Source organism: Rhizobium sp. NLR22b (genome assembly GCF_019685295.1).
GTDB lineage: Bacteria > Pseudomonadota > Alphaproteobacteria > Rhizobiales > Rhizobiaceae > Rhizobium.
Map to the genome: position 1 here is coordinate 169,085 of NZ_JABDWM010000008.1, position 108,161 is coordinate 277,245.

General features: G+C 61.8%; 112 protein-coding genes and 9 pseudogenes (2 of these 121 running past the window's edge). 67 read left to right on the plus strand and 54 right to left on the minus strand.

Annotated features, from left to right (window positions below; genetic code table 11):
* The 3 genes in view from HJC00_RS15190 to HJC00_RS15200 are tightly spaced (at most 5 nt apart) and all read right to left on the minus strand, a layout consistent with a single transcriptional unit that may run on beyond the window.
* Positions 1-371, minus strand: partial view of a bifunctional 2-polyprenyl-6-hydroxyphenol methylase/3-demethylubiquinol 3-O-methyltransferase UbiG gene (locus HJC00_RS15190; protein WP_221122614.1) — the 5' portion only. 406 nt of this gene lie to the left of the window's left edge; only the first 371 of its 777 coding nucleotides appear in the window; it begins with the start codon at positions 369-371; its stop codon lies beyond the left edge, outside the window.
* Position 372: 1 nt separating this feature from the next.
* Entirely contained in the window at positions 373-1,701 is a 1,329-nt protein-coding gene (locus HJC00_RS15195) for a glycosyltransferase family 2 protein (RefSeq protein ID WP_221164301.1), read from the minus strand.
* Positions 1,702-1,706: 5 nt separating this feature from the next.
* Positions 1,707-2,693, minus strand: coding sequence for a lysylphosphatidylglycerol synthase transmembrane domain-containing protein (locus HJC00_RS15200; RefSeq protein ID WP_221122616.1), 987 nt, complete (start codon positions 2,691-2,693; stop codon positions 1,707-1,709).
* Between the two features lie 266 nt (positions 2,694-2,959).
* Between HJC00_RS15200 and HJC00_RS15205 the strand changes: the two genes are divergently transcribed.
* The 4 genes and pseudogenes from HJC00_RS15205 to HJC00_RS15220 all read left to right on the plus strand — a co-directional run bounded on the left by HJC00_RS15205 (position 2,960) and on the right by HJC00_RS15220 (position 4,975).
* On the plus strand, positions 2,960-3,214 hold the full coding sequence (locus HJC00_RS15205; protein ID WP_221122617.1) for a hypothetical protein: 255 nt from the start codon (positions 2,960-2,962) through the stop codon (positions 3,212-3,214).
* A pseudogene (locus HJC00_RS15210) lies at positions 3,189-3,350 on the plus strand (glycoside hydrolase family protein); the annotation flags it as partial. The gene HJC00_RS15205 and the pseudogene HJC00_RS15210, both read left to right, overlap by 26 nt.
* On the plus strand, positions 3,336-4,619 hold the full coding sequence (locus tag HJC00_RS15215; protein ID WP_311043572.1) for an acyltransferase: 1,284 nt from the start codon (positions 3,336-3,338) through the stop codon (positions 4,617-4,619). The pseudogene HJC00_RS15210 and the gene HJC00_RS15215, both read left to right, overlap by 15 nt.
* Positions 4,620-4,774: 155 nt before the next feature.
* Positions 4,775-4,975: a hypothetical protein gene (locus HJC00_RS15220; protein WP_221146885.1), complete on the plus strand. Its 201-nt coding sequence runs from the start codon at positions 4,775-4,777 to the stop codon at positions 4,973-4,975.
* Positions 4,976-5,036: 61 nt separating this feature from the next.
* Here HJC00_RS15220 and HJC00_RS15225 read toward each other — a convergent pair whose 3' ends face one another.
* On the minus strand, positions 5,037-5,720 hold the full coding sequence (locus tag HJC00_RS15225) for an isoprenylcysteine carboxylmethyltransferase family protein (RefSeq protein WP_210628730.1): 684 nt from the start codon (positions 5,718-5,720) through the stop codon (positions 5,037-5,039).
* Between the two features lie 127 nt (positions 5,721-5,847).
* A complete protein-coding gene (locus HJC00_RS15230) occupies positions 5,848-6,384 on the minus strand; it encodes a hypothetical protein (RefSeq protein WP_210628729.1) in 537 nt (178 codons plus the stop codon).
* A 202-nt stretch (positions 6,385-6,586) separates the two neighbouring features.
* Here HJC00_RS15230 and HJC00_RS32585 point away from each other — a divergent pair.
* From HJC00_RS32585 to HJC00_RS15260, 7 genes and pseudogenes are all read left to right on the plus strand, one after another.
* Positions 6,587-6,789 (plus strand): annotated as a pseudogene (locus HJC00_RS32585) (hypothetical protein).
* Positions 6,764-7,228 carry a lysozyme gene (locus HJC00_RS15235; protein WP_210628728.1) on the plus strand — a complete coding sequence of 155 codons (465 nt, stop codon included), beginning with the start codon at positions 6,764-6,766 and terminating at the stop codon, positions 7,226-7,228. The pseudogene HJC00_RS32585 and the gene HJC00_RS15235 overlap by 26 nt, the downstream one beginning before the upstream one ends.
* The gene (locus HJC00_RS15240; protein ID WP_210628727.1) at positions 7,228-7,590 is read left to right on the plus strand and encodes a hypothetical protein; all 363 of its coding nucleotides are present in this window, start codon (positions 7,228-7,230) and stop codon (positions 7,588-7,590) included. Before HJC00_RS15235 ends, HJC00_RS15240 begins: the two co-directional genes overlap by 1 nt.
* A gap of 4 nt (positions 7,591-7,594) precedes the next feature.
* Positions 7,595-7,822: a hypothetical protein gene (locus HJC00_RS15245; RefSeq protein ID WP_210631674.1), complete on the plus strand. Its 228-nt coding sequence runs from the start codon at positions 7,595-7,597 to the stop codon at positions 7,820-7,822.
* A complete protein-coding gene (locus HJC00_RS15250) occupies positions 7,819-9,675 on the plus strand; it encodes a hypothetical protein (protein WP_221146809.1) in 1,857 nt (618 codons plus the stop codon). The genes HJC00_RS15245 and HJC00_RS15250 overlap by 4 nt, the downstream gene beginning before the upstream one ends.
* 12 nt (positions 9,676-9,687) lie before the next feature.
* Complete coding sequence (locus HJC00_RS15255; protein ID WP_210628725.1) at positions 9,688-10,116, plus strand: DUF1515 domain-containing protein; 429 nt, start codon at positions 9,688-9,690, stop codon at positions 10,114-10,116.
* Between the two features lie 182 nt (positions 10,117-10,298).
* Entirely contained in the window at positions 10,299-10,484 is a 186-nt protein-coding gene (locus HJC00_RS15260) for a hypothetical protein (protein ID WP_082240273.1), read from the plus strand.
* Between the two features lie 164 nt (positions 10,485-10,648).
* Here HJC00_RS15260 and HJC00_RS15265 read toward each other — a convergent pair whose 3' ends face one another.
* A complete protein-coding gene (locus tag HJC00_RS15265) occupies positions 10,649-10,849 on the minus strand; it encodes a hypothetical protein (protein WP_221164302.1) in 201 nt (66 codons plus the stop codon).
* 405 nt (positions 10,850-11,254) lie between these two features.
* Positions 11,255-12,754, minus strand: a complete 1,500-nt coding sequence (locus HJC00_RS15270; protein WP_221155456.1) for a DegQ family serine endoprotease — start codon at positions 12,752-12,754, stop codon at positions 11,255-11,257.
* A gap of 562 nt (positions 12,755-13,316) precedes the next feature.
* Here HJC00_RS15270 and HJC00_RS15275 point away from each other — a divergent pair.
* Entirely contained in the window at positions 13,317-14,354 is a 1,038-nt protein-coding gene (locus HJC00_RS15275; protein WP_221164303.1) for a LacI family DNA-binding transcriptional regulator, read from the plus strand.
* A gap of 103 nt (positions 14,355-14,457) precedes the next feature.
* Complete coding sequence (locus HJC00_RS15280) at positions 14,458-15,378, plus strand: LysR family transcriptional regulator (protein WP_221164304.1); 921 nt, start codon at positions 14,458-14,460, stop codon at positions 15,376-15,378.
* A 60-nt stretch (positions 15,379-15,438) separates the two neighbouring features.
* Here the strand turns inward: HJC00_RS15280 and HJC00_RS15285 are convergent, their stop codons facing one another.
* Both HJC00_RS15285 and HJC00_RS15290 read right to left on the minus strand, forming a co-directional pair.
* Positions 15,439-16,392 carry an NmrA/HSCARG family protein gene (locus HJC00_RS15285; protein WP_210628720.1) on the minus strand — a complete coding sequence of 318 codons (954 nt, stop codon included), beginning with the start codon at positions 16,390-16,392 and terminating at the stop codon, positions 15,439-15,441.
* A 208-nt stretch (positions 16,393-16,600) separates the two neighbouring features.
* Positions 16,601-17,572, minus strand: coding sequence for a quinone oxidoreductase (locus HJC00_RS15290; protein WP_221164305.1), 972 nt, complete (start codon positions 17,570-17,572; stop codon positions 16,601-16,603).
* A gap of 71 nt (positions 17,573-17,643) precedes the next feature.
* Between HJC00_RS15290 and HJC00_RS15295 the strand changes: the two genes are divergently transcribed.
* Positions 17,644-18,510, plus strand: a complete 867-nt coding sequence (locus HJC00_RS15295; RefSeq protein ID WP_221164306.1) for a LysR family transcriptional regulator — start codon at positions 17,644-17,646, stop codon at positions 18,508-18,510.
* Positions 18,511-18,540: 30 nt separating this feature from the next.
* On the opposite strand, the gene HJC00_RS15300 is transcribed toward HJC00_RS15295, so the two are convergent.
* From HJC00_RS15300 to HJC00_RS15315, 4 genes and pseudogenes are all read right to left on the minus strand, one after another.
* Positions 18,541-20,838 (minus strand): PBP1A family penicillin-binding protein, encoded by a 2,298-nt coding sequence (locus HJC00_RS15300; RefSeq protein ID WP_221164307.1) that lies wholly within the window; start codon positions 20,836-20,838, stop codon positions 18,541-18,543.
* 325 nt (positions 20,839-21,163) lie between these two features.
* Positions 21,164-21,604 (minus strand): hypothetical protein, encoded by a 441-nt coding sequence (locus HJC00_RS15305; protein WP_210631673.1) that lies wholly within the window; start codon positions 21,602-21,604, stop codon positions 21,164-21,166.
* Positions 21,605-21,895: 291 nt separating this feature from the next.
* Positions 21,896-22,276: a hypothetical protein gene (locus HJC00_RS15310; protein WP_247241760.1), complete on the minus strand. Its 381-nt coding sequence runs from the start codon at positions 22,274-22,276 to the stop codon at positions 21,896-21,898.
* Between the two features lie 15 nt (positions 22,277-22,291).
* Positions 22,292-22,685: pseudogene (locus tag HJC00_RS15315) on the minus strand (sulfate adenylyltransferase subunit CysN); the annotation flags it as partial.
* Positions 22,686-22,799: 114 nt separating this feature from the next.
* On the opposite strand from HJC00_RS15315, the gene HJC00_RS15320 reads away from it, so the two are divergent.
* On the plus strand, positions 22,800-23,777 hold the full coding sequence (locus HJC00_RS15320) for a sensor histidine kinase (protein WP_221164308.1): 978 nt from the start codon (positions 22,800-22,802) through the stop codon (positions 23,775-23,777).
* A 6-nt stretch (positions 23,778-23,783) separates the two neighbouring features.
* Entirely contained in the window at positions 23,784-24,164 is a 381-nt protein-coding gene (locus HJC00_RS15325) for a response regulator (RefSeq protein WP_221164309.1), read from the plus strand.
* A gap of 113 nt (positions 24,165-24,277) precedes the next feature.
* Here the strand turns inward: HJC00_RS15325 and cysN are convergent, their stop codons facing one another.
* The 3 genes from cysN to HJC00_RS15340 form a co-directional block, all read right to left on the minus strand.
* Positions 24,278-25,774 (minus strand): sulfate adenylyltransferase subunit CysN, encoded by a 1,497-nt coding sequence (cysN, locus tag HJC00_RS15330; RefSeq protein ID WP_221164310.1) that lies wholly within the window; start codon positions 25,772-25,774, stop codon positions 24,278-24,280.
* Between the two features lies 1 nt (position 25,775).
* Positions 25,776-26,729: a sulfate adenylyltransferase subunit CysD gene (gene cysD / locus HJC00_RS15335; protein WP_210628713.1), complete on the minus strand. Its 954-nt coding sequence runs from the start codon at positions 26,727-26,729 to the stop codon at positions 25,776-25,778.
* Between the two features lie 131 nt (positions 26,730-26,860).
* Entirely contained in the window at positions 26,861-27,601 is a 741-nt protein-coding gene (locus HJC00_RS15340) for a phosphoadenylyl-sulfate reductase (RefSeq protein ID WP_221164311.1), read from the minus strand.
* Between the two features lie 214 nt (positions 27,602-27,815).
* On the opposite strand from HJC00_RS15340, the gene HJC00_RS15345 reads away from it, so the two are divergent.
* Both HJC00_RS15345 and HJC00_RS15350 read left to right on the plus strand, forming a co-directional pair.
* Positions 27,816-27,959, plus strand: coding sequence for a hypothetical protein (locus HJC00_RS15345; protein ID WP_221102613.1), 144 nt, complete (start codon positions 27,816-27,818; stop codon positions 27,957-27,959).
* Positions 27,960-28,020: 61 nt separating this feature from the next.
* A complete protein-coding gene (locus tag HJC00_RS15350; protein WP_210628710.1) occupies positions 28,021-28,467 on the plus strand; it encodes an Rrf2 family transcriptional regulator in 447 nt (148 codons plus the stop codon).
* On the opposite strand, the gene HJC00_RS15355 is transcribed toward HJC00_RS15350, so the two are convergent.
* The 4 genes from HJC00_RS15355 to betI form a co-directional block, all read right to left on the minus strand.
* Positions 28,468-29,811: a chloride channel protein gene (locus HJC00_RS15355; protein ID WP_210631671.1), complete on the minus strand. Its 1,344-nt coding sequence runs from the start codon at positions 29,809-29,811 to the stop codon at positions 28,468-28,470.
* A gap of 110 nt (positions 29,812-29,921) precedes the next feature.
* A complete protein-coding gene (betA, locus tag HJC00_RS15360) occupies positions 29,922-31,574 on the minus strand; it encodes a choline dehydrogenase (protein ID WP_210628709.1) in 1,653 nt (550 codons plus the stop codon).
* 213 nt (positions 31,575-31,787) lie between these two features.
* A complete protein-coding gene (gene betB / locus HJC00_RS15365; protein ID WP_210628708.1) occupies positions 31,788-33,251 on the minus strand; it encodes a betaine-aldehyde dehydrogenase in 1,464 nt (487 codons plus the stop codon).
* A 1-nt stretch (position 33,252) separates the two neighbouring features.
* Positions 33,253-33,885: a transcriptional regulator BetI gene (gene betI, locus HJC00_RS15370; protein ID WP_210628707.1), complete on the minus strand. Its 633-nt coding sequence runs from the start codon at positions 33,883-33,885 to the stop codon at positions 33,253-33,255.
* A 139-nt stretch (positions 33,886-34,024) separates the two neighbouring features.
* Here betI and HJC00_RS15375 point away from each other — a divergent pair, with 139 nt between their 5' ends.
* From HJC00_RS15375 to HJC00_RS15395, 5 genes and pseudogenes are all read left to right on the plus strand, one after another.
* The gene (locus HJC00_RS15375) at positions 34,025-34,573 is read left to right on the plus strand and encodes an HdeD family acid-resistance protein (protein ID WP_210628706.1); all 549 of its coding nucleotides are present in this window, start codon (positions 34,025-34,027) and stop codon (positions 34,571-34,573) included.
* Positions 34,574-34,767: 194 nt separating this feature from the next.
* Positions 34,768-35,010, plus strand: a complete 243-nt coding sequence (locus HJC00_RS15380) for a type II toxin-antitoxin system ParD family antitoxin (RefSeq protein WP_210628705.1) — start codon at positions 34,768-34,770, stop codon at positions 35,008-35,010.
* A 119-nt stretch (positions 35,011-35,129) separates the two neighbouring features.
* Positions 35,130-36,987: pseudogene (locus HJC00_RS15385) on the plus strand (GGDEF domain-containing protein).
* Positions 36,988-37,064: 77 nt separating this feature from the next.
* Positions 37,065-38,060: an NAD(P)H-quinone oxidoreductase gene (locus HJC00_RS15390; RefSeq protein WP_221146820.1), complete on the plus strand. Its 996-nt coding sequence runs from the start codon at positions 37,065-37,067 to the stop codon at positions 38,058-38,060.
* Between the two features lie 161 nt (positions 38,061-38,221).
* Positions 38,222-39,001, plus strand: coding sequence for a class I SAM-dependent methyltransferase (locus tag HJC00_RS15395; RefSeq protein ID WP_210628702.1), 780 nt, complete (start codon positions 38,222-38,224; stop codon positions 38,999-39,001).
* A gap of 57 nt (positions 39,002-39,058) precedes the next feature.
* Here the strand turns inward: HJC00_RS15395 and HJC00_RS15400 are convergent.
* Positions 39,059-39,499 (minus strand): annotated as a pseudogene (locus HJC00_RS15400) (MFS transporter); the annotation flags it as partial.
* A 1-nt stretch (position 39,500) separates the two neighbouring features.
* Here HJC00_RS15400 and HJC00_RS15405 point away from each other — a divergent pair.
* Positions 39,501-39,875: pseudogene (locus HJC00_RS15405) on the plus strand (helix-turn-helix transcriptional regulator); the annotation flags it as partial.
* A gap of 48 nt (positions 39,876-39,923) precedes the next feature.
* Here the strand turns inward: HJC00_RS15405 and HJC00_RS15410 are convergent.
* On the minus strand, positions 39,924-41,135 hold the full coding sequence (locus HJC00_RS15410) for an MFS transporter (RefSeq protein WP_210628701.1): 1,212 nt from the start codon (positions 41,133-41,135) through the stop codon (positions 39,924-39,926).
* A gap of 354 nt (positions 41,136-41,489) precedes the next feature.
* Between HJC00_RS15410 and HJC00_RS15415 the strand changes: the two genes are divergently transcribed.
* The gene (locus tag HJC00_RS15415) at positions 41,490-42,497 is read left to right on the plus strand and encodes an asparaginase (RefSeq protein ID WP_210628700.1); all 1,008 of its coding nucleotides are present in this window, start codon (positions 41,490-41,492) and stop codon (positions 42,495-42,497) included.
* A 58-nt stretch (positions 42,498-42,555) separates the two neighbouring features.
* Here HJC00_RS15415 and HJC00_RS15420 read toward each other — a convergent pair whose 3' ends face one another.
* The gene (locus HJC00_RS15420; protein ID WP_210628699.1) at positions 42,556-43,311 is read right to left on the minus strand and encodes a DeoR/GlpR family DNA-binding transcription regulator; all 756 of its coding nucleotides are present in this window, start codon (positions 43,309-43,311) and stop codon (positions 42,556-42,558) included.
* Between the two features lie 140 nt (positions 43,312-43,451).
* Between HJC00_RS15420 and HJC00_RS15425 the strand changes: the two genes are divergently transcribed.
* Both HJC00_RS15425 and HJC00_RS15430 read left to right on the plus strand, forming a co-directional pair.
* Positions 43,452-43,808, plus strand: coding sequence for a hypothetical protein (locus HJC00_RS15425; protein WP_064692660.1), 357 nt, complete (start codon positions 43,452-43,454; stop codon positions 43,806-43,808).
* Positions 43,809-44,065: 257 nt separating this feature from the next.
* Positions 44,066-44,686 carry a glutathione S-transferase family protein gene (locus HJC00_RS15430; protein WP_210628698.1) on the plus strand — a complete coding sequence of 207 codons (621 nt, stop codon included), beginning with the start codon at positions 44,066-44,068 and terminating at the stop codon, positions 44,684-44,686.
* 82 nt (positions 44,687-44,768) lie between these two features.
* On the opposite strand, the pseudogene HJC00_RS32590 reads toward HJC00_RS15430, so the two are convergent.
* The 4 genes and pseudogenes from HJC00_RS32590 to HJC00_RS15445 all read right to left on the minus strand — a co-directional run.
* A pseudogene (locus tag HJC00_RS32590) lies at positions 44,769-45,007 on the minus strand (type II toxin-antitoxin system Phd/YefM family antitoxin); the annotation flags it as partial.
* A gap of 64 nt (positions 45,008-45,071) precedes the next feature.
* The gene (locus HJC00_RS15435) at positions 45,072-45,875 is read right to left on the minus strand and encodes an ABC transporter permease (RefSeq protein ID WP_221164312.1); all 804 of its coding nucleotides are present in this window, start codon (positions 45,873-45,875) and stop codon (positions 45,072-45,074) included.
* A gap of 2 nt (positions 45,876-45,877) precedes the next feature.
* Entirely contained in the window at positions 45,878-46,678 is an 801-nt protein-coding gene (locus HJC00_RS15440) for an ABC-2 family transporter protein (protein WP_221164313.1), read from the minus strand.
* Complete coding sequence (locus HJC00_RS15445) at positions 46,675-47,676, minus strand: ATP-binding cassette domain-containing protein (RefSeq protein WP_221146825.1); 1,002 nt, start codon at positions 47,674-47,676, stop codon at positions 46,675-46,677. Before HJC00_RS15445 ends, HJC00_RS15440 begins: the two co-directional genes overlap by 4 nt.
* A gap of 186 nt (positions 47,677-47,862) precedes the next feature.
* Here HJC00_RS15445 and HJC00_RS15450 point away from each other — a divergent pair, with 186 nt between their 5' ends.
* On the plus strand, positions 47,863-48,006 hold the full coding sequence (locus tag HJC00_RS15450) for a hypothetical protein (protein WP_210628694.1): 144 nt from the start codon (positions 47,863-47,865) through the stop codon (positions 48,004-48,006).
* Between the two features lie 47 nt (positions 48,007-48,053).
* On the opposite strand, the gene HJC00_RS15455 is transcribed toward HJC00_RS15450, so the two are convergent.
* Complete coding sequence (locus HJC00_RS15455) at positions 48,054-48,611, minus strand: DUF2087 domain-containing protein (protein ID WP_221164314.1); 558 nt, start codon at positions 48,609-48,611, stop codon at positions 48,054-48,056.
* A gap of 365 nt (positions 48,612-48,976) precedes the next feature.
* Here HJC00_RS15455 and HJC00_RS15460 point away from each other — a divergent pair, with 365 nt between their 5' ends.
* The 3 genes from HJC00_RS15460 to HJC00_RS15470 all read left to right on the plus strand — a co-directional run bounded on the left by HJC00_RS15460 (position 48,977) and on the right by HJC00_RS15470 (position 50,348).
* The gene (locus HJC00_RS15460) at positions 48,977-49,192 is read left to right on the plus strand and encodes a DUF2945 domain-containing protein (RefSeq protein ID WP_221164342.1); all 216 of its coding nucleotides are present in this window, start codon (positions 48,977-48,979) and stop codon (positions 49,190-49,192) included.
* Position 49,193: 1 nt separating this feature from the next.
* The gene (locus tag HJC00_RS15465) at positions 49,194-49,655 is read left to right on the plus strand and encodes a DUF2231 domain-containing protein (RefSeq protein WP_221146826.1); all 462 of its coding nucleotides are present in this window, start codon (positions 49,194-49,196) and stop codon (positions 49,653-49,655) included.
* A 201-nt stretch (positions 49,656-49,856) separates the two neighbouring features.
* Positions 49,857-50,348 carry a GNAT family N-acetyltransferase gene (locus HJC00_RS15470; RefSeq protein WP_221164315.1) on the plus strand — a complete coding sequence of 164 codons (492 nt, stop codon included), beginning with the start codon at positions 49,857-49,859 and terminating at the stop codon, positions 50,346-50,348.
* A 45-nt stretch (positions 50,349-50,393) separates the two neighbouring features.
* Here the strand turns inward: HJC00_RS15470 and HJC00_RS15475 are convergent, their stop codons facing one another.
* Positions 50,394-50,585 (minus strand): hypothetical protein, encoded by a 192-nt coding sequence (locus HJC00_RS15475; protein ID WP_221164316.1) that lies wholly within the window; start codon positions 50,583-50,585, stop codon positions 50,394-50,396.
* Positions 50,586-50,764: 179 nt separating this feature from the next.
* Here HJC00_RS15475 and HJC00_RS15480 point away from each other — a divergent pair, with 179 nt between their 5' ends.
* Positions 50,765-51,661: a LysR substrate-binding domain-containing protein gene (locus HJC00_RS15480; RefSeq protein ID WP_221146828.1), complete on the plus strand. Its 897-nt coding sequence runs from the start codon at positions 50,765-50,767 to the stop codon at positions 51,659-51,661.
* Positions 51,662-51,663: 2 nt separating this feature from the next.
* Here the strand turns inward: HJC00_RS15480 and HJC00_RS15485 are convergent, their stop codons facing one another.
* On the minus strand, positions 51,664-52,329 hold the full coding sequence (locus HJC00_RS15485; RefSeq protein ID WP_221164317.1) for a glutathione S-transferase family protein: 666 nt from the start codon (positions 52,327-52,329) through the stop codon (positions 51,664-51,666).
* Between the two features lie 235 nt (positions 52,330-52,564).
* On the opposite strand from HJC00_RS15485, the gene HJC00_RS15490 reads away from it, so the two are divergent.
* Positions 52,565-52,804, plus strand: a complete 240-nt coding sequence (locus HJC00_RS15490; RefSeq protein WP_210628688.1) for a hypothetical protein — start codon at positions 52,565-52,567, stop codon at positions 52,802-52,804.
* Positions 52,805-52,853: 49 nt separating this feature from the next.
* A complete protein-coding gene (locus HJC00_RS15495; RefSeq protein WP_210628687.1) occupies positions 52,854-53,318 on the plus strand; it encodes a YbhB/YbcL family Raf kinase inhibitor-like protein in 465 nt (154 codons plus the stop codon).
* Positions 53,319-53,337: 19 nt separating this feature from the next.
* Here HJC00_RS15495 and HJC00_RS15500 read toward each other — a convergent pair whose 3' ends face one another.
* Positions 53,338-54,705 (minus strand): TIGR03808 family TAT-translocated repetitive protein, encoded by a 1,368-nt coding sequence (locus HJC00_RS15500; protein WP_221164318.1) that lies wholly within the window; start codon positions 54,703-54,705, stop codon positions 53,338-53,340.
* A gap of 250 nt (positions 54,706-54,955) precedes the next feature.
* Between HJC00_RS15500 and HJC00_RS15505 the strand changes: the two genes are divergently transcribed.
* Complete coding sequence (locus HJC00_RS15505) at positions 54,956-57,250, plus strand: EAL domain-containing protein (RefSeq protein WP_221164319.1); 2,295 nt, start codon at positions 54,956-54,958, stop codon at positions 57,248-57,250.
* A gap of 39 nt (positions 57,251-57,289) precedes the next feature.
* Here the strand turns inward: HJC00_RS15505 and HJC00_RS15510 are convergent, their stop codons facing one another.
* Positions 57,290-58,012 carry a LuxR family transcriptional regulator gene (locus HJC00_RS15510; RefSeq protein ID WP_210628685.1) on the minus strand — a complete coding sequence of 241 codons (723 nt, stop codon included), beginning with the start codon at positions 58,010-58,012 and terminating at the stop codon, positions 57,290-57,292.
* 460 nt (positions 58,013-58,472) lie between these two features.
* On the opposite strand from HJC00_RS15510, the gene HJC00_RS15515 reads away from it, so the two are divergent.
* Positions 58,473-60,263: a PAS domain-containing methyl-accepting chemotaxis protein gene (locus tag HJC00_RS15515; protein ID WP_210628684.1), complete on the plus strand. Its 1,791-nt coding sequence runs from the start codon at positions 58,473-58,475 to the stop codon at positions 60,261-60,263.
* A gap of 19 nt (positions 60,264-60,282) precedes the next feature.
* Here HJC00_RS15515 and HJC00_RS15520 read toward each other — a convergent pair whose 3' ends face one another.
* Positions 60,283-61,254, minus strand: coding sequence for a glycerophosphodiester phosphodiesterase family protein (locus HJC00_RS15520; RefSeq protein ID WP_210628683.1), 972 nt, complete (start codon positions 61,252-61,254; stop codon positions 60,283-60,285).
* A gap of 122 nt (positions 61,255-61,376) precedes the next feature.
* Between HJC00_RS15520 and HJC00_RS15525 the strand changes: the two genes are divergently transcribed.
* The 10 genes from HJC00_RS15525 to HJC00_RS15570 all read left to right on the plus strand — a co-directional run bounded on the left by HJC00_RS15525 (position 61,377) and on the right by HJC00_RS15570 (position 69,571).
* On the plus strand, positions 61,377-62,180 hold the full coding sequence (locus HJC00_RS15525; protein ID WP_221146832.1) for an alpha/beta fold hydrolase: 804 nt from the start codon (positions 61,377-61,379) through the stop codon (positions 62,178-62,180).
* A gap of 51 nt (positions 62,181-62,231) precedes the next feature.
* Entirely contained in the window at positions 62,232-63,242 is a 1,011-nt protein-coding gene (locus tag HJC00_RS15530; protein ID WP_210628681.1) for a ligase-associated DNA damage response exonuclease, read from the plus strand.
* Between the two features lie 267 nt (positions 63,243-63,509).
* Positions 63,510-65,135, plus strand: coding sequence for a cisplatin damage response ATP-dependent DNA ligase (locus HJC00_RS15535; protein ID WP_221164320.1), 1,626 nt, complete (start codon positions 63,510-63,512; stop codon positions 65,133-65,135).
* A gap of 119 nt (positions 65,136-65,254) precedes the next feature.
* The gene (locus HJC00_RS15540; protein ID WP_210628679.1) at positions 65,255-66,178 is read left to right on the plus strand and encodes a S9 family peptidase; all 924 of its coding nucleotides are present in this window, start codon (positions 65,255-65,257) and stop codon (positions 66,176-66,178) included.
* A gap of 122 nt (positions 66,179-66,300) precedes the next feature.
* The gene (locus HJC00_RS15545; protein WP_221164321.1) at positions 66,301-67,107 is read left to right on the plus strand and encodes a L,D-transpeptidase; all 807 of its coding nucleotides are present in this window, start codon (positions 66,301-66,303) and stop codon (positions 67,105-67,107) included.
* A gap of 141 nt (positions 67,108-67,248) precedes the next feature.
* Complete coding sequence (locus HJC00_RS15550; protein ID WP_210628677.1) at positions 67,249-67,983, plus strand: L,D-transpeptidase; 735 nt, start codon at positions 67,249-67,251, stop codon at positions 67,981-67,983.
* A gap of 256 nt (positions 67,984-68,239) precedes the next feature.
* Complete coding sequence (locus HJC00_RS15555; protein WP_011424508.1) at positions 68,240-68,449, plus strand: cold-shock protein; 210 nt, start codon at positions 68,240-68,242, stop codon at positions 68,447-68,449.
* A gap of 167 nt (positions 68,450-68,616) precedes the next feature.
* The gene (locus HJC00_RS15560; RefSeq protein WP_221155484.1) at positions 68,617-68,901 is read left to right on the plus strand and encodes a cold-shock protein; all 285 of its coding nucleotides are present in this window, start codon (positions 68,617-68,619) and stop codon (positions 68,899-68,901) included.
* A 56-nt stretch (positions 68,902-68,957) separates the two neighbouring features.
* A complete protein-coding gene (gene rpsU / locus HJC00_RS15565; protein WP_011424510.1) occupies positions 68,958-69,194 on the plus strand; it encodes a 30S ribosomal protein S21 in 237 nt (78 codons plus the stop codon).
* Between the two features lie 140 nt (positions 69,195-69,334).
* Positions 69,335-69,571: a hypothetical protein gene (locus tag HJC00_RS15570; RefSeq protein WP_210628675.1), complete on the plus strand. Its 237-nt coding sequence runs from the start codon at positions 69,335-69,337 to the stop codon at positions 69,569-69,571.
* A 39-nt stretch (positions 69,572-69,610) separates the two neighbouring features.
* Here the strand turns inward: HJC00_RS15570 and HJC00_RS15575 are convergent, their stop codons facing one another.
* Positions 69,611-70,093, minus strand: coding sequence for a MarR family winged helix-turn-helix transcriptional regulator (locus tag HJC00_RS15575; protein ID WP_221164322.1), 483 nt, complete (start codon positions 70,091-70,093; stop codon positions 69,611-69,613).
* Positions 70,094-70,218: 125 nt separating this feature from the next.
* Here HJC00_RS15575 and HJC00_RS15580 point away from each other — a divergent pair, with 125 nt between their 5' ends.
* A complete protein-coding gene (locus tag HJC00_RS15580; RefSeq protein ID WP_003580247.1) occupies positions 70,219-70,641 on the plus strand; it encodes an organic hydroperoxide resistance protein in 423 nt (140 codons plus the stop codon).
* A gap of 167 nt (positions 70,642-70,808) precedes the next feature.
* On the opposite strand, the gene HJC00_RS15585 is transcribed toward HJC00_RS15580, so the two are convergent.
* The gene (locus tag HJC00_RS15585) at positions 70,809-71,330 is read right to left on the minus strand and encodes a MarR family winged helix-turn-helix transcriptional regulator (protein ID WP_210628673.1); all 522 of its coding nucleotides are present in this window, start codon (positions 71,328-71,330) and stop codon (positions 70,809-70,811) included.
* Between the two features lie 88 nt (positions 71,331-71,418).
* Between HJC00_RS15585 and HJC00_RS15590 the strand changes: the two genes are divergently transcribed.
* From HJC00_RS15590 to HJC00_RS15600, 3 genes are read left to right on the plus strand one after another with little or no spacing between them, the layout of a single operon-like run.
* A complete protein-coding gene (locus HJC00_RS15590; protein WP_210628672.1) occupies positions 71,419-72,147 on the plus strand; it encodes a thioredoxin family protein in 729 nt (242 codons plus the stop codon).
* A gap of 42 nt (positions 72,148-72,189) precedes the next feature.
* Positions 72,190-72,657: a DUF1579 domain-containing protein gene (locus HJC00_RS15595; RefSeq protein WP_210628671.1), complete on the plus strand. Its 468-nt coding sequence runs from the start codon at positions 72,190-72,192 to the stop codon at positions 72,655-72,657.
* A 50-nt stretch (positions 72,658-72,707) separates the two neighbouring features.
* Positions 72,708-73,487, plus strand: coding sequence for a VOC family protein (locus HJC00_RS15600; RefSeq protein WP_210628670.1), 780 nt, complete (start codon positions 72,708-72,710; stop codon positions 73,485-73,487).
* Positions 73,488-73,694: 207 nt separating this feature from the next.
* Here the strand turns inward: HJC00_RS15600 and HJC00_RS15605 are convergent, their stop codons facing one another.
* Both HJC00_RS15605 and HJC00_RS15610 read right to left on the minus strand, forming a co-directional pair.
* A complete protein-coding gene (locus tag HJC00_RS15605) occupies positions 73,695-75,215 on the minus strand; it encodes an ABC-F family ATP-binding cassette domain-containing protein (protein ID WP_221164323.1) in 1,521 nt (506 codons plus the stop codon).
* A 388-nt stretch (positions 75,216-75,603) separates the two neighbouring features.
* Complete coding sequence (locus tag HJC00_RS15610; protein ID WP_221164324.1) at positions 75,604-77,196, minus strand: ABC-F family ATP-binding cassette domain-containing protein; 1,593 nt, start codon at positions 77,194-77,196, stop codon at positions 75,604-75,606.
* Between HJC00_RS15610 and HJC00_RS15615 the strand changes: the two genes are divergently transcribed.
* Complete coding sequence (locus HJC00_RS15615) at positions 77,195-77,389, plus strand: hypothetical protein (RefSeq protein WP_221155498.1); 195 nt, start codon at positions 77,195-77,197, stop codon at positions 77,387-77,389. The genes HJC00_RS15610 and HJC00_RS15615 overlap by 2 nt on opposite strands.
* 168 nt (positions 77,390-77,557) lie before the next feature.
* Here HJC00_RS15615 and HJC00_RS15620 read toward each other — a convergent pair whose 3' ends face one another.
* Entirely contained in the window at positions 77,558-79,114 is a 1,557-nt protein-coding gene (locus HJC00_RS15620) for a helicase HerA-like C-terminal domain-containing protein (protein WP_210628666.1), read from the minus strand.
* A gap of 203 nt (positions 79,115-79,317) precedes the next feature.
* Between HJC00_RS15620 and HJC00_RS15625 the strand changes: the two genes are divergently transcribed.
* The 3 genes from HJC00_RS15625 to HJC00_RS15635 all read left to right on the plus strand — a co-directional run bounded on the left by HJC00_RS15625 (position 79,318) and on the right by HJC00_RS15635 (position 80,680).
* On the plus strand, positions 79,318-79,710 hold the full coding sequence (locus HJC00_RS15625) for a hypothetical protein (protein WP_221155500.1): 393 nt from the start codon (positions 79,318-79,320) through the stop codon (positions 79,708-79,710).
* Between the two features lie 76 nt (positions 79,711-79,786).
* Entirely contained in the window at positions 79,787-80,242 is a 456-nt protein-coding gene (locus HJC00_RS15630; protein ID WP_221146838.1) for an NUDIX hydrolase, read from the plus strand.
* A gap of 120 nt (positions 80,243-80,362) precedes the next feature.
* Positions 80,363-80,680: a hypothetical protein gene (locus HJC00_RS15635; protein WP_210628663.1), complete on the plus strand. Its 318-nt coding sequence runs from the start codon at positions 80,363-80,365 to the stop codon at positions 80,678-80,680.
* Positions 80,681-80,692: 12 nt separating this feature from the next.
* On the opposite strand, the gene zwf is transcribed toward HJC00_RS15635, so the two are convergent.
* Both zwf and HJC00_RS15645 read right to left on the minus strand, forming a co-directional pair.
* A complete protein-coding gene (gene zwf / locus HJC00_RS15640) occupies positions 80,693-82,210 on the minus strand; it encodes a glucose-6-phosphate dehydrogenase (RefSeq protein ID WP_221155508.1) in 1,518 nt (505 codons plus the stop codon).
* A 171-nt stretch (positions 82,211-82,381) separates the two neighbouring features.
* Entirely contained in the window at positions 82,382-83,260 is an 879-nt protein-coding gene (locus HJC00_RS15645; RefSeq protein ID WP_210628661.1) for a LysR substrate-binding domain-containing protein, read from the minus strand.
* 172 nt (positions 83,261-83,432) lie between these two features.
* On the opposite strand from HJC00_RS15645, the gene speB reads away from it, so the two are divergent.
* From speB to HJC00_RS15685, 7 genes and pseudogenes are all read left to right on the plus strand, one after another.
* On the plus strand, positions 83,433-84,491 hold the full coding sequence (gene speB / locus HJC00_RS15650) for an agmatinase (RefSeq protein WP_221164325.1): 1,059 nt from the start codon (positions 83,433-83,435) through the stop codon (positions 84,489-84,491).
* 108 nt (positions 84,492-84,599) lie between these two features.
* Positions 84,600-85,682, plus strand: coding sequence for a PotD/PotF family extracellular solute-binding protein (locus HJC00_RS15655; protein ID WP_210628659.1), 1,083 nt, complete (start codon positions 84,600-84,602; stop codon positions 85,680-85,682).
* A gap of 60 nt (positions 85,683-85,742) precedes the next feature.
* Positions 85,743-86,777 carry an ABC transporter ATP-binding protein gene (locus HJC00_RS15660; protein WP_210628658.1) on the plus strand — a complete coding sequence of 345 codons (1,035 nt, stop codon included), beginning with the start codon at positions 85,743-85,745 and terminating at the stop codon, positions 86,775-86,777.
* Entirely contained in the window at positions 86,774-87,631 is an 858-nt protein-coding gene (locus tag HJC00_RS15665) for an ABC transporter permease (RefSeq protein WP_210628657.1), read from the plus strand. Before HJC00_RS15660 ends, HJC00_RS15665 begins: the two co-directional genes overlap by 4 nt.
* Positions 87,628-88,425 (plus strand): ABC transporter permease, encoded by a 798-nt coding sequence (locus tag HJC00_RS15670; RefSeq protein WP_221164326.1) that lies wholly within the window; start codon positions 87,628-87,630, stop codon positions 88,423-88,425. The genes HJC00_RS15665 and HJC00_RS15670 overlap by 4 nt, the downstream gene beginning before the upstream one ends.
* Positions 88,426-88,566: 141 nt before the next feature.
* Positions 88,567-89,696: pseudogene (locus tag HJC00_RS32595) on the plus strand (alpha-hydroxy acid oxidase).
* A gap of 14 nt (positions 89,697-89,710) precedes the next feature.
* Positions 89,711-90,730, plus strand: a complete 1,020-nt coding sequence (locus HJC00_RS15685) for an Ldh family oxidoreductase (RefSeq protein ID WP_259669915.1) — start codon at positions 89,711-89,713, stop codon at positions 90,728-90,730.
* 125 nt (positions 90,731-90,855) lie between these two features.
* Here the strand turns inward: HJC00_RS15685 and tam are convergent, their stop codons facing one another.
* The 3 genes from tam to HJC00_RS15700 all read right to left on the minus strand — a co-directional run bounded on the left by tam (position 90,856) and on the right by HJC00_RS15700 (position 93,851).
* Positions 90,856-91,626 (minus strand): trans-aconitate 2-methyltransferase, encoded by a 771-nt coding sequence (tam, locus tag HJC00_RS15690; RefSeq protein ID WP_221164328.1) that lies wholly within the window; start codon positions 91,624-91,626, stop codon positions 90,856-90,858.
* A gap of 74 nt (positions 91,627-91,700) precedes the next feature.
* Entirely contained in the window at positions 91,701-92,981 is a 1,281-nt protein-coding gene (locus tag HJC00_RS15695) for a hemolysin family protein (RefSeq protein ID WP_210628652.1), read from the minus strand.
* A 408-nt stretch (positions 92,982-93,389) separates the two neighbouring features.
* Positions 93,390-93,851: a cupin domain-containing protein gene (locus HJC00_RS15700; protein WP_210628651.1), complete on the minus strand. Its 462-nt coding sequence runs from the start codon at positions 93,849-93,851 to the stop codon at positions 93,390-93,392.
* 662 nt (positions 93,852-94,513) lie between these two features.
* Here HJC00_RS15700 and HJC00_RS33145 point away from each other — a divergent pair.
* Both HJC00_RS33145 and HJC00_RS15710 read left to right on the plus strand, forming a co-directional pair.
* On the plus strand, positions 94,514-94,693 hold the full coding sequence (locus HJC00_RS33145) for a DUF1127 domain-containing protein (RefSeq protein ID WP_405048793.1): 180 nt from the start codon (positions 94,514-94,516) through the stop codon (positions 94,691-94,693).
* A gap of 214 nt (positions 94,694-94,907) precedes the next feature.
* On the plus strand, positions 94,908-95,255 hold the full coding sequence (locus HJC00_RS15710; RefSeq protein ID WP_221146847.1) for a YciI family protein: 348 nt from the start codon (positions 94,908-94,910) through the stop codon (positions 95,253-95,255).
* Between the two features lie 181 nt (positions 95,256-95,436).
* On the opposite strand, the gene HJC00_RS15715 is transcribed toward HJC00_RS15710, so the two are convergent.
* The 9 genes and pseudogenes from HJC00_RS15715 to HJC00_RS15750 form a co-directional block, all read right to left on the minus strand.
* Complete coding sequence (locus HJC00_RS15715) at positions 95,437-96,165, minus strand: SDR family oxidoreductase (protein ID WP_210628648.1); 729 nt, start codon at positions 96,163-96,165, stop codon at positions 95,437-95,439.
* Positions 96,166-96,187: 22 nt separating this feature from the next.
* Positions 96,188-96,916 (minus strand): SDR family oxidoreductase, encoded by a 729-nt coding sequence (locus HJC00_RS15720; RefSeq protein WP_221164329.1) that lies wholly within the window; start codon positions 96,914-96,916, stop codon positions 96,188-96,190.
* A 25-nt stretch (positions 96,917-96,941) separates the two neighbouring features.
* The gene (locus tag HJC00_RS15725; protein WP_221164330.1) at positions 96,942-98,006 is read right to left on the minus strand and encodes an ABC transporter ATP-binding protein; all 1,065 of its coding nucleotides are present in this window, start codon (positions 98,004-98,006) and stop codon (positions 96,942-96,944) included.
* A 130-nt stretch (positions 98,007-98,136) separates the two neighbouring features.
* Positions 98,137-98,250: pseudogene (locus tag HJC00_RS32600) on the minus strand (3-oxoacyl-ACP reductase); the annotation flags it as partial.
* A gap of 1 nt (position 98,251) precedes the next feature.
* A complete protein-coding gene (locus HJC00_RS15730) occupies positions 98,252-99,292 on the minus strand; it encodes an NAD(P)-dependent alcohol dehydrogenase (protein WP_207241064.1) in 1,041 nt (346 codons plus the stop codon).
* Between the two features lie 4 nt (positions 99,293-99,296).
* On the minus strand, positions 99,297-99,500 hold the full coding sequence (locus HJC00_RS15735) for a DUF2160 family membrane protein (protein ID WP_207241065.1): 204 nt from the start codon (positions 99,498-99,500) through the stop codon (positions 99,297-99,299).
* A gap of 4 nt (positions 99,501-99,504) precedes the next feature.
* The gene (locus tag HJC00_RS15740) at positions 99,505-100,338 is read right to left on the minus strand and encodes a carbohydrate ABC transporter permease (RefSeq protein WP_210628645.1); all 834 of its coding nucleotides are present in this window, start codon (positions 100,336-100,338) and stop codon (positions 99,505-99,507) included.
* A complete protein-coding gene (locus HJC00_RS15745; RefSeq protein ID WP_097591494.1) occupies positions 100,335-101,213 on the minus strand; it encodes a carbohydrate ABC transporter permease in 879 nt (292 codons plus the stop codon). Before HJC00_RS15745 ends, HJC00_RS15740 begins: the two co-directional genes overlap by 4 nt.
* Positions 101,214-101,350: 137 nt before the next feature.
* Positions 101,351-102,781: an extracellular solute-binding protein gene (locus HJC00_RS15750; RefSeq protein ID WP_210628644.1), complete on the minus strand. Its 1,431-nt coding sequence runs from the start codon at positions 102,779-102,781 to the stop codon at positions 101,351-101,353.
* 243 nt (positions 102,782-103,024) lie between these two features.
* Here HJC00_RS15750 and HJC00_RS15755 point away from each other — a divergent pair, with 243 nt between their 5' ends.
* A complete protein-coding gene (locus HJC00_RS15755) occupies positions 103,025-103,957 on the plus strand; it encodes an AraC family transcriptional regulator (protein ID WP_221155570.1) in 933 nt (310 codons plus the stop codon).
* A gap of 80 nt (positions 103,958-104,037) precedes the next feature.
* Here the strand turns inward: HJC00_RS15755 and HJC00_RS15760 are convergent, their stop codons facing one another.
* Positions 104,038-105,081, minus strand: coding sequence for a zinc-dependent alcohol dehydrogenase family protein (locus HJC00_RS15760; RefSeq protein ID WP_221146851.1), 1,044 nt, complete (start codon positions 105,079-105,081; stop codon positions 104,038-104,040).
* 250 nt (positions 105,082-105,331) lie between these two features.
* Between HJC00_RS15760 and HJC00_RS15765 the strand changes: the two genes are divergently transcribed.
* The gene (locus tag HJC00_RS15765) at positions 105,332-106,219 is read left to right on the plus strand and encodes a branched-chain amino acid aminotransferase (protein ID WP_210628642.1); all 888 of its coding nucleotides are present in this window, start codon (positions 105,332-105,334) and stop codon (positions 106,217-106,219) included.
* A 232-nt stretch (positions 106,220-106,451) separates the two neighbouring features.
* Positions 106,452-107,285 carry an ammonia-dependent NAD(+) synthetase gene (gene nadE / locus HJC00_RS15770; protein ID WP_221164331.1) on the plus strand — a complete coding sequence of 278 codons (834 nt, stop codon included), beginning with the start codon at positions 106,452-106,454 and terminating at the stop codon, positions 107,283-107,285.
* 8 nt (positions 107,286-107,293) lie between these two features.
* Here nadE and HJC00_RS15775 read toward each other — a convergent pair whose 3' ends face one another.
* Complete coding sequence (locus HJC00_RS15775) at positions 107,294-107,965, minus strand: glutathione S-transferase N-terminal domain-containing protein (protein ID WP_221122627.1); 672 nt, start codon at positions 107,963-107,965, stop codon at positions 107,294-107,296.
* A gap of 115 nt (positions 107,966-108,080) precedes the next feature.
* On the opposite strand from HJC00_RS15775, the gene HJC00_RS15780 reads away from it, so the two are divergent.
* Positions 108,081-108,161, plus strand: partial view of a TetR/AcrR family transcriptional regulator gene (locus HJC00_RS15780; protein ID WP_221164332.1) — the start only. Its footprint extends 537 nt past the window's final position; the window shows 81 of its 618 coding nt (coding positions 1-81); it begins with the start codon at positions 108,081-108,083; its stop codon lies off the right edge, out of view.

Sequence of the window (108,161 nt, forward strand, 5' to 3'; positions counted from 1 at the left end):
CGGCTTGCGCCGCTTAGAAAGAAAATAGGATCACGCAGGTGATGTAGTACATTTGTCATGGTGATCACATCAATACTGCGGTCCGGGATATCCTGTAAGTCTGCGATGTTATGACAATCAAAAACGATGTCTAAATATTCGAGATTGAGGACGTCTGTAGTTGTTACATGCGGCTGGAATATTTTCAGTGGTGATGTGCCGCTACCTATCTCTAGTACCTTTTTCTGAGAAAAGTTTGGGATATCGTCGAACAACTGTGAGTACAGTTCGCGATACCAAAGCATTAGATTGCGATTGCTTTGAAGTCGGTTACGATTCTCCAAAGTCGTTGCTAGGTCATGATCGTAAAGTTCTGTATTCTCGATCTTCATCTCAGATGAACTTTATTCGCCGAGCAGAAAAGGCGAGCATCGCCAATAGGACAACGCCGTGGCGCCAACGAGAAATATTTGTTTCTCCATAAAGCCTTTGGCGATAGCAGATTGGAACCTCAACTATCTTGAGGCCCATTCTTGCCGCGCCGAAAATTAGATCGAAATCTCCAAATGGATCGAAATCGCCGAAGTAGGAACGATTTCTGGCGAGCTTCAGATAATTGGACCTACTGATAACCTTTGTTCCGCAGAGGGTGTCTTTGAACCGTTGGCCGAGAACAAACGAGAAGGCCATAGCAAAAAACTTGTTCCCTAGTAGGTTGAAGAAGCGCATCGCTTTCTTCTCCATTGGATACACAAGCCGGGTTCCGTTGATGAATTCGCCCTTGTTGTCCTTAATCGCAGCGTAGAATTTTGGAAGATCCTCGGGTGGAACGGTCATATCTGCATCAAGAATCATAAGGATTTCATTCGAAGCAAGGCGGAATCCCTTTCGAACAGCGTCCCCTTTTCCCTTTCCTTCTTGCTGGTCAATTAGAATTCTACGCTCTGATCCATAGCGGGCTTGTGCGGCCTGGATCGCACTCCAGGTCTCATCCGTTGAATTGCCCTCGACGAAGATAATTTCGTCTTTGGGCCCCATGGGTGGAATGCGCCTGACAATTGCGTCGATATTGCCGGCCTCATTTCGAGCGGGCACGATGATTGAGACGGATGGCGCGTCGACTTCTTTCATCGCTATAGGTCTTGCGACGGCGATGTTCAAAAGACAAAGATTTCTGAATACTGGCAGAGGGGCGATGTAACGGTTGATAAAGTTGCTGACGAGCGGAATATACAGCGGGACTAGGACTTTTTGATCTAAGCTGATCAACTCGAAATTTTCGAGTTCCAGCAGGTTACGAACGTCCTCATGCGCTAACCAGTTTGCCTCAGGTAAGTTGCCTCGCCAGCCCAGGGCCGACGCGAGATTAACCAAAGGTCGCCATAGGGCGCTATAATAGGTAAGAACGAGGCGGGTTTCCGGATGGCACGCCTTATGCAGATCGGCGAATAGCTTTTGAATGTCGCGTTCATAGTGGATAAGTCCACCGATCACTAAGTATTCGGCGCAGGTTTGCTTAAGCTGTTGATAAGGAAGCACTGCATTTTCTCGAAAGCTCTCAGCGGAGGGGCTTTCGCTAGACTCTGGACGGAACGCGACTCGACCTTGGGGCATCGCACCTATTAGAAGTGACGAAGCAGGATCGATTTCTACGACGGAATTTTGAGGAAGTATAAAAAGCTCCAGGTACTTCCGGAGAAGGGAATAGAAATATTCTCTCATTAGTTCTAACTTTGCAAGACGCGCGCCAAGCGCCACCGGCCGTAAAGGATCGCTGCCGGCAGGACATAAGCTGTGAAAAATAGGAGATGGATAGCTGTCGCTACAAGAAAGCCTTCAGCGGATGAGCGCCCCAGGAGAATGAATGCAGAAACTACTGAAGCATGAAAAGTTCCGATACCAGAGGGTGCAGCAGGAAGCATCAGGCCTAGAGCCCCTGCGAACAACACGACGAGCGCCTCTTCGTAGCTGAGTGCCACTCCCACAAATTGTGCGGCAAACACATACGAGAGAGCGTACGCTGACAACCACATTAACAATGTAAGAATGCTGGGAGAGAACAGGTTGTTGAGCGTCATTTGCTCACCCACGCTGCGTATTAGCACTGCGACATGTCTATTAAAGAAGGATTCATGCCCGAAATAAGTGAATACCGCGCGGGCCCATCTCAGGAGAAGCGCGTTAAAGTATTTCACTAGCACAATTGCACCGAATGCAAGTCCGAGAGCCGAAGATATTGAAACAAATAGTATGTCAGTGTGGGCGGAATCCATCGATAGTGTTAGGATTACAGCAGCTAATACGCCGACGGCAGCGATCGTAATCAGATCGATTACCTTTTCAACCATTAGACTGCCAAATACCTCGGCTTGAGCTATTCGGCCTACGACATGGCTGTAGTGGACTCGCAACAGATCTCCACCTCTTGCAGGGAGAAACATATTGCCGCCGAGGCAGAGAATGGAGGCTATAAGAGAGGTGCTCTTGTTAAGTTTTCCACCTATCAGCAGCTGCCAACGGCAACCGTATATCACGGCAATCAAAAGAGCCGTAATCGAAAATGGCCACAGAGATGCTGGGTGAACGCCTTCCTTAAGTATACGAATAGTATCTTGCCAGCTGATCGAGCTAACCAGGAACGCAAGCAGTGCGAGGCTCACAAGATAAGCGAAAAAAGTGCGAGCACTTATTTTTGAACGAGCTTGTGCGGCCATCTAATTCGATCTTCGAAACCTGAGAGTCTTGAAGGCTAGACAGGCCGTGACTCCTGCCACTGGCCCCGGCAAATCTGGGAACACGACATACAGAGCGGCACCGCTTTAGCCGTATTCCGGCCCTCGACTACCCTTAAGAGAAAACTTTAGCAATAGACAACGATTATTGTACTGAGCGGTACCTTTATTGGGTCGCCGCGGAGCCACAGTTCAACACTCGTCTCCGTTCGGGAGGCGGGTTTATCCACAGCCCTCCGGAGTTCCCGATGCTCGTCCACAACTGGCGCGCCGTGGTCAGGCACGCCTGGTCCGTCCGTCTGATGGCGCTGGCGCTGCTCTTCATAGTCCTTGAGCCCGTGATCAATTTCGTCGCCGCAACTTGGGTGTCGCGCAACCTCTACATCCAGATTGGCATGTCTACGGCATCGGGGCTCTTCGCTGCGGCGGCGATCGTCGCCCGCGTCTTCGTCCAGCAGAAAATCTCAGGAGAACTGAATGGCAAACCGCCTGCAGAAAGGTAGCGCCGCAGCCGCGATGGCAGTTGCATTGGTCGGAAGCTTCGAAGGGCTCCGGCAGCACGCCTATCCGGACCCGGCCACTCAAGGCCAGCCGTGGACGATCTGCTACGGCAGCACCAACGGTGTGAAGCCGGGCGAGCAAGCGCGCCAACTGGGCCATCGTGACACCCCGCAAACAATAAACTCTGACGCGAGTAACCTTTGGGGGCGCTTCCAATCCCGGCATGATTGCGCTATTCCCGCCGAGAGACGGAGGGATTGGACGTTGGATGCTCTTGCACATCGGGAGTCGGAGATACAAGCGCGCGGTCGCATACGTGGATTGGATGGGCTTAGAGCAATATCATTGCTTTTGGTGCTGATGGCTCATTGGTCACCAATCCCTTATCTCAACAAAGTCGCCGAATGGGGGCGGGGCGGCCTATTAATATTCTTCGTGATCAGCGGGTTTTTGATCACGAGAATACTCATAGGCCTGGCTCGCCGAAGACCTCGGATTGAGGGGGTACAGCTTCTCAAAGGCTTCTATGGTCGGCGATTCTTCCGAATCCAGCCTATCTATTATCTGGCGCTCGCATTTGTCATTTGCATGGGATTGAATGGTGCTGTGCGGGAGGATGCGATTTATCACGTCTTCTTCGTGCAAAATCTTTCAAATGTGGTGCTCCGGAATGATATCGGAACTTACGGACCAGCCGCTCCGTGGTGGTCGCTTGCAGTTGAAGAGCAGTTTTACGTTTTCTGGGCCCCGATCGTTATCTTCTTCCGGCCGAATGCTTGGAAGCTTTCGCTATTCGGGGCATTTGCGGTCGCGATCGGCTGGCGTACTTTCGCCTGGTACGCCGATCTTGGCCAGGCGAACGTTCTGGTCACGCTCGGAAATCTGGATTCACTTGCTGCCGGCGCAGCGGTCGCCATCATCACCTCGACAGTTCGGATTACCCCAGCGGTGTCGCGCAGCTTCTCGGCGATGATGGTGGTTGGCATCGCGGCACTCTGCCTGCTGTCATATACAGAGATGAGCCAAGGAATATTCGCGTTTCGGAGTAGCCTTGTTGGAAAAGCGCTTGCCGATGTGCCGGTTTATATGATCGCCTCATCGCTTATATTTTTCTTCGCTGTTGGCGGCGCGAAAACCGCAGCGACGGTGATGGAAAATCCCGTCCTAGTGTTCATAGGCAAGCGTAGCTACGGTGCCTATGTCTATCATCAGGTCGTGAACTACACGTTCTTTTTCGTCATTACACCGCTTTGGCTGGAGCCAAATTTTGGCATCCAACGTCAGTTGCATGGTTTCACTGAGTTTTGGGCTTTCACGTCGATCACGCTGCTGTTGGCGGCCTTGTCCTACAAATACATCGAGCAGCCGATATTCAGGGTTCGTGATCGGATCTATCCGACTACTTGATAGCGTTCATTGAACGTGTCGACCTTACTGAATGGCGAAAAACAGGTCGCCCGTCTCCTTTCGAGACGGGTGCTTTGCCGTATTCAAAATCTGGAGCCTCCCATGCTCTCGCCGACTGGCGGGCGGTGATCAAGCACGCCTGGTCCGTCCGTCTGATGGCGCTGGCGCTGCTCTTCATCGTCCTCGAGCCCGTCATCAATTTCGTCGCCGCAACCTGGGTGTCGCGCAACCTCTACATCCAGATCGCCCTTTCCACGGCATCGGGGCTCTTCGCTGCGGCGGCGATCGTCGCCCGCGTTTTCGTCCAGCAGAAAATCTCCGGAGAACTGAATGACAAACAGTCTACGGAAAGGTAACGCCGCGACCGCGTCGACCGTCACCGAGGACTGAGGGTCCGACGCGGCGGCGCGGTTCCCCTTATCCAATGGTCGTGGCGCGTTTGCCGCGCATGGGCAAAAACGGAATCACCCTGGGGACGCGCGAGGCATACGACCGGTAGTCTGGGAATGCCGCCCGGAGCACCGTCTCTTCGTTACTCATTCGGCGAAGTTGCAGACACCAATGCACGATTCCGAGAAATACCGTCCACGGAGAAAAGCTGAACAGGATCATTCCGATAATGAATATCTCCTCGGTCAGATAGAGCGGGTGCCGGACGATGGAATATGGCCCCGTTGTGACCAGAGCTCTTGCGCCAGGTGCTATGCTGAAACTGCGGCCGAGGATCGCAAGCATATATGCCGATGAAAGGAAGCCGACGATCATCAGAACCATTGCGGCAAGGCGCACAGCATCTGGCAACGCCATTGGCGGAGGCAGGAAGGCGATCAGCAGGAAGAGGAAGGTGCCTCCCATCGCCGTCAGGTATGGTTCAACGCCGCGCGCAGACCGCACCTGGGGCATTCTCGTCAGGGTCACGACACACATCATGCCGATAAATAAGATCGCAGCGATCTCAGCTATCAGGAATACGACGCCTTGGGACGGATAGTCGCCGGTCGTCATCGTCCGAGCGATCTTGGTCCACACAACAAGTATTGAATAGGAGCAGATGCCAATCCTGCCGATGACATCTGCAATAATCAAGTGTCGATTGTTCATTGGTGCCCCCGCGTTGTTTGGACGCATCTTCGCACGGTTGCGGAAAATGGCAATCGCAACCGTTTAAATTGGTGAATACCAACTATTGGGGATATGACTTACACGGACGCGCCGCCGGCGGTGTCCGTCAATGCAATGACACGCGATGCGCCAGCAGCCGGTCGATGCCGGCCCGGATGCGAATGCGGCGGATGATCTCGACGTGCGTGAAAACGCAGGCGAGCGCGGCCACGACGATCAACGCGGTTCCGATCAGCGCTGTCGGCAACGGCAGTGACCAGTCGATATAGCCATCGGGGAGTGACGCCCCACTGCGACCTGCTTCGGCTGTGCTTGCGGCGGCATTGGCAAGCACCAGCCCGAGCAGCGCAACATGCGCATGAACGAAGCGCGCCCTAAGAAACCGTTTCGGATGAAAAGCAAGATAGATGCCGAAAATCGTCATCGATGCAAACGCAGCGAGAAGTTCCCACGGTCCCATCCCTGCCGCGCTGAGTAACATGAGAGGCAGGCGCAGCACCGGCAGCAGCGTCAGGTAAAGCTCCCAAGCAAACGGGCGTGATGGATACATGGCCAGCAGTAGCATGCTGGCGGCAAATACCGCACCGATGGCATAGACCAAAGCAGGTCCGAGACGAACAAAAGTCAAAACCAAGATTCGCATTCGCTTTCCTCCTTCGGCAAGCTCTGGTTCCAGGCAGAATATTCGCAAATGCTTGAGCAAGGCTTATCGCTCGATCGGCGCGGCATGAATGACTCCGGCTGCGGCGATTTGCAACCTTCCACAAAACTTATCCACCTTAACGAGGCGATTTCATGAACATCGGTGGCGCGAGGTGCTGAAACACGCCTGGTTGGTGCGGCTGATGGCCCTTTCGCTGCCGCTCTGCATCGTCTTCAGGCCACACTACACCTCGTCGCCGCAACCTGGGTGTTGCGCAACCTCCACATCGAGCTCGCCATATCGGCCACGTCGGGTCTTTTCACCGCGGCGGCGATCGTCGCCCGCATCGTCTTCCAGCAGAAAATTTCAGGAGAACTGAATGGCAAACCGCCTGCAGAAAGGTAGCGCCGCGGCCGCGATGGCCGTTGCTTTGGTCGGAAGCTTCGAAGGGCTCCGGCAGCATGCCTATCCGGACCCTGCCACCCAGGGCCAGCCGTGGACGATCTGCTACGGCAGCACCAATGGCGTGAAGCCGGGCGACCATAAGACGGTGGGAGAGTGCAGGGCGCTGCTTTCGCTCGAGCTGCAGCGGTACGCCAATGGCATAGAGCAGTGCGTCACCGTCCCGCTTCCGGATGCCCGCTTCGTGGCGCTGACCTCGTTCGCCTACAATGTCGGCATCAGGGCGGCCTGCGGCTCGAGCGCAGTCAAGCTCATCAACCAGGGCAGGCCGGCCGAGGGCTGCGAGGCGCTCCTCAAATGGAACCGCGCCGCCGGTATCACCTTTCCCGGCCTGACGCGCCGCCGGCAGAAGGAGCGCGCCTTCTGCCTGGAGGGCATCTGATGTTCGGCCTTCTCGACGCGCTGAAGATGGGCGCCGGCATCGCCGCCGGCCTTGCCATCTATCACCTCTATGCGGTCTCGATCGGCTACCCCTCTGCGGCGCGCCAGGCGCGCGCCGGTTACGTCCTCATGTCCGAAAAGACCGCGGCAGATGCACGGGCGGCCGAGATGGAACGCCAGCGCAACGCCGCGTCGCTCGCCAGCGAAGAGCACCGCAAGCGCCTTATGGCCGCGGAGGCCGCCGAGCAGGCCGCCAGTGACACACTCGAAACCGAGATCCAATCCTATGAACGTCAGCTTTCGCAAAAGAACCGTGCTTGCGCTGTCACTGCTGCTGATCGTGACTGGCTGCTCCGCCACTGAGCGCCTGAACAAGGCGGCGGTCGCGAGCGGGCAGGCCGCGGCCGGCATCGTGCTGCCGCCGCTGCCAGACGATCTCAGAAAGCAGGAAGCGCATGCGCCCGTGCGTGAAGGCGAGCCGCTGATTGCGATCCTCGCCCGCGAGCGCCAGGCGCTCGACCGCGCGAACGCCCGCCAGGAGCGCAGCGTCAAATTCTATGATGACCTCACCAGCCGATACGGAACACGCCGATGATGAATGCCATTTCGCTCGCCCTTGCCAATCCGATGCTGAACGGCGCGGGCGGGAGCGCCGGAGACCCCGACCGCTACATGTTCTTCGCCACCCGCAACCGCATGCCGTCGGGCGCGATCGTCACCGCCGCCTCCGGCACGAACTATGTCTGCACCAAGATCGTCGTCAACACGCCGCAATATAAGACGCGGACCTTCCGCTTTCATCTCTCCGGCTTCGCCTCGACGGAAGGCGGAAATTCGCCGCAGGAAACCGTCGTCACCGGCACGATCGGCACGCCGGGCAATTCCGTGGTCGCCGACGCCATGTTCGTCCGCGTCGCCGGCATCTTCTACCCGTGCACCTTTGCCGGGGCGAACACGGTGACCGTTGCCGACCAGACGAACGGCGCCTGGACGGACGAGCTCACCATTCCCGACGTCGCGCCGGAAAGCGAAATCGAAATCTGGCTGTTTTATCACACCGCCGTCGGCGAGAAGATCTGGCCGGTCTATCGCATCCAGAAGCATCGCGGCGAACGCGTCTGGGGCGCCGGCGATCTCGCCACCCTTCTTGCCTTCAAGGACAGCCCGCTCGCCGACAGCACCGCCGCGCTCGATACCGGCTACGGCACCCAAGCGCAGCCGCAATATTGGGGAGCCGATTTCATGGTCGCCAAGGGCGATTGGGATGGTAGGCCCGTCGCGCTGGCTTTCGTCGACAGCATCGGCGAGGCGCGCCAGGAATATTCGTCCGCAGCCGATGCGCGCGGCAATCTCGGCTGGTTGCGCCGGTGGCTCGACAGGGACGGCGGCCCGGGCCGCATTCCCCATTGCCTGATCGGCATGCCGGGCGCCGGCTCCGTCCGCGAATATACCGGCAGCGGCTCCTCGATCGCCACCAGGCGCCGAGACATCATTCGCGAAATCATCGCCTTCAACGGCAATAAATGGCCGTTCACGGTCATAGCAAACCAGATGGGGCAGAACGACACGGCCTCGACCTATACGCAGTTCTTCACGACCAACTACCGCTCGCTGGTCACCCGCCTGCGCGGCGAATATGCCGGCGTCAGAATCGTCGCCTTCCCGCCGCTCGGGCGGACGACGATCACACGCACCGTCACGCTGACCTCGGTCGGCACGGTTGCCACGGCGACCGTCGCAAGCGGCCTCAACGGACTTGCGACAGGCCAGACCGTCAGTATTTCGGGCGCGACGCCCACGGCCTATAATGGCAGCTATGTGATATCGGTCCTCGACGCCAACACCTTCACCTACAATTTCGCCGGCGGCACCTCGCCGGCGACCGGGACCATCACCTGCAACGATCTCGGTCTCAGGGCCGAGTATCAGGTCTATGGAACCAACAACAGCTGGCCGTCGGACGGAACGGACGCTTCGGGCAAATGGCGGCTTCGCGATGATATCCTTGCGCAGACATCGGCTTGCTGCGACGCGGCAATCGATACCTACGCAGCCTGGGTCTCCCCCTCCAGAGGCGGTGTCTGGCCCGGCATGCTCGAGCTTGCGAGCACGACATTGACCACCCAGGCCGGAACTGACGGCGTTACCACCTATAACCAGATCGTCGTCGCGGATGCGAGCATCTTCAGGCCCGAGCAGACGATGCACATCTATTCCGGTCCGGACGGCCTGGCTCGCCTGAGCACGCAGGTCGTCGCCAGCATCGCCGGCAACGTCATCACCTATCAAGGCGTGAGCGCGGTGGTCATGCCTGTAGGGTCGGTGGTGCGTCCGGCGCCGTCTGTCGGGGAGCTTTCGCCGATATCCTTCATCCACCCGCAGCCGATCATGATCGACCGGATTTCGAGCGGCATTGCACAGTCCGAAAAGCTGAAATTCAATTTCTGAGGTGGCCTCGCCATGACATCCAATGACGATATCCTGCGCGCTCTGGGGCGCGTCGAGGGCAGGCTGACCGGCATCGAGGAAAACGTCGCGCTGCTCCGCCAGGAGATGAGCGACGAAAAGGCCAATGCCCATGAGGGCCGCGCCGTGATCCACAAGCGGCTCGACGAACAGGCAAGGCAGATCGCCCATCTCGATACCAGGGTGGCGATGACAGGCGGAGCCAACGCGCAGATCCGCGCCGAGATCAGGGCGCTCAAGGAAACCGTCGAGAAGAACCAGGAGATGGTCGGCCCGGCGCTCGACGAGTGGAAACGGATGAAATCGATCGGCTATGGCATCTCAGGGCTGATCGCCTTCGCCGGGCTGACGACGGGCGGGGTCATCGCCTATGCCAGCGATGGCGCGGTGGCGGCACTCAGGCATTGGCTGAAGATCAGTTGAGCGGGCGCCAACTTTGCGCTGTTGGCGCCTGGCGACTGACGGCGAATGCCGGCAAGTCAAACGCAGCAAAACGGCGTCAGCTCGGCTGATATAGTGCCGTATTTCTCCCCTTGCTAAAATTAGACTTTGCTAACGAACCAAAATGCCTTTTGTTTGTTATCCTCTTCAAGGAGGAAACGGACATGAAGAGCATGAGCAACCGCCAAGTTCGCGTTCCCGGGCCCCGGGAGCATGACGTTGCCGAGCATTGCCGCAAGTTTGGGATTGGCCCGGCGGAGGAGAAGAAGCTGAAAAAGCTGCTCGGGTCTCACGCGCCGCTGCATGAGATCCGGGCCAATGCGCCGCCGCCCCAGCCGAAATGGCGATAGCGCCGGAGCCGGAACTTCCGGCAACTATCCGGCGTTTGGATCGCCGGGCCGCGCGGCTGGTCTCGTCTCCTGTACCCCTGCTACCCCGGCAGGCGCTGCGCGGTCCACTGATTCCCTTGTTCCCGGCGTGTCGGCGTGCGGATCTGTCCGCGCACGCCGAGCCGTCAATGCCGCAGCTCGCGCGATAGCATCAGGATATAGTCGTCGGCGATATCGGCGACCACCATGGCCGCTTCGGCCGGCCGATAGCCCCTGCCGACAGCCTCGGCGACAATCTTCATCACCTGCGGTTCAAGCGCCTCCCGACAGTCGGCCAGGCTTTTGTCGTCCGGGCATCTGGCACGAAATTCCAAGATGTTATTCATGGCATACCCCTCCGTTTGATGTTGCGCGCTGCTTGATGCATGAAGCCGGTCCCTTTCGGGAAAAGCGGGTCACCATTCCGGTGCGCCGTGCCGGAACAAATTAGCGATCATGAAAATACGATGTCACAGGGCGGGATGTATTCAAGTCGATGCTGATATTAAGGTAAGCCAGTAGGGTTAATTGGTAAAGCGGCAGTTGACTGGCCGTCGGCGGACCTGTCAGGTAATGGCGCAACACCTTGGTTCCGTGTCGCTTTTCGGAACGAAAAACCGGCGGTCTGTTGCTTTTTCGAGGGGAAATGCCGCCATTTACCAAATGCTGCGAGGGCCGGCGGCCGCAGCTCTGTGCCGCAGCCGGCAGCCGCAAATCGCGACGTCATTGCAGGCCTTGTGCCACGGCTGTCCTCAGGCGGCAAGTGGCACAGCAATGAAGGTCTTACTGCCGTCGCGTTCGACGAGCAGCAGCACGGATTTGCGGCCGGCCTTGCCGGCTTCGGCGATAGCGGCCTTGACGTCGCGGGCATTGTGCACCGGCCGGTCGTTGACCGCGACGATGACGTCGCCCGATTGAATGCCGGCGGCAGCGGCCGATTTGTCCGGATTGACGCTGGCGACCAGCGCGCCGCTGACCGAGCGCGGCAGGTTGAGCTGCTGGCGCACATCGGGCGTCAGCTCGGCAAGGCCGATGCCGAGGCTCGGCTGGCCGGAGGCCTGGCCCTGCGCTTCCGGGCTTGCCGCTGAGGCCTGCTTCTGGCCGTCGGCATTGGCGCCGACGGTGACGTTGAGATCGATGGTCTTGCCGTCGCGCCAGACGCCGAGCGATTTCCGCGTGCCCGGCGAAAGATCGGCGACGAGGCGCGACAGGTCCTTCGGCGTCTTGACGGTCTCGCCGCCGACCGAGGTGACGATGTCGCCGGGCTTCAGGCCGGCATGGGCGGCCGGCGTATCGGCGGAGACGGCGGCCACCAGCGCGCCGCCGGTCTTGTCGAGGCCGACGGCATCGGCAACGTCTTTCGTCACCGGCTGGATCTGCACGCCGAGATAGCCGTGATTGATCGAACCGTCCTTCTCGAGCTTGGCGACGATCTCCTTGGCCTCGTCCGAGGGAATGGCGAAGCCGACGCCGACGCTGCCGCCGTTCGGCGAATAGATGGCGGTGTTGATGCCGACGACCTTGCCCTCACGATCGACGAGCGGACCGCCCGAATTGCCGTGGTTGATCGGCGCATCGATCTGGATGAAATCGTCATAGGGCCCGCTATGCAGGTCGCGGCCGCGGGCCGAGACGATGCCCGCCGTCACCGTGGTGCCGATGCCGAAGGGGTTGCCGATCGCCAGGATCTGGTCGCCGAGCTTCAGCCTGTCGGAATCACCCCAGGCGACGGTCTGCAGCGGCTTGCCCGCCTCGACCTTCAACACGGCCACATCGGATTTCGGATCGGTGCCGATCAGCTTGGCCGGAAGTTCCGTGCCGTCGTCGAGCGTCACCTTGATGTCGAGCGCATTGTCGATGACATGGTTGTTGGTGACGATCACGCCGTCGGCGCTGATGATGAAGCCGGAGCCGAGCGCCATCGCATGTTCCGAACCTCGATGCTGCGGCGCCGGGCGAGGCAGCGGAATGCCCTGATCCTCGAAGAACTGGCGGAACTGCTCGTCCATCGGCGATTGCTGATCGGCGCTGACATCCGTCGTCTTCATCGTCGTGGTGATGGTGACGACGGCAGGCTTGTCGGCGTCGACGACGGAGGCGAAGGAGCCGCTCGCGGCGAGAACGCCGCCGGTATCGGAAGGCGCGGCAAAGGCGTTGGACGAATTGAGGGTGAAGGGGAGGCTGGCGGCGCCGGCGATGACGGCGGCCCCGACAAGCGCTGCGGCGTAATGTTTGCGGTGGATGCGTGACATGGGGAGGGTCCCTTGCGAGAGCGTTGGATTGCGATGGCGTCGTGGTTCCGTGTCTTGGACCTGGCGTCGGGTGAGGTCGCGCCAATTCCTCCGTTCGCCGGCGCGGATCGCCGGGGAGGCGACGATCGGGGAGGGGAAGAAGAATTCGCGCTCGGCATAAATATGAGCGCGGCAGATGGCTTTACAAATTAAATATTGATCATGTTTATGTTGCCGATTTGTAAGAAATTACATGCGTTTAATCTTCGCTGCCAAGGCTTGGCGTCAATCGCTGCTCCCGCCCGGATCACAAGGGTTTCTGACCTGCATCGCCTGGGCATTTGGCCAGGCAAAGGCCGCCTCCGCCGCAAGGATTAATGAGCTATTTCAGGGCGGTGCAGTGATCCGAGCGTCGCTTCAACGCCCATCGCAAAGCAAGCCATCTCGCGCTTTCCATCGAAATCGTATCTCAGGAACCGGCTGTAAACATAAAAGTTAGTAGACTCTAAATTATTTCTTGGTCAGGAAGTAATGACCGGGGAATCGGCCGCGGGCGAGTCTCGTCGGCGGCATCTGAGGGGCGATGAAGAATTCGGTTGAGCGGAGACGGAAAGCCGAGCGCGGGATGCAGGTGAAGCTGAGCGATGTGGCGAAGAAGGTGGGCGTCAGCCCGATCACCATTTCGCGCGCCTTGCGCAATCCGGAAATCGTCTCGGAGGATCTGCGCGAGGAGATTCTGCGCACGGTCGAGGAGATGGGCTATATTCCCAATCTTGCCGCCCGGGCGCTGGCCGGCCGCCACAACGGCACCATCGGCGTCATCACGCCCGCCCTGCATCAGTACGGTTTCGCCGGCCTGATGATCGGTATCGAGGATCGCTTCCGCGGCACGGAGTTCACCGTGCAATATTCCAGCACGCTGCACCATGGCGAGGGCGAAGCCGGGCTGCTGAAATCCATCCTGACGCAGAAGCCGGCCGGCGTCATCATCGCCGGCGCCGAATCCTATCGCGATCTTCTGCCGCTGATGGCGAGCGCCGCCTGTCCCATCGCCCATATCACCGATCTCAGCCAGGAGCCGCAAAGGCTGGTCGTCGGCCTTGATCACCATGCGGCCGGCGCCGAGCCCACCCGCTTTCTGCTGTCGAGGGGCTATAGTCGGATCGCCTTCATCGGCCGCGGCGCCGATGTCCGCTCGCGCCGGCGCATCGAGGGTTATGAGGCGGTGATGCGGGAAGCCGGCCGGTTCGACGACGATCTCATCATCGGCGGGGATGCGCCGAGCCGCATCGGCCTTGGCAGAGAGCTGTTTTCCCGCCTGCTCGAGCGCGTGCCCGATGTCGATGCCGCCTTTGCCCAGAGCGACGAACTGGCCTTCGGCGTGCTGATCGAATGCAAGGCGCGCGGCATCCGCGTGCCGGAGGATGTCGGCATCTGCGGCTTCAACGATCTGGAATTTTCGCCCTTCATCGAGCCGTCGCTGACGACGGTGCATATCCCGCGCTACGACATCGGCAACCGCGTCGCCGACATGCTGCTGCGCGTCATCCACGACGAGCCGCCCGACGAAGACAGGGTCAATTGCGGCTTTTCGATCGTGCCGCGCGGTTCGACGCGATAATCTGGCACGTGCCGCCATAATGGAAGTGGAGTTGGACCTTGATGCCTGGGCACAGCAAGGATTATTCCGTATATGGAGCGGATGGCGATCACTGTGCTGAAAAATGGATAAGACGGAATTGTCCTTCGACAGGATGCGCACCTTTGTTCGGGTCGCCGAGCGCGGCAACCTGTCAATGGTCGCAAGGGAGCTCGGCGTCGGCCAATCCACCGTGACGCGGCACCTCAATGAACTCGAGGAGGCTGTCGGCGTGCCGCTTCTCAGCCGCACCACCCGTCGCGTCACCCTGACGGAGGAGGGCAGTCGCTATTATACCAACTGCCTGCAGATCTTGCGCCTGGTCGAACAGGCTGCCGAGGAAGCCAGAGATGCCCGTCAGGCTCCGGCGGGCGCTGTTCGGCTTTCCTGTACGGCAGCGCTCGGTGTGATGCATGTCACGCGAATGATCTTCGATTTCCAGGACAGGCATCCGGACATCCGCATCGACCTCAACTTGACGGACGAGCGCATCGACCTCGTTCGTGAAGGCGTTGACGTGGCGCTTCGCCTTGGACCTCTCGCCGACAGCTCAATGAAACTCCATGCGGTCGGGGAGAGCCAGCGGCTGCTGGTCGGCGCTCCGGCCTATTTGTCCGCCCGGGGACGGCCGGAGCGCCCGGCCGATCTGTCACGCTACGAAACCATCGTGATGTCGAACGTGGCAGGCAGCAATCAACTCCTTCTTTCCTCTCCCGATGGCGCCAGCCTGATCATCCCGGTCGGCGGTCGGTTGCGTGTCGATCATGGGCTTGCGGCGCGCGAGGCTCTTGCTGCCGGACGCGGCATCGGTCCGACACATCTCTGGCTGATTCAAGATCTTCTGGACGACGGCCAGCTCGAGGTGGTGCTTGGAGACTACAGGCCTTTGCCGGTTCCGGTGAGCTTGCTGATTGTTCCGGAGCGTGCAGCCATTGCCCGCGTTCGGCTCCTCGTCGACTTTCTTGCCGCGGAGATTGCCAAGCTGCCGGGAATCCGGCCGCCGTAAGTCTTTGCTTCAAACATGCCGTTGCCACGGAACCGCCGCCCCGCTTTTGCGAAACAGGCTTCAACCTCCGAAAGACCGCTTGTCGCCGCGCCATCCCGTCTTGCGCAGAAACTGCTCCCAGTTGAGCGTCTCGGGATTGAGCCGGCGGCTCCATTCGAGATCGTGTTCCTTGCCGAAATAGCCATATTCGACCGCATATTCGACCATCCCGAGAATCTCTCGAACGAGAAATTCGTTGGCGGCGAGTTCCGGAAAATAGCGGAGCAGGCCATCCCTGGTGAAAGCATCTCGATACTCGGCCTTGAGGCCGGTGACGCGCTGGAAGGTTTCGACCATCTCCCGCGGGGAGATGACATCGCCGACGATCGGCAGCGTTTTGCCGTTGTAGCGCTCGGGGTGCGAGAAGATCTCGAGGACAACGGGCCCGGTCGCCGTCAGCGGATCGACGAAGGGCGCGCTGAAATCTTCCGGAAGATAAATCGGCAAGAGCAGGGTGTCGCCTTCCATGCGCGGCGCATAATACTCGATGAGGTTTGTGTAGAAGAATGCCAGCATGACGAAGGAATGAGAGATCGGCAGGCCGCGTATGTAATCTGCAACGCGCGCCTTGTCGGTAAAATGCGGCGCATATTTCGTTCCACCGGTGATCTTGTCGACATTCTCCAGCGTGCTGAAAACAATGTGCCCGACGCCGGCCTCCACGGCCGCATCCGCCAGTTGCCGGCCGAGGGGAGCTTCGGTCGTCTCCGGCGGGGCGATCGGCGGCGTCATCAGAAACGCCCCATCCGCGCCCCTGAATGCCGCGACGAACTCCTTCTGAAGACCGAGTTCGAGGGGCACGGCGGCGATTTCAGCGCCGAGTTTCTCAAGACGCAAGGCTTCGGGCGAATCCTTTCTTCGGGTGAGCGCACGGACACGGAAACGTCGGCTTTCAAGAAGCGTGGCAACGACGCTGCGTCCCTGTTTGCTCGTTGCACCCGTGACTGCGATCAGTGGCTTGTTGTCTGTAGACATGTCTTCATCCTTTCCCGTCACTCGACGCGGCCGGACAGGCCGGCGTCTTTGCGAGGCAGGGGGGGCGCGTGCCCCGTTGCCGATTGCCCACCTCGATGGCGGCACTCTACCGAAGCATGTTTTGTCGCTGTAGACGGGTGGAATGAATAAGATAATGCCATTTTTCGGATAGATCGCGGGCGCATGCCGGCGTTCTTTCCCGAATGAATCACGGGATCAGCAGGATACTGCCCGCCGCGCGCCCGGATTCCATCTCTTCGTGCGCCGTCGCAACGTCGGCCAAACGGTATTCGGCACCGATCTGCGAAATGATGCCTGTTTCCATCGCCCCGATGGCAGCCAGAGCAGCCTCGCGATACTGTCCGACGTCAGCGCACCAGGCCATGATGCTCGGATGGCAGAGGGCCTTGCCCGGGCGAAGTTCCTCGACAGGCACCGGTGGAATGGCGCCGGCGGCCTGACCGATGGTGACAGCCATGCCGAATGGGCGGACGGAACGTATGCTCTTGAGAAGCGTCTCGCCGCCGATCCCGTCATAGGCGACGTCGACGCCGAGCCCGTTGGTCAGCCGCTTCACTTCAGCGACGATATCGGCGCCGCGTCCGACGATCAGATGATCGGCCCCACAGGATACGGCGAGGGCTGCTTTTTCGGAGGAGCCGACCGTGCCGATCACGGTGGCTTCGAGCGATTTGGCCCAGCGAACGAGGATGCTGCCGAGCCCGCCCGCGGCCGCATGGATCAGAACGTGGTTTCCGGCACGCACATGATAGATCTTCTGCAACAACATGTAGGCGGTCATGCCTTTGAGGAGCGAACTCGCCGCCGTTTTTGTCGAAACGGTATTCGGCAGCTTGATCGCCCTTTCAGCGGCAATGTTGCGCGCGGAACGATAGGCGCCGACCGGAGGCCCGGCATAGGCGACGCGATCACCTCTCTCGAACATTGAGACGCCCGGACCGACGGTCTCGACGATTCCAGCCGCTTCGGCGCCGATCACCGCGGGGTAGGACGGCAGCGGATAGATGCCTTTCCGGTGATAAATGTCGAGAAAGTTTGTTCCGATCGCCTCATGACGGATTCTGATCTCGCCATCGCCGGGACCGTCAAACTGGTGCTGCTCGACATGGAACTGGGTGATCTCACCGGGGGTGTTCAGCCAAATGATCTGGTCAGTCATCGCTCGTGCTCTCCTTATTTCGGACAAATTAAGCGATGGCGAAATGGGTGAAAATTCCCTATTGCTGCACAATGATTGGGAGAGATTTCACAAAACTCGATTGGGATGACCTTCGGCATTTCCTGGCGCTCGCGCAGTCGGGGACCTTGCTTGGCGCCGCAAGACAACTCGGCGTCGAACATGCCACTATCAGTCGGCGCGTTTCGTCGCTTGAAGCCAGTCTCGCACGCAAACTCGTAGACCGCCGCGGACGCCGCATCATCCTGACTTCGGACGGAGAGCAGGTCGCCAGGCACGCGGCTCTCGTCGCCGTCCAGACAGCGGCCATCGAGCAGCTTGGTCGCAGCAGCGCCACGGAATTGCGCGGCCATGTCAGGATCAGCGCACCTCCAGCGCTCTCAAGCATGCGGCTTGCAAAACCGATCGCAGCCGTCAGGCGAGACCATCCCGGCGTTGAGATCACGCTCGTCGGAGAAAAGCGGCTCGCCTCGCTCAACCGGCGGGAGGCGGATGTCGCCGTGCGAATGTCCCGTCCGGAGGACGGAGATTACGCGATCGCCAAGCTCGGCGAGACGAGCTTCCATCTCTACGCATCGAAGGTCTATCTCGAAACGGTTCCACCGTCGGACTGGACTTTCATCGGTTACGACGAAACCATGAATGCCTCACCGCAGCAGTTGCGGCTGCTCGAACTGGCCGCCGGCCGGCCGATCGCTGTGAGGTCGTCCGTTCTGGAGTTTCAGGCCGCAGCTGCAAGCCTTGGTGCAGGTGTCGTCATGCTCCCCGATTTCGCCGTCGCGGAGTCGAGCGGTCTTCAGCGCATCGTGACCGAACAGCCGTTGACGAGAGAGGTCTGGCTGGTGGTCCATGCTGATATCAAGGACGTTCCCTCCGTCCGCGTCGTCGTCGATGCGCTGAAAAACGCTCTGGGCAGGTAGTCCCCGCGGTTGAATCTCTGCCGAAACACATCACTTTTCGCAGAGCCGTCGGCCGCCGGAATAGGGCTGATAGGTACAATCGGACGGGCGAAAGGAGCGGTAGCTGCGCGAGCAGGCCGTGATGTTACAAGACTGCGGTGCGCCCTGACCATCGACGACTGCTTCGGTCGATCGCACGCCGTTCAGGCTCGGTTCGGTCGTCGCCTCGCGGATGAAGTCCCGCCAGATATGGGCCGGCAGGGCGCCGCCCGTCACCCCCTTCATCGGCGCATCATCATCATTGCCAACCCAGACGCCGACGACGAGGGCGTCCGTGAAGCCGACGAACCAGGCATCACGATTGTTCTGGCTGGTGCCGGTCTTGCCGGCCGCAAACGTGCCGGGGTCTGCTCCACGTCCGGTGCCGCGCTCGACCACCAACTGCAGCAGTCCGAGGAGATCGGACTGGTAAGGCGAAAGATCGACGCCCGGCTTGGATTGTGCGCCAACGCGAAAGGCCTTGGGCTGCCCTGCGGCTTGGAAGTCGGTGATACCCCAGGGCTTGACGGGGGCCTTGCCGAGTTGGACGGACGCATAGGCGCTGGTGAGATTGAGCAGATTGACTTCGGAGGTACCGAGCGCCAAGGACGGCGTGTCGGCCAGTGGCGCATCAATGCCGAGTTCGCGCGCCGCGGCAATCACATTGTCCAGACCGACCTCTTGGGCAAGCGCCACCGACGCGGCATTGAGCGATCGCGCGAACGCCTCGGCGAGCGTCACCCACCCACTATAATTGCCGCCGGAATTTTCCGGCGACCAGCCGTCGATTTCGATTGGCGCGTCCAGAATCTGGTCAGACAAGGTGAGCCCAGCCTTCAATGCTGCGTAGTAGACGAATAGCTTGAAGGTGGAGCCCGGCTGGCGCATCGCAGTGACGGCGCGATTGAACTGGCTTGCCTTGTAGTCACGCCCGCCAACCATGGCGACGACCGCGCCGTCCGGCGTCATCGCAACCAACGCGGCCTGCGATGCTCCCACGGTTTTTCCTTCGCCGTCCAAGGACCTCTTCACGATCCTTTCGGCGATCTGTTGCAACTGCGGCACCAGCGTGGTGCGCACTGTCGTCGACCCTGGCGAGGAGCCGGCGATTTCGCTCGCCTGCGGCGAAATCCAGTCGGCAAACCAGCTTCCCGAGCGCGGCGTCGGCGTCGTTGGGTGCAGCCTGGCAAAGCTCCCCTTGGCCTCCGCCGCCTCCTGCGCGGTGATCTTGCCATTGGCCGTCATCGCGTCGAGAACGACCATGGTGCGCTGCCGGGCGCCTTCGAAATTGTCGATCGGGTTCCATTGGCTGGGCGCCCGCAGCAACCCCGCCAGCATCGCCGACTCCGGCAGGTCAAGGTCGCCGATATCCTTGTTGAAATAGATCCGCGCGGCGGCTGGCATGCCGGTGGCGCCGGCGCCAAGATAGACGCTGTTGAGATAGCGCGTCAGGATTTCCCGCTTGCCGAGCTTCCACTCCAGCCAGAATGCGATGACGACTTCCTGTATCTTTCGTTTTATCGTTCGATCGCTGTCGAGATATTGGAGCTTGATGAGTTGCTGGGTGATCGTGCTGCCACCCTCCACCACCGAGCCAGCCTCCAGGTTGCGCAGAAACGCCCTGCCGATGCCCCTGGGATCGACGCCGAAATGATCCATGAACCGGCGGTCCTCGATCGACAGGACGGCATCGATCAGACGGGGTGGAAACTGGTCGTATCGGGCATATGGTCCTTGATAAGGCCCCTGTCTCACCAATGGCGCGCCGTCGGCGGTTTCCAGCACCACGACCGGCTTCAAGGTTCCATCCCGGATTTCGCTCCAGGGCACGTCTTTCAGTGCCCACACCAGCACACTGGTTACGAGGAGGCAGACAAGCAACGCCGACCCCATAGCGAATTTCCACCAGCCCGCCAGAAGCGGCCGGCGATGGCTGTTTTCAACCGGATTGGCACGTCGATTGCGAATTCGGCGCCGGGCTTTGGCTAGAGCAGCGGTCATCCACATGATTGGCGCTGATGCGGCTACCAGGCCCATCGACCTCCTCAGCTTCCGCCTCAAAACCGAAGCGGCCGTCCTGCTCTTCGCCAACGCAGAACTTGCCTGCAAATCGTGACGCAGCGCACGGAATAGATTGCTCGCGGCCCGTCTGGTTTGGCCGAAGGATCCACGGGGCGGTTGCTGAGCGTCGACTTCAGTGCTCACCGGTGAATCCGAGGCAGCCGCTTGCGCCGCCGGATCTGCTGTCTGATTGCGACCCGAGCTCGTGCTGCTAACGCTTTCACCTGAGGAATCGGGAGAATTGGGCATCGGTTACCGCTAGAAGGCTAATGCAGCATGTTCTTTATAGCGGGGTGATGGTGCGTGTTCCACCGCAAAAGGGCCAACACTTCCAGACCCCGCTGAGCGCCACCCGGGCGGTGGGCGTCGATTCCGTGGAGCAGGTGCTTCTCTGGAGCGGTTCAGCTTTTCACGGGAGCGCAGAACCGCTCTAACCTTATGGATTCACGCAATTTCCGGCAAAAGCGCTTCTCGCTTTGCCTGGAATTGTTCTGGCCGCGTCAGGCCGACGCAGTCTTGTGCCTGGCCGACAATGGAAGGCCGCTTCCAGCGAAGACGAACGGAGCGGTGGCCCTTACTTTACCGTGATGGCGATACCGCTGAGATCGGCGTTGACTTGCAGGCCAACCTGCTTGCCCGAGAGTTCGAGTTGGGCGCCCTTGTCATTGGTCATGACGATCACCTGGGCCCCTTTGCCGACCGCGCCGCCGCCACCCGCCGCACCGTAGACCCCCGTCACATCTTGAGCGCGGCGGATATGGCGAACGGTACCATGAAAATTGGTCTTAGAAGCCCCGAAGGCGAGGCCGCCCGAGATGCCGCCGACAGAGATGGGATAGCGGCGACCATGGAAGGTCAGTGTGCCTTCGCCTCCGGAACCACCCACAAAGAAGGCAGCCTTGTAGACTGAGAAACTGATCGTACCGCTGTCGGCATGCGCGGAGCCGGCAAAGATGATTCCTGCTGCAGCGATAACCGCAACCGCGACTGAACGAATTCTGGATGAAAACTTCATGATGCAAGTCTCCTCAAAATCGAGGCTTACCCAGCCAGGAGGGCGTGTCAGCGTCATGCCAAAGTCACAGCTGAAACAGTCTCGCCTGTCATTGGTTCCCAAGCACGCGGCCAGAATCCGACTGGGAGAAAGCTGCCATAAAACGAAGCCGATGGCAAACCTGGTCTCGGTGGGAGTGGGAGCGGACCGTCATGCACAATGAGGGCGCAGGACAGTCGCTGCGCCTTCAAAATCGATCTACCGAACGGACTGAGTCCAATCGCAATTCGCGCTGAGTGACCGTTTGTCTCCTCAGCGGGGCTTCACGTTGGCGTGCTCGTTGGCGGCCTCCGTGTCAGTGGCCGGCGTCTGGGTGTCGTGTCCGGTGAACGGACTTCCCTGGCCGGGCGCCAATGTACCACTGTGACTGGCTCTGTTGGTCGTAAATGCGTGCGTCGTGGAAGCTGCCGTGCTGCCGGACTTCAATCCATGCTGTTCCGCCTGGAAAAGGTGGTCGTCCGCCTGGGCAACGCCGCAGGTGGAAATCAGCAAGAACGCCGCGGTAATCAAGGGATGGATATTCATCGCAAGAACTCCTTCGTTTTCTGCCCTGGACGACAACACCCTGGCCACCGCCGATATTCGCGGATTTTTCATCACATCCTCGTGAGCCACCGCCTGAAGAGCAATCACATCGCTTCCAAGGGCACCCGTCACCATGCCGCCGGCGACCGTGTTTTCTGCTCGTAAGGATCGAAGATCGCCGCCTCGCAGAAGGCAAGGCGCACCTTGCCGATCGCATTCATGCAGAGCCGCCGGGCGGGGTTCCAGGTGCCGGTCTTCGGTTCGAGCTGGCTCAACGGATGCAGCTGAACGCGCGGTGCGAACCGCTCTTCAGCCGTCGATCGAGACGATCATGTCGCCGCGCGCCCATGTCGACCTGGCTGTCGAGCACCAGTGTGATCGCGTCGCTGGCAACCGCGGCGTTGCGCACGAGATCGAAGGTGACGATCTTGGAGACGTTGGCGACCATGCCCGACCGCCGGATCATGACGCTGTCGCCGGGCTTGACCGAGCCGCCGCCTGTCGGACATTGCCAGCCATGCAGAAAAGATTACTTTAGATGCAGGGGCTTTACCTGTTGACCGGAAGATCCCGGCTGTGGGGCTTCCATAGTGTCGAATCGTTAGCGTGCTGCAAGGAGGGGCCGGCACCTATGTTGCTGGAAGATTTGTATCGCCTGATGAAGACCGGGCATGTTCAGGCCCAGGGCATTGTCGACACGATGACCCAACCCGTTGTCGTGCTGGATCAGAATTTCTGTGTGACGACCGCAAACAATGCGTTCATCAAGGCTTTCGAAGTCGCGCGGGACGACATCCTCTCCCAGAACTTCTTCGAGCTTGGCAACGGGCAGTGGGATATTCCGGAACTTCGGCGGCTCATATCCTCGGTCATCCCACGGGCGGCCGCCGTCATTGGCTTCGAAGTGAAGCATGAATTCCCGACAATCGGCCAGCGTACATTCCTTGTCGATGCCCGCCGCCTCGTTCATCCGGATAACAACAGTCCCAACATCCTGGTCATCTTCGACGACGTGACGGAGCGCCGGCGCCACGATGCCGAGATGGACTTCATCGTCGCCGAGATGCGGCATCGGCTGAGGAACCTGTCGGCCGTCGTTCAGTCGGTCGTGAACAACACCAGGACCGATGATCCGGCTGTGGCAAGCTTCAAGGAAGCGCTGCTTGGAAGGCTGGATATCACCTTTCGAGCTCAGGAAGTTGCTGCCATTGGCGGGCTGACTGAGTTCGAAGCATTGCTGCGAGGCGCGGTCGGTGCGACGGTTTGGGAACGGCTCGAATGCTCTGGACCGTCCGTAGAATTTGGAAGTTCAAAGGTTCTCCCGGTCAGCATGATCCTGCACGAGCTCGGCACCAACGCGTTGAAGCATGGTGCTGCCTCGGTGCCCGGCGGAAAGATACGGGTGACGTGGGAATTGGAAATCGGGCCGCGGGATCGGACGCTGCTCGTATGCCGGTGGCGCGAGGAAGCCGGGCCGCCTATTCATGAGTTTGTACGCAAGGGCTATGGGACCGAACTGATCGAAGGCCTCGCCGCCCATATGGGTGGAAGCGTGGAACTCAACTATCCGCCCAGTGGTTTTACTGCGACAATCAAAATCCCGATGTGAGGTCATGTGAGCGAAATTGTCGACAGGAGGGCAGGCGCGACCAAGGTCCTCGTCGTCGAGGACGAGTTCTTCATCGCCGATGAACTCCGACGCAAACTGACCGCTGCCGGGCTGCGGGTGCTTGGCCCGGTATCATCGAACGAGCACGCTCTCGATCTTTTGGAGCAGGAGCGACCGGACGTCGCCGTGCTTGACGTTCATCTCGGCGGGGCAAGAGCGACCCCGGTAGCCGCGAAGCTACGGCAGTTGAATATTCCGTTCCTCCTCGCGACAGCAAGTCCTGCCCATGAACTTGCATCCGATCCGGTCCTCGCGGACGCGGTCATCCTGGAAAAGCCAACTGATTTCGGTCTTCTCAGCGAAACCGTCCGCAGGGTGGTCAAGTGACGGTTCACAGGACCGCCCGCTCTCGGCGCCGTCTGCGTCGGGAATCCGCCACCCCGCAATGGATGGATCCGGGCTTGGATAAGAGGCCGGTCTGGTCGGCCCCTTGATCCCGATCAGATATCGCTGGCGGCGCTCGACCACAGCTCGGCCGCCTCGGCCGCCGTCATCCGGCGCACCTCTGCCTCGTGGCTGCGGCTGGCGAAGAGTTCGCTGGCCATGATCTGCTCGGCCAAGTCGGCCGGCAGCGAGAGGATGACGCGGGCTTCGCCATTGTGCAGGCCGCCGAGTTCGGTGCGTTTGCCGGTCACCATGCCGCCGGCGACCGTGTTGTTGGTCTCCGGATCGATCAGGATGAAGGAGCCGGACTGGCGGTTCTGCTCGTAAGGATCGAAGATCGCCGCCTCGTCAAAGGCAAGCCGGACCTTGCCGATGGCGTTCATGTAGAGCCGCTGGGCGGGGTTCCAGGTGCCGGTCTTCAATTCGAGCTGGCTCAAGGGCTGCACCTGGACGCGCTGGCGGCGGCTGCCGCTCTTCAGCCAGTAGCGCTTGCCAGGCTCGATGCCTTCGGGCTGCAGCGCGACGATCTGCGCGTCGAAGGCCAGGCCGACCTGCGGCTGGGCGTCGATCGAGACGATCATGTCGCCGCGTGCCACGTCGACCTGGCGGTCGAGCACCAGCGTGATCGCGTCGCCGGCAACGGCGGCGTTGCGCACGAGATCGAAGGTGACGATCTTGGAGACGTTGGCGACCATGCCCGACGGCAGGATCATGACGCTGTCGCCCGGTTTGACCGAGCCGCCGCCAACCGTGCCCTGATAGCCGCGGAAGCTTTCGCCCGGACGCGACACACGCTGCACCGACAGGCGGAAGCCGACGGTCTGCGACGAGCGCACGGTGGCAAGCTCCAGCGTCTCCACCAGCGTCGGGCCAGTGTACCAGGGCATGGCGCCCTGGCCGGAATAGACGACATTTTCGCCCTTCAGCGCCGACATCGGAATGGCGGTGATCTGCTTGACGCCGAGCGACAGGGCGAATTCGCGGAATTCGTGGCTGATCTTCTCGAAGCCGGCGCGGTCATAGCCCGTCAGGTCGATCTTGTTGACGGCAAGCACGAACTGCCTGATGCCGAGCAGCGAGGCGATCGTCGCATGGCGGCGCGTCTGTTCGAGGATGCCGAGACGGGCGTCGACGAGCAGGATGGCGAGATCGGCCGTCGAGGCGCCGGTCGCCATGTTGCGGGTATATTGCTCGTGACCGGGCGTGTCAGCGACGATGAAGGAGCGCTTGTCGGTCGAGAAATAGCGATAGGCGACATCGATGGTGATGCCCTGCTCGCGTTCGGCCTGCAGGCCGTCGAGCAAGAGCGCGAAGTCGGGCAGGCCGAGGTCGTTCTGCTTGCCGGTGGAATCGCGCTGCAGCGTGGCGGCCTGGTCTTCCTTGACGGCCTTGGTGTCCCACAGCAGGCGGCCGATCAGGGTCGACTTGCCGTCATCGACACTGCCGCAGGTAATCAGGCGCAGCGGGCGCGAGTCGCGTTGAGCCTTCTGCGGCTCGGCGGCGGGCAGGCTGGCGACGGTTGCGGCCGAGACGGCGGTTTGGACTGCGGTCATCTCAGAAATATCCTTCACGCTTCTTCTTTTCCATGGAGCCGGACTGGTCGCGGTCGATGGCGCGGCCCTGGCGTTCGGACACCGTTGCGATTTCGAGTTCGGCAATCACCTCTTCCAGCGTGGTCGCCTCAGAGCGGATGGCGCCGGTCAGCGGGAAGTCGCCGAGCGTGCGGAAGCGGATCATGCCCTCCTGGCGCACTTCGCCGGGCAGCAGTTCCAGGCGCGGATCCTCGGCCAGGATCATCATGCCGTCGCGCTCCACGAACTTGCGTTTGCGGGCGTAGTAGAGCGGCACGAGCGGAATGTCCTCGGCCTGGATGTAGCGCCAGATATCGACCTCGGTCCAGTTCGACAGCGGGAAGGCGCGCACGCTCTCGCCCTTGCGGATCATGCCGTTATAGATGTTCCAGAGCTCCGGCCGCTGGTTGCGCGGATCCCAGCGGTGATCCGGCGTGCGGAAGGAATAGATGCGTTCCTTGGCGCGGCTTGCCTCCTCGTCGCGCCGGGCGCCGCCGAAAGCGGCGTCGAACTGGCCGGCATCGAGCGCCTGGCGCAGGCTTTCGGTCTTCATGATGTCGGTGAAGGCCGCCGAGCCATGGGTGAAGGGCGTGATGTTTTCGGCCGCGCCGCGTGGGTTGATGTGCTCGATGAGATCGAGATCGTACTTCTTCGCCGTCTCGTCTCGGAAGGCGATCATCTCGCGGAACTTCCAGCCGGTGTTCACATGCAGGAGCGGGAAGGGCACGCGGCCGGGATAGAAGGCCTTGCGCGCCAGGTGCAGCAGCACCGAGGAATCCTTGCCGATCGAATAGAGCATCACGGGACGCTCGAATTCGGCCGCGACCTCACGAAAGATGTGGATGGATTCGTTTTCCAGCGCCTTCAGATGCGGGTCGAGCGGCGCCTTGGCGCTCTGCGGATTGCTGAGTTCCGTATCCGGACGGCTATCGGGCATGTCTTACTCCAGACTGTCGGTCCTTGCGGCTGCCCGCAAGCTTTTGTCGATTGTGGCTCTCCCCGGGGAAGCTCGCTTCCCCCAAGGCTGCGGCGACCGCCGCGCCCTGATCCGGTAAGCTGGGAAGGTGATTATTGTGCGACGATCGCTGAGGCCTCTTCGGCGACATGCAGGCCGCATTCGCGTGTCTCGTCCTGCTCCCACCACCAGCGGCCGGCGCGTTCCGGCTCGCCGGGCTTGATCGCCCTTGTGCAGGGCTCGCAGCCGATCGAGGGGTAGCCGCGGGCATGCAGCGGATTGACCGGCACGCCGTTTTCGGAAACGAAGGCCTTGATCGCCTCGATGTCCCAGTCGGCGAGCGGATTGACCTTCAGCAGGTGCCGTTCGGCGTCATATTCGGCAAAGGGCGTTTCGGCGCGGTTGGCCGACTGGCCGCGCCGCAGGCCGGTGATCCAGATCGTCGCCCCTTCGAGCGCACGCGCAAGCGGCTTCAGCTTGCGCACGCCGCAACAGGCATGCCTGGCTTCGACGCTCTCGTAGAAACCATTGAGGCCGTATTGCGCGGCATAGGCGTCGATATCGGCCTTCTCGGGCGAAAGGCGCTGGATATGGATGTCGTACTGGGCCTCCGTTTCGTCGATCAGCGCCAGCGTCTCGGCAAACAGGCGGCCGGTTTCCAGCGTCGCGATGTCGATCGGCAGGCGGTGCGTGCCGATTTCGGCGGTGATCACCTGGTCTTCGATGCCGAGCGAGGTGGTGAACACCACGCGGCCGCCAAGGCCTGCCACCAGCGACAGACGTCCGGCGAGGTCGAGGCCTGCCAGCTTGTCGTTCAGCGCCTCGGCTTCTGCATTCGGATTGATAACAGTCATGAGAATCCTGTCCTTAGTTGACCGGAGTATCGCAGTTCAAGCCTGGATCGGACAGAAAAAGGGATTTCGAAAGCTGCGGCCACAGGAGCAAATATCTCTCCGAAGCTGCCGCAATGCAGAAAAGCAGCCGCCCGCGGGGAAAAACCCGCGCCGACAGCCTCAATGTCTATAAAATTAGTAGGCTTACACGCAGCCTGTCAATCGGAAATCTGAAGTGATGCTGAAAATGGTGCGGAAGGCGCTGATTTGGCGTAGTTTGCAAGGGCTTGGCCAGCGTGAAGAACAAGGCCAAAAATACTTGTCCCTCAAGGCTTTCAGCCGGCGCGTTCAAATTCCGTTCATGCTGGTTGTGCCATAGAGGCGAATATACGTGTGAAGCGGCGCGAAAATGCGCGCCGCCTGTGTGTCGACGGTCTGAGATGATTACGCAAAAGGCGAAATATGCGCTGCGGGCGCTGACGGTTCTGGCGGATGCCGATGCCGACGAACCGGTGATGATTTCCGACATCGCGGCGCAGCAGAAGATCCCGAAGAAATTCCTCGAACAGATCCTGCTCGATCTCAAACATCACGGCATCGTCGTCAGCCGCCGCGGCAAGCAGGGCGGTTATCTCCTGCTCAAGCCCGCCCACACCATCACCTTCGGCGAAATCCTGCGCATCATCGATGGCCCGATCGCACCCTTGCCGTGCCTGTCGATCACCGCCTACCGCAAATGTGACGATTGCGACGGCGAACAGACGTGCGAAATCCGCCATGTCTTCGCCAAGGTCGCCGACGCCACCCGCAAGGTGCTGTTCTCGACGACCATCGCCGATGCCGTCGGCCCGGGGCATGGCGCCGAAGTCACCCGCCTGCTCGCCTGATCAGCTCTCAGCCGTTTCCCTGGCGCGCCGGGCCCGGATCGCCGCAGCGATGAAGACGCGCGACAGGCCGTGATAGAGCGGCTCGCGCGACAGGATCCGCGAGGTGATGTAGCCGATCATCGATACCGCCATAATCGGAATGATGGCCTGATGGTCGCCGGTCATTTCGAGGATGATGACAAAGGCGGTCATCGGCGCCTGCACCACGCCGGAGAAATATCCCGCCATCCCGAGAATGGCCGCAAGCGCGATGCTGCTGCCCATAATCTGGCCGATGGTGCTGCCGAAGCCGGCGCCGACGGAGAGCGACGGCGCGAAGATGCCGCCCGGAATGCCCGACATCATCGACAGAAAGCCGGCAAGAAGTTTTTCCAGGAAGAACAGCAGGGGCAGGGGATTGCCCTCGACGGCGCCTTTCGCCTGGTCGTAGCCCGTTCCGAAGGTCATGCCGCCCGAGAGGATGCCGATCGCCGCGACGGCAAGGCCGCAGGCTGCTGCCAGCGTTACCATCCGCCGCAGCGGCTGCGGATGCGCCCACCTGCGAACGTGCTGACCGAGATGGAGCGCAAGCCCGCTGAAAGCCGCACCCAGTGCGCCGCCGCCGATGCCGCAGACCAGCACCAGTTCCCAGTCGCGCACCGAGGCGGGCGCGACCGCGGTGGAGCCGAAATAATTGTAGCTGCCGGCAAGTCCGAGCGCTGCAAGGCCCGAAAGGATGACGGCCGTCAGCACCAGGCCGTTCGCACGGGACTCATAGGTCCGGCTCATTTCCTCGATGGCGAAGACGATGCCGGCGAGCGGTGTGTTGAAGGCCGCGGCGATGCCGGCCGCAGAGCCGGCGAGGATCAGGCCGCGCGCCTGCGCCATGCCGCCGAAGCGGGCGACGGCCAGCATGATCGATGCGCCAACCTGCACGGTCGGTCCCTCGCGGCCGATCGACGCGCCGCTCGCGAGCCCCAGCACGGTCAGCAGGATCTTGCCGAAGACGAGCCGCAGCGACAGCAGCCGCGCGCGGTCCTCCGGATCACGCAAATGCCGCGCGGCAATCGCCTGCGGAATGCCGCTGCCCTGCGCGTTCGGGAAGAATGTAGCGGCGAGATAGGCCGACAGCATGAAGCCGAGCGGGGTGATGAGAAGCGGCAGCAGAAAGCTCCATTGCCCCGAGGCGATCACGCCGGCAAAGCCGCGCTGCGCCAGATCGGCCAGCCTGGCGAAGCCGACGCTGATGATGCCGATCGCAAAGGCGCCGAACCAGAAGATCAGCCGCGGACGCCAGAGGGAGAAGGAGCCCCACAGGACACGCGATCTGCGAAGAAGTCTGGACTTGCGATGGAACACGGGCAGCCGAGGAACATTGGAGATGAGCTCTTCCTAAACCGGTTTGCAGGGAAGGGGCCACCTCTTTCTTCCGAAAATTGCTACTGTGATTGCGGCCTGACAGCTTTCGCCACTCATCACCGATCGCTGACCGCCGCCCGCGGGTTGACCCAGGGCTCCTGGTTCGAGCGCGCCAGCGGCTGCTTGCCGAGGATGTGGTCGGCGGCCTTCTCGCCGGTCATGATCGAGGGGCCGTTCAGGTTGCCGTAGGTGACGTGCGGGAAGATCGAGCTGTCGGCGACGCGCAGTCCATCGACGCCGATCACCCGCGTCTGCGGATCGACCACCGCCATCGGATCGTCCTTGGCGCCCATCTTGCAGGTGCCGCAGGGGTGATAGGCGCTTTCCAGATGTTCGCGCAGGAAGGCGTCGATCTCTTCGTCGCTTTGTACGCCTTCACCCGGCTGGATCTCCGGGCCGCGATAGGCGTCGAAGGCCGCCTGCCCGAAGATCTCGCGGGTCAGTCGCACGCAGTGGCGGAATTTCTCCCAATCCTCGGGATGGCTCATATAGTTGAAGCGCAGCACCGGCTCGGCCTTGGGGTCGGGCGAGCGCAGCGTCACGTTGCCGCGCGATTTCGACAGGTTGTAGCCGACATGCACCTGGAAACCGTGGCTTTTCGCCGCCGCCTTGCCGTCATAGCTGATCGCCACCGGCAGGAAATGATATTGAATGTCCGGCTGCTTCAGCCCGGGTGCCGAGCGCAGGAAGGCGCAGGCTTCGAACTGGTTGGAAGCGCCGAGCCCGCCCTTCGACAAGAGCCATTGCGCGCCCGCCACCCCCTGCCAGAACCAGGGCAGCCAGGAATAGAGCGACACCGGCTTGGTGCTGACCTGCTGGAAATAGAATTCCATATGGTCCTGCAGGTTGGCGCCGACACCAGGGCGGTCGGCCTTCACCTCGATGCCCATTTCCTTCAGATGCTCGCCCGGGCCGATGCCGGACAGCATCAGGAGCTTCGGCGAATTGAAAGAGGAGGCCGAGACGATCACCTCGCGGTTCGCCTTCACCACCTCTGTCCTGCCGCCGCGTTCGATTTCGACGCCGGTCGCGCGCCCGTTCTCGATGACGATCCGGCGCGCCATACCGTAGACGATCCCGACATTGTCGCGCTTCAGCGCCGGTTTCAGATAGGCATTGGCGGCAGACCAGCGGCGCCCGGCAAAGATGGTCTGCTCCATCAGTCCGAAGCCTTCCTGCTTGCTGCCGTTGTAATCCTCGGTCGTCTCGAAGCCCGCCTGCTTGCCGGCCTCGACGAAGGCCCGGAACAGCGGATTGGTGAAGCCGCCGCGCTGCACATGCAGCGGCCCGTTGGTGCCGCGCCAGCCCTCTTCGCCGCCATGCGAATGTTCCATCCGCTTGAAATAGGGGAGAACGTCGGCATAGGCCCAGCCGCTAGCACCGAGCTCTTCCCAGCGGTTGAAGTCCTCGGCATGGCCGCGCACATAGACCATGCCGTTGATCGATGACGAGCCGCCGATCACCTTGCCGCGCGGCGCCGTGATGCGGCGGTTGTTGAGGTTCGGCTCCGGCTCGGAGAGATAGCCCCAATTATAGCGCTTCATGCTCATCGGCCAGGCAAGCGCTGCCGGCATCTGAATGAACGGCCCGAAATCGCTGCCGCCCGCCTCGATGACGAGGACGCTGTTCTTGCCGTCTTCGGAGAGGCGATAGGCCAGCGCCGAGCCGGCCGAGCCGGAGCCGATGATGACGAAATCTGCTTGTTGCATCTTCTTGTTTTCCTTGAGCTGCCGTGATCTGGCTGCTTCTTGTTTTCTCAGAGCCGGCCCCTCATCCGCCTGCCGGCACCTTCTCCCCGTAAACGGGGCGAAGGGGATATGCCGCACTGGCTTCCCCTATCTTCGACGTTGCTTTGGGCACGTCGCCTCTCCCCGCGTGCGGGGAGAGGGTTAGGTGAGGGGCAAGGGCGTGGACAGATGTCTTCAATAAGGCGCCGCCACCGGCCCCATGCCGACGTAAACCGTCTTCAGCTCGGAATAATGCTCCAGCGCCGCCAGCGAATTCTCGCGGCCGAAGCCCGATTGTTTCGAGCCGCCGAAGGGGATCTCGACCGGGCAGAGATTATAGGTGTTGATCCACAGCGTGCCGGCCTCCAGCCGGTCGACGACGCGGTGGGCGCGGGTGAGGTCGGCGGTGAAGACGCCGCCGGAGAGGCCGAATTCGCTGGCATTGGCGCGGCCGATCACCTCGTCCTCATCGTCGAAATCGAGCACCGACATGACAGGCCCGAAGATCTCCTCGCGGGCGATCGTCATGTCGTCGGTGACATCTGCAAAGACCGTCGGCTGCACGTAATAACCTTCGCCCGAGACATTGTTCGGAATGCCGCCGCCGGCAATCAGGCTTGCGCCTTCGGCCTTGCCCTTTTCGATATAGGCGATCACTTTCTCGCGCTGCGCCCAGGAAACCATCGGGCCGATCTGCGTCGCCTCATCCATCGGGTCGCCGATCATCATCGCCTCGGTGCGCGCCTTCAGCCGCTTCAGGAACTCCGTCTTGATCCCCTTCTGCACGAAGACGCGGGTGCCGTTCGAGCAGACCTGGCCGGTCGAATAGAAATTGCCGAGCATGGCGCCGCCGACCGCCGAGTCGAGATCGGCGTCGTCGAAAACGATGAGCGGCGACTTGCCGCCGAGTTCCATGGTCACATGCTTGAGGCTGCCGGCCGCAGCCGCTGCCACCCGGCGCCCTGTTGGCACCGATCCGGTCAGCGACACCTTGGCGACGTCGGTATGGTTGACGAGCAGCGGCCCGGTCTCGCGGTCGCCTTGGATGACGTTGAAGAGCCCCTTCGGCAGCCCCGCCTCGTGCAGGATCTCGGCGATCTTCAGGGCGCCGAGCGGCGTGTTTTCCGACGGCTTGAATACCATGGCATTGCCTGAGATCAGCGCCGGGGCCGCTTTCCAGCAGGCGATCTGCTGCGGATAGTTCCAGGCGCCGATGCCGACGCAGACGCCGAGGGGGACACGCTTGGTATAGGCAAAATCCTGGCCGAGCGGGATATGAGAGCCGTTGAGCCCGGCCGGCGCGACGCCGCCGAAGAATTCGAAGGCGTCTGCGCCCGACGTCGGGTCGGCGACGATCGTCTCCTGGATCGGCTTGCCGGTATCGAGCGTTTCCAGTTCGGAAAGCTCGCGGTTGCGCTCGCGCATGATCTCGGCGGCGCGCTTCAAGATGCGGCCACGCGCCATCGGGCTCATTGCCGCCCATTCCGGCTGGGCGCGTTTGGCCGCCGCGATAGCCTGTTCGACGATCGCAGGCGTTGCCGCATGCAGCCGGGCGATCACCTCGCCGGTGGCAGGATAAAGGCTCTCGATGACAGTGCCATCGCTATCCTCGACATATTCGCCATCGATGAAGTGCGAGGCTTTTGGCTGGGCTTTCATGTCATTTGTCCTTGGATGGTGCGAGGTAGTTTTTCCTTCCCCCGTTAAAAGGGGAGGCGCTGGCCAGAAGGGCGTTTACATAATCCTCCGTCAGCGCGATCGAGGCTTCGATGCCGATCGGCGCCGATTTCAGACTTTGCCTGATATAGAGCCCGTCGATCATCGCCGCAGCGCCCTCGGCGATGCGTTCTGCGGCGTCGGCTGGCAGCAGCGCCTTGAGATCGGCGAGCAGGTTGGAGCGCAGCCTGCGGGCATAGATCACCAGGAAGCGGCGCGTCTCCTCCGAACGCTGCGCTTCGGCGTAAAAGGCAAGCCAGGCGGCAATTGTATCGGGCGCGAACTGGTCGGCATGGAAGCTGACGCGGATGACGGCCGAAAGCCGCTCACGCGGCGTGCGCGCCTCCTTCAGCGCCGCCACCGTATCGCGGCGCAGCTGCCGGAGCAGCGAGCGGATCGTCTCGATCAGCAATTGCTCCTTGCTGCCGAAATAATGATGGGCAAGCGCCGGCGAGACGCCGGCCTGGCGGGCGATATCGGACATGGTCACGGCGAGCGAGCCGTGATCGCCGATCACCCGCAGCGCCGCATCGACAAGCGCCTTGCGGCGCACCGGCTCCATCCCGACCTTGGGCACGCCCGCTACCTCCTGAAAACGAGGCCCATCTTATTTTTGATTGACTGATCAATCAACAAAAATCTTAAGCGAATTGATTTGGCTCACATCTTTTCCGGAAGAACTGGGGCAACATATTCAAATGATCAGGAGGTGTGCTATGACCAGCGTCTTCAATGATATGCCCGAATCCTCGCTGCGATCGAAATGGGCATGGTTCCTCGGCCTCGGGGTCCTGCTTCTTATCTGCGGCCTCATCGCTCTCAGCAATCTGTTGATGGCGACCGTTGCTTCGGTCTTTTACGTCGGCATGCTCATGCTGGCCGGCGGCGTCATCTATCTCGTCCACGCTTTTCAGCTGCGCCGCTGGGATCAGGTGCTCTTCTGGGCTTTGAGCGGCGTGCTTTACGTGCTTGCCGGCATCTGCGCCTTCGTCAATCCCATTTTCACCTCGGCGGCCTTGACCCTGTTTCTTTCCATTGCGCTGCTCGTGGCCGGCCTATTCCGTCTCTGGGTCGGGATGCGCATGCGACCGCTCAAGGGTTGGCGCTGGATCGCTATCAGCGGTGTCATAACGGCGCTTGCCGGGTTTGTCATCGCGCTGGGCTGGCCGGTGAACAGCCTCTGGGTCCTTGGCCTCTTCCTGGCCGTCGACCTGATCGTCCAGGGATGGACGATGATCGCCTTCGGCCTTGGCCTGCGCAGTTGAACGGCGATGGGCCTTTTCTTTTTTGACAAGGGAATGGCGGGGGATTAGACTTTAGGGATTAGAGCCGTCCGGCATCTCCGGATGCTTCCGGTGCGAATGCACCAATGGCACCGGCGCAAGCGCCTGGAATGCCGAAAATGGTCATGCGTCCCCCAAAGGCAGGGTACTGCCTGAAGAAAAAAGGGAGGAAGTCCATGCCGATGGTCACCGTTTCCATCTCTCCGCAACAGGCAGCGGGCATCCGTGCCGCCGTCGACACGGGTGGTTACGCCTCGAGCAGTGAGGTCGTCCGCGAGGCGCTGCGCCTCTGGGATACCGCCCGCAAGCTCGGCGAAATCAAGGCAGATCTCCTCGACGACGAGAGCGTCGCCTCCGGCGGCAGATGCGTCGCCGACATGTTTGCCGATCATGAGGCGCAGCGCAGTCGCTCCGCCTGAATAAGCCAATGCTTGTAATGGGGAATTCGAATTCACGCGCAACGCGTGCCGGCGAGCCGCGTCTTTCACAAAACTTTCATATTGGCGAAAGGGTTCGTTGATCCTTCTGCGGCAGGTTCCTGACCAAGAAGAACAAGTCGCAGTGGAGATCGGCCCACAGTGAACACTGCAATATCTTTGGCTGGCGCCGTCGAGCCTGGCGTGCTGCGTCGTTATGCGAGCGATCAGATTGTAACCCTTGCCAAGCTCGTGGTCGAAAACGCCTTCCAGCCGATCGTCGAAGCCGGCACCGGTACGGTATTCGGTTACGAGTCCCTCATGCGCGGCCAGGAACGCATCGGCTACGACACGCCGGCCGATATTCTCGACGAGGCGCATCGGACCTGTCAGCTGCTGCAGCTCGAACAGATGGTCGCCAGCCGCGCGCTCGCCAAGTTCGCGACGCTGTCGAATTTCTCCACCTCGACGCTGTTCCTCAATCTTGACGTCCGGCTGATCCACGATGGCGAGCGCCTGGTGGAGAGCCTGCTGCAACATTTGCGAACGGCGAATATTCCGCCGTCCTCCATCTGTTTCGAATTCTCCGAGCGCTTCGACAATACCAGCGTGCCGGAATTCGCCGCCCTGGTTTCAAAGTTGCGGCGGGCCGGCTTCAAGCTGGCGATCGACGATTTCGGCGTCGGTCACGGCGAGATGAAACTGCTTTGCGATTATGCCGTCGACTATCTGAAGATCGACCGCCACTTCGTCGCCGAGATCGACCGCAGCGCCCGCAAGCGTCATCTGCTGAAGAGCATCGTCAACATCGCCCATGTGCTTGGCACGCGCGTCGTGGCCGAAGGCATCGAGACCGAGGCCGAATTCATCGCCTGCCGCGAATATGGCGTCGATCTCGTCCAAGGATGGTTCATTTCCCGGCCGACCACGCACATGTCGGAGCTGGCGCCGTCCTTCCCGCATCTGCAGGAACTCGGTAAGAGCAAGCGGGCGAGCCAGTCGCTCGACGAAATCCTCATCCGCAAGCAGATCGAGCTCTTGCCGACGGTCTACGAAAACGACAGCATCGACAGCGTCTTCGAGCTCTTCCGCCGCAATCCGCGCCAGGCCTTTTTTCCCGTCCTCAACGCCAATAGCGAACCGCGCGGCATCATCCACGAGCAGCACCTCAAAGAGTATATTTATCAGCCCTTTGGCCGTGACCTCCTGAAGAACAAGATGTATGAGCGCAGCATCTCGCATTTCGTCGAGATGGCGCCGATCGTTGGCCTCGACAGCGATGCCGAGCAGCTGATGGCGATCTTCGCCAATATGGAGGGCAGCAACTGCCTGATCCTGACCGACAATATGCGTTATGCCGGCGTTGTTTCCGCCGCTTCACTGATCAAGGTCATCAACGAGAAACAGCTGAAGACCGCCCAGGACCAGAACCCTCTGACCGGCCTCCCGGGCAATCGCGCCATCCGCGACTTCATGCGCCAGTCCGGCCGCGACGGCGATGAGGTCCGCCACTTCTGCTATTGCGACTTCGACAACTTCAAGCCGTTCAACGATGCCTACGGCTTCCATCTCGGCGATCATGCGATCTCGCTCTTTGCCGCGCTAATGCGCCGCTATTTCTTCGCCGAGCGCCATTTCCTCGGCCATGTCGGCGGCGATGATTTTTTCATCGGCGTCGTCGGCTGGACGAAGGAGGAGCTGACCGAGATCCTCGACCGGCTGATCAGCGATTTCCACGACGACGTGCTCGATCTTTATTCCGGCGAGCACCGCGCCGCCGGCCGCATCCTCGGCCACGACCGCACCGGCACCGAGGCCCTGTTCCCGCTGATGCGCTGCTCGATCGGCGTTCTCGAACTGCCGGAAGGCCTCGTCATCGACGATATCAACCGCGTCAGCGCCGAGATCGCCGTCATCAAGTCGGCCGCCAAGGAGAGCGATGAGGGCCTTGCCTTCCATTTCCTGGGCGAGGCGAATTGACGCCCTTGCCGCTTGCAGCCTTCCCAAGCCGGCCGGGCTGATCTATTCCGAACCTTCGGGATCAGGAGGGTAGCGCCATGTCATTGCCTCAGGAAATGCGTTTCGTTGATCTCAAGTCCTTCGGCGGACCGGATGTGATGGTGATCGGCAAGCGTCCGCTGCCGGTCGCCGGTGAAGGCGAGGTCCTCGTGCGCGCAGAGGCGATCGGCGTCAACCGTCCCGATATTGCCCAGCGTCAGGGCAGCTATCCCCCGCCCCAGGATGCGAGCCCGATTCTCGGGCTGGAACTCTCCGGTGAAATCGTCGAGGTCGGGCCTGGCGTCAGCGGCTATGCCGTCGGCGACAAGGTCTGCGGCCTCGCCAATGGCGGCGCCTATGCCGAATATTGCCTCCTGCCATCAGGCCAGATCCTGCCTTTTCCCAAGGGATACGATGCTGTAAGAGCCGCGGCGCTTCCCGAAACCTTCTTCACCGTCTGGGCCAATCTCTTCCAGATGGCCGGACTGACGGAAGGCGAGAGCGTGCTGATCCATGGCGGCACGAGCGGTATCGGCACAACTGCGATCCAGCTCGCCCGCGCCTTCGGCGCCGAGGTCTATGCCACGGCCGGCTCGATGGAAAAATGCGAGGCCTGCGAAAAGCTCGGCGCCAAACGAGGGATCAATTATAGGAGCGAGGATTTCGCCGCGGTGATCAAGGCCGAAACCGGCGAGGGCGTCGATATCATCCTCGATATGATCGGTGCCGCCTATTTCGATCGCAACATCGCCTCGCTTGCTAAGGACGGCTGCCTGTCGATCATCGCCTTCCTCGGCGGGGCCGTCGCCGAAAAGGTCAATCTCTCTCCGATCATGGTCAAGCGCCTGACGGTCACCGGCTCCACCATGCGCCCGCGCACGGCCGAGGAGAAACGTGCCATCCGCGATGATCTACTCTCCGAGGTCTGGCCGCTGCTTGAGGCCGGCACGGTCGCCCCGGTCATCCACAAGGTCTTCGCCTTTGAGGACGTCGTCGAGGCGCACCGGCTGCTGGAGGGCGGCAGCCATGTCGGCAAGGTCATGCTCACCGTTTGAGGTCAGCTTCGGACCAGCATTCGTGCGCAAGGTGAAGTTGATCCTGGCTGACTGTGAGTCTCCGGGGTCGTTGAACAGTCGTCTGATCGAAACTTGGCCCCGAAACTGCGCATCCCGATGTGGCGTTGCTTGCGCGTTGTAAGGTCCCTACGAGGAATACAATGGCTCTATTCCACGCCTGCCCCATCTGCCGCAGCAGAATTCCGCATTTCGTACCGCTTCCGCGCTACTACATCGACAAGGCGGTCGAACATGGCTTTCCCTATCGCATCGATGAATTCGAGACGATCAACCATCAGGCCTATAGCTGCCCCAATTGTCATTCGACCGATCGCGACAGGCTTTACGCGCTGTTCCTGACGCCGGTGTTCCAGCGGCTCGACCAGGCAAAGGCCGTGCGCTTCCTGGACATTGCGCCGGGCCGGGCCTTGAGCTTCTGGCTCAAAAGCCACCCGCACGTCTTTTACCGCAGCTGCGACATGCATATGCCGGAGGCAGACGACAAGGCTGATATCCATAACCTGCCCTATGCCGATGAGAGCTTCGACTTCGTGCTTTGCTCTCATGTGCTCGAACATGTCGACGATCCGGTGCGTGCCACCGCGGAAATCCGGCGTGTTCTCAAGCAGGACAGCGTCGCCATCCTGATGGCGCCCATCTGCCTGTCGATCGAAGACACCTATGAAAATCCCGAGGTGACGACGCCGGAAGGCCGCTGGGCGCATTTCGGCCAGGATGACCATGTGCGCATCTTCTCGAGGTCCGGCTTCATCGACGTGATCCGGCGCGCCGGTTTGGCGGTCCAGCAGATTCCGGTCACCGATTTCCTGACGCCCGACGTTTGCGATACCTATGGCATCGGCCGCGGCTCCGTCCTCTATCTCGGCGTGAAGCAGGAGGTTGTCCAGCAGGAGCCGGAACCGGAGCGCAACGTCGCCTGAGAGCACGGAAATCATTCAGTCGTGAAAAGGCGCCCGAAACCGAGGCGCCTTTTCAATTCACCTGTCTCTCAGGGTTATCGCCGTCGCGATCGCGATGATGCCCGGTAGCGCCATCAGCAGATAAAGCCAATGCGCCGCCAACAGTGCTCCTGGCACGCCGCCCGGTTCGACGAGGCCGGCGCCATTGGCGATGAACCCGGCGAAGGCGGCACCGAATGCCCCGCCGAGCGAGCTCATCGTCGGGATTGCCGCCGAGGCCTTGTCCTGTTCGTTGCTGGCGACGAGCTTCAGCACCATGGCGACGAAATGCGCCCAGCCGAGACCGATGCCGAACCCCATCATGAACATGGCGGCCGCCGCCGGCATGATGAGCGGCAAATCCCCCTGCGGATTGTCCATGGCGAGAAACAGGGCCAGCGAACCGGTCGCCGCCGTCTCGATCAGCGCGCCGGCGTCGATCGCCAGATAGGCTTGTCGGCCGCTGAACGAGCTGCCGAGGGCCGTTCTCCTCGGCACCCTCGTCGACCAGCTTGGGGCGGGAGCGCTCGACGCCGTCATCTCCGCCCGCGAAACCGAGACGCTGCAGCGCTATCGCCACGAGCTCGAAAACGCCGGCGAGCTTGCCGCTCGTGCCGAGGGCCTGGCTGCGATCCGCACCCGTGAGGGTTACATGGCCGACAGTTGGCGGGAGGCGGACGGCTCCTTCATGCTGGTTGAAAATCACTGTCCGATCTGCGCGGCGGTCACCGCCTGCGCGGGCTTCTGCCGCTCCGAACTCGAAACCCTCCGCGCCGCCCTCGGCACCGACGTCGAGCGCGGCGAAGATAGCCTTGCCGGCGCCCGCCGCTGCGCCCACCGCATCATGGCGCGTTAGATTGAGGCGCGGCGATTGAACCGGTCGTGTGCCCTGCGCCGCCTGCAATCAGGCCGGCTGCCGCGCCTGCCGCCTGCTGCTTTCCAGATGGAGCAACGCCCCAATCGCCGCCAGACCCGCGCCGGCGCCGACGAAGGCGGTGCCGGAATAATCGGTGAGCGATGTTCCGAAGGCGAAGAGCCCGGCGGCGATGCCGGTGCCGATGAAGGTGTTGAGCGAGAGCAGCGAGGTTCCGAGCCCCGGCCGGTCGGCGATCAGGTCCTGCAGATAGGTGATCGGCACGCTGAGGATTGCCGCCGCGCCGCAGGCGTTGACGAGCAGCAGCGCATAGATGTGCCATGGTGCGGAAGCAAATCCGAGCAGCAGCAGATACGCGCAATAGATCAGCGCGCCGAGGGCGAGCACATGCGCGGTGCGGAAGCGCCGCTGCGTCATGCCCCACATCATCATGAACGGCATTTCGAGAAGCGCCGTCAGCCCGGCGATGAAACCGACGTCGGCGACGTTTCCGCCCGCCGCACGGGTGATGATCAGCGGCAGAAGCATGCCGTTCAGCCGCTGCAGCGCGAACAGCAGCGCCATGATGAAGACGCGGATCAGCACGTTGGGCATGAAGATTCGCTTCAGCGAAGCGAGGAAACCGACCGGATCCGGGGGAGGGCCGGCGCTGCCGTTGCCGGGGGCGAAGAAGAAATACAGGCAGAAGCAGGTGCAGCTGGCGAGCGCCGCGATGCCATAGGCCGGCGTCATCGATGGCGAGTTGACGAGATAAAGGCCGATCAGCCCCGGCGCCAGCGCCCAGGAGCCGGAAAACAGCGCCCGCACCGTTGCCGTCACCGCAGCGCCCTCGCCACGCTCCATCTGGTTGGTCCTGGCGCGCAGGCTGGCGAAGAGCAATGAATAGGTGGAGCCGCTCATCGGCACCAGCAGCAGCGTCGAAAAGATGAAGATTGCCGGGCTGTGGATGATCGCGATCGATCCGAAGCCGAGCATGCCGGCCACCGAAAGCGAGAGCACCAGCGGCCGGCGTTCCTTCAGCCTGTCCGACCAGATGCCGAGCGTCAGACTCGTCGCCACGTTGACGATCGCCGAAAAGAACACCAGCGCCGAATAGGCGCCGTTGCTCAAGCCGAGTTCGTTGATCCCGATGATCGACTGGTAAGGCGCGGTCGAAGCATAGGTAAAGGCAAGCGCGACGAGCGTCACCGCGGGAATGCGGATCCTGTTGTCGCGCAGGATGAGGGAGAAACTGGATGACATGGGGGCGGTTCCTGACGCACCACTCTTAGCTGCATCCCACACATCAGGAAAACGATAGTTTTCGATCGCATGCGTCAGTTTCTGTGATGAGTATTGCGATGAGGCGATCGCCGTCCGACGGAGTTGCTTGGTCGAGCCCCGGGGCTGGATTCCAGGCTCAAGGCCTGGAATGACGGAGGGTAGGGGCTCGACCGGCAGAAGGCGCGACTGTCCCGACGGAGAATTGGCGCAGCCACTTGCTACTCCGCCGTACGTCACGTACTTGCCGCGCGAAACAGGCCACCCAAACCCCGTTGGCTTTCGCGCCCTGACGCGTTATGCCTGCCCATCCCGCCAGCATCCGGATGAGAGCCCATGACCAATCCTGTCACCATTGAAGTCACCCGTGGCCTGCTCGTGGAAAGTCGTCATCGCGGCGCGGTGGCGGTCGTCGATGGCGACGGCAGGCTTGTCTTTTCGCTGGGCGACATCGACGCCGCGGTTTTCCCGCGCTCGGCCTGCAAGGCGATGCAGGCGCTGCCGCTGGTGGAGAGCGGTGCGGCCGATGCCTATGGCTTCGGCGACAAGGAGCTGGCGCTCGCCTGCGCCTCCCATAATGGCGAGGACGAACATGTGGCGCTTGCCGCCTCGATGCTGTCGCGTGCCGGCCGGAATGTCGAAGCGCTGGAATGCGGCGCCCACTGGTCGATGAACCAGAAAGTCCTGATCCATCAGGCCCGCACGCTCGACGCACCGACGGCGCTGCACAACAATTGTTCCGGAAAACATGCCGGCTTCATCTGCGCCTGCTGTCACCGGGATATCGACCCGAAGGGTTATGTCGGCTACGAGCACCCGCTGCAGGTCGAGATCCGGGCCGCGATGGCAAGCCTGACCGGCGCCGTGCTCGGCGCCGAGAGCTGCGGCACCGACGGCTGCTCCATTCCGACCTATGCCGTGCCTTTGCGCAGCCTGGCGCAAGGCTTTGCCAGGATGGCGACCGGCACCGGGCTGGAGCCGGTGCGCGCCAAAGCATCCCGCCGCCTGATCGAGGCTTGCATGGCCGAGCCCTTCTATGTCGCCGGCTCCGGCCGCGCCTGCACGAAACTGATGCAGATCGCCCCCGGACGCATCTTCGTCAAGACAGGCGCCGAGGGTGTCTTCTGCGCTGCGATCCCGGAAAAGGGCATCGCCATGGCGCTGAAATGTGAGGATGGCGCCACCCGCGCCGCCGAAGCCATGGTGGCGGCCGCGCTCGCCCGCTTCTTCGAGACGGAAGAGACGGTGCATGCCGCTCTGATGGCCTTTGCCGCAGCCGCGATGCGCAACTGGAACGGCATCCATGTCGGCGATATCAGAGCGACCTCCGTCTTCTCGGCATGATGCCGAAATCGGTTCGCGGTTTTCGCACGACATCCTGCCCTGACTTTTTAGCGAATGATTAGGCTGCAGTGATTGTACCGTTGAGATCGCGATAAGGCTTCAGCCGCTCGGCCGTCATCTCCGTCGGTACGATCAGTCCTGCCACCTCGGCAATGCCGAGCACTGGGCAGGGCGAGACGAGGTCGAACTTCTCCTCCGTCAGCAGCACATGCGTTTCGGCCGAGCAGCGAGCGATGTGCCGCTTGATCGCCGCTTCCTCGAAATCGCCGGTGGAAAGCCCGTGCACGGGGTGGGCGGCGGTGACGCCGAGGAAGAACAGATCGGGGCGAAGCTGCGAAATCGCCGCCATCGCCGCAGCGCCCGTTGCCACCATCGAATGTTTGTAGAGCCGCCCGCCGGCCAGGATCACCTCCGCCGTCGGATGGTGCTCCAGCTCGGCGGCGATCGTCGGACTGTGAGTGGCAACTGTCAGCGCCATATCGCGCGGCAAATGCCGGGCAATCTCGGCGGTCGTCGTGCCGCCGTCGAGGAAGACCATCTGCCCCGGCTTGACCATCGCAGCCGCCTTAGCCCCGAGCCGCGCCTTGTTCTCGGACGAGACGCTGGCCCGCGCGGTAAAATCGGGCAGATCGGGCGCAAGCGGCATCGCGCCGCCATGCACGCGTTTCAAGAGCCCCTCCGCCGCCATTTCCCGCAGGTCACGCCGGATCGTGTCTTCTGAAAGCGAAAAATCCTCGGCGACACGCTTGGCGATCACCTGGCCGTCGCGGCGCAAGATGTCGAGGATCAGGGTCTTGCGCTGCGTCGTCAGCATTGTCTCTCCGCACGAAAATTCACGAGATGGCATGATATTGCATGAAATGACTCGACATTCAAGAAATATCGTGCATTTTCAGGAAATCCCGTGCATGAGGCCGGGAGTGCTCGCGCAGAAGCGGAGCGATGGAGTTGATCATGTTGATTTTGATTGCGGGGCCTTATCGGTCCGGAACGGGCGACGACCCGGAGAAGATGGCCGCCAACCTCAAGCGGCTTGAGGAACCATCTTATGCCTTGTTCAAGGCCGGCCATGTGCCGATGATCGGCGAATGGGTGGCGCTGCCGATCTGGCACGCCGCCGGCGGCAGATCGGTCGGCGACGCCCTCTACGAGGAAATCTTCCATCCGGTCGCCGGCCGGTTGCTGCAGCTCTGCGAGGGCGTGCTGCGCCTGCCGGGCGATTCCAAAGGCGCCGACAACGACGTGCGCATCGCCAGGGAACGCGGCATCCCGGTCTGGCACCGGCTGGAGGATGTACCGGGCTGCGGGTGAGAGCGGGGGTGTTGCCTCTCACCCTGACCTTCTCCCCGTTTTGACGGGGAGAAGGGACGTGCCAAACGCAACCTCGAGATAGAGGAAGCGGGTGCCCCACACCCCTTCTCCCCGTCAGAACGGGGAGAAGGGGTGGCGGCAGCCGGATGAGGGGCGGCAGCAAGGCACGCCGGCAATCGCCCGCAAACCATCGATCTCCCCGGTTCCGGCGCACCAATCCCCGCGCTATAAGACGTGCCGAAAGGGAGTGGACAACCATGCTGACATTATATTACGCGTCCGGAACCTGCGCGCTCGCAAGCCTTATTGCCCTGGAAGAATCCGACCTTGCCTTCGAGACTAAGAAGCTCAGTTTCCGCGATGGCGAGCAGCGTTCGCCGGACTATCTGAAGATCAATCCGAAGGGACGGGTGCCGGCGCTCGTCACCGATCGCGGCGTGCTGACGGAAACGCCGGCGATCCTCGGCTTCATCGCGGAAAGCGCCCCGGCCGCCAAACTCGCGCCGCTCGGCGATGTCTTCGAAATGGCGCGGCTGCAATCCTTCAACAACTATCTCTGCTCGACCGTGCATGTGAACCACGCCCATCGCCCGCGCGGCTCGCGCTGGGCCGACGATCCGGCGGCACTCGAGGCGATGAAGGCCAAGGTGCCGCAGAATATGGCCGATTGTTTCGGGCTGATCGAAGAGACGATGTTCAAAGGCCCGTGGGTGATGGGCGAGACCTATTCGCTGGCCGATCCCTACCTCTTCGTCATGACCGATTGGCTGCCGGCCGACGGCGTCGATCCCGCCCGCTTTGCAAAGGCAAGCGACCATCACGCTCGCATGCTGCAGCGCCCCGCCGTCCAGCGGGCGCTAGCCTTCGACCGGGGCTGAGGGGCCGGCATATAGAGCTCGTCCAGTTGCGCAGGTTCGGTCCTTGCCGTCCCGGTCGGCCAAAGACATCAGGAGATCGGCGTCGGCTTGGATTCTTGGCCCTCGCTTCGGCCGCATCGGTAAGGTTGTTGTCCCAGATGGGGCCGCCGAGCAGATCGTCGATGAGTGTCGGGTGAGCCGGCGCGCAGGGTGTCGTAATCGTGGGCCGACAGCACGACGGCCACGCGTTCGCCGCCCAGTGTGACGAATTGCGGCCCGTCGTCGCGCCTTGCGCACCACTTCCGATAGTCGGTTTCTCGCGTCCCGCAATCGCCATTCCATCATCCGCCCCCCAGTTGTGCGATGTATTCATGCTACGCCGGTCGGGGCGCCATCCCCAGCCCGATTACCCGCCAGCCCCTTGGTATTTGCGGGTGGCGTAGCGCCAGTGGGCGATGGCGAGCAGCACCCAGATGGGGCCGGCGGCGAGCGCCACCGGCCCGGCCCAGTCGCCGAGGATCGGGATTGGTTTGCCGAGCAGGGCGCCGACGGGAACCGAGCTGGTCAGCGCCAGCGGCACGGCGGTGATGAGGATGATCTGGATGCTGCCGGGAAAGATGTTGAGCGGGTAGCGCGTCAGCTCCCAGAAACCGAAGAAGATCGAGAACAGGTGGTTCGACCGCACCCACATCAGCGCCGTCGCGCCGATCATGGTGATCATCGCAGCGGTGAGCAGTGTCGCGCTGACGATCGCGACCAGCAGGAACGCCACGGACGGGGCCGTCCAGATGAAGTCGACCGACAGGACGGCCCAGCAGAGCAGCGGCACTGCCAGGATGATGTGGCCGGCATAGCCGACATTGAGGCCGGAGAAGACGAGATAGGCCCAAGGGCTGAACGGCTTGACCAGGAGTGTGTCGTAGGTGCCGAGCCGCACCAGCTCCTCGAGGTCGCACAATTGCACGAAGCTCATTGCTGCACCGAGAGAGTAGGCGAGCAGCTGGAAGCTGAAGAGCAGCGCCAGCTCCGGCCAGGTCCAGCCGCCAAGCCTCTGGAAGCGGGCAAGCAGGATGCCGATCGTGGCAAAGACGCTGCCGTAGGAAAGGATCTGCGCAAGCCGGTCGAGCCAGAAGGCGCCGCGATATTCCATTTGTGAGCGCACATGCATGCGCACCAGCAGCGGAATGACGCGAAGGTGATGAAGGAACACGATCAGCCTCCCTGCACGGTGATGCGGCGCGAGGCCAGGCGCCACAGCCAGAGCACGCCCAAAAGGAACAGTCCGGCCCAGCCGAGGGCGAGGCCGAGATGCAGCCAGGTGTCGGCCACGGAGAGCCTGCCGAGATAGACCGCGTTGGGATAATAGACGACCCAGGCGAAGGGCAGGTGGCGGGCGATCGTCGCTAAGGGCTCGGGGAAGAACCAGAAGGGCACCAGCAGGCCGGAGAAGAGATGCAGCAGGGCGCCGAGGATCCAGTCCAGCGAGAAGCTCGTCATGAGCCAGAAGGCGATCAGGCCGAACAGCGCCGACATCAGGAAGATCAGCGCGAAGGACAGCGCCCAGAAAGCGATAAACATCAGAGCGTGAAACAGGCTTGCCGGCGCAAGCATGCCGTAGAACAGGGCGGTGAAGGCGACGGTCGGGATTACCTGCGTCGCCAGCCGATAGGAAAAGCTGCCGCATTCATTGGCGAAGAGATAGAGCGGGTAAGAGAGCGGCTTCAGCAGCCAGACGGCAATATCGCCTGTCTTGAGAGAGCGGCCGATCTCGCCGATGATCCTTTCGGGGCGGGTGGCGCCCATGACAGCGCCGCCGAGCAGGGCGTAGGTCACCATCTGCTGCAGCGAAACGCCGTCGACGACGGTCGCGCCGACGCCGGCATAGACGGCGAGCCAGATGGCGACGCGAGCGACGACCTGTACAAGCTTGCCGAAGATGTTGGCCCAGACCTCGTTGCGGTAGGCGAGCTGCGCGTGAAAGGAGCTGCGGGTGAAGGCGAGATAGGCGCTCATGAGGCCCTGGCCCTGGCGTTGCGACCCTGGTAGAAGGTGCGGATGACTTCTTCGATGTCAGGCTCGTGCAGCGCCACATCCTTGAGATCGCGGTCGCTGCCGACCTCCGAAAGAATTTTGACCAGCGACACGTCTTCGCGCTCGATCAGATATTCCTTACGCAGGCCCTCGTCGTTGACGAGCGACGCCGTGCTGAGCCGCAAGGGGCCGGGGTCGCTGGCAAATTCCAGCGTCAGCCGCCGGGCCGAGCCGAGGGCGGCGCGCAGGCTGCGCAATTCGCCATCGAAGATCAGCCTGGAGTGATCGACCATGATCAGCCGCGGGCAGATCGTCTCGATGTCCTGCAGGTCATGGGTGGTGAGAATGATGGTGACGCCGCGTTCGCGGTTGATCTCGGCGAGGAACCGACGCACGGCATCCTTGGCGACCACGTCGAGCCCGATCGTCGGTTCGTCGAGGAAGAGGATCTTCGGATCGTGCAGCAGCGACATGACGATCTCGGCGCGCATGCGCTGGCCGAGGCTGAGCTGGCGCACCGCCCGGTCGAGGAAGGGCGAGAGATCGAGCAGCTCGCTGAAGTGACGCAGATTGTCCGCATAGCGGGAAGCCCGGATATCATAGATGCGCTGGTGCAGGGTAAAACTGTCGATCAGCGGCAGGTCCCACCACAGCTGGCTGCGCTGTCCGAAGACGACGCCGATCTCGCGCGCATTGTCCATGCGGGAGAGATGCGGCGTGCGGCTGAGCACCGAAAGCGTGCCCTCGCTCGGCACCAGAATGCCGGTCATCATCTTGATCATCGTCGATTTGCCGGCGCCGTTCGGGCCGAGATAGCCGACGGCCTCGCCGGCCGTAATATCGAAGCCGATATCGGAAACGGCCTGAACCTCGGTATATTCGCTCGTCACCAGCGTCTTGAAGGCGCCGAGCAGGCCCGGAAATCTCTTGTGCTGCCGGAAGCGCTTGCTGACGCCCCGTGCTTCGATCAAAGCCGGCATGTCTATTCCCTCGGATGTGATGCGAGCCGACTCGGGCGGCGATGGGGCTTGCGACACAGGCTAGCGCGAAGTGAGATTCGTGCAAAGACAAGTTGAGTTTCGACCGATCGCTTCGGCCTTGTGTCGCCACCACCTTTGACCGATCCCCGCCTGCGCTACATTGAAGGCATGGAAATAATCTGCGCCTTGCTCATCGTCGCTGCAGCCATCGCGATCATCGTCCTTGCCGGCCGATGGAACACCTCGGATGCCGATCACTATATGGGCTTCGGCAATCTTCGTTCGCGCCGCAGGCGGCAGCCCGGCGACGATGATACGAAAGAGGAATGAGCGCCGTTTCGAAGGCCGTCTTCGGTCGGGCGCCTCCGCAACGGCGGTCAGTGTGCCTGGCGCTGCGAACACTGACGCAGGATCGTCGCCGCATTGTTCGGCATCGGCCGTTCGACGCGCCGGTAGACGCTGCCGTCGCGCGTCCGGCGCATCAGGCCGAGGTCACAAAGTTCCCGACGCAGCAAAGCGTGATCTCCAAACAGGTGCCTGTCGCGAAGAAGAGCATTGACTTCTTTTTCGGACATATCCCTCGCTGAGGGAATATACGACCAGAGAATCCAAAGCGCCGTGATCTGATCCATGCGCCGCGAGGGCCAGCGTACCAGGCGAAGCTCTTGGTCGAACCTGCGTTGAACACGGTCGATATGCTTTCGGTCGACCGCGGGGTCGGCGACAGGCGCCGCTGTCGGGGGGAGGGCCTCGCTGTCAACGAGATCAGTTTGCGCCCGCAGGCTCTGGAAATTGCCGTAACCGGCAGCCCGTGCCAGCATGTTCAAGAACTGGAGGTGAGAGGGAAGCCCCTCATGGGCGGAGAGCTGCAGGCGAAGCGACTTGGCAAATGCGGAGGCATCGCTCACCTGGAGCGGGATGAGTTTTCTGGACATGACCTATCCTTTGGTCGTGCCGTTCCGGATGGATTATCGGTGATCGCCCTTCCGACATGGCACGGGATCGGTGTCCATATCTCAGTCATTGTCAGGTTTAGCGTGTTCCGGAGAACGGCGATGCCTGGGTGAACTGCAGACCCGATGCAGGAATTATCACCGCGCCCTCGATATTTCAACGGTCTTCACGCTCGGTGGCTCCGGCCGGGCGATAGCCTTTTGCGGGGCGGGGTCCATTCGCACGGGCCAAGCACGCAGGTCTCTTCTCCACAGCTACGGGTTTCAGCTTGTCGGCCATGACCGGAACAAAGCAGGCGGTCTGGATGTTTGACGCATGCTCTGCGGCATCTGACGAATTGTGCGACATGGCCAAATCTGCTCGGGGAGATCACGTCACCTGGAATTCGGAGGCCGGGCAGGTCTCCGGCCACATCATTGCGATCCGCACCCGGGATTTTGACTACAAAGGTCATCGCCGCCGCGCCACCGAGGCCTCACCCCAATACGAGATCAAGAGCGACAAGAGCGACCATATCGCTGCCTATAGGGAAGATGCATTGCGGAAGGTCAAAGGAGGATAGGATGAACCCGAAAAGCACGTTGAGCATTGCCGGTCATCCGATCCACCCGATGTTGATCCCGTTCCCCGTCGCCGCCTTCGTCGGCACGCTTGTTGTCGACATCGTCTACGCCAGATCGGGCGATCCGGCCTGGGCAGTTGCGACCAACTGGATGCTCGGCGCCGGCCTTGTCATGGCGGCGTTGGCGGCAGTTGCCGGCTTGATCGACTCTTTCGGCGACAGCCGCATTCGCGACCTGCGCGACGCCTGGTTTCACATGATCGGAAACGTCATTCTCGTCCTGATCGAGGCCTTCAACCTCGGGCGGCGGCTGGCCGAAGGCGGGGACTTCATCGTCCCGACCGGATTGGTGCTGTCTTTGATCGCTACCGCCCTTCTTCTGTTCAACGGCTGGAAAGGCTGGGAAATGGTCTATCGCCACCGCGTCGGCGTCAGCGAGGATCCGGCCAATCCGACGAGATAATGAACGGCATCCCATCCAACGCCAGCATGTCCGCCCCATCCTTCGAGGCCCCCGCAGGGGCACCTCAGAGACTCTCTTGACTACCGGCGCTTGCTGCTCTGAAAATCATCATTGCGGCCGAGGCGAACGGCGAGACACCGCTCGAATTGATCGAGGGCTGGTCTCGCTCCATCGCTCGGCTTGACGCGTCAAAACCGGCGCATGCGCAATGTCGAGAAGAATATGATCATCGAATTGACGGCCCATGATTTCAACGCATTGCTGAAAGGTTTCGCGCCTGTAAATACCAGCCTGGTTTCCGATAGCGCCATCGCGCCTCCTGAGGTCCTGGAGATGCTGGCCAGGATTGCAGCAGAGATTGCCGCCCAATTCATCCCGTCGGCCTGGATGATTGTGGAGGCGACCGAAATCGTCGGGCTGTGCTCCATCATTCGCGCACCTCAGAACGGCGAAATCCACATCGGCTATGGGATCGCGCCCAGTTGCCAAGGACGTGGATCCGTCACGCGCGCCATAGGAGAATTGCTGGAATGGGCGCGGCAGGATCCGCGCGTAACCCTCGTTTCGGCCGATACGGCCATGGAAAACATCGCTTCGCAGCGTGTCCTCGAACGAAATGGCTTTATCCGCACCGGCGAGCGCATCGATCCTCAGGACGGTCCGGTGATTTGCTGGCAGGCATCTGCCGTTTAACGGACGCCGGCATAAGGCAAATTAGCAAATGCGCGGGAGCGGTGCTCACGCGCATTTTGCCAGCGGCGACCTGCCCTTGGCATGCAAACCGCTCTCCGCTCCCAGCGGCAGATCGGCGATTTCGCGCAGCGACATGCGTTGGACCTCGGGATGCCGAAGCGGGTCGTTCTTCCAGGCCGGGTCGATTTGCGCGCCCGCCGCAACGGCGGGCTTCAAGAAAAACTTCAGCCACGACATGGCAAGCCTCGCATTCTCCAGCGACGCGGAAAGGTGACCACCCGGCCGCTGGTGCCAAATAACCCTCTCCCTCTCACCGCGTCGTCGCCGGTCGAGTGGGATCCTCTATGCTTATAATGTCTGCCTGCACCGGTGCTTTTTCAATTGAGATTACCGCGGCGGCGTTATAGGAAAACTATATGAAGAACCTGAATAGCGTCCATCTCAACGGCCTCAGGGCCCTGGAGGCCGTCGGTCGTCTTGGCTCGCTGCAGGCGGCCGCCGACGAGCTCGGCGTTTCGGTCGGCGCGGTCAGCCAGCAGGTGATCAAGGCCGAGGCGCAATTGGGGCAAGTGATCTTCGAGCGCACCGCCCGGGGCATGATCGCCACCGAAGCCGCCCGTCCGGTGCTCACAGCGCTCGACGAGGGCTTTGCCCGCCTTTCGGCGGCAGTCTCGATCGCAAGCCGCAAGGACGATACGATCCTGACCATCTCGGTGGCGCCGGTTTTCGCCGCCCGCTGGCTCGTCCATCGGCTTCATCGCTTCGCCAAACGTTACCCCGACATCAAGCTGCGGCTGGATGCGACGACCAATCTCGTCAATCCCGCGATCTCAGACGTCGACATCGGCATCCGCGTCGGCGCCGGCAAATGGCCCGATGTGAAGGCCGAGTTGCTGCTGGAGCAGGAGGTCTTTCCTGTTTGTTCGCCCGAGATGGCGGCCAACCTGAAACAGCCTGCCGACATCCTCGCTTTGCCTGCCATTATCGATGGCCCGGCCATGTTCAGCTGGGAAGTCTGGATGAGCGAGGCCGGACTGTCGGGCGCGACGCTTGCGACGCGCCACGTCTTCAACGACGCCTCGCTCTGCCTCGACGCGGCGATCGCTGGCCAGGGCGTCATGCTCGCCTGGCAGACGCTTGCCGCCTTTGCGCTGGCCGAAGGCCGGCTGGCAGCGCCGTTCGGCATTCGCGCGAAAACCGGCTTCGGCCATTATTTTGTGACGGCCGAAGGCACACGCGAGCCGAAGAAGGTCAAGGATTTCAAGGCCTGGATCCGCGAGGAAATGGCCGGCACGCTGGCGCTTTTTCGGTAGCGTTAAACCTCGATCGGCTCCTTGCTGCGGGCCGCCTGCATCGCCTTGTAGGCCGGGCGGGACTGGCAGCGTTCGATCCAGGCCTTGATGTTCGGATGCGCGTCGAAAAGATCCGCCTCGCTCTGGGCATAACGCAACACCTCGGCGATGTTGAGATCGGCGACGGTGAAGCGATCGCCGACGATCCACTGCCGGCCAGCGAGGTGACCTTCGAGCGCCGCAAGCGGCCGGCGCAGCCTGTAGCAGGCGGCGGCGATCGTCTGCTTGCCGTCGTCGCTGTTCTCAAGCCCGTTATCATAGGTCAGGACGATCCGCACCGAATGCGGCTCGATCTGCGAGGCCGCCCAGATCGTCCACATCGTCAGCAATCCGTCCTCCTCGACGGTTTGGCCGGAAAGCTGCCCGCCATGCTTGCGCGCGAGGTAGAGATTGATCGCCAGCGACTCGTGCATGATGAGGTCGCCGTCGCGAATGCTGGGGATCTGCGCCATCGGGTTGAGGGCGGTGAACTCGGGCGAATGCGTGTTGAGCGGCGCCTCTTCGGCGAGCGGGTCGGCAAGCCGCCTGGCCTGCAGCACGGGCACGGAGCGGAATTCGAGCCCGAGCTCCTCCGCAATCCAGTAGACGCGCGAAGCGCGCGATCGATAGACCCCATAGATTGTCAGCATGACGATATTCCCTCGCTGTGTCGCAGGAACCGTAGACGCCGGATCACCCTCGGAAAAGTCCTCGCCGCTGATGGGACGATGAAAGCTTTTGATGCGGCCGGGACCTTCCCGACCGGATCGAGCACAATTGGGAACAATGAGAGAGCCGGCGGGTTGGACCCTGAGATTGGCGCCCTCGCGGCGCCGAAAAGCGATGAGCCGCGTGCGCAGCGCGGGCCAGGCAAAGGAGGAACTCATGACGGGCAAGAAGACGCATGAACAACAGCTTCGTGTCATCGAGAAACGCGAGAAGACCGCAAATGCCGGCGAGGATTTCGACGCCGGGGCGGATCTGCAACGCAATGAGCAGGCGAAGGAAGCCTATCGCAAAGGCAATGATCTGAAGGCCGATCCGGACCTCCGCAACGACGACCGGGCCATGACGCGCGGCCGCAATCAGGAGAGCGAGCATAAAAAGGGAAGCGGTCGTCCCTGACGATAACGGAGCCCCGAACATCAAGGAGCCCCTTAGAAAGGAGAATGTCATGACTTTGACATTGATCAGCAAGGCTTTTGCCCAGGATCAGCCGATCCCGAAGAAATATGCGCGCGCCGGCGAGAACCTCTTTCCGCCCCTTACCTGGAGCGGCGCCCCCGAGGAGACCAGGAGCTTTGCTCTGGTGGTTGAGGATCCGGATGCTCCGCATGGCACGTTCCGCCATTGCGGCATTGCCAATATTCCCGCTGAGTGGAGAGCCCTGGCCGAAAGCGTCGATACGGCGCCGGAGCAGGCGCCGCGCTTCTACAAGAACGATTTTGGCAATGCCCGTTACGATGGCCCGCAGCCGCCGGCAGGCGATCGCCCGCATCACTACATCTTCCGCCTCGCGGCCCTCGACGTGCCGAAGCTTTCTACGCCGGATGCCGCCGGTATCAGCGCGATGTGGGCGGAGGCAAGGAAACACGCATTGGCGGAAGCGACCGTCACCGGCACCTATCAGACGCACTGAGCAAAGGCGGAGCCGCGTGTCAGGACACGCGGTTTCGCTCAACGGTCAACTGCGCATAGGGTGCGCCGCCGCCCGCCATTTCAGCGGAGACTTGTCTGTCCCACTCAAAACCGAGGACCGCCCCTTCGCCAACCTCCTGGAAGATGTTGTCGGTGATGACGGCCGTGCCTGCCCCCTCGGCGACCGAGACGGCGCATCCCACAGGCGCCTTGCGCACCACATTGCCGCTGACGACGACATTTCTGAGATAAGGCCCCCATCCGATCTGCAGGCCCCAGCGTGGCGCGCCCTCGATCGCATTGCCGGACACCAGCGTATCGGCTTCCGCCGCAATGCCGATGCCGAAGCCGACCTCGTGCTTGTAGGGGCCTTTCAGCGTCAGGTTGCGCACGACATTGCCGGTGACGCTCGCGAGCCGTCCGCCCTCGTCGAAATTGGCGATCGAGATGCCGTTTGCCGCGCCGTCAACCATATTGGCGGAGACGACGGCGCCTTCGAAGGCGAATTCGACATAGATTGCCGTCTCGCCGGAGCGCCGGCACTGGTTGCTGCTGATTTGGATATTCGAGGCCGAATTGGCGCGGATGGCGGTAAAGGCGCAGTCGGAAATCTGGTTGTTCACCACCATCACCCCGTCGGCGCGAAAGACATTGATGCCGTTGCCGTTCTGGCCGGTGCCGCCGTCGTTGGCGCGGATGTTGAAAATCCGGTTGCCGGAAACGACCGTGCCGTCCTCCGCCTTCTTCCAGCGATGCACGAGGATGCCGCCATTGCCGCAATTCGAGACCGTATTGCCCGTGATCGACAGATTGGCGGAATCGACGGCGTAGAGCCCTGATTGGGCGGCGCCCGAAATGCGGCTGCGTTCGATCCGACCGCCGCAGCGCTCCAGTTGCAGGCCGTGTTTGCGGCTGCCGCCGATCTCGCAATTGTCGATCAGCACCTCGTCGACGCCGGTAAATTGCAGGAGCCCGCCGGCGTAATCGCCGAGCCAGCGGTTGCCGCCGTCGATGACGAGATTGGAAAGCTCGATGCGCCTGATGTTCTCGGCCGCAAACAGATGGCCGTCGCCGGTATAGACGATCCGCGAAGCGCCGGGCACGCCTGATATGCGCGTATTGTCGGGCAGGGTGAGGTTGGAGATCTTATAGGTGCCGGGCGGCAGGAAGACCGGCACGTTCTCGGCCGCCGCCTGCCTGATCATCTGCTCCAGGTTGCGGGTCTTGCGGTCGCCGCTTTCGGGAGCGGCGCGATATTCCACTCCGTCGATCGCGCCGCGCAGATCGGGCTGGCTGGCAGCCGTCAGCGGTGAGGCAAGCGCGCGCGATGTCCCTCCCGCAAATGCGGAGGCGGCGAGAAAGAGAAGCATGTCGCGGCGAAAGGGCATTCCGGGCTCTCCTGTCATGACGCGCCCGTAGCAGAAAACGTGCCAACCCGCCTGTCTTCTTTTGGCACAGGCCCTTCACAGCCGTTCAAAATTCTTGTTGCGGCGGAGGCCGATTGCAGGATCTCGCCGCTTATATTGGGGTGTTGTTCACCCTTTCATTTAAGCAACCCGAAGGGAATGCGGACTACTTTGAAGGGAAAATAAATGGATGTTGCGGGATAGGCCTTCAGCCACTGGGGAGAATGGCGTCATGCACGAACCGAGTGCCAGGCGACGGGAATCCGTCGATGCCCTGACGGCCGAAACACGGCGTTTCGTTGCCGCGAGCGAGGCGATGATGGCATCGACCGCCCATCACCTCGCGGAAGGCGTTGAGAACCTGCGCCTGAAGGCGATTATCCACGAGCTTCCGGACTTCCTCTACGTCAAGGACCGTGACAGCCGCTTTGTCTTCGCCAACGCTGTCACGGCGGCCAGCCTCGGCCTCAGCGCCGAAGAGATTGCCGGCAAGCGTGATTTCGACCTGTTCGATTTCGAGGCGGCGCGCCGCCATTTCGATATCGAGCAGCAGATCATGGCGACCGGCGAAGCCCGCATCGACATGGAGGAAACGGTCGTCCTTCCCGGCGCCGTCAAGCCGATATGCCGGCTGACCTCGAAGATACCGCTGCGCAACGATCGCGGCGAGGTCGTCGGCCTGATCGGCGTTTCCCGCGATATCACCGAACGCAAGCTGCAGGAGGAGCTCCATCGCGGCCAGGCGAAACTGCTCGAGATGATCGCCCGCAATGAACCGCTGCCGATGATCCTCGAGGCGCTGGTGCTGATGATCGAAGCCCAGCTGACAGGGATCGACGGCTCGGTTCTCCTGCTCGATGGCGAGGGCACCAGGCTCTATCACGGTGCGGCTCCCAATCTTCCCGGAGGCTACAGCCGGCTCATCGACGGTGTCACGATCGGCCCCAAGGTCGGCTCCTGCGGCACCGCCGCCTGGCGTGGCCAGCCCGTTATCGTCGAGGACGTCCTGAGCGATCCGCTGTGGGAGGATTTCCGCGCGCTGGTTGCCCCTTTCGGCTTTCGCTCCTGCTGGTCGACGCCGATCGCTACCTCTGAGAATAACGTGCTCGGCACCTTCGCGCTCTATTCCATGGAGGTACGCCGTCCGACGGAGCATGAAACGAGGCTGGTGGCGCTCGCCACCCATATCGCCGGCATCGCCATCGAACGCAAGCGCGTCGACGACCGCATCCATTTCATGGCGCATCATGATGATCTCACCGGCCTGCCGAACCGCGCCTTCCTGAAGGAAAGGCTGGCCGGCATCCTCGACCAGGCACGGCGCAACAATCGCAAGGTCACTGTCGCCTATATCGATCTCGATAATTTCAAGGACGTCAACGACGGCCGCGGCCATGCCGCCGGCGACGAGGTGCTGAAGGAGATCGCCACCCGCATGGCCAACAGCATCCGCGCCTCGGATATGGTGGTGCGGCTCGGCGGCGACGAATTCCTCGTGGTGCTCGTCCACCAGTCGAGTCATGATGCCGGCATCACCCGCCGCCTTCGCGACCTGCAGAAGGCGATCACTCGCCCGATGCGCGGCGAGAGCGGTGACATCGCCATCACTTCGAGCATCGGCGTCGCCGCCTTTCCCGTCGACGGCGTCACCTCGGAAGAGCTTCTTGCCAATGCCGACCGCGCCATGTACCGCGCCAAGCAGTTCGGCCGCAACACGCTGCAGCACCATGATGGCGACAGCAGCGGGGTGGGCATGCCACGCGGCGAGCAGGACGAGCTTCACCAGGCGATCACCGGCGATCAGCTGTTCCTGGAATATCAGCCGCAGGTGGATGTCGCCAGCGGCCGTATCACCGGCATTGAGGCGCTGGTCCGCTGGAACCATCCGGCAAAGGGTAGGGTGCCGCCCTTCAATTTCATTCCGCTCGCCGAAGAGACCGGCCTCATCGTTCCACTCGGCCTCTGGGTGCTGAACGAGGCGTGCCGCCAGGCGCGCAGCTGGCAGGATATGGGCCTGACGCCGCTGACGATCGCCGTCAATGTATCGGCCAAGCAGTTCGCCGATCCGGATTTTGCAAGCCATGTCGCCGAGGCGCTGGAGCGCAACCACCTGCAATCCCGCTGGCTGGAGCTCGAGGTCACCGAAAGCGTGGTGATGCAGGATGCCGAGCGGGCGCTCGCCATGATGGAGCAGCTGAGGGCGCTCGGCGTACGCCTGTCGATCGACGATTTCGGTTCCGGCTATTCCAGCCTTGCGGCACTGAAGACCTTCCCCTTCGACCGGCTGAAGATGGACCGTTCGCTGGTCGAGGCCCTGCCGGGCGACAAAACAGCCGTCGCCATCGCCTCGGCCGTCATTTCGCTGGCGCAGACGCTGAAGCTGTCGGTTCTCGCAGAAGGCGTCGAGACCGATGCCCAGATGGCTTTCCTGCGCCAGGCGCATTGCGAGGAGGCGCAGGGCTACCGCTTCTCGAAGCCCGTCTCGCCGGAGGAGATTCCGGCATTGCTGCAGGCGCAGCTTCTCTGAACTTTTCCTCAGCTTGCTCGTCGCGAACGGATCGCTCGCTTAGACCCGAATGATGTTGAGACGCAGAGCGCTGACCACTGCCTGCGTTCTCGTCGTGCATCCCAGCTTCCTGATCACGCTGCCGATCTGATTGTTGACCGCGTTTTCCGAGAGATCGAGAAGCTTCGCGATCTCGCTGCTCTTCCTGCCTCCGGCCGTTAGCCTCAGGCAGTCCAGCTCGCTCCGCGTAAAGGCAACCGGCTTGTGTTTCTCGTTCAGTGTCAGCTGTGACAGCCGATCATAAATCAACGTGGCGATAAACAGGATCTTGGCCATTTCCACCATGCTGAAATTCCGGGGTCCCGAAATCGAAAGGGCGCCGCGTCCAGCCGCGGCATCGTGCACGGGAAAATAGGCGCCCTTTTCCATGCCGTAGCGCCTGAACAACTCGATGACGGTGGACTTCTTGGCTGCTCCGCGATCGGTATTGATCGCCTCGACATCATAGTTGAAGGGGCTGGTCGACCTCAGCATCCGCCGGATGACCGGACTGTCGACCAACAGGTTATGGGCGTCGTAATAGTCGACCATCTCCGCCGGCCAGTTGGTGATGATCTTTGTCGCGCCTATTTCGACGACGTCGACCGTAGGGAGCGTCATGATCAGGAAAGCCGTCATGCCCAGGTCCTGGGTAAGACGCTTCATATATTTGAAGACTTCGTAATGCGTGTTGAAGCCTGCAGCGACTTCTTCAATTCGGTTGAACTCGCCCTCGAGCGGCATGTCTTTCTCCGATCGCTTTCGCGGCGCCTGGCGGCTGAGGTGTCCACTTATCCGCTCGTACCGGAAGTTGATTCTGCATGCTCCAAGCACGGTGGAATATGCATCTGCCGAGAAAAAACGGAAAGGCCCTTAGCTGCCGGCAACAGACGGACGGCCGTTGCTTAACAAAGAGTTTACGGATCTTCGAACTATTCGAAGCGGCCGAGGCGAAAAAATCAGTGGCTTCGCGTTCGCCAACTTCCCAGAAAATCAGCTTCCGACGCGGAAATCGTGTTTCAAGCCAATGATTCTGTTTTCTTATTTGTCCGTACGGCTCGACCATTGGCCATCCGGTTTCGCAACGTCTCGGTTAAAGGAAGCTTAAAGAATATATCGGATTTTATTTCAGGGGTGCCCGTCCAGCGCAAATCCGTGATGGGTGGCGGCAGTCATTCGCTCGATGTGAGCAAGGGGGAAGAGCATGAAGACAATAGGATTCGGCTTCGGTTCGGATGCCAAGGCCGTACTGGCGGCGATGAGCAGGTCGCAGGCCATCATCGAATTCGACCTTACCGGCAAGATTCTCACGGCCAATGCCAATTTCTGTGCTGCCCTCGGTTATCAACTGTCTGAGATTGTTGGCCAGCATCACCGGATGTTCGTCGAACCCGCGGAAGCCTCGTCGGCCGGCTATCGCGAATTCTGGGCGAAGCTCGGCAGAGGCGAGTTCGACCAGCGCCAATACAAGCGGATCGGCAAGGGCGGCAAGGAAATCTGGATCGAAGCCTCCTATAATCCGGTCTTCAGTGGCGGCAAGCCCTACAAAGTGGTGAAATTCGCGACCGATATCACCAGGCAGAAGCTGCAAAGCGCCGAGGATGCCGGCAAGATAAGCGCGCTGTCGCGCGCCCAGGCGGTGATCGAATTCACGCCGAAGGGCGAGATCTTGACGGCCAACGAGAATTTCCTGTCGGCGCTCGGTTATCAGCTTGCCGAGATCCAGGGGCGCCATCATTCGATGTTTTGCGACAGCGCTTACGTCAACAGTGACGATTACCGGCGGTTCTGGGCGCGCCTGTCAGGTGGCGAATTCGTGGCGGATGAGTTTCTGCGCATCGGCAAGGGCGGCAGAAAGGTCTATATCCAGGCGTCCTACAACCCGATCTTCGACATGAACGGTAAGGTGTTCAAGGTCGTCAAGTTCGCGACCGACGTCACTGCCCGCGTCAATAATGTCGATCAGTTGGCGGCATCCTTGATGGCGCTCTCCGGCGGCGATTTAACCCAGGAAGTCGCAACCCCGTTCATTCCGACCCTGGAAAAACTCCGAACCGACTTCAATGCCGCTGTCGGCAAGCTGCGCGCAGCGATGCAGGCCGTGGCCGAAAACGCAACCGGCATCGCCGCCGGAGCTCAGCAAGTTCGCTCCGCCTCGGACGATTTGTCGAAGCGCACGGAACAGCAGGCGGCCTCCGTCGAGGAAACCGCCGCCGCCCTGGAAGAGATCACCACAACGGTCTCCGATTCCAGCAACCGCGCTCAGGAGGCCGGCCAACTGGTGAGAAGGACGCGCGAGAATGCCGAGCGTTCCGGCGCGGTGGTCCGCAGCGCCGTCGATGCGATGGGCAAGATCGAGACATCATCGGCGGAGATCGGCAATATCATCGGCGTAATCGACGAAATCGCCTTCCAGACCAACCTGTTGGCGCTGAACGCGGGCGTCGAGGCGGCGCGCGCGGGCGATGCCGGCAAGGGTTTTGCGGTGGTCGCGCAGGAAGTTCGCGAGCTTGCTCAGAGATCGGCCAAAGCGGCGAAAGAGATCAAGGAGCTCATCAGCGCCTCCAACGAGCATGTGAAGAGCGGGGTGACCCTGGTCGGCGAAACCGGCAGGGCGCTCGAAGAGATCGTCGCACAGGTTCAGCAGGTCAACGGCAATGTTCTCGCGATCGTCGAAAGTTCCAAGGAGCAGGCGACGGGACTGAAGGAAATCAACACCGCGGTTAACACCATGGACCAAGGCACGCAGCAGAATGCGGCCATGGTCGAGGAATCGACGGCTGCCGCCCACAGCCTCGCCAAGGAGGCGGACGCACTATTTCAACTGCTGGCACAGTTCAACATCGGCGGTCCCGCCGCACGCCAGCACCGCCCCGCCGTGGCGACCGCCGCTTCCAGACCGGTCGCATCGGCGCCGCGGGCAATGGCCGCGAAGGTGAGCGCGGCCTTCCGTGGCAATGCCGCCGTCGCCGGCGGCGATTGGGAGGAGTTCTGAGGCGCAGGGCGGCTCCGCCTCATTCCATCAGCTTGCCGATTGCCTCGATCTCATTCGTCCATAGGCCTGCCGCATAGTTATGCGGCAGCCGCGCCAGTTGCGCGGCATCGTCGATGCCGGTGGAAAAATCGCCGCCGCGATAGGGCCCGAGCACGAAAACCTCAGTGCCGGCATCGTCCATCCGGTTGAGAAAGCGGTCCGGCCAGCCCCAGAGCCAGGGCGCGATGTTGATCGGCACCAGCATCATCCGATGTTTGCAGGCATCAGGCAGGAGGCCGGTCCAGCCATAGCCGATATAGCCGAAAAGGCAGCCTTTCAGGCTCTTGCGCGATGCAGTTCTGATATCTGGCGCGAGCCGGCCGAGCACGTCGATCGGCTCATCGCCGCCATAGACGATGATGCCGGCCCGCCGAGCGGCCGTTAGTCCGTTCAGCACGGCTGCGAGCTTTTCCGCCTCGGACGGATCGCGGCTTTTGATGTTGATGAGGAAGCGCCGATCCGGAAAGGTCGAAAGCACTTGCGCCAGCGTCGGCATCATGCCGATACCCCGGCCGCGAAAAGGAAAGCTCCTGCCGCCATCGGCCGTATAGCCGTAGCCGATGTCGAGCCTCCTCATCTCCGCCATCGAATGCTCGCGCGTCACGCCGTGCCCATCGGTGCGGCAGTCGAGCATCCAGTCGTGAAAGACGGCGAATTCGCCGTCCGTCGTCGGATGCACGTCGATCTCGACGATATCGGCCCCGGCTGCGAAGCCCGCCTGAATCGAGGGGATGGTGTTTTCCAGATAGTCGTGTTTCGGCGGCAGCATGCGGCTTGCCGTGCAGGTGTCGTTCTTCAGATCGGTCTCGTCGAACCGCTGGGCGATGCCGCGATGGGCGAGCAGCACCGGCTTTCCCGGCCGATGCTCGGCAATGAGGCTGGTATTGTTGAGATAGATGCCGGCGGCTGCGAGCGCGATGGCCGCCGCGCAATGGAAAAGCTTCCTGCCCATCTTTCCGCTCCTCCTGATTGCATCGATAGAGGAAGCAGCTAGAAAGCGATTCTGGTTGTTCTTGGGCTGTTTTCCGGCTTTTCTATGCGCGGGGTTATTCGCCGGAAAGGATTGGCATCGCGATGGAACGACAGGACGACGAACTCATCCATTTCGAAGCGCAGGGGGCCGCGCCGTTGCCGCCGGCTTCTGTCGAAGGCCATGTCGGGCGCGCCGGCGCCCGCATCTGGTATGCGAGCTACGGCACAGGCCCTGCCGTCATTCTGCTGCATGGCGGCCTAGGCCATAGCGGCAACTGGGGCTACCAGGTCCCGGCGCTGCTCGCCAGCGGCCGCCGCGTCGTGCTGATCGACAGCCGCGGCCATGGTCGAAGCACTCGCGATACCCGCCCCTACAGCTATGAGCTGATGGCCGCTGACGTGCTTGCGGTGATGGACGAACTGCGGCTGGAGACGGCGGCATTCGTCGGCTGGAGCGACGGCGCCTGCGTCGCGCTGATCCTCGCCATGACGGCGCCGTCGCGTGTCGAGGGCGTCTTTTTCTTCGCCTGCAACATGGATCCGAGCGGCACGCTGGAATTCGTTCCGACTCCGGTCATCGACCGATGCTTCAGCCGCCACGCCAAGGACTATGCGGCATTGTCCGCCACGCCGGACGATTTCAATTCCTTCGTCGAGGCGGTCAGCCTGATGATGCGCACCGAGCCGAATTATGGGGCGGAGGACCTCGGCCGCATCGGCGTTCCGGTCGCGATCGTGCTCGGTCAACATGACGAATTCATAAAAGCCGAGCATGCCGAATATCTTGCCGCAAGCATCCCGGACGCTCAGATGATCTACCTGCCCGGCGTCAGCCATTTCGCGCCGCTGCAGCGGCCGGCGGAGTTCAACGCCGCGATTTTATCCTTTCTCGACGGGATCAGATGATGACGATCGCCTCCTCTGGCCCCGCGCCCATTTCCCGCTATCTTTTGGTCCATGAGAGCTGATGCGCTGCTTTATCCCGCCCCGGAAGGGCTCTATTGCCCGGAAGGCGGATTCTATGTCGATCCGGTGCGGCCGGTCGAGCGGGCGCTCGTCACCCACGGCCATTCCGATCACGCCCGGCCCGGCCATGTGAACGTGCTTGCCACCCGTCAGACGCTCGACATCATGCGCCTGCGTTATGGCGAGGGCTTCTGTGCCAGTGAGCAGGCAGTCGGTTTTAACGAGGAACTGCTGGTCAACGGCGTCAAGGTGAGCTTTCATCCCGCCGGCCATGTGCTTGGCTCCGCGCAGATCGCTATCGAGAAGGACGGCACGCGCATCGTCGTCTCCGGCGATTACAAGCGCCGCCCCGATCCGACCTGCGCCCCTTATGTGCCGGTCGCCTGCGATGTCTTCATCACCGAGGCGACCTTCGGCCTGCCGGTCTTCCATCATCCCGATCCGATGGATGAGACCGGCAAGCTGCTGGCTTCGCTCCGCCAATTTCCCGAGCGTACCCATCTGGTCGGTGCCTATGCGCTCGGCAAGGCCCAGCGCGTCATCCGGCTGCTGCGCGACGCCGGTTATGCCGAGCCGATCTATATCCACGGCGCCATGGAAAAGCTCTGCGACTATTACGTTGGCCAAGGCGTCGATCTCGGCGAGCTGCAACCCGCCACGATCGAGAGCCGAGACAAGTCCGCCTTCAAGGGCGCCGTCGTCATCGGCCCGTCATCGGCCTTTGCCGACCGCTGGGCGCGCCGCTTTAACGAGCCGCTGCCGGCCTTCGCCTCCGGTTGGATGATGGTGCGTCAGCGCGCCAAACAGCTCGGCGTCGAACTGCCGCTCGTCATCTCCGACCATTGCGACTGGCCGGAACTGACCGAAACCATCCGGGAGCTGCACCCGGCCGAGGTCTGGGTGACGCATGGCCGCGAGGAGGCCCTGGTGCGCTGGTGCCAGTTGCAGGGCATCAAGGCGAAGCCGCTGCATCTGGTGGGCTATGAGGATGAGGCGGATTGAGATGATCTGCGTATTGGCCCTAAACCTGTCTACAGCCGACCCTGTTGCCTCTACCGCCACTCTGGATGTGGCGGCGACGTCTGCCTCACACTCCCTCATTCGCGTGCTCGTCACAGGAATCCAGCCACCGCGCGTCGGCGCGGGGAGTAACTCTTGCGACCCTGAAGAGTCTCCCGCGCCCAAGGACTTTGGCGCGCTGGATTCCTGTGACGAGCACGGGAATGAGGGAGTTCCTGTGGAGCTTCGTCATGCCAGAAGGAGGGCCTCATGAAAGCCTTCGCCGACCTCCTCGATCGCCTGGTTCTGACCCCCAGCCGTAACGGCAAACTGAAGCTGCTGACCGATTATTTCCGCGACACCCCCGATCCGGACCGCGGCTACGGCCTTGCGGCGATCGCCGGCACGCTGGAGGTGCGCAACGTCAAGCCGGCGATGCTGCGCGACCTGGTGCTGGAGCGCATCGACGAGGTGCTGTTCCATTATTCCTATGATTATGTCGGCGATCTCGCCGAGACCATCTCGCTCGTCTGGGACAATGAGCGGGATATCGACCGCTCGGCCCTGGCTCAGCCGCGCCTGGGTGAGGTCGTCACCCGCATGAACGGCCTCGGCCGCACCGAAGTGCGCGGCTATGTCCGAGATCTGCTTGACCGGCTGGATTCGTCAGGCCGGTTCGCCTTCATCAAGCTTGCGACCGGCGCGCTGCGCATCGGCGTTTCCGCCCGTCTTGCCAAGCAGGCGTTGGCCGATCTCGGCGGCAAGGACGTCACCGAGATCGAGACCCTCTGGCACGGCCTGCAGCCGCCTTACGAGACGCTGTTTCAGTGGTTGGCGGGCGGCGGCGAGAAACCGGCGCTGGCGACACCGGCGATCTTCCATTCCGTCATGCTCGCCAATGCGGTCGAGGAGGGGGACTTGGCGAGTCTCGAGCCGGCCGATTATGCCGCCGAGTGGAAATGGGACGGCATCCGCGTCCAGCTGTCGCGCTCCGGCGACAGGCGCAAGATCTATTCGCGCTCGGGCGACGACATATCGGGCGCCTTTCCGGATGTTCTCGACGCGATCAATTTTTCCGGCGTTGTCGACGGCGAGCTGCTGGTCGGCGGCACTGCCCGCTCCAACAGTCCGACGCGCACCTTCTCCGACCTGCAGCAGCGCCTGAACCGCAAGACGGTGACGGCGAAGATGCTCGACGACTACCCCGCCTTTATCCGTGCCTACGACCTGCTCTTTGCCGGCGACGAGGATATTCGCGGCCGCGCCTATGTCGACCGCCGCGCGCATCTGGCCGAGATTATCGAGCGCGCCCCCCATGACCGGTTCGACCTCTCGCCACTCGTGCCTTTCTCCTCATGGGAGGAGCTCGACGCTCTGCGTGCCGCGCCGCCCGATCCGGTGATCGAGGGCGTGATGATCAAGCGGCGCGACAGCATCTACCAGGCGGGCCGCATGAAGGGCCCCTGGTTCAAGTGGAAGCGCAATCCTTATAATGTCGATGCGGTGCTGATGTATGCGCAGCGCGGCCACGGCAAGCGCTCCAGCTACTATTCCGATTTCACCTTCGGCGTCTGGGCCGATGAGGAGGACGGCGAACAGCTTGTGCCCGTGGGAAAGGCCTATTTCGGTTTCACCGATGCCGAGCTCGAGCTGCTCGACAAGTTCGTGCGCAACAACACCACCGAACGTTTCGGCCCGGTACGGGCCGTGCGGGCCGACAGGGATTTCGGCTTCGTCGTCGAGGTGGCCTTCGAAGGCATCAACCGCTCGACGCGGCACAAATCGGGGGTCGCCATGCGCTTCCCCCGCATCGCCCGCCTTCGCCCCGACAAACCCTCCTACGAGGCCGACCGGCTGCGCACGCTGATCGCGATGATCGACGCAAAGCCTGGCTGAGCTTTGCGCTCCTGCGCAACAATGACGCAGGACAATATTTTCAACATCATGTGTATTGGCGGCACCGGTTTTCCGATGCAAATCTCGCGTGCCGGGGGAAATGATTTGGGTGCTGCGCCATGAGCTCGTATGAACAAAATTCCTTTTTCCGCCAACGCCGCGCCGTGCTGGCGGGGCTTGCCGGCGCGCTCATCCTGCCGCGCATGGCGGCCGCTTTCGATGTGCCGGACGAGCCGCGCCTTGCCAAGTACGACTATGCCACGGTCCGCCGGCGGTTCCGCACGAAGCTCCTGCAGAAGGGGCCGGCGCCGGACAAATACGAACCGCTGACCGCGCCTGCCGACGCCGAGAAGATATTCTATCGTTCCGGCTATGGCGGCGAACTGGAACTGGCGGCCTGGGTCTCCAGATACAAGCGCGAGCGCAAGCCCATGCCGGCCGTGCTGTTCCTGCATGGCGGTAACGCCATGGGGGCCGGCCACTGGCAGCTGATGAAGCCTTATGTCGACGCCGGCTATGTCGTGATGATGCCGTCGCTGCGCGGCGAAAACGGCCAGAGGGGCAATTTCTCCGGCTTCTACGATGAGGTCGACGACGTGCTTGCCGCCGCCGAGCGCCTGGCGCATCTGCCGGGTGTCGATCCCGGCCGCCTGTTCATCGCCGGCCATAGCATCGGCGGCACGCTCACCATGCTGACGGCGATGAGCACCCAAAAATTCCGCGCCGCCGCGCCGATATCCGGCAATCCCAACGCCTTCCGTTTCTTCAGCCGCTATCCCCAGGACATCCGCTTCGACGACAGCAATGCGCATGAATTCGAGGTACGCTCGGCGCTCTGTTACGCCCACAGCTTCAAATGCCCGGTCCGGGTGGTCCACGGCACGGAAGAGGCTCATTTCAACGACCGCGCCGATCTGCTCGCCCGCCGCGCCCGCGCCGCCGGCGTCCATATCGAAACCGACACCGTGGCCGGCAACCACACCTCGGCGCTGCCAGCCGAGATCGAACAGAGCATCCGCTTCTTCCACGGGGTGGCGGCGTAAGCTCTGCCGTCGGCGAAACAGCATTGTCCTGTATCGCGACGAACGCCAGCCTCGCACCAGCCGCGAATGCCATCGTCGCGCCAGATATCGCCGTCTCGCCGATCGTTGATTAGGGTGGTCCCATGAATTTTCTGCGCCGGGTTTTCCCGATTGCCGGGCTTATGATTGCTGTCGCGACGCTCGGCGGCTGCAACATTCTGATCCCCGATGTCGCTGCCGATTCGCCGGCCCGCTTCGTTCAGGAAACCTCGCCGGTCTTCTACCAGCCGCCGGGCGTCGATCCGCGCCGGGTGCGGCCGATCCCCGATCAGCCGGTGCCCCAGACGCGCGAACTCTACAAGACCCAGTTCCACCAGACTTACGGCCTGCCGCTCACCAATCCCGTGCATATGGCAATGTATGGCGAGCAGCGCGCCGAGGATTTCACCCTGCCGGCGATCCCGATCAGCCGTGTGCAGCCGCAGTTCCTGCGCCAGGAGGTCGACTACCAGACGACCGAGCGCCCCGGCACTGTCCTCGTCGATACCAAGGCGCGTTTCCTCTATTTGATCGAGGCTAACGGCAAGGCGATGCGCTACGGTGTCGGCCTCGGTCGCGATGGCTACGCCTGGACGGGCCGCGGCGTCATCCAGTGGAAGCAGAAATGGCCGCGCTGGACGCCGCCGGTCGAAATGGTCTCGCGCCAGCCGGAAGTTCGCGCCTTCTCCGCGGAAAATGGCGGCATGAATCCCGGGCTTCAGAACCCGCTCGGCGCGCGCGCCATGTATATTTTCAAGGACGGGCAGGACACCCTTTACCGCATCCATGGCACGCCGGACTGGCAGTCGATCGGCAAGGCAACGTCGTCGGGCTGCGTGCGCATGCTGAACCAGGATGTCGTCGATCTCTACGACCGGCTTCCCGCCAAGGCCGAGATCGTTGTGATGTAGCGCTGCAACAGCGCTCTTCATATCGTCGGCTCCGGCTGGAACACGTCTGCGTGAAGCTATGGTTTATTTGGCGCAAGCCGATAGATTTCTTGATGTCGTTATTCCAGCATTCCCGCATCAAAAGGAAATCAGTCCCGCGTCATGAGTTCCGATAGACATCTTTCCCGCCGCAGCTTTCTTTCCCTTTCGGCTCTGACGGCAGCTTCCGCGCTCGCCGGCTGCGCCTCCTCCGCCAACACCGTGACATCCGGCGACACGTCGATCATCTACCGCTCGCCGATGCGCCTGTTCCAGTCACCGGGAGCGTCGAGCGTGCCGAGCGGTCCGGAGCTTGCCGTCATGTACGGACCCGTCGAGGACGGCGGCTTCCTCATTCCCGCCGTTCCCTATGAAGAAATCGATCCGCGCTACTATCGCCAGCGTGTCCTCGACCCCACCGGCCAGCCGCCAGGCACGATCGTGGTCGATACGCCGTCGCGCTTCCTCTATCTCGTCCAGGCCGACGGCATGGCGATGCGCTACGGCGTCGGCATCGGCCGCGAGGGCTTCGCCTGGCAGGGATCGGGCGTCATCCAGTGGCGTCAGAGATGGCCGCGTTGGAAGCCGCCGAACGAGATGGTTGCCCGGCAGCCGGAACTGGTCAAATATTCTATCGAGAACGGCGGCATGGAGCCGGGTCTGAAGAACCCGCTCGGCGCACGCGCCCTCTATATCTTCTCGAACGGCGAGGACACGCTCTACCGCCTGCACGGCAATCCCGACTGGCGCTCGATCGGCAAGGCCGTCTCCTCGGGCTGCGTCAGGCTGTTGAACCAGGATATCATCGATCTCTACGACCGCGTTCCGACAAAGGCGCCGATCGTCGTGTGGCAGTGATACCGCCGGGGCGGTCGCCAGCCGGCCGCCCAAGGCAATCTTTTCGGCAAAGGCTTTCTCATTCGCTGCCTGTAGAGGAATTTATTTTCGAAAATCCATTGCTTAATTCGACAAACCCCCTACATGTGGCGTATCGAATATTGCTTGTGACTCTTTGTCCATGCGCTGAAAGCGCTTCGTCAGATCTCGTCTCAACATCGATATTGCCCGCGGAATCGTTCCCGGGCGCACTCAAACGGTTGAAAAGGAGATCGTTATGAATTCAGGCGTCGTCAAGTGGTTCAATGGCACCAAGGGTTTTGGCTTCATCCAGCCCGATGATGGTTCCACCGACGTTTTCGTCCATATTTCGGCAGTCGAACGTGCCGGCATGCGCGAACTCACCGAAGGTCAGAAGGTCCGCTACGACCTGGTCCGCGACAAGCGGTCCGGCAAGAATTCGGCCGATAACCTTCAGGCCGCATGATTGTCGTTCGCCTTGGCTGGCCACAGATTGCGGCGCGCTGACCACGGATGTACTGGCAGCGCGCTGACCATCAAAGGCAGCTTGGTGGCTGAATGACTGGAAGAGGTCGGGTTCAAGCCCGGCCTTTTGTTTTGAAATTGAGCAGCCGAAGAGTTGAGGGACGCAGAATGAGCAGACCAAGCTACAAGGTCGGCGACATGATCGTGCTGAAGTCCGGCATGACCCGCACGGCAAAGGCAGACAAGCGGTGCCGGATCGCCAGCATCCTGCCCAACGATCACGGGCACGTGCAATATCGCGTCCAGTTCACCGGCGAGAATTTCGAGCGCCGCATTACCGATGACGATATCGACATCGGGGAACCGCCACGGGCGGCGTCACTTGAGGCGGCTGCCAAAGCCGATGACGCCGAGCCGTGGCTGAAATTTTCGGGAATCCGCATGGGCAAGTAGCCCGCCATTTTTTATTATATGACAGCGGCCTCGCCGCCGACAGGAAGGATATTCGTTTGCAGGTACTCGTTAGGGATAACAATGTCGATCAGGCGTTGCGCGTGCTTAAGAAAAAGATGCAGCGTGAAGGGCTTTTTCGGGAAATGAAAGCGCGCAGCGCTTATGAGAAGCCGTCGGAGAAGCGTGCCCGCGAAAAGGGGGAGGCCGTTCGCCGCCAGCGCAAGCTTGCCCGCAAGAAGCTGCAGCGCGAGGGCCTGCTGCCGGCGCCGAAGAAGGCTGTCCGCGCTCGCTGATCCGGCCGTGGCATGCCGGCCCTGGTGTTACGGGCCGGTCGCCACATCTCGGCTTTGTGGAATTACGTCCCGGCCGTAAAATGATGTTGGCATCCGAAATGCAAGGATCAAACGCCGCCATCACCTGAGAAAGGGGGCACATGACCGCCACCAAGGGAGAATTCTTCAATCCCGCCAAGCTTTCGTCTCGCGACAAGGCCGAAGCGACCGATCACACGGCGCGCGCCATTATTGCGGCCGAGGCATCGGCCCGTGACAAGAAGACGGAGAAGCTGAGGGCGCTTCGTCTGCAGCAGGCCGCCGAAGACGCGGATGCCGCACCTGCGCCTGCAAAAAAGCGCCGCTCGACGGCGAAGACCGCCACCCGGCGGTCCTGATCCCGCCGCAGACGTCACACCGGCGCGGGGCAGGGGCTTTCAGCCGTCGCCGGCCCGGCCGAGATTGGCCCGCAGCCGATGCAGCATGTCGCGCATCTCGGCCATTTCCTCGATCGTGCAGCCGGCGGCTTTCCCGATCGCCGTCATGATCATATCGACCTCTCCCTTCATCGCTTCGCCCTTCAGCGTCAGCGACACGATCACCTGCCGCTCGTCGCGCAGATCGCGGATGCGCTTGATCAGCCCGCTCTGTTCCAGCCGTTTCAACAGCGGCGACAGCGTGCCGGAATCGAGGTCCAACTGCTCGCCGATCGTCTTCACCGGTAGGGCGCTGCGTTCCCACAGCACCAGCATCACCAGATATTGCGGATAGGTAAGGCCGACCCTGTCCAGGATCGGTTTATAGGCGCGGGTAAAAGCATGCGCCGTCGCGTAAACCGCAAAGCACAGCTGCTTTTCCAGCCGCTTCTCCTCCTCAGGTATCTCCATGGTCTTTGCCGTTTGCGCTTTCATATCCGTCATCCCCGAGGCTGCGATTGTCCTCTTTCCACTTGCGAAATGCAATTTGCAAAATTCACTTGCGTACAATTTAATTGTGCTATAGTAAAACTCCAACCCGATCGAAGGGCCAACCAAAGGAGATCGTCATGCCTATTCTCTATACGACCAAAGCCTCTGCCACCGGCGGCCGCGCCGGCCGCGCCGTATCCGAAAACGGCGTTCTGGACGTGACGCTGACCGTTCCAAAGGAACTCGGCGGCGACGGCGCGACCGGCACCAATCCCGAACAGCTCTTTGCTGCCGGCTATTCCGCCTGCTTCCTCGGTGCCTTGAAATTTGTTGCAGGCCAGCAGAAGGTCAAGATTCCCGAGGACACGACCGTCTCCGCCAAGGTCGGCATCGGCCCGCGCGAAGACGGCACCGGCTTCGGCATCGAAGTGGCCCTGACGGTCAATATCCCGGGCCTCGACCGCGAGACCGCCGAAAAGCTCGCCGCCGCGGCCCACATCGTCTGCCCCTACAGCCACGCCATGCGCACCTCGACCGAAGTACCGGTCACCGTCGCCTGATCGCAGCGACCTGCGATTTGCCCCTCACTGCAACCCTCTCCCCATTCTGACGGGGAGAGGGGAGTGCCCTGCGAAGATCGGCGTGGAACGGAGAGCTTGCGGCATATCCCTTCTCGCCGTCACAACGGGGAGAAGGTGCCGGCAGCCGGGATGAGGGGCAGGTCACTCTAATCGCCCGTCGCCCGTCCACTTTGACGCGGCCGGCGCGACCCCTCAGCCGGTTTCGGCGCTTCCACCGTCGCCCCGGACAGCGCCTGCAGATCCTGCCGCAGCCGCCCAACGCCGCCGCCCGGCAATCCGTCGTCGAGGGCCGCATGCGTGCTTTCCCAGATCGGCAACGCCGTTGCCAGCACCGCCTTGCCTTCCGCAGTAAGGCTGAGCAGCCGGCCGCGCCTGTCCTTCGGGTTCTCCGCCACCGTCACCCAGCCCCTGCGCTGTAAGGGCTTCAGCGCCGCCGTCAGCGTCGTCTGGTCCATGGCGAGCAGGGCGGCGACCGGCCCCATCGGGGGCGGTTCCGGCCGGTTCAGCGACATCATCAGGGAAAACTGTCCGTTGGTGAGGCCGGCCGGCCGCAACGCATCATCGAACAACCGGGCAAGCGCGCGTGCCGCCCGCTGCACATGCAGGCAGAGGCAGGTGTCGCGCACCAGCAGCGTCGTCGAAAACGGGATCTCGATCGAATTTGACATGCTCAATTTCTATTGATATCAATGCAATTAGTCAAGGAGAAGGAGCTGAGCCGGCTTCACCGGCGGGCGCCGGAGGAGGGCGCAGTTCATGCAGAACGAAGTAGTTTCCCGCGAGGAATGGCTGGAGGCCCGCCGCGCCCTGCTGCTGAAGGAGAAGGAGGCGACGAAGCTGCGCGACAGCATCAACGCCGCCCGCATGGCACTTCCCTGGGTGAAGGTTGACAAGGATTACGTCTTCGAAACACCCGAGGGAAAGAAGTCGCTCGCCGATCTCTTCGATGGCCGCAGCCAGCTTTTGATCTATCATTTCATGCTCGGTCCCGGCTGGCAGGCCGGCTGCCCCGGCTGCTCCTTCCTGTCGGATCACGTCGATGGCGCTCTGCCGCATCTCAACCATCACGACGTCACCTGGGTCGCTGTTTCCCGTGCCCCGCTCGAGAAGATCGCCGCCTATAAAAAGCGCATGGGCTGGAAATTCCCCTGGGTCTCATCCTTCGGCAGCGATTTCAATTTCGATTATCACGTCTCTTTCAGTCCGGAGGACCTTGCCAAAGACAAAGTCTTCTACAATTTCACTGCTATCGAGCCGGCTGAGGCTCATGACGAGCTGCCCGGCCTCAGCGCCTTCTACCGCAACGACAAGGGCGAGGTCTTTCATACCTATTCGAGCTATGCCCGCGGGCCGGAAGAACTGATCGGCACCCTGATGATCCTCGACCGCGCGCCGAAGGGCCGCAACGAGGAAAGCACGATGAATTTCGTGCGCCGCCACGACGAATATGAGGATGCTCCGAAGACCTCGTCCTGCTGTCACTGAGCCATCAAACATCTGGAATATCGTCACCCGAAGGGAGAAGCGATGATGAAAACGGCCGAAGTGCTGAAGGAGCATTCTTTTTTGGAAAGACTGGTCGGCGACTGGAGCGTCACCGCACCCGAGATGTCCGACGGCAACGACTGGACGGAGACCGTGCGTTCGCTGCACGGCATCTGGTTCGTCGCCGAAGGAACCGGCCTCATGCCGAATGGCAAGCGGGCCACCACGATCCTGACGCTCGGCTACAACGCCGAGAAGGGCAGATATGTCGGCAGCTGGATCGGCAGCATGATGGACTATATGTGGGTCTATGAGGGCGAGGTCGACGCCTCCGGCAATGTTCTCGACCTCTATACGACAGGACCAGACTTCAGCGGCGATGGCCTTGCCGATTACCGCGAGCGGATCACCTTCATCGACGACAATCACCGCACTTTCACCTCCAGCGCCAAGCAGGAGGACGGTTCGTGGAAGCAGTTCATGGAAGCACATTACATCCGCAGAATCTGACAATCACGGCGCCCCCAGCGAAAGGGTGGCGTCACAAGAGGGAGAACGTGATGTCCAAGACGCATGGAAAGTTCATCTGGTGTGAGCTGATGACATCAGACACCGCAGCCGCCGCGAAATTCTACAGTTCCGTCGTCGGCTGGACCACCTCGGACATGCAGGTGGAGGGCATGCCGACCTATACGATCTTCGAGGCGAACGGCATCGGCGTCGCCGGCCTGATGGAGTTTCCGGCCGAGCTTGAAGGTCAGGGCATCCCGCCGAACTGGACGGGTTATGTCGGCGTCGACGATGTCGACCAGACGGCAAGGGATTTCGCCGCCAATGGCGGGGCGGTGCGCCGGCCGCCCCAGGACATCCCGAGCGTAGGCCGTTTCGCCGTCGTCGCCGACCCGCATGGCGCCGTCATTTGCATCATGACGCCGGCGCCGATGGAACAGGAGTGGCCGGAACTCGCCCCCGACGCACCCGGCAACATCGGCTGGCACGAGCTCTACGCCGGCAACGGCAAAGACGCGCTGGCCTTCTATTCCAATCTGTTCGGCTGGACGAAGGACAGCGAGATGGATATGGGGCCAATGGGCGTCTACTACCTCTTCTCGCATGATGGCAGGCAGATCGGTGGGATGATGACCAAGCCAGACAGCGTGCCCATGCCCTGCTGGAGCTACTATTTCATCGTTCCCGCCATCGACGCGGCGATCGAACGCGTCACATCGGGCGGCGGCAAGGTCGTCAACGGCCCGATGGAAGTCCCCGGCGGCAGCTGGATCATCCAGGCCACCGATCCCCAAGGCGCCTTCTTCTGCCTGGTGGCGCCGAAGCGGTAGCTGCTGTGCCGGACGGCGTGCCCCTCATCCGGCTGCCGCCACCTTCTCCCCGTTCTGACGGGGAGAAGGGACATGCCGCAAGCTCTCCGTTTCACGCGACCTCTCTTATGGCACGTCCCCTCTCCCCGTCAGAACGGAGAGAGGGCTGGGCTGAGGGGCTTGCGCCTGAAACGCTTTGGGCTACGGACGCCAGACCTCAAAAGCTTGTCACACTGCCACAGAAGCAAAAAACCCCTCCGGGCTCTCCACCTCCACCAGCCGCTTCTTCTCGATCAACCAGAAGCGGTTTCCAACCGCCCGCACGAAGCTGCGGTCGTGCGAGACCAGCAGACAACTCGCTTCATGCGCCATCAGCTCGTTTTCCAGCGCTTCCTGTCCCTCGATATCGAGATGGTTGGTGGGCTCGTCGAGCAGATAGAAATTCGGCTCCGTCAGCCTGAGCACCAGCATGCCGAGCCGCGCCTTCTGGCCGCCGGAAAGCTGGCCGATCGGCTTTGACTGCATGTCGATCGTCATGCCGGCTCCGGCGAGCAGTGCCCGCGCCCGCTGGTCGCCGACATCGAAGCGGCGGATGATCGTGCCGATCGGCGTATCCTTGTCGGCAAGATCGGCCAGCGCCTGATCGCCATAGCCGAGAACCAGCGACGGCGTCGCCTTGATTCCATTCTGCCCGGCCTCGGGTCTGTCGATCGCTTGTTTCAGCATCGACACCAGCCGTGATTTGCCGGCGCCGTTGAGGCCGAGGAGCACGATGCGGTCTCCCTGGCAGATGAATTGGCGGCCGGTCTTGAACAGCAGCGTCCCGTCCGGCGTCGTCACCGCCGCGTCGTCGAACGTCATCAGCACCTTGGCATGCGTGCCGCGGTTGGAAAGCCGGATGGCGCCGGCCGAGCGCTCGAGATGGGCCGGTTTTGCCGCGTCCTCCAGCTTCTCCGCCCGCTGCTTCAGCTGCTTCGTCTTGACGACCAGCAGGTCGCTGCCGGAATTGATGCCAATATTGTTGAGCTTGGCCGCCTGCTTGCGTAATTGCTCGGCCGCCTTCATGTCGCGCTCGTAACGCCGCGCCTCGGAAGCGTCGATCTTGTCGAGGGCGGCGCGTGCTCTGCTATAGGGGAGCGCGAAGACCGGCGATTGCTCCGGCCGCAGGAACAGCGTCCTGTTCGTCGTCGCATCGAGGAAGGCGCGGTCGTGGCTGGAGAGGATGACCGGCACCTCGCGCGGCAGCGCATTCAGCCAGCTTTCCAGCTGCGCGATCTTTTCGAGGTCGAGATGGTTGGTCGGTTCGTCGAGCAGCAGCACGTCGGGCTCGCTGACCCAGCTGCGCGCAAGCATCGCCAGCCGCTGCCAGCCGCCGCTCAATTGCTTCAGCGGCCGGCTGCGCATGACTTCCGGCACCTCCAGCGATTCCAGCACGACATCGACGCGCCAGCTCTCGCTTTCGGCCTGATCGGCCGGCAGCGCCTGCAGCACCGCATCATGGAACGGCGTGTCGAAAAGGGCGGTCGGCACATTCTGCGCGACATGGCCGATCGTCAGCCCACGCGCCTTGGTGATCTCGCCCGCGCTCGGCTCCAACGCGCCGTTGATGCAGGCAAGCAGGGTGGATTTCCCGCGGCCGTTGGCGGCGACGAGACCGATGCGGTCGCCTGCATTGACGACGAGATTGAGGTTGGAAAATAGCCGATTGGCGAGCGTCACGCCGAGATTGCGGATATTGATGAGGGTCATGTTCGTTCTCTGGTCCTGGCCGGGGGCGGGCGCAATCGGTGGCGTCAGGCCATCACGGATTGCGTCTTGCGGGCCCGGGAATGAGAGGAATGCGCGCAGTCATCCGACGGCGGCGCATCGGCCACGAAGGGCAGACCAGGAAGAGAGTGAAAGCGTCTCTGGTCAGCCCTGCAAACGCATTTGCAGGGCGTTGACTGGACCACGCTGGCGATGATGCCGGAAATAATACTGCATAGCGTGATCCTCCTTTCTCGAAAGGGTTGCAGGATGGAAATACCATTGCCGACAAAAGGAGGCAAGGGAGGTTGGAGGAGGCCGCGCTCTCATAAGCGGGGGTAGGGAATGGAAGGTGCCGCTGGCGGAGAGCACTGCTGCCCGCTGAAATCACCTACCCGCATCGCGGGCCCGGCAAATCCAGGCGCCGCGTTATGCCGATGGTTTCGAGAAACGTCTCGTCGTGGCTGACGACGATCAGCGCCCCGTCATAGGCGCTGAGCCCCGCCTCGACGGCAGATATCGAGTCGATATCGAGATGGTTGGTCGGCTCGTCCAGGATCAGCAGCGGCGGCGGTGCGGCGCCGAGCGTGCAGGCAAGACCGGCCCGCAGCAATTGGCCGCCGCTGAGGGTCGAAACCGTCTGCAATGCCGCATCGGCTCTGAACATGAAGCGGGCGAGCGCGGCCCGGCAGGTGTTTTCATCGGCTTGCGGATTGATTCGGCGAAAATTGTCGCGGATCGAGGCCGATGGATCGAGTAGGCCGATCTCCTGGTCGAGCATCGCGAAACCGGTCATCACCGCAACCGTGCCGGACCAGGCATTCAGCTCGCCGGTGATGAGCGCGAGCAGCGTCGTCTTGCCCGAGCCGTTCGGCCCGGTGACGGCGATACGTTCCGGTCCGGTCACGTCGAAGGAGAGATCGTCGATGATGGGTTGATCAGGCCGGTAACCTGCCGTCACGCCGTCGATCTTCAGCACGATCTTGCTGGCCGGCAGCCCCGTCGGCGGCAAGCTAACCTGCAGCGGCTGGAGGATCTCGATCTTCTCGCGCGCCGCCTTGGCCTCTTCAAGGGCCTGGGCGCGCCGTCGTTCGGCAAGACGGGCATTGTCGCCGCCGGTGGTTTCGCTCCGCTCCTTCATGCCGCCGAGCATGATGCGCGGGATGCCGCCCTTGGCGGCCATCTTCCGCCCGGCGCTGTCTCTCTGTGCCTGACGCTCGACGTTCGCCTGTGCCTTCCTGGCCACCTCCGTCATGCGACTTTCGGCATCGGCAAGATCATGCCGGGCGGCGGCCAGCTCAAGCGCCTTGCGTTCGCGATAATGGCTCCAGTTGCCGCCGTAGCGTGTCGCGCCGAGCGAGGTCAGCTCGACAATCTGATCGACGCTATCGAGCAATTCCCGATCATGGCTGACGATGACCGCGCCGGCCCGCCAGCCTGAAATCAGCGTGATCACCGCGTCGCGGCCTTCGCGGTCGAGATTGTTTGTCGGCTCGTCGAGCAGCAGGAAGTCCGGCTCGCCGAAGATAAGCGCGGCAAGAGCGGCGCGTGTGCGCTGCCCGCCAGAGAGTACGGCAAGCGGCGTCTGCGGCTCCGCGTCGAGCCCCGTCCGCTTGAGCGCGGCGGCGATCCGCGCCTCCAGCGTCCAGTCCGCCGAAGCAAGCTCGTCGGCCGTTGCCGCGCCGGCTTCGGCACGCCGAAGAAGCGGGAGCGCCCCGGCCGCGCCGAAGAGATCGGCAATGGTTTCGCTAGGCGTGACCTGGACGCTCTGGCGCAGTACGCCGAGACTGCCACTGACTGAAACCGTCCCCGACTGAGGTTGGATCTGACCGGAGACGAGCTTCAGCAGCGTCGTTTTGCCGACGCCGTTGCGTCCGACGAGACCGCTGCGGTCCCTGCCGAAACTGAGGTCGAGATCGGAAAAAAGCGGCCGCCCGTCAGGCGTGGCCCAGGAGATTTGCGAGAGAGTGATGGAGGCAGGCATGGATATGGATTTCCCCGTTGGCAAGGCGAACTGGCATTGCGATCGGGTTGAGATCCATTGCGGCACACATCCTGTTGAAATGGTCGATGCCGGGCAATTTAGGAAAGAAAGGCCGAAAGTTCAAGGTAAAGCGGCGATTCTGCATTCTCTCCGGCAAACCGTGCCGATGCCCCTCACCCTCTCCCGTTTCTGACGGGGAGAGGGGACGTGCCCTGCGAGAGACTGGTGGGGAATGGATAGGTCGCGGTATGGTCCCTTCGCCCCGTTTGCGGCTTCCGAAGGACGGGTCGAGACCAGTGGCTCGACCCGGTCGGTGTCGGCAGGCGGATGAAGGGCTCAAGCGCGCCGCCGCGCAAAACGCCTACCGCTTCAAGCTCCCTAGGATCCCCCGCACCAATGCCCGGCCGACCTGGGTGGCGACCGTGCGGGCGACGCTCTTCATTGCCGCTTCCACCACCGTTTCGCGCTGGTAGCCGGAAGACCTGCCGCGCGATTGGCCGCGGCCCTGGCGGTTGTCGTCATCGCCGAAGCCCGGCAGGCTCCAGCCGGAAGTCGTGCCCGGCTGCTCTGCCGCTTCTTCCTGTGCTCGCTTGGCGGCCTCGGCTTCCGCCGCCTTTTTGGCGCGCGCCGTCAGCATTTCGAAGGCGGATTCCCGGTCCACGTCCTCGTCATAGACGCCGAGAACCGGGCTCTTGTCCATGACCTGCTGGCGTTCGCCATCGCTCAGTGGGCCGACGCGGCCCGACGGGGGGCGGATCAGCGTCCGCTCGACGATGGACGGCGCGCCTTTGGCCTCCAGTGTCGAGACCAGCGCCTCGCCGGTGCCGAGAGTGGTGATGACGGTGGCGCAATCGAAGGCCGGGTTCGGGCGGAAGGTGTCGGCGGCCGTCTTCACCGCCTTCTGCTCACGCGGCGAATAGGCGCGCAGCGCATGCTGGACGCGGTTGCCGAGCTGGGCAAGCACTGTTTCCGGCACGTCGAGCGGGTTCTGCGTCACGAAATAGACGCCGACGCCTTTGGAGCGGATCAGCCGCACCACCTGCTCGACGCGTTCGACGAGAACCTTCGGCGCGTCGTTGAAGAGCAGATGCGCTTCGTCGAAGAAGAAGACGAGCCTCGGCTTTTCCGGATCGCCGACCTCCGGCAGTTCCTCGAAGAGCTCCGACAGCAGCCAGAGCAGGAAGGTGGCGTAGAGCCGCGGATTCATCATCAGTCTGTCGGCGGCAAGCACCGAAATCTGGCCGTAGCCATTGTTGCTGGTGCGCATGATGTCGGAAATCTTCAGTGCCGGCTCGCCGAAGAAGTGCTCCGCGCCCTGCTGTTCGAGCACCAGCAGCGCCCGCTGGATCGAGCCGACCGAGGCTTTGGAGATCAGGCCGTACTGGCTGGAAAGCTCGCTGGCGTTCTCGCCCATATAGTTGAGCAGTGAGGTGAAATCCTTGAGATCGAGCAGCGGCAGCCCGGCCTGGTCGGCGATCTTGAAGGCGATGTTGATGACGCCTTCCTGCGGCTCGCTGGCATCCATCAGCCGGGCGAGCAGCAGCGGGCCCATCTCGGCGACGGTGGTGCGCACCCGGTGGCCCTTCAGCCCGAACAGATCCCAGAAAATCACCGGAAACTGGTCGAATTCATAATCGGCAAAACCGATCTGTTCGGCACGCTTGGTGAGGAAATCCTTCGGCTCTCCCCTGGCGCCGATGCCGGAAAGATCGCCCTTGATATCGGCCGCAAAGACCGGCACGCCGGCCCGGGAGAAGCCTTCCGCCAGCACCTGCAGCGTCACCGTCTTGCCGGTGCCGGTGGCGCCGGTGACGAGGCCGTGGCGGTTGCCGAATTTCAGGTCAAGATATTCCGGCTTGTTGATGCTGTCGTCGGGATTGCGGCTTGCGCCGATGAAAATCTTGCCGTCCTCGATCATCCCCAAATGCTCCCTTCGGCGCTGCCGCCATTTGTCGAGAAGGTCCGGCGTCCGCGGCCTTCATCGAACCATCGTTTCCCTGTTATAAGCAGGCAGGCAGATGCGGACAACTGTTTGCATGGGAAGCGAAACCGCTGGCTTGAGTTGCAGTCGATTCTCGAATAACGTTGACGTTAACGTCAAAAAATAACAGGAGGCTGACGATGAACGAAATTGTGACTGATATCGCCGATCGCGTGGGTATTTCCCCCGAGCAGGCGGAGAAGGCGCTCGGCATGATGCTCGGCTTCCTGCAGCGCGAGGCCGCCGACGGTCCGGTGGCGCGGATGATCGAGGCGATTCCTGGCGGGGCCGATCTCGTCGCCCAGTTCAATGGCGCAGGCGCCGGCGGCGGCGGCCTGCTTGGAGGGTTGATGAGCTCGCTCGGCGGCGGCGGCATCATGGGTCTCGGTCAGCAGCTGATGGGCCAGGGCCTCGGCATGGGCGAGATCACCTCGCTCGCCAAGGAAACCATCGCGATTGCCAAGCAATATGCCGGCGAAGAGGTCGTCGACGAAGTCGTCGCTTCCGTTCCGGGGCTCAGCCAGTTCGTCTGAGCGATGGCCGAACATAGGAGCCTCGCCGTATTCGCTGCGAGGCTTTTCTATTCGTCCGCGCCCGAAGGAGAGCCGCATGACCGTCTGGCGCCCGCCGCAGCAGATCAGGGTGAAAGTGATCGGCCTTGCCTGGCGAGAGAACCGGTTGCTCGCTGCAGAAGTGGAAGATGACAGCGGCCGCATCAAGGGCGTTCGCCCGCTCGGCGGCTCGATCGAATTCGGCGAGACACGCGAACAAGCCCTGCACCGCGAAATCCGGGAGGAGCTCGAGACGGATATCCGCATCGTCGGCCCCTGGCATCTTCTCGAAAACATCTTCGAACACCATGGCGCAATCGGCCACGAATTCATCTTCGCCGCCGATATCGAGTTGGCCGACAATGCCCTCTACGATCGTGACGAAATCCGCTATTCCGAGCTGGACGAGACGGCGGCGACGGCACGCTGGTTCGGCCGCGACATGCTGCGTGATGCCGGCCTCGATCTCTATCCGACAGGCCTCGAGAGGGTGCTGTCGCGCTGGCGTGATTGAGGCTTGGGGAGGTTTTTAATCTGCTCGCCAAACTTTGATCGCCCGGGCCTGCCCGATAGGGAACAAGGGGCGTAGAATGGCTGTTTCTGCCGCATTGCCGACATTAGAAGGAACAGCATCATGCGCAGGTTCATTGCAGCAACGTCGATCGCTCTCCTCAGCCTCTCCGGCCCGGTTCTTGCCCAATCGAACATGGGCATGGATGCCAGCGGCCGCTTTGACGGCACGCCGCCGCTCGGCACCGCGCCGGGCGCCGAGCCGCAGACCGGGCTGGTCATCCCGCTCGACTCGATCGAAACCGGCAGTGTCGATAACGGCGCTCCGAGCGGTCGCGTCGACTGGGCGCGCTGTCCGCCCCGCAAGGCCCGCGGAGCGCTTGCCACGCAAGGTGGCAATAGCGGCGCCTCCGTCAGCCCCGCATGCAGCCAAGGTCAATGATCCAGGCAGGCTCTATTTGCTGTTCTTGCCGTCGCGGTGCAGGATGACGCCGAGTTCATGCCATTTGAGTCCGTCGCGCTCGATGAGCGCGTCGGCGCAGGCCGGTCCCATGCTACCCGGCGCGTAAGCTTCGGGCGTGCTCGGGTCCTTGCTCCAGACGTCGAGGAAAGGCTGCACCGCCGCCCAGCCGGCCTCAATGCCGTCGGCGCGCTGGAATAGCGTCTGGTCGCCGATGAAGAGATCGTAGAGCAGCGATTCATAACCGGTGGTCTTGCCGATATCGAACTTGTCGGCATAGCGGAAGTCGAGCGACACTGGCGTCGTATCGACGGAAAGCCCGGGCGATTTGATCGAGATTTCCATGCTCATGCCCTCGTCCGGCTGCACCTGGATCACCAGCCGGTTGGGCGGCAGGCGGCGATCGACCTCGGTCTCGCGAAACTGCGCGAAGGGCACCGGCTGGAAGGTGATGACGATCTCGGTGTCGCGCGCCGTCATTGCCTTGCCGGTTCTGAGGTAGAAGGGCACACCCGCCCACCGCCAGGTATCGGCATAGAGCTTCAGTGCCACGAAAGTCTCGGTCCGGCTGTCGGGTGAGACGTCCTTGCTGTCGCGATAGGCCGGAAGCTCGACGCCGTTGAGCGGGCCGGCCGCATAGGCGCCGCGCACGCCATGCGTCTTTGCCTCCTCGGGCGTATAGATGCGCAGCGCCTTCAGCACCTTGCTCTTCTCGTTGCGGATCGCCTCGGCATCGAAGCTGTTCGGCGGCTCCATGGCGATCATCGCCAAGAGCTGGAACAGATGGTTCGGCACCATGTCGCGCAGCGCCCCCGTGGCATCGTAGAATTTGCCGCGGCTGCCGACATCGACGATCTCGGCGGCGGTGATCTGCACATGGTCGATATAGCGACTGTTCCATAGGGACTCGATGATCATGTTGGCGAAACGCGCCGTCATCAGGTTCTGCACCGTCTCCTTGCCGAGGAAATGATCGAGCCGGTAAACTTGGCTTTCGTCGATCTGCGCGAGGATCTGCGCATTGAGCGCCCGGGCAGAGGCGAGATCGGTCCCGAACGGCTTCTCGATGGCCACGCGGCGGAAGACGCCCTCGCTTTCATCGGTCAGCCCATGAGCGCCAAGCTTCTCGATGATCGTGCCGAAGAAGGATGGCGGCACCGCCAGATAGAAGGCGGCATTGGCGTTCGGCCCCAGCCGCTTGCCGATCTCGAGGAAAACATCCTCCTTGGTGAAATCGCCCGACATATAGGAAATCCGCCGGCGCAGGCTCTCCCAGGCCTCGTCCTTAACCGTCTGCTCCTCGCCGTTCAGATGCTCGAGGAAGGCATCGAGCCGGCCGCGCAGGAATTCGTCGTCACCCGTTTCGATGCCGATGCCGAGGATATTGAGATCCTCGCCGACGAGGCGCTGACGCGTCAGGTTGATGATCGCCGGCACCAGGAGTCGGCGCGTCAGATCGCCGGTGGCGCCGAAGATGACGAGGGTGACCGGCGGGGTAGGGGCAGCGTGCATGTCTCACCTCCGAGATTTTGCGGCCGACTATAATGCCTGCCGGTTTCGCCGCAACCTGGGCGGCGAGGGGTAACAGGCATTTGACAATATTTGGAGCGGGCAGGTGCTGTGGCCCGGTCGTATGCAAAAGGTGTGGCGATGTTACAGTTGGCGCTCAGCCCCAAGGCATGCTCAGTTGCGGGCGAGCGAAGCGTAGAACCAGTCGATGAAGACGCGGACGATTGGCGTTGCGTGAGCTTCGGTTCGGCAGGCCACATAGACCGCGTCGTTGGCCGGAACCGTAAGGTCGAACGGCGCGATCAGCTCGCCACGCGCGATCATGTGCGCGGTGGTGATGTTATCGCCGAGCGCAATGCCATGACCGTGTATGGCAGCCTCGATCGACAGGCGCGCGTCGCTCATCATGTGTTGGCGTGCCGGCATCGCAACCCCGGCCGCGGTGAGCCAGGTGTTCCACTCATTGCCGCGATCAGCGTGCAGGAGCATATGGTCACGCAAATCGCGCAGGGAGCGTAGCGGGCGCCGGTTCATGAGGGCTGGGCTGACGACAGGGAAGAGCTCCATCCGGCTCCAGAGGCGCGACCAATAATTGGGCCAGTTGCCGCCGCCGTAAAGAATGCACAGGTCGACATTCGGGGAGCTCAGATTGTTCGGGTCGTTCGAGGCGCGCAAGTCAAGCAGGATGTCGGGGTACTGATCGGTGAACTCCTGTAGCCGCGGAATCAGCCAGAGTGACAGCACTGCCGCAACACAAGTCACTCGCAGCGTGCCGCCGGTCGCGGGCCGGGTCATCGCCGCCTTCGCTGCAGCGATATCCGAAAATGCATTGGAGACGACCGGCATCAACAACGCGCCCTGACTTGTCAGCTTCAGCCATTTGCCGCCGCGCTCGAACAGGCGCACGCCAAGCGACTCCTCCAATGTGCGTATCTGATGGCTGATCGCACCGTGCGTGACATTCAATTCGCGGCCCGCGGCGGAAACCGATCCATGGCGGGCAGTGGCCTCGAAGGCGCGTAGCGGGTTGAGGGGCGGAAGACGGCTGGTCATGGCGACAACCTGTGAGAAAAATTCGCATGAAACCGTATATTAATATCAATTGATTTTCCAGTGAGCTTGCCGTTCAATCAGTGGAAGAAGCCATCGGCCCCTGCCGCAGAGCTGCAGCCGAGGACCGACCTGCTACCCTGATCGCAGCATCGTAACCGTTAGGATGGCCGTCATGTCCTGGAATGAAACCAAGCTTTCCGAACTCCGAACCAGGTATGGCGACAGCCACGGCGGTGAGTTGCACGATCCTGAGTTCCGCAGGGTGGCCGAGAAGATCTTCAACAAGAGCGGCACCCGCCTTGCGCCCTATTCGGGCATTCCGACATTCCTCTCCGCCCCGCTCATGCAGATCGACAACGACAACCCGGATTTCGGGGACTTGCAGGTGGCGCTCCTCGGCGTGCCGATGGATCTGGGGGTAACGAACCGCCCGGGCTCGCGCTTCGGGCCGCGGGCGCTGCGCGCCATAGAGCGGATCGGGCCCTACAATCATGTGCTGGGCTGCGCGCCGGTTCAGGAACTGCGCGTGGCAGACATTGGCGACGTGGCGTTTCAGAGCCGGTACAGGTTGGAATTGTCGCACGAGGATATCGAAAAACGCGTGGCGCAGATCGTGGCGGCAGGCGTGCTGCCACTCTCGGTAGGCGGCGACCACTCGATCACCCATCCGATTCTGCGGGCCGTCGGCAAGGAGCGGCCAGTCGGCATGATTCATATTGACGCCCACTGCGACACCGGCGGTGCTTACGATCTGACCAAATTTCACCATGGCGGCCCATTCCGCAACGCGGTGCTGGACGGTGTGCTCGATCCGACGCGCGTGATTCAGATCGGCATTCGTGGCTCGGCCGAATATCTCTGGGAGTTTTCTTATGCCTCGGGCATGACGGTGATCCATGCCGAGGAGATCTCGGCGATGGGCATCCCTGCGATCATCGAAAAGGCCAAGGCCATCATCGGCGACGGGCCGACCTATCTTTCCTTCGACATCGACAGCCTCGATCCGTCTTTCGCGCCGGGCACGGGCACGCCGGAGATTGGCGGCTTCACCACCCGCGAGGCGCTGGAGCTTGTCCGCGGCTTCAAGGGCGTGAACCTGGTCGGCGGCGATGTCGTCGAGGTCGCGCCGCAGTATGACGCCACCACCAACACGGCCCATGCCGGCGCGCAGGTGCTGTTCGAGATATTGAGCCTGATGGCGTTCAGCCCGGCAATCCGCCGCGCCGCCTGATGGCCTTGGCCGCAGCTCAAGGCGGCCCGGAATGACAAGAAGGCTGCAAAGGCCTCGAATAAACTGAAAGAGGGTAGCGGCGGTGCCGCATCGTTGAGGAGAAAGATCATGACGAAGTTGACAATGAACCGCCGCACCGTGCTCGGTGTCGGCATAGGTGCTGGTGTAGCCATGTTGGCGATGCCCAATGTGCTGCGCGCTCAAGCCAAGTCGCTGAAGGTCGGTGTTTATGGCGGCTACTTCAAGAACTCGTTCGACAAGAACATCTTTCCGGAGTTCACCAAGGCGACCGGCATCGCGGTCGAATCCGTCGCAGAGCCGACCGGCGAGGCCTGGCTGGTGCAGATGCAGCAGGCAGCCCAAGCAGGTCAGGCGCCGGCTGACGTTTCGATGATGTCGCAGGTGGCGATGCGCAAGGGTCAGGCCATAGAGCTCTGGGCTCCGCTCGACCTCGCCAAGATCAAGAATTCCAGCAACCTGCTCGAGCGCTTCATCAACAAATACCCGGATGGCCGCGTCGCCGGGATCGGCGCGGTCTCATGGTTCATCACCCTGGTCACCAACACCGATGTTTACAAGGAAGCGCCGGCCAGCTGGACAGCGCTTTGGGACCCGGCCAATGCCGACAAGCTCGGCCTGCTGGCGCTCGTCTCCAACTCCTTCCTGCTCGACGTGACGGCAAAGACCTATTTCGGCGGCGCCCAGGCGCTCGACACTGAGGAGAACATCCTCAAGGTGTTCGCCAAGCTGGCCGAGCTGAAGCCGAATGTCCGCCTGTGGTATCGCGACGAAGCGCAGTTCGAGCAGGCGCTGAAGTCGGGTGAGATCCCGATGGGACAATATTACCACGACGTGACCGGCCTCGCCGCCGCGGACGGCCAGCCCGTTCGCTCGACCTTCCCGAAAGAGGGCGGCATTCAGGACGCAGGCTCGTGGGCGCTGTCGAAGGCGTCGCAAAAGACGGAAGAGGCCCATATCTTCATCGACTATATGTGCCAGCCGTCCATCCAAGCCGTGCTGTCACGCAAGGTAGGCACGTCGCCAACGGTCAAGCGCGAAACGACCGACCTGAACGAGAAGGAATTTGCGGCGGTTTCCTCCGACATCGAACCGATCATCCCGCACTACGACATGTACACCTCCAAGGCCGACTGGCTGAATGAGAAGTGGACGGAAATGATCGCCAGCTGAGACTAATCGTGCTTTCGCAGGCCTCGTTCGCAGGCCTGCCTTTCAGTTGGGAAGAGGCATATGTCGGGACTCACGCTTCAGAATATCGTCAAGGACTTCAGCGTCATTCGCGCCGTCGACAATGTCGACCTGACGGTGCCGCACGGGGCATTCGTCTGTCTGCTCGGCCCCTCCGGCTGCGGCAAGACGACCTTGCTGCGCATGATAGCAGGTCTCGATCTGCCGACCTCGGGCCGCATCACGCTCAACGGGAAAGACATCACCAGGACGCCGACGCACCAGCGCGAGCTTGGCATGGTGTTCCAGTCGCTGGCGCTGTTCCCGCACCTGACGGTTGGCGAGAATATCGCCTATCCACTGCGCATTCGCGGCCGTCCGAAAGACGAACAGGCGAAGCGCGTCGAAGAGCTGTTGGCGATGATCTATTTGCCGGGCTACGCTGATCGCGCCGTGTCGAAACTTTCCGGTGGCCAGCGGCAGCGCGTCGCAATCGCAAGGGCACTGGCGATTTCTCCGAAACTCTTTCTGCTCGACGAGCCGCTGTCGGCGCTTGATGCGAAGCTGCGCGAAGCCATGCAGGTGGAGCTTCGCCAGCTTCATCAGAGGCTCGGCATCACCACGATCGCCGTCACGCATGACCAGCGCGAGGCGATGACCATGGCCGATACGGTTGTGGTCATGAACGGCGGTCAGATCCGCCAGGCAGCGTCGCCGACCGAGATTTATCGTAGACCGGCAGACAGCTTCGTCGCGGATTTCATTGGCCAGACAAACCTGGTCGAGGCCAGGCGGGAGGGCGGCGCGGTCAGCATATTGGGGCAGCCGGTCGCGGCCCTGTCGCTGTCGGCAGGGATCGAGCGCGCCACACTCTCAATCCGGCCGGAAGACGTGCGCCTGGGCCCGCCCGAGGCCGGCGCACTGACGGGCGAGGTCACCTTTGTGCGCGATCTCGGCGGCGTCGTCGAAACCTTTGTCAATGTCGGCGGTCAGCAGTTCATTGCGGTCTCGACGCCGCGCGAGCGCCCTGACGTGGCGGTGGGCCAGACGGTGGGCATTGCGCTCACCGACAGGGACTGTGTGGTGCTCGAGCAATGAGACGCGAAGCCCCGCAGACGCTTGGCGACTATGCCCCGCTAGCCTTCCCGGCGATCATGCTGATCGTCTTCTTCGTCGTGCCTTTCGGCACGATGATTTCCGTCAGCTTCTTCAAACGCCAGCAGGGCGGCTTCTACACGCCGGATTTCGTCTTCGACAATTATGTCCGCTTCCTCTCAGCCTTCTTCGGCGGAGTGCTCAGCTTTTCCCTGCTCCTCGCGGTCGCGGTGGCCGCGACCTGTGTCGTTCTGGCCCTGCCTTTCACATATCTGCTGATCCGCATGAAGCGGAGCACCCAGGTGGCCTGGTTGGTCGCACTTCTTTCGATCCTGTCCCTGTCTGAGGTCATCATCGGTTTCGCCTGGTCGACGCTGTTTTCGCGCACGGCCGGCATCACCAACCTGTTTGTATGGCTCGGCCTCATGCAGCAGGCCGTCGCCCTGACGCCGAGCATCGGGGCCGTTGTCACAGGCATGGTCTATCAGGCCTTCCCCTACACGGTCCTGGTCCTCTACCCCGCGCTGGTGCGGCTTGATCCGACGCTTTCGGAGGCCGCGCGCACGCTCGGCGCTTCGCCGGTCAAGGCCTTCTTCACGGTTGTCGTGCCAGCGCTGCGCGATACGATCGTCGCCACGCTGATCATGGTCTTCATTTTCGCGCTCGGATCCTATCTGTTGCCGCAACTGCTCGGCCGCCCGCAGCACTGGACGCTTTCCGTGCACATTACCGACCAGGCGATCTATCAATCGAATATGCCCTTCGCGGCTGCCATGGCGGTTTTCCTGGTGTTGGTCACACTGGCCCTTGTAGCGCTCACCTTGCTCGTTGGCCGCCACGGAGGGGCGAGCAAATGACCATTCTCCGCAACGTTCTTTTCGTGATTGTCGGACTGTTTCTCGCTTTGCCGCTGATCGTCGTCGCCGGCGTCTCGGTCAACGCAAGGCAGAGCCTCACCTTCCCGCCGCAAGGTTTCTCGCTCGGCTGGTACGGTCAGATATTTCTCGACATGGAATGGCGCAATGCGCTGATCGCGTCGCTTCTGCTGGCGCTCTCGTCGGCGGCGCTGGCAGTGCTGATCGCCCTGCCGCTCGCCTGGTTCCTCTGGCGCCGCTACGCGCCCTGGGCCAATATCTTCCAGTTGCTCGGCGTGGCGCCCTTTACCTTGCCACCGGTCATCACGGCGCTCGGCCTGCTGACTTTCTGGGCCACGACCGGATTCTACGGGCAACCCTGGACGGCGATGATCGGCCACGCCATCTTCTTCGTCACGCTGCCGCTGGTGACCATTTCGCTCGGCTTTTCGGCGATCGACCGCTCGCTGGTAGAGGCCGCCTCGACCCTGGGAGGCGACGACCGCACGGTGTTCCGAACCGTCGTTCTGCCACTGATCTCGCCGTACATCGTATCGGGCTACGCGTTTGCCTTTGTTCTGTCGCTTAACGAATACATCGTTGCCTACATGACGGTCGGTTTCACGCTGGAAACGCTGCCGATCAAGATCTTCAATTCGCTGCGTTACGGCTACACGCCGACCATGGCGGCGGTGACGATCCTGTTCGTGGCGACGGCAGCGATTGTCTTCAGTCTGGTCGCGCGCTTCGGCCACCTGCCGAAACTGCTTGGCGCGATGACGTCCAACGAGCCCTGATCGAAGCAACCAGTCCCGCCAGGGAACGCCAGGACGATCAGCCGTTCCTTCCTCCTGAACATCGAAGCACCCGAGATGGACCTAGCGCTAGAACGACGTTTTCCCTGCGTCGCCGACATGAAAAAGGCCGCGCAAAGACGCATGCCGCGTTTCGCCTGGGACTACCTCGTCGGCGGACTCGGGCGCGAAGCTTCCGTGCGGCGCAATCTGGCGGCCCTGGAAGAGGTGGTGCTTATGCCGAGCTACCTCGCCGACGCCGACGAGCCCGATACTGGCGCAAGCCTGTTCGGCCATCGTTTCGACGCGCCATTTGCCGTCGCGCCGCTTGGGTTGGCCGGCCTCCTGTGGCCCGGGTCCGAGCTGCCGCTCGCACAGGCTGCCAGGCAGCATAACCTTCCCTATATCCTGAGCACTTTCGCCAACACCTCGCTTGAGACGATCCGTCCTGCAGGCGGTCATCACACTTGGTTCCAGTTCTATCCACCGAACGATCCCGCCATGGAAGACGACATGGTGGATCGGGCGCGCAGAGCGGGCTACGACGTTCTTGTCGTGACTGTCGACATTCCAGCGTCCGCCCGGCGCGAGCGCGACATCCGCAATGGTTTGACCATTCCGCCGGTCTTGACTTTTCAACGATCACGCAGGTGGCGATGCGGCCGTCATGGGCAATGGGCATTCTGCAAAACGGGGTTCCCGACTTCGCCAATCTCTCGCCTTACTACCCGAAGGGCTCGAGCCTTGCCGCAGCGGCCCAATTTGTCGGCAGGGTGATGACGGGTCACGTCACCCGCGAGCGCTTCAAGAAAATCCGAGACGCGTGGCCAGGCAAGATCCTGGTCAAGGGTGTGCTTCACCCCGAAGAAGCGGAGGAATATATGTCCTTGGGCGGCGATGGTCTGATCCTCTCAAATCATGGGGGACGGCAACTCGACGCCGCGCTGTCTGCGGCGGAGGTCATCGGTGAAATCCGCGCACGACTTGGCCCCAAGACCCTGCTGCTCGCAGACGGCGGTGTGCGCTCCGGCCTCGATATCGCCCGGATGCTGGCGCTCGGCGCCGATTTTGTCCTGATCGGCCGCCCATTCCTGTTTGCTTCCGCCGCCATCGGGCGTCGCGGCGGCGATCATTTGATGAACGTCCTGAAAGCCGAACTGACGGCAACGATGGCGCAACTGGGCTGCAGGACGGTCGAAGACTTGCCAGCGAGCCGGTGGCGGCCGAAAGGCGGGGCGGCGAAAGAACTTGATCTCGGATGGAGAATTGCGTGACTGAAGCCGTTACGATGAGCATCGAAGCCCTGCAAAATCGAATCGTTGCGATCTTCGAGCGCGCAGGATTGAACAAGGTGCAGGCGGCGGCTTTGGGCCATGTCATCGTGGCCGGCGAGCGCGATGCCTGCAAATCGCACGGAATTTACCGCATCGAGGGGGCGTTGCGCACGGTGAAGGCGGGCAAGGTGAAGCCCGATGCCGCTCCTGTCCTTGCGCCGGATGACGGCAGCGCGATCGTCAGGGTCGACGCGCAGGGCGGTTTCGCCAGTGCGGCGTTTGAACTCGGCGTACCCGTACTCGCGGAACGCGCCAGGCGGCTTGGTATCGCCGCCATGGTCATCAACGATTGCTCGCACTTCTCGGCCCTATGGCCCGAGGTCGAGGCACTGACCGCGCACGGCCTTGCAGCATTGGTGATGTGCCCGAGCTATGCGACGGTTGCCCCATCCGGAGGCAGCAAGCCTCTGCTCGGTACCAATCCATTCGCCTTCGGCTGGCCTCGCAAAGACCAACCGCCCTACGTGTTCGATTTTGCCACGTCGGTGGCGGCGCGCGGTGAGATTGAACTGCACCGCCGCGCTGGCAAGCAACTGCCGGAAGGTTGGGCGATCGACGCTGCCGGCAATCCCACCACTGACCCGGTTGCCGCGCTCGAAGGCGCAATGATGCCTTTTGGCGGCCACAAGGGGTCCGCCATCGCCACCATGATAGAGCTGCTCGCCGGCATCATGATCGGCGATCTTACCAGCCCCGAGGTTCTAGACTATCTCGGAACGACGACCTTGGCGCCGTTCCATGGCGAACTGATCATTGCAATGTCACCCGAAACCTTCGCCAGGGGCCGCCCCGGCGATCCGTTCGCGCGCGCCGAAATCCTCTTCGAAACGATCGTCGGACAAGGCGCTCGGCTGCCATCGCAGCGCCGCTTCGCCGCGCGCATGAAATCGGAAGCTGAAGGGATCAGCCTGACTGCAGCCGAACTCGCCCAACTGGACGCGCTGCTGGCTGGCGGGCTGGCCGCCGTTAAATAAAGCACGTCGTTCGGAAATGTGCAGCGGTTTCGGGGCAACGACAGATCCACCGACGCCGGAACCTCATGTGCAATCCCTGCGGACTGTGAGCGCAAGAGTGCGAAGAGCATGCCGGGCGCAGCCGGTCATTTCTTCACCGCCACCATGAAAAGCCGTGGAAATCTGAGCAGCACCCGCCCGTCCGCCAGCTTAGGATGGGTTTGTTCGACCCGCGCGAGGTAATCGGTGAGGAATGCCTCGCGATGCTCTGCGCCGGCACGGGCGAGATAGGGCATCAGCCCGGTTCCCTTGACCCATTCGACGATCGCTGCCGCATCGGCCATCGGGTGATTGTAGATGGTGTGCCAGATATCGACGCGCGAGGCCTTGGCGATCAGCCTGTTGTAATAGGCCGACGGCGCGGGCAGGGGCCTGCGGCGCACGCTCTTTGCCTCGAATGCAACTTTCCAGGGGCCGCCATGGGCAGTTTCTTCCATCGCCAGATGTGAGGGTTCACCGAGATTGTCGGGCATCTGCACGGCAAGAACGCCGCCTTCGGCAAGCCCGTCCATCAGCCGCTCGAAAATGTCGAGGTGATCGGGCAGCCACTGGAAGACGGCATTGGCAAAGAGCAGGTCGGCGGGCTCCGTCGGCTGCCAGCTGCCAAGATCCGCCTCGACGAAGGCGGTGCCGGGAAGCCGCTTGCGGGCCGTCTCCAGCATGTTGATGTCGCTGTCGAGGCCGGAGACGCCGGCAGCCCCATAACGCTTGATGATGAGTTCGGTCGAATTGCCCGGCCCGCAGCCGAGGTCGACGGCGCGGCGAAGGTTCTGCAGCGGCACCTGCGCCAGAAGATCGCGCGCCGGCCGCGTGCGCTCGTCCTCGAACTTCACATACTGGCTGGCGGACCATGCCATGGCGATACCTCCTGATGTCGGGCCACGTCTTCCTGTGGCGGATGCGAATCGTGTCGTTGTTGCGCCCGTCGAGCTCAGTCGCGAACTTCAGACACAAGGATCTTGTCCACGCGCCTGCCGTCGAGATCGACGACCTCGAAGCGCCACCCATCCCTTGTGAAGCTCTCCCCCAATTCCGGCAGATGTTTCAGCTCCTCCAACACCAGGCCGGCCACGGTCTGATATTCGAGATCGTCGTCGAGCTTGAGGTTCAGGAACTCGGCGAATTCATCGATCGGCGCCCAGCCGGAGACGAGATAGGAACCATCGTCTCGGCGAGCGATCGCCTGCTCCTCGACCGGCCCCTCCTGGAGCGCGCCCATGATCGCTTCCAGAATGTCGCCGGACGAGACAATCCCTTCGAAATGGCCGTATTCGTCAAACACCAGCACCATGTGAACAGGCGATTTCCTGATCGCCTCAATCACGCTGGTCGCGGTTGCAAGGTCTGAAACGACCGGGACGTCCTGCGTCAGAGCCTTGATATCGGCGCTGCCGTGTTCGGACATCGAATCGTAGAAGTCCTTCACCGGAAGGATGCCGATCACCTCGTCCGAACTGCCTTTGCGAACCGGCAATCGAGACCGCTTCGTCCGGTGCAGCTGCGCCCGGATTTCATCGAGGCTGTCGTCGATATCGATAATTTCGACGTCCCGTCGCGGCGTCATCAGCGCCCGGGCGGTGCGGTCCGCCAGCCGCATGACGCCCGAGATCATCGCGGACTCCTCGCTTTCGATGACGCCCGCCGATTGCGCCTCGGCCAGAACCGTCTTGATCTCTTCGTCAGAGACGTTGTCGCCCACTTTTCCTGTCTGGCCCAGCAGCTTGAGCACAAGATTTCCCGAGGCGTTCAGAAGCCAGACGAGAGGCAGCGCAATCTTTGAAAGCAGCGCCATGGCGGGTGCGACCCTCGCCGCAACCGCTTCGGGTTCCCGCAATGCGATCTGCTTTGGAACAAGTTCGCCGACGATCAGGGAAAGATAGGTGATGGCCACGACGACGAAACCGACGCCGATGGCGTCGGCAGCCGTCGATGACATCCCCTGCGCCTCCAGCCATGTCGTCAGGCGACCGCCGAGTGTTGCGCCTGAGAAAGCGCCGGAGAGAACACCGACAAGCGTGATGCCGATCTGAACCGTGGAGAGAAAGCGACCGGGGTTTTCGGCAAGTTTGATGGCTTGAGCTGCACCTTTGCTCCCATTTTCGGAGAGAACCTTCAGGCGGGCCGTTCGAGAAGACACGACGGCGAGCTCAGACATGGCGAGCACACCATTCAAGATGGTGAGAAACGCCACAATTCCAATTTCCAGAAACACAGGGACCCTATTCGTTGAGGTTTTGATGCCGCATAAGGCGAGGCGGCGGAAGCTTCGCAGAGACGCTATATATGCGCATCACCCATCGGCAAAGCTTTCTGTGAGCTCGGCTGGATGCAAGGCCAGGCAGACTTCGTCACACTGTCTACGACAGGCGCCAGCATCTTCTGCGGCGGCTTTCCGGTTTGAGCGGGCGGAGCGTGTACTGGATGGGTCGCTATCAGGCATGGCGCAATTTTGGCGGTGAAACAGGCCCGGCGCAAGAGGCGCTGGGCGAATTCCTTATAGCGCCTTGATGTGACAGTTTCGAAAAACGGCGACAAGGATGCCTTCTTGCTGGGAGTTTCAGGGAAATTCGCATTCATGCGTGATGCCGAGCCGAACGCTCCGGCATCACGCGCGCGAATGTCACGCCGCCAGAATGGTGATCCCATAAGCATTGGCAGTGGCCGTCATCCGGGCGATGGTCTCAGGCGAGGGGGCCTTCAGCGGCTCGCTCGTGCCTTCCGCTTCGATGAACTCAGCCATCTCCCGATCGACGATGGCCGAAAAGACTGCGGGGACGGTCCCGCGGTTGGCATAGCCGTGCACCACGAAAGGCGGAATCGTGACGATGTCGCCAGCACCTGCTTCGATCTCTTCAGGGCCGCTGTCGGTCAGCCGCCAGATCGTCAAACGGCCCTCGAGAATGCGGAAGACTTCCGGGCTTGCATGCGCATGTCTAGGCGTCCGGCTGCCTGATGGCACGGTGACGTCGAAAATGTTGAACCAGGTTCCGCGGAGCCGAAGCCGCCGCTCGATCCGGTCGCCGAGCACGAAATATCGCTTCGTGTTTTCGGCAGGTAATTTCACAAACGAGTTGGACATCATGTCTCTTTCTTCTTCTTGACGAGGCTTTTCTTGCAGGCGCCTTCTTGCCGGCGCAGCCGTTAGACCTTTGCGCCGCCTTTGACAACCGCTTCTGTTGCAGGGGGCAAGATCGCTGGATGGCTTCGGCACGGGATGGACCTGATGAAGCGTCGCGGCCGATATCGGTGCGGCGAGCCCTTTCCGCAAGGTCCCCGATCCAGGGCGGCCTGCGTGAAAATGACACGGGCTCGGCCGGCTCGTCGAGCACGTGCAAGGGCTCATCATGTAATTGGGCCAATCCAGCAATGTCATTGCTTCTAAGGCAGCGCCCTCGACGGTGAGGCCAGCCGGAATATCGTTTGGCGTGAAGTTTCGACAAAACCCACCGTGAGTAAGCCCGCTGCCTTCATGATGAAAAGCACCTTCACAAAGTCCTGCCGGTCGGCCGGCGCCATTCCCTCAAGATCGTATCACTCATCAAGCCACGCCCGCACACCGTCTTGTCGCCCGCTCGGATCAAGCTCCTGACCCAGCGTGTCGATTTCGGCCGATCCTGTTCGATTAAGACGGAGCGCCGTGAGCCAGTCAAAGGAGAGACAAGTATGGCTGCCACTATGTATTCCGAGCAAGTCGAACTACAGTCGCCGCGCTTCAGTGCGGTGGGCACTTTGCAAGCCGTTTGGATGCTGCTGGAACATCAGCGAAGGTACCGTCGGAGCTTGAGCGAACTCTCGCGGTTTGACTCTCGGCTGCTCCGTGACATCGGATTGGCGCCCCCAGAGTCTCCACTGGAAAGATCGGAGAATGACCTCTCCACCCAGACGATCAGAGTGCTGGAACCAGAATCCGTCCACGATGTCTGACGCCGTCGCCCTCTTCCGGTAGTCGGCGCGTGAAAGTGCCGGCGAGACGGCATGCGGCCGTTCTCATGTATCCTCTTCTTCGGCACTGTGAGGCACCGGTCACGCAGAGCAGCAAGCCGCTCTCACCGGAAAGCGCAACTGGCAGCATTTTTTTGCTCTTTGTCGATTCGCGGTATCCAAATGCGACCAGATCGGCAGCACCATGGAGGAACCGATGCGCTACCTTTGTCTCTTCTACATCGATCAAACACTTGCTGATGCCGCCAGCAAGGAGGAATGGGCCGAGATCGACCGGGAGTCCTTGGCTTCCAATGAAGAACTCCGACGATCAGGCCACTATATCGCCTCCAATGCTCTTGCCGACCCAAAGACCGCAAAGACATTGCGGGTTCGGGCCGGCAAGGCAAGTTGGACCGACGGGCCCTTCGCAGAGACCAAGGAGCATCTGGGTGGCTTCCTGCTCATCGAAGCGAAGAACATTGCGGAGGTAATGGAGATCGCGGTGCGGGACCCGCTCGCTCGGATGGGGGCGATCGAGGTGCGCGAGACCGCCGGCTTTTAGATTTGAGGTGTCCCGGCTAATGCCGTCGGCCATGCGCTCGACGTTCTGATTAGGGTCACAAGAATCCTTTTCGCCGGATTGTTCACGCTATTGACGAGACACGCCCTGAAGAGCCGGGTGGAGATCACTCAGGTAATCGAGAGCAACATGACGTCAGCGGAGGAAAACACTGCAGCTATACCTACACGTCGAAATTTGTCGGCAAGACAATCATGTCCCGGATCGTGACGTTTCGCGGGCGGGTCAGCATGAAGATGATGGCATCGGAGACCTCTGAGGGCTCGATAAGACTCCCACTGGCTTTTGCCTTCTCGAGGTTTTCCGCGGGCCAATCGGCCAGCAGAGCGGAAACGACCGGGCCGGGCGAGACCTGGCTGACCCTGATGCCGTGGTTCTTCAACTGCCGGCGCATGATCTGGACGAAACTGGTAATCGCCCATTTGGAGCTGGAATAAACCGGCTCCCACTGGATCGGCGCATGGCCGGCTACGGAGCAAGTCACCAAAATGTCCCCGGTCCCGCGCTCGATCATATGCGGAGCGATGTCGCGGACGTTCTTCATGACGGCGTTCACGTTGAGATTCAGCATCCGATCAATTGTCGCGGTATCGGTATCGATAAGATCCCCGCCAATGTAGGACCCTGCATTGCAGTGCAGGATGTCGAGATGATCGACCTTTGCCAGGATTTCCGGCACCATGGCCGCGCAACTTGCGGCGTCCAGAAGATCGGTGACCTGCATGACTACGGCGTCGCCGAACTCGGCAGCGTATGTTTCCAGCGCCTGTCTGTTGTAGTCGACCATCACGACCTTGGCGCCGGCGTCGACCAGGGCACGGGTCGTCGCCAGCCCGATACCGGAAGCTGCGCCGGTTACCGCAGCGATCTTTCCTTCGAGTGATTTAGTCATCGTCTTGTCTCGCTCTTGGTTTTCAGACAGCAAGGAAGCCGCCATCGACTGGCAGGACTGCGCCACTGATCATGACTGCGTCCTTTGAAATAAGCAGGGCGATCGAGCGTGCGACGTCGTCGACCTCTGCAAAGCGCCCCATCGGGTGGCGAACAATCATCGGGTTACGTTTGGAAGGCTCGGACCACGCCTTCGCCGCAAGCTCCGTCATGGTAACCGTAGGCGCCACTGCATTGACCCGGATTCCATAGGCGCCGAGTTCCTTGGCCATGACACGTGTCGCGCCTTCCAGTCCCGCCTTTGAAGCGGCGTAAGCCACGTGATCCACGAAACCACGATGTCCGGCGATCGAGGTCACATTCACGATCGTACCGCCGCCGCCGTTCGAAATGCGAGCCCGCGCGAACTCCTGCGCACAAATCAGCGCGGCCCGCAGGTTGATGCCGAGGACCTGCTCATAGCCCTCCTCCGTCATATCGATGACGCTTTCAAGCACGTTGGTTCCCGCGCAATTGATCAGCGCGTCTGCCAGTCCCGCCTTCTTCATGGCGGCGCGTGCTGCTGCATTGTCGGCGAGATTGACCGATATTACCGTCGCGCCGAACTTTGCCGCAAGATCATCCAGATCGGCCTGCGTACGCGACAAGGCGACGATTCGGGCGCCGCGGTGGGTGAGCAGTTCAACGCAGGCGCGACCAATACCCTTGCCGGCACCGGTGATGATGACCGTTTTTCCTGTAAAGTCCGACATGGTTGATCCTTCCGATGCCTGTTGCTCAGAACGGGAGTCTTTGCTCGGTTTGCTTGTCGAACACATGAGCCGCGGCAGGATCGAGCCGTATCCTGTCGCCCGGCTTCAGCGCGTGGCGCTCGCGAAAGGCGCACAAGACCCGCTTGCCCGCCAACTGGGCTGCCAGCAGAATTTCGGCCCCCGTCGGTTCGATCAACTCGACAGTTGCCGGTACGCCCGCATCGCCGTTCGACAGCATCCACTGGTCAGGACGTACCCCGTATATCACCTCCTGGCCGTGACTCGCCCGCGTGCCTTGTGGAAGGGGAAGGGCCGACCCTTCAGCCAGCCGCGCTGAGTTCGAAGAGAGATCGATTGTGGCCGGTAGCATGTTCATCGCCGGGGATCCGATGAAGCCGGCGACAAAGGTATTTGCCGGCCTGTCGTAAAGCTCCAGTGGCGCACCGATCTGCTCCACCTTGCCGTCGCGAAGCACTACAATGCGGTCCGCCATTGTCATGGCTTCAATCTGGTCATGCGTGACATACACGGAAGTCGCGCCGAGGCGCTGGTGAAGAGTTTTGATCTCCGAACGCATATCTACGCGCAACGCGGCGTCCAGGTTTGACAGCGGCTCGTCAAAGAAGAACGCCTTTGGGCGGCGAACCATCGCGCGCCCCATGGCAACACGCTGCCGCTGGCCTCCGGAGAGCGCCTTCGGATATCGGTCGAGATAGGGCGTAAGCCGCAACATCTCGGCAGCCTTGTCGACCTTGACGTTGCGATCCGCAAGGTTCTCGCCGCGCAATTTCAGTGCGAAGGCCATGTTCTCCCGAACGGTCATGTGCGGATAGAGCGCGTAGTTCTGGAAAACCATCGCCACGTCACGGTCCTTGGCGGCGATGTTGTCGACGCGATGTCCGCCAAGCTTGATCGTGCCGCCGGTGATCTCCTCAAGGCCGGCAAGCGACCGCAACAGCGTGGATTTGCCGCAACCGGAGGGACCGACCAGCACGACGAACTCACCGTCGGCTATGTCGAACGAGATGTTGCGCAGCGCGTGATAGGAGCCGTAATGCTTGTCGACCTGGTCGAGCTCGATCGTCGCCATGTGTCAATCCTCAGTCAGTTGTGGCGGCATGGCCGCCGATCAATCGGGACGGGTCCACGGGCAGTTTCACCATGAGGTGTATCCTGCATCCGCAACGACGATGCTGCCGGTCATCAGGCTGGCGGCATCGCACGACATGCGCGCCCGCTTCCGATAAGGCATCAGCGCAGGCATAGCCGATGTTGGGCCCCGCGCCGGTGACGACCGCCACTCTTCCACTGAGATCCAGCTTCCGCAGGTACATGCTACTTCCCAAGCTCGATCTGGATCTTGACGGAGGACGGCTTCGGTCGCACGGCGTAATCGAACGCTTCGACAGAATCCTCGAAAGCGTAGGTATCGGTGATAAGCGCATCGACATTGATCTGGTTCGATCCCAATAGCGCGACGATGCGCGGGTAGACATGGGCGTAGCGGAACACGTGTTCGATGCGCAGTTCCTTGGTCTGGGCGATGACGACATCGAGCGGGACCGGCTTCAGGGGCATGCCGACGAGGACGATGGCGCCGCCGGGGCAAGCATGGTGCGCCGTGTCTGCGATCACTTCGGCCGCGCCGGAACATTCGAAGACGACATCGACGCCCCAGCCGTCGGTTTCGCGGGCTATGACACTCTTCAGGTCCTGCGAGCGTACGTTGACGGTCATGATGGCAGGGCCGAGCTTGCGCGCCACGGCAAGTTTTTCGTCGACAACGTCGGTAACGATAACTCTGGCGCAGCCAGCCGACAGCGCCGCGATCGCTGTCACCATGCCGATCGGCCCGGCACCCGTGACCAGCGCGATCGCACCGGGCGTCAGCCTCGCCTTGGAGACTGCTTGAAAGCCTACAGCCAACGGCTCGACCATAGCGCCAGCGGCGTAGGAGACGTTGTTCGGAAGCTTAAAGGTGAAGGCCGCCGGGTGGACCACGCTCGGTCTCAGTACGCCATGCACCGGCGGCGTCGCCCAGAAGCGCACCGCGGGATCGAGATTGTAGAGACCCAGTCGCGACGCGCGACTTTGAGGATCGGGAATGCCGGGCTCCATGCAAACGCGGTCGCCGACTTTCAAGTTCTGCACCCTGCTGCCGACCTCTTCGATGATGCCGGCGGCTTCGTGGCCGAGGATCATCGGCTCGCGCACAACGAAAGGGCCGATCGCGCCGTGAGTGTAATAGTGAACGTCGGATCCGCAGACGCCAACGGTTTTGATGGCGATGCGCACGTCGGTGGGACCGAGCGCCTCCTTCGGGTCCAGGTCGCGAATGCGCAGTTCGTCTTTGCGTTCGAGGACGAGTGATCTCATGTCTTCAGCCCTTTCGGATAATGAACACGGCCAGCGCCAGGCAGAGCACCGTCGCCACCCATAGGGGCAACACGCCCTCAAGGAAGCGCATCCATAGAAGATGCACCAGGATCAGGATCACGACGGAGATGAAGCCCCTGTCGAAGCCGTTGGTTCGGATAGGCAGGAACCCGTCGCGTTGGGTTTTCTGGGGTTGAACGCCAGCCATCTTCTTACCCTTTCAACGCGCCGAACGTGAGGCCGGTCACGATGTGTTTCTGGACGAAGCCGAGCACGATTAGGGCCGGAAGCGTGGTCAGGAACGCCATCGCTGCCATCTCGCCCCAGTTCGTTCCGGTGACCGAGACATATTCAGCGAGCGCTGTCGTCACGGTCCTGGCGTTAGCCGAGGACGTTAGGGTCGCTGCGAACAGGTACTCGTTCCAGGCGAAAATCCAGGTCAGGATGAAGGTGACGGCCAACCCCGGCCGCGCCAGCGGCAGGATGACGTTGGACAGCACCTGGCCGGTTGTCGCACCATCGACCCGCGCCGCTTCGTCAAGCTCCAGCGGAATCCCGTCGAGCATGCCCTTCAAGAGCCAGACGGCGAAGGGCAGGTTGAAGACGCAATAAAGCAGGATCAGGCCAGTCTTCGTATCGAACAGCATGAAATCGCCGAACACGAACCACTTGGTGAAGAGCAGGAAGAGCGGCAGCAGAAACACGGCTGGCGGCGCCATGCGGTTGGTGATCAGCCAGAAAAACACATTGTCACCGCCGCCGATTTTGTAACGCGACAGCCCGAACGCCGCGAGCAGGCCGAGCGCGCACACCAGCGCTGCGTTCGATGTCGCCACGATCAGCGAATTCCAGAGATACTGCAGGAATGTCGAGCTGTTCAGCACCGCCAGAAAATTGTTCCAGTAAAGATCGTCGATGAGGAACGACTTCGAATAGAGCTTCACGCGGGGGCGCATCGAAACGACCAGCATCCACCAGACCGGAAGCAGCGTCAGAATGGTCAGGCATATCCAAAGGACGAACGAGGCTATACCGGAGCGTTTCATTGTGCGCCTCCCTTGCGGCCGGTCATGGCGACGAACAGCAGCCAGCTCAGAACGATCGTGACGTAAAGCGTCAGTAGCGACATGGCCGCACCGTAGCCGTAATCGGTCTTCGGAAAGACGTTGATCCAGATATGAAGGCCGATGAACCGGGTGGCCTCAGCCGGACCACCCTTTGTCAGCATCCAGATTTCGTCGACCGAGCGCAGCGCGTCCATCAGCCGGATGAAGACGGTTGTCAGCAGCACCGGCTTCAACATCGGAACGATCACGTACCAGAAAATCTGCAGCTTGTTGCCGCCGTCGATCTGCGCCTGTTCGAGCGGTTCTTTCGGCAAGGCGGTCAGTCCCGCCATGAGCGACAGCGTGACGAACGGCGTCCAGTGCCACAGGTCCATGATGATCGCCGTGGCGAAGGCGTGATAGGCATTGGTCGAGATGTTGTAGTCGATGCCGAACCACAGTTTCAGGTAATAGGGCACGATGCCGAAGCCGGGAACGCAAAGCAGCCGCCAGGTAGCGCCGACTGCAATGGGCGCGACAACGATCGGCAGTGTGTGGATCGTGCGAAAGAACTGCCGGCCCCACAGCCGGTCTGCCATCAGCGCGCGGGCCAGGACATAGCCTAACAACAGCTCGCTCACAACGACGACGAATGCGAAGACCAGCGTGCGCGCAAGCGAGTTCAGGAATGTCGTGTCAAAAACCAGGCTGCGATAATTCTGCAGGCCTGCCCAGCGCAGGGTGGGGTCGACTGCGTTGGTGTTCCAGTCGAAGAAGCCGACATAGAGAATGTAGATGAAGGGAACAAACCCGACAACGAACAGAATTAGCGTGGCTGGTGCTAGAAACAGCCATCCGATGTTGGATTGTCTCATCCTGCGCTCCGTCAGATCGTCCTTGACACTCATTCGCCTGACTTCGAGCGTCGCGGGCAGGCCCCGCAAACCGCAGTCAGGAAAGGGGCGGCCACCTTGCTGAAGGCGACCGCCAACCGCTTGGGAGGTGCGGTCTTTTACTTGCGATAGCCGAGCTTCACGAGTTCGGCTTCGGCTGCGGTGGCGGCCTGGTCCAGCGCATCGTCCGGCTTGATCTCACCGACGATCGCTTTGTAGATGAACGGCGCGACTACCTGCAGAACTTGCGCGTGGAACGGGAACGGCGGAGCTCCGGCGAACAGCTTTCCGTCCTCACGCATCAGCGTGTAGTAGCCGTTCATCTTCTTGTCCTGATCGACGATCTTGGGATCGTCGTAGGTCGAGTTCATGACGATGCGGGAGCCGGCCAGCGCCCAGTCGGTCTGCACTGAAGCCTGACCGATATACTGCAGGAATAGCAGCGCCGCGTCCTTGTTTTTGGACGAATGCGGGATGCCGAATGCACCACCATCGTAATAGCCGATATATCCCTTGCCGGATTCGGCTGCTTCCATGACACCCGCCTCGACCGGAGGCAATGACACTCCCACCTTGCCGACGACGGTCGATTTGCTTTCGTCGGTAGCGATCCAGGCAGCGTTTTCACCGTAGACGAGGCCTTGGGCTGCGCGGCCGGCGGCAAATGTCCCGGCAACCTCGTCCCAGGTGGACGACGTCGATTCCGGCGGCGCGTATTTCAGCAGGCCGATCCAGTAGTTGAGCGCCTTCTTCGCGGCGGCGGAGTTCATCTGGCCGCCGTTGGCTTCGGTGGCCGCGAAGGTCGTGCCATCGATGCCCCAGTTATACACGCCAAAGGTCGGCGCGACCGACTCGAAGAATTCGTAGAAGGCGGCGGGATGGCTCGACGAGGCCTGTACGGTGGTTCCCCAGAGCTCCTTGTCTGCGCCGTATTCGGTGAAGAACTTGGCGATCTGGGTATACTCGTCATGCGTCGTCGCGGGCTTCAGATCCGCACCGGTGGAATCCTTGTAGGCTTTCTGGATCGCCGGATCATCGAAAAGATCCTTGCGGTAGAGGTAAGGCTTGATGAAGGCTTCCATGGGGACGCCCATGACATCGCCCGACTTCGGATCCTTGAAATAGTTCAAGAAAGTAGTGAAATTCTCCGGCTTGAAGTCCGGCGAAGCGATCTTCGCATTATCGGTAAGCGACTTGGTGATGTCGACCAGGAAATTGCGAGCCAGATACGTATATACGATGTCCTGCTCGATATAGACGAAGTCATAGATGCCGGTATTGGCCTCCATGTCCTTGATCGCCTTGTCGTACATCTGGTCCCAGGATGTCGCTTCGAATTCGACCTTGATGCCGGTCTCTTCGGTGAACTTGGGACCGAGCACCTGCTCGACATATTTCGACGCTGGGGTCGATTCCGAGATGCCCCGGATGGTCGCGCCCTGGTAGGGTTGGGCGGCAGTTTTCCACCAAGAATCCTGAGCAAGAGCGGTCGAGCTCCAAAGGCCAAGCGAAATGAAGCCGACGCCCACGGCTTTGACGAAACTGTTCATTGTTCTCCTCCATTTGGATCGCAAAATCGGTCCGGTTGTGCGTGCTAAACTCTCCTCCGACACGCTCAACGGACCACAATAGTTGTAGAAAGAACGGGTGGACACAAGCGCGGCCGTTGCGCGATACTGATACTCTCATGCGCGAAATGCCGAAAATATCCATGAAATCTTGTGTGCGTTGCACAATCCAATATTGATTGTCAGCGCAACGACCATCGCGGGAAGCACTGGAGGATGTCCGCAATGTCAGTTGTTTCGCCAACGGTCGCGAGATTTGAATATGTCTTGACCGGCGCGGACGAGTCGTTCCTCTGGCGCCGCGACGACTATCCGTGGGAACGCAACGTCTGGAATTTCCACCCGGAGGTGGAGATCCACTACATTCCCAACGCCAGCGGCGTCCTGCTTGCAGGCGATCATGTCGGCGCGTTCACGCCGGGCCATATTTCCGTCATCGGCAGCAACCTGCCGCACGACTGGGTGACGCCGCTCGGACCGGGTGAGCGCGTTCCAGGACGTGACATCGTCATCCAGTTTCTGCCGGCCAAGCTGGAGCAGGCTTCGGCCTTCCTGCCGGAACTGGCGGGGCTGCGTGACTTTCTCGCCCGCGCACAGCGGGGGCTCTCCTTCAAGGGCCGGGCGCGGGAGCAGGCGGAGGCGCTGATACTCGACATGGAGTTCCAGACCGGCTCGCTGCGGCTTTCGACCTTCCTGTCATTGCTCTCGCTGCTGCGGGACACCGACGAGTTCGATATGCTGTCTTCAGAGGCTTATGTGCCGGACCTGAGCTATGGCTCGCTCGAAGCCCTGCAACAGGTCTTCGCGTATGTCTTTGCCAATCTGTCGGAGGATATCCGGTTGCCTGATATGGCTCGCATGGTCGGCATGAGCGACAGCGCTTTCTCGCGATTCTTCAAGAAAAACAGCGGCCACACCTTCACCGACCACGTCAACAAGCTTCGTATCTGGAAAGCGGGTCAGCTATTGACCGATACCTCTATGCCGATAACGGACATCTGCTTCGAGGTGGGCTATCGCAATCTGTCAAATTTCAACCGGGTGTTTCTCCGCCACCATAACCTAACACCGACGAAATACCGGAAACTGTCCACCAACCGCAGAACCGTTCCGTTACCTCAGGCAGTGACAGATCATATGCCTGTGCAGTCAGCCTAGCGATCAGTCGATGATACCTAGAGAGGAGGGAAGATGTATTCTCTCCTTGCGACTTCATTATGCCCAGACTCGGACGATCCCTATGAAAACCGCGTAATCACGCTGATCCCTATCGCCTCCGCCTTATCGAGCGCCATCAGCGCCGGCACGGCCTCCTCGAGACTGACGCGGCGTCCGATCAGTTTCTGCGGCGCGATCTTCCCCGCCGCCAGCATGGACAGCATGGCGTCGTAGCGCCAGGCCTGCATGCCGTGGCTGCCGTAGATCTCCAGTTCGTGGCCGATCACCTGGCCCATCGGAATCTGCGGTGTCGCGTATTCGCCGAGCATCAGCCCCACCTGCACATGCCGGCCGCGCCGGCGCAGATTCTTGATCGAGTTGAAGCAGGTGGCGGGGTGGCCGAGCGCGTCGATCGAGACATGCGCGCCGCCTTTGGTGATATCGCGCACCGCCTCGGCCACGTCGGCAACGCTTGAGGCATTGACCGTCGCCACCGCGCCGCACTCTCTGGCGAAGGCGAGTTTCTCCTCCGATATGTCGATGCCGATCGCATTGGCGCCCAGCGCGGTGGCGATCATGATCGCCGACAGGCCGACGCCGCCGCAACCATGCACGGCGATCCATTCGCCGGGTCCGGTGCGCGCCTGGTCGGCGACGGCGCGGAACGAGGTGGCGAAGCGGCAGCCGAGGCTTGCCGCTGTCGCGTCCTCGATCGTATCGGGCAGATGCACCAGATTGGTGTCGGCATAATCGATCGCCACATATTCGGCGAAGGAGCCCCAATGGGTGAAACCCGGTTGGAACTGGTTCGGGCAGATCTGCTGGTTGCCGGAATGGCATTCGCTGCAATGGCCGCAGCCGGACACGAAGGGCACGGTCACCCGGTCGCCCGCCTTGAAGCGCATGACGCCGCGGCCGGTGGCGACGACGCGTCCGGCAAGCTCGTGCCCCGGCACATGCGGCAGGCGGATATCGGGATCGTGGCCCATCCAGCCGTGCCAGTCGCTGCGGCAGAGCCCGCTTGCGCCGACTGCGATGACGACTCCGTCCTCGGAAGGTGTCGGATCGGGCAGCGTGCGGATTTCCGGCGCCTGCTCGAAGGCTTCGTAGAACATGGCTTTCATCGGCGTCTTCCCTTGCTGCTGTCCGGCGATTTCTCCTCATGATCGCATGCGCCAGCCCGCCATTCCAACAGAGATTCCATCATTTTTGCTGATGCACCCATCGCCAACGCCGCAGGTGTCGCGCACGAATATTGCGGCCGGACGCTGTGCTCCGGCATTTTCTTGCTTCCGTATTTCCGGCCGGGATTTGTCCTTGACCCGGCGTGCCGCCGGGGTTTTTGCTTTCCCGGATTCGCAAGGGAGATCAGCAATGGCCGTCGATACATCACCGCGTTCCACCACCTGGACTCATGTCGACGGCGAATGGCTTCCCGGCAATCCGCCGCTGATCGGGCCGACCTCGCATGCCATGTGGCTCGGCTCCACGGTGTTCGACGGTGCCCGCTGGTTCGACGGCATCGCCCCGGATCTTGATCTTCACTGCCAGCGCGTGAACCGCTCCGCACTCGCCATGGGCCTGAAGCCGGTGAAATCGGCCGAGGAGATTGCCGCGCTCGCCTGGGAAGGCGTTGGCAAATTCGACGGCGCGACGGCGATCTACATCAAGCCGATGTATTGGGGCGAACATGGTTCGCCCGGCAGCATTGTCTCCGTCGATGCCGAATCGACCCGCTTCGCGCTCTGCCTGTTCGAGGCGCCGATGGGCGGCCATGGCGGCACCAGCCTCACCGTTTCGCCCTATCGCCGTCCCTCGCCCGAAACGGCCATGACGGAGGCGAAGACCGGCTCCCTTTACCCGAACAGCGGCCGCATGATCACCGAGGCGCGCAGCCGCGGCTTCGACAATGCGCTGGTGCGCGATCTGAACGGCAATGTCGTCGAAACAGCCTCCTCCAACGTCTTTCTGGTGCGCGACGGCGTGGTGATGACGCCCGCCGCCAACCGCACCTTTCTCGCCGGCATCACCCGCGCCCGCGTCATCGGCCTCTTGCGCAAGGCCGGCTTCGACGTCGTGGAAGCCACGCTCTCGGTCGAAGATTTCCTTGCAGCCGACGAGATCTTCACGACAGGCAATTATTCCAAAGTCGCCGGCGTCACCCGCCTCGACGATCGCAATTTCCAGGAAGGCCCGGTCACCCGCAAGGCGCTGGAACTCTACATGGACTGGGCCCACGGGAGAAGTGAGAGCGAGGAGTGAGCAGTGGTTCGGCGTAGCCGAGGTAATCGATTCAGCGAATCGATTGCAACGGCGGACGTAGGTTTCAGTTCGTCAGGAACAGGGTCGTCACGCGACGATTTCAGCTTCGCAAATCGATCCCAAACCTTAACGCTCACTTGACGATGCAGAGCGGGCCTGCCCGAAACCGCTTCGCTTCCCCACACCTTTCCGCCATAGTGCGCCGAAATTTTCATACACAGAGGAACCACCCATGACCGTGCTCTCCGACGAACAAGGTGAGATCATCCGCGAGCTGGGCCTTGCCGCCGAGATCGATCCGGAGCACGAGATCGAGCGGCGGACCGCCTTCCTCAAGGATTATCTCGTGGCGTCGGGCATGCGCGGCTACGTCCTCGGCATTAGCGGCGGCGTCGATTCGCTGACGGCGGCGCTGATTGCTCAGAAGGCGGTGCGCGAGTTGCGTGAAGGTGGCCATGCGGCGGAATTCATTGCCGTGCGACTTCCCTACGGTGTTCAGGCCGACGAGGCCGATGCGAACCGGGCGCTGGAAACGATCGGCGCCGATCGTTCGATGGTGGTCAACATCAAGGAAGCGGCGGATGCGATGCTGGCCGCCGCGCAGAACGGCGGCCTTGCCTTTGCCGATGCCGGCCGGCAGGATTTCATCCTCGGCAACATCAAGGCCCGCCAGCGGATGATCGCCCAGTTCGCCTTGGCCGGCGCGCTCGGCGCCCTGGTGATCGGCACCGACCACGCCGCCGAGGCGGTCATGGGCTTCTTCACCAAGTTCGGCGACGGCGCCGCCGATATCCTGCCGCTCGCCGGCCTCAACAAGCGCCGCGTCCGCCTGCTGGCAAAGCGGCTCGGCGCTCCGGATGAGCTGGTCTTCAAGGTGCCCACGGCCGATCTCGAGGACCAGCGGCCGCTGCGTCCCGACGAGGAGGCCTATGGCGTCACCTATGACGAGATCGACGATTTTCTTGAAGGCAAGCCGGTCGGCGAGATTGCCCGCCGCCGGATCCTTTCCGCCTATCGGGCGACTGCTCATAAGCGAGCCCTGCCGGTCGCCGTCAACGCTCTCTAAGAGCGGCGCTACGGCCGCACCGGCTCGCCGGCCCGTCCGGCCGAGGCGAGATAGGCCTGCGGGGCGAAATAGACGCCGCCGGCCTCGAAGGCCTGGAGATCTTCGGCCTGCAGTGCCTCTCGCACCTTGGGGCGCGCCGCGACGCGAGCCATGAAGCCGCTCAGTGCCGGCCATTGTTTCAGATCGATGTCGATCCAGGGCGACCAGTTGAGGCAGACGAAGAGATAGGCGTCGGCCACCGTGAAGGCATCGCCGGTAAGATAGGGTGCGGTCACACGGTCGTTCAGCCAGGCGAGCCGTTTCGAGATCAGTGCGCGGATTTCTCCATGCACGCTGGAATAGATCGGGCTGAACAGCAGCACCATCGGCTTGTGCAGCTCGGCGGTGATGAAATTGAGATAGGATTGCACCTCGTTGCGCTTGATGTCGCCGACTTCCGGCAGCAGGCCCGAGCCTTCCGCCAGAAACTGCACGATCGCCGGCCCTTCGGTCAGTACCTTTCCATCGTCCAGCATCAGCGCCGGCACATAGCCGTTGCCGTTGATGACCAGGTAGTCTTCGCCTTTGCTTGTCCTGTGGGTCTTCCGATCGACCTGGACGAGCTCGATGTCGAGCCCCAGCTCCCGGCAGATGATGTGCGGCGAAAGCGAGCAGGCTGCGGCGTGCATATAGAGTTTCATCTCGGTTTCCTTTCTGCGGAGGCGGCAAGATGCCGCCGGCCGATATGTTTGGACATTTGTACTGTTTCGCATAAAATAACCGTCGTCAACAATTTAATGCGAAGCAGTACAAAATATGAAGGACGAGAAGAAACGCGGCCGCCCGAGGGCTTTTGACGCCAAGGCGGCGCTCGGCAAGGCGAGGGACGTCTTTTGG

What these genes read in the sequence shown, in the direction of transcription:
- HJC00_RS15730 (WP_207241064.1), bottom strand. Translation starts at nt 99,292, where the DNA reads ATGAGATCACTCGTCCTCGAACGCAAAGACGAACTGCGCATTCGCGAC.
- HJC00_RS15670 (WP_221164326.1), top strand. Translation starts at nt 87,628, where the DNA reads ATGACCATTCTCCGCAACGTTCTTTTCGTGATTGTCGGACTGTTTCTC.
- HJC00_RS15620 (WP_210628666.1), bottom strand. Translation starts at nt 79,114, where the DNA reads ATGATCGAGGACGGCAAGATTTTCATCGGCGCAAGCCGCAATCCCGAC.
- betA (WP_210628709.1), bottom strand. Translation starts at nt 31,574, where the DNA reads ATGCAACAAGCAGATTTCGTCATCATCGGCTCCGGCTCGGCCGGCTCG.
- HJC00_RS33145 (WP_405048793.1), top strand. Translation starts at nt 94,514, where the DNA reads ATGCTGCTGGAACATCAGCGAAGGTACCGTCGGAGCTTGAGCGAACTC.
- speB (WP_221164325.1), top strand. Translation starts at nt 83,433, where the DNA reads ATGTCCTGGAATGAAACCAAGCTTTCCGAACTCCGAACCAGGTATGGC.
- HJC00_RS15255 (WP_210628725.1), top strand. Translation starts at nt 9,688, where the DNA reads ATGACATCCAATGACGATATCCTGCGCGCTCTGGGGCGCGTCGAGGGC.
- HJC00_RS15535 (WP_221164320.1), top strand. Translation starts at nt 63,510, where the DNA reads ATGAAAGCCTTCGCCGACCTCCTCGATCGCCTGGTTCTGACCCCCAGC.
- HJC00_RS15760 (WP_221146851.1), bottom strand. Translation starts at nt 105,081, where the DNA reads ATGAAAGCCATGTTCTACGAAGCCTTCGAGCAGGCGCCGGAAATCCGC.
- HJC00_RS15295 (WP_221164306.1), top strand. Translation starts at nt 17,644, where the DNA reads ATGATTGGGAGAGATTTCACAAAACTCGATTGGGATGACCTTCGGCAT.
- HJC00_RS15515 (WP_210628684.1), top strand. Translation starts at nt 58,473, where the DNA reads ATGAAGACAATAGGATTCGGCTTCGGTTCGGATGCCAAGGCCGTACTG.
- HJC00_RS15575 (WP_221164322.1), bottom strand. Translation starts at nt 70,093, where the DNA reads ATGACGGATATGAAAGCGCAAACGGCAAAGACCATGGAGATACCTGAG.
- HJC00_RS15615 (WP_221155498.1), top strand. Translation starts at nt 77,195, where the DNA reads ATGGATATGGATTTCCCCGTTGGCAAGGCGAACTGGCATTGCGATCGG.
- HJC00_RS15375 (WP_210628706.1), top strand. Translation starts at nt 34,025, where the DNA reads ATGACCAGCGTCTTCAATGATATGCCCGAATCCTCGCTGCGATCGAAA.
- HJC00_RS15220 (WP_221146885.1), top strand. Translation starts at nt 4,775, where the DNA reads ATGGCGCTGGCGCTGCTCTTCATCGTCCTCGAGCCCGTCATCAATTTC.
- HJC00_RS15205 (WP_221122617.1), top strand. Translation starts at nt 2,960, where the DNA reads ATGCTCGTCCACAACTGGCGCGCCGTGGTCAGGCACGCCTGGTCCGTC.
- HJC00_RS15600 (WP_210628670.1), top strand. Translation starts at nt 72,708, where the DNA reads ATGTCCAAGACGCATGGAAAGTTCATCTGGTGTGAGCTGATGACATCA.
- HJC00_RS15625 (WP_221155500.1), top strand. Translation starts at nt 79,318, where the DNA reads ATGAACGAAATTGTGACTGATATCGCCGATCGCGTGGGTATTTCCCCC.
- HJC00_RS15610 (WP_221164324.1), bottom strand. Translation starts at nt 77,196, where the DNA reads ATGCCTGCCTCCATCACTCTCTCGCAAATCTCCTGGGCCACGCCTGAC.
- HJC00_RS15645 (WP_210628661.1), bottom strand. Translation starts at nt 83,260, where the DNA reads ATGACCAGCCGTCTTCCGCCCCTCAACCCGCTACGCGCCTTCGAGGCC.
- HJC00_RS15445 (WP_221146825.1), bottom strand. Translation starts at nt 47,676, where the DNA reads ATGCCGGCTTTGATCGAAGCACGGGGCGTCAGCAAGCGCTTCCGGCAG.
- HJC00_RS15425 (WP_064692660.1), top strand. Translation starts at nt 43,452, where the DNA reads ATGTTGATTTTGATTGCGGGGCCTTATCGGTCCGGAACGGGCGACGAC.
- HJC00_RS15605 (WP_221164323.1), bottom strand. Translation starts at nt 75,215, where the DNA reads ATGACCCTCATCAATATCCGCAATCTCGGCGTGACGCTCGCCAATCGG.
- HJC00_RS15710 (WP_221146847.1), top strand. Translation starts at nt 94,908, where the DNA reads ATGCGCTACCTTTGTCTCTTCTACATCGATCAAACACTTGCTGATGCC.
- HJC00_RS15410 (WP_210628701.1), bottom strand. Translation starts at nt 41,135, where the DNA reads ATGTCATCCAGTTTCTCCCTCATCCTGCGCGACAACAGGATCCGCATT.
- HJC00_RS15545 (WP_221164321.1), top strand. Translation starts at nt 66,301, where the DNA reads ATGAATTTTCTGCGCCGGGTTTTCCCGATTGCCGGGCTTATGATTGCT.
- HJC00_RS15430 (WP_210628698.1), top strand. Translation starts at nt 44,066, where the DNA reads ATGCTGACATTATATTACGCGTCCGGAACCTGCGCGCTCGCAAGCCTT.
- HJC00_RS15300 (WP_221164307.1), bottom strand. Translation starts at nt 20,838, where the DNA reads ATGCCCAATTCTCCCGATTCCTCAGGTGAAAGCGTTAGCAGCACGAGC.
- HJC00_RS15630 (WP_221146838.1), top strand. Translation starts at nt 79,787, where the DNA reads ATGACCGTCTGGCGCCCGCCGCAGCAGATCAGGGTGAAAGTGATCGGC.
- HJC00_RS15305 (WP_210631673.1), bottom strand. Translation starts at nt 21,604, where the DNA reads ATGAAGTTTTCATCCAGAATTCGTTCAGTCGCGGTTGCGGTTATCGCT.
- HJC00_RS15570 (WP_210628675.1), top strand. Translation starts at nt 69,335, where the DNA reads ATGACCGCCACCAAGGGAGAATTCTTCAATCCCGCCAAGCTTTCGTCT.
- HJC00_RS15505 (WP_221164319.1), top strand. Translation starts at nt 54,956, where the DNA reads ATGCACGAACCGAGTGCCAGGCGACGGGAATCCGTCGATGCCCTGACG.
- HJC00_RS15470 (WP_221164315.1), top strand. Translation starts at nt 49,857, where the DNA reads ATGCGCAATGTCGAGAAGAATATGATCATCGAATTGACGGCCCATGAT.
- HJC00_RS15455 (WP_221164314.1), bottom strand. Translation starts at nt 48,611, where the DNA reads ATGTCCAGAAAACTCATCCCGCTCCAGGTGAGCGATGCCTCCGCATTT.
- HJC00_RS15665 (WP_210628657.1), top strand. Translation starts at nt 86,774, where the DNA reads ATGAGACGCGAAGCCCCGCAGACGCTTGGCGACTATGCCCCGCTAGCC.
- HJC00_RS15495 (WP_210628687.1), top strand. Translation starts at nt 52,854, where the DNA reads ATGACTTTGACATTGATCAGCAAGGCTTTTGCCCAGGATCAGCCGATC.
- HJC00_RS15280 (WP_221164304.1), top strand. Translation starts at nt 14,458, where the DNA reads ATGGATAAGACGGAATTGTCCTTCGACAGGATGCGCACCTTTGTTCGG.
- cysN (WP_221164310.1), bottom strand. Translation starts at nt 25,774, where the DNA reads ATGACCGCAGTCCAAACCGCCGTCTCGGCCGCAACCGTCGCCAGCCTG.
- HJC00_RS15580 (WP_003580247.1), top strand. Translation starts at nt 70,219, where the DNA reads ATGCCTATTCTCTATACGACCAAAGCCTCTGCCACCGGCGGCCGCGCC.
- HJC00_RS15290 (WP_221164305.1), bottom strand. Translation starts at nt 17,572, where the DNA reads ATGACTGACCAGATCATTTGGCTGAACACCCCCGGTGAGATCACCCAG.
- HJC00_RS15715 (WP_210628648.1), bottom strand. Translation starts at nt 96,165, where the DNA reads ATGACTAAATCACTCGAAGGAAAGATCGCTGCGGTAACCGGCGCAGCT.
- HJC00_RS15750 (WP_210628644.1), bottom strand. Translation starts at nt 102,781, where the DNA reads ATGAACAGTTTCGTCAAAGCCGTGGGCGTCGGCTTCATTTCGCTTGGC.
- HJC00_RS15590 (WP_210628672.1), top strand. Translation starts at nt 71,419, where the DNA reads ATGCAGAACGAAGTAGTTTCCCGCGAGGAATGGCTGGAGGCCCGCCGC.
- HJC00_RS15195 (WP_221164301.1), bottom strand. Translation starts at nt 1,701, where the DNA reads ATGAGAGAATATTTCTATTCCCTTCTCCGGAAGTACCTGGAGCTTTTT.
- tam (WP_221164328.1), bottom strand. Translation starts at nt 91,626, where the DNA reads ATGGCATGGTCCGCCAGCCAGTATGTGAAGTTCGAGGACGAGCGCACG.
- HJC00_RS15240 (WP_210628727.1), top strand. Translation starts at nt 7,228, where the DNA reads ATGTTCGGCCTTCTCGACGCGCTGAAGATGGGCGCCGGCATCGCCGCC.
- HJC00_RS15525 (WP_221146832.1), top strand. Translation starts at nt 61,377, where the DNA reads ATGGAACGACAGGACGACGAACTCATCCATTTCGAAGCGCAGGGGGCC.
- HJC00_RS15530 (WP_210628681.1), top strand. Translation starts at nt 62,232, where the DNA reads ATGAGAGCTGATGCGCTGCTTTATCCCGCCCCGGAAGGGCTCTATTGC.
- HJC00_RS15270 (WP_221155456.1), bottom strand. Translation starts at nt 12,754, where the DNA reads ATGTCACGCATCCACCGCAAACATTACGCCGCAGCGCTTGTCGGGGCC.
- HJC00_RS15540 (WP_210628679.1), top strand. Translation starts at nt 65,255, where the DNA reads ATGAGCTCGTATGAACAAAATTCCTTTTTCCGCCAACGCCGCGCCGTG.
- HJC00_RS15200 (WP_221122616.1), bottom strand. Translation starts at nt 2,693, where the DNA reads ATGGCCGCACAAGCTCGTTCAAAAATAAGTGCTCGCACTTTTTTCGCT.
- HJC00_RS15475 (WP_221164316.1), bottom strand. Translation starts at nt 50,585, where the DNA reads ATGTCGTGGCTGAAGTTTTTCTTGAAGCCCGCCGTTGCGGCGGGCGCG.
- HJC00_RS15225 (WP_210628730.1), bottom strand. Translation starts at nt 5,720, where the DNA reads ATGAACAATCGACACTTGATTATTGCAGATGTCATCGGCAGGATTGGC.
- HJC00_RS15720 (WP_221164329.1), bottom strand. Translation starts at nt 96,916, where the DNA reads ATGTCGGACTTTACAGGAAAAACGGTCATCATCACCGGTGCCGGCAAG.
- HJC00_RS15555 (WP_011424508.1), top strand. Translation starts at nt 68,240, where the DNA reads ATGAATTCAGGCGTCGTCAAGTGGTTCAATGGCACCAAGGGTTTTGGC.
- HJC00_RS15740 (WP_210628645.1), bottom strand. Translation starts at nt 100,338, where the DNA reads ATGAAACGCTCCGGTATAGCCTCGTTCGTCCTTTGGATATGCCTGACC.
- HJC00_RS15510 (WP_210628685.1), bottom strand. Translation starts at nt 58,012, where the DNA reads ATGCCGCTCGAGGGCGAGTTCAACCGAATTGAAGAAGTCGCTGCAGGC.
- HJC00_RS15595 (WP_210628671.1), top strand. Translation starts at nt 72,190, where the DNA reads ATGATGAAAACGGCCGAAGTGCTGAAGGAGCATTCTTTTTTGGAAAGA.
- HJC00_RS15660 (WP_210628658.1), top strand. Translation starts at nt 85,743, where the DNA reads ATGTCGGGACTCACGCTTCAGAATATCGTCAAGGACTTCAGCGTCATT.
- HJC00_RS15635 (WP_210628663.1), top strand. Translation starts at nt 80,363, where the DNA reads ATGCGCAGGTTCATTGCAGCAACGTCGATCGCTCTCCTCAGCCTCTCC.
- HJC00_RS15725 (WP_221164330.1), bottom strand. Translation starts at nt 98,006, where the DNA reads ATGGCGACGATCGAGCTCGACCAGGTCGACAAGCATTACGGCTCCTAT.
- HJC00_RS15755 (WP_221155570.1), top strand. Translation starts at nt 103,025, where the DNA reads ATGTCAGTTGTTTCGCCAACGGTCGCGAGATTTGAATATGTCTTGACC.
- HJC00_RS15285 (WP_210628720.1), bottom strand. Translation starts at nt 16,392, where the DNA reads ATGTCTACAGACAACAAGCCACTGATCGCAGTCACGGGTGCAACGAGC.
- HJC00_RS15260 (WP_082240273.1), top strand. Translation starts at nt 10,299, where the DNA reads ATGAAGAGCATGAGCAACCGCCAAGTTCGCGTTCCCGGGCCCCGGGAG.
- HJC00_RS15380 (WP_210628705.1), top strand. Translation starts at nt 34,768, where the DNA reads ATGCCGATGGTCACCGTTTCCATCTCTCCGCAACAGGCAGCGGGCATC.
- zwf (WP_221155508.1), bottom strand. Translation starts at nt 82,210, where the DNA reads ATGCACGCTGCCCCTACCCCGCCGGTCACCCTCGTCATCTTCGGCGCC.
- HJC00_RS15395 (WP_210628702.1), top strand. Translation starts at nt 38,222, where the DNA reads ATGGCTCTATTCCACGCCTGCCCCATCTGCCGCAGCAGAATTCCGCAT.
- betB (WP_210628708.1), bottom strand. Translation starts at nt 33,251, where the DNA reads ATGAAAGCCCAGCCAAAAGCCTCGCACTTCATCGATGGCGAATATGTC.
- HJC00_RS15685 (WP_259669915.1), top strand. Translation starts at nt 89,711, where the DNA reads ATGAGCATCGAAGCCCTGCAAAATCGAATCGTTGCGATCTTCGAGCGC.
- HJC00_RS15235 (WP_210628728.1), top strand. Translation starts at nt 6,764, where the DNA reads ATGGCAAACCGCCTGCAGAAAGGTAGCGCCGCGGCCGCGATGGCCGTT.
- nadE (WP_221164331.1), top strand. Translation starts at nt 106,452, where the DNA reads ATGACCGTGCTCTCCGACGAACAAGGTGAGATCATCCGCGAGCTGGGC.
- HJC00_RS15550 (WP_210628677.1), top strand. Translation starts at nt 67,249, where the DNA reads ATGAGTTCCGATAGACATCTTTCCCGCCGCAGCTTTCTTTCCCTTTCG.
- HJC00_RS15485 (WP_221164317.1), bottom strand. Translation starts at nt 52,329, where the DNA reads ATGCTGACAATCTATGGGGTCTATCGATCGCGCGCTTCGCGCGTCTAC.
- HJC00_RS15490 (WP_210628688.1), top strand. Translation starts at nt 52,565, where the DNA reads ATGACGGGCAAGAAGACGCATGAACAACAGCTTCGTGTCATCGAGAAA.
- HJC00_RS15415 (WP_210628700.1), top strand. Translation starts at nt 41,490, where the DNA reads ATGACCAATCCTGTCACCATTGAAGTCACCCGTGGCCTGCTCGTGGAA.
- HJC00_RS15230 (WP_210628729.1), bottom strand. Translation starts at nt 6,384, where the DNA reads ATGCGAATCTTGGTTTTGACTTTTGTTCGTCTCGGACCTGCTTTGGTC.
- HJC00_RS15700 (WP_210628651.1), bottom strand. Translation starts at nt 93,851, where the DNA reads ATGATGTCCAACTCGTTTGTGAAATTACCTGCCGAAAACACGAAGCGA.
- cysD (WP_210628713.1), bottom strand. Translation starts at nt 26,729, where the DNA reads ATGCCCGATAGCCGTCCGGATACGGAACTCAGCAATCCGCAGAGCGCC.
- HJC00_RS15265 (WP_221164302.1), bottom strand. Translation starts at nt 10,849, where the DNA reads ATGAATAACATCTTGGAATTTCGTGCCAGATGCCCGGACGACAAAAGC.
- HJC00_RS15460 (WP_221164342.1), top strand. Translation starts at nt 48,977, where the DNA reads ATGGCCAAATCTGCTCGGGGAGATCACGTCACCTGGAATTCGGAGGCC.
- HJC00_RS15350 (WP_210628710.1), top strand. Translation starts at nt 28,021, where the DNA reads ATGATTACGCAAAAGGCGAAATATGCGCTGCGGGCGCTGACGGTTCTG.
- HJC00_RS15390 (WP_221146820.1), top strand. Translation starts at nt 37,065, where the DNA reads ATGTCATTGCCTCAGGAAATGCGTTTCGTTGATCTCAAGTCCTTCGGC.
- HJC00_RS15440 (WP_221164313.1), bottom strand. Translation starts at nt 46,678, where the DNA reads ATGAGCGCCTATCTCGCCTTCACCCGCAGCTCCTTTCACGCGCAGCTC.
- HJC00_RS15520 (WP_210628683.1), bottom strand. Translation starts at nt 61,254, where the DNA reads ATGGGCAGGAAGCTTTTCCATTGCGCGGCGGCCATCGCGCTCGCAGCC.
- HJC00_RS15275 (WP_221164303.1), top strand. Translation starts at nt 13,317, where the DNA reads ATGAAGAATTCGGTTGAGCGGAGACGGAAAGCCGAGCGCGGGATGCAG.
- HJC00_RS15745 (WP_097591494.1), bottom strand. Translation starts at nt 101,213, where the DNA reads ATGAGACAATCCAACATCGGATGGCTGTTTCTAGCACCAGCCACGCTA.
- HJC00_RS15775 (WP_221122627.1), bottom strand. Translation starts at nt 107,965, where the DNA reads ATGAAACTCTATATGCACGCCGCAGCCTGCTCGCTTTCGCCGCACATC.
- HJC00_RS15735 (WP_207241065.1), bottom strand. Translation starts at nt 99,500, where the DNA reads ATGGCTGGCGTTCAACCCCAGAAAACCCAACGCGACGGGTTCCTGCCT.
- HJC00_RS15480 (WP_221146828.1), top strand. Translation starts at nt 50,765, where the DNA reads ATGAAGAACCTGAATAGCGTCCATCTCAACGGCCTCAGGGCCCTGGAG.
- HJC00_RS15500 (WP_221164318.1), bottom strand. Translation starts at nt 54,705, where the DNA reads ATGCCCTTTCGCCGCGACATGCTTCTCTTTCTCGCCGCCTCCGCATTT.
- HJC00_RS15585 (WP_210628673.1), bottom strand. Translation starts at nt 71,330, where the DNA reads ATGTCAAATTCGATCGAGATCCCGTTTTCGACGACGCTGCTGGTGCGC.
- HJC00_RS15765 (WP_210628642.1), top strand. Translation starts at nt 105,332, where the DNA reads ATGGCCGTCGATACATCACCGCGTTCCACCACCTGGACTCATGTCGAC.
- HJC00_RS15655 (WP_210628659.1), top strand. Translation starts at nt 84,600, where the DNA reads ATGACGAAGTTGACAATGAACCGCCGCACCGTGCTCGGTGTCGGCATA.
- HJC00_RS15250 (WP_221146809.1), top strand. Translation starts at nt 7,819, where the DNA reads ATGATGAATGCCATTTCGCTCGCCCTTGCCAATCCGATGCTGAACGGC.
- HJC00_RS15560 (WP_221155484.1), top strand. Translation starts at nt 68,617, where the DNA reads ATGAGCAGACCAAGCTACAAGGTCGGCGACATGATCGTGCTGAAGTCC.
- HJC00_RS15420 (WP_210628699.1), bottom strand. Translation starts at nt 43,311, where the DNA reads ATGCTGACGACGCAGCGCAAGACCCTGATCCTCGACATCTTGCGCCGC.
- HJC00_RS15320 (WP_221164308.1), top strand. Translation starts at nt 22,800, where the DNA reads ATGTTGCTGGAAGATTTGTATCGCCTGATGAAGACCGGGCATGTTCAG.
- HJC00_RS15340 (WP_221164311.1), bottom strand. Translation starts at nt 27,601, where the DNA reads ATGACTGTTATCAATCCGAATGCAGAAGCCGAGGCGCTGAACGACAAG.
- HJC00_RS15465 (WP_221146826.1), top strand. Translation starts at nt 49,194, where the DNA reads ATGAACCCGAAAAGCACGTTGAGCATTGCCGGTCATCCGATCCACCCG.